The organism is Actinosynnema sp. NPDC037264, from assembly GCF_055603705.1.
In genome coordinates this window covers 18,773-117,255 of the sequence record NZ_JBVJVK010000023.1, presented here as the reverse complement: position 1 = coordinate 117,255, position 98,483 = coordinate 18,773, and the positions used below count along the sequence as shown (strand labels likewise).

Here is a 98,483-nt window from a genome sequence, read left to right as displayed (position 1 = left end):
CGCGCCCAACCTTGCCCGCGCCCAACCTTGCCCGCGCCCAACCTTGCCCGCGCCCAACCTTGCCCGCGCCCAACCTTGCCCGCGCCCAACCTTGCCCGCGCCCAACCTTGCCCGTGCCCGGCCTTGCGCGCTCACCCTGGCCGCCCGTCCACGGGCGTGCCCGCCCTGCCGACCCGGCCCGCCCACCGACCGGGCCCTTTGCCGCCCCAGTCCTCCATCGCCCCGGCCCCCGCCCCCCGGACCGCCCTCTCGACCTTGCCTGCCCGGCGACCTTGCCTGCCCGGCGACCTTGCCCGCCCGGCGACCTTGCCCGCCCGGCGAGCTTGCCCGCGCCCGGCTTTGCCCGTTCACCTTGCCTGCCCGTCTCCAGGCGTGCCCGCCCTGTCGACCCGGCCCGCCCACCGACTGGGCCCTCTGCCGCCCCAGTCCTCCGCCCTCCCCCCAGACCGCCCCTCCCAGACCGCCCCTCCCAGACCGCCCCTCCCAGACCGGCCCCCCGGACCGGAGCGCCGCCGACCCCTCGGACCGGAACGCCGCCGACCCCTGGACCGGAGTGCCACCGACCCCCGACCGGAGCGCTCCGCCTCACCGGCGCGACCGACCGAGGCGTCCCGCGAGGCGTCTCCCTGGGCGTCCACCTGTCGGGACCGCGGAGACCTGCCCTGACCTGCGCCCAGGCCCCTGCCCCCACTGTGGAAGGATTCGCGGCGTGCTGCGCTGGATCACCGCTGGGGAGTCCCATGGACCGGCCCTCGTCGCCGTGCTGGAAGGCATGGTCGCCGGGGTCGAGGTCACCACTGCCGACCTGACCGCTCAACTCGAGCGCCGCCGCCTCGGCTTCGGCCGGAGCCCGCGCATGGGCTTCGAGGCGGACGAGGTCGAGATCCTCGGCGGTGTCCGCCACGGCCTCACCCAGGGCGGCCCGGTCGCGGTCCGGATCGGGAACACCGAGTGGCCCAAGTGGCAGAAGGTGATGTCCGCCGACCCGGTCGACCCGTCCGAGCTCAAGCCGACCGGCCGCAACGAGGCGCTGACCAGGCCACGCCCCGGCCACGCCGACCTGCCCGGCATGCAGAAGTTCGGCTTCGACGAGGCCCGCCCCGTGCTCGAACGCGCCAGCGCCCGGGAAACCGCGGCCCGCACCGCGCTCGGCACGGTCGCCCGCCACTTCCTCAAGCAGGTCTTCGACGCGGACGTGATCAGCCACGTCGTCTCCATCGGCAAGGCCAAGACGCCCGCCGACGCGCCCGTGCCCGGCCCGGACGACCTGGCCGCCGTCGACGCGAGCCCCGTGCGGGCCTTCGACGCACGGGGCACCGAGGCGATGGTGGCCGAGGTCGAGGCGGTGAAGGAGGCGGGTGACACGGTCGGCGGCGTGATCGAGGTCATCGCCTACGGCCTGCCGCCGGGCCTCGGTTCGCACGTCCACTGGGACCGGCGCCTCGACGCGCGGCTGGCCGGCGCGCTGATGGGCGTGCAGGCGATGAAGGGCGTCGAGATCGGCGACGGCTTCACCACCGCCGAGCGCTGGGGCAGCGAGGCGCACGACGAGATCGACCGCGGCCCGGGCCCGAAGGGCGTCACGCGCCGCTCCAACCGGGCGGGCGGTCTGGAGGGCGGCATCACCAACGGCGAGCCGCTGCGCGTCCGCGTCGCCATGAAGCCGATCTCCACGGTGCCGCGTGCGCTGTCCACTGTGGACGTCCGAACCGGAGAGCCCGCGGTGGCGATCCACCAGCGCTCGGACGTGTGCGCGGTGCCGCGCGCGGGCGTGGTGCTGGAGTCCGTGGTGGCGCTCGTGCTGGCCGAGGCGGCGCTGGAGAAGTTCGGCGGCGACTCGATCGCCGAGACCAAGCGCAACGTCGCCTCCTACCTGGAAGCGCTGGAAGCCCGCTGGGAGGGTCTGTGAGCCCCCGATTCGTCGTCCTCGGCCCACCCGGAGCCGGAAAGACGACGGTCGGCCTGCTGCTCGCCGAACGCCTCGGCGTCGCCTTCCGCGACACCGACGACGACATCGTCGCCACCGCCGGCAAGCCGATCTCCGACATCTTCACCGACGACGGCGAACCCGCGTTCCGCACGATGGAGGAAGAAGCCGTCGCCGAGGGCCTCAAGACCCACGACGGCGTGCTGGCGCTCGGCGGCGGCGCGGTGCTGTCCGCGACCACCCGCGGCCGGCTCGCCGGGCACACCGTGGTCTTCCTCAACGTCGGCATGGCCGAGGGCGTGCGGCGCACCGGCATGTCCAGCGCCCGACCGCTGCTCGCGGGCGTGAACCCGCGCGCGACCTTCAAGTCCCTGCTGGACGCTCGCCTGCCGCTGTACCGGGAAGTCGCCACGATCGAGGTGACCACCGACGACCTCACCCCGGAGCAGGTGGTGGACGCGGTGCTCCGCCCGACGGAGCCGGCGCAAGGGACCTGAGTGGACCTGACCGGGGCCCAGGTCCTCGCGCACCGCGCCGCGGTGCAGGGCCTGCACGGCGACGACCCCGACGCGGTGCTGCCGCTGGGCGTGGTGGACAGCCCGCCCAAGACGGGCGCGGCGGCGCTGGGCGTGCGAGGTCGCCGCGAACCCACCGACGACCTGGTCCGCGTGCTGAGCCTGCGCGGCGCGCCCCACCTGCACCGCCGCGAGGACCTGCCCGCGCTGCGCCGCCAACTCCGGCCGCGCACGCCGCGGCAGCTGGCGGCCTGGTGCGGTGCGCACCCGACGCCCGACCTGGAGCACGTCGACCTGGTCGTCGACCTCCTGCACCGCGAGTTCCCCGGCGAGACGGCCACCAAGGGCGAGCTGTCCGCGGCGATCAGCCCGCTGCTGCCGGCCGCCGTCACCCCGCACTGCCCGACCTGCCGGGTCGACCACGTCATCGAGAACGTCTTCCGCCTCGCCACCCTCCTCGCGGGCATCGAGCTGGACCACCTCGGCAAGCAGCTCGTCTTCCGCCGCCCGACCGCGAAACCGGACGTCGACGAGCCCGGCGAACCGACCCTGCTGCGCGACTACGCCCGGCTCGTCGGCCCGTTCGCCAAGGCCGACGCCGAGAAGTGGCTCGGCGCGGGCCCGCAGGACAGCTGGCCCGACCTGCGCCCGGTCCGGGTGGACGGCACGCGGCTGCTCGCGCACGAGGACGTCGCCGAAGCACCCGACCCGCCCGCCGGCCTGCTGCTGTTCCCGCGCGACCCCTACCTGCTCGGCCCGCGTCACCTGGTCGCCGACCCGGACGTGGCCAAGCGGGTCTGGCGGCCCGTCGGCAGCCCCGGCGCGCTCGTGCTGCACGGCCGGGTGACGGGCGCGTGGCGGCACGAGTTCCGCGGCCGCACGGTGACGTTCCAGGTCACCGGCTGGTCGCAGGTCAGGGGCACGGCGCGGCGTGCGGTCAAGGACCAGGCCGAGGTGCTGGCCGGGGTGTGGGGCGGGAACGCGCTGGGCGCGGACGTGGTCGAATGGTGACCCGACGAGGGGAGTGGTGATGGGCGAGCCGGTGCGGATCCGCGTGGCCGCGGAACGACCGTACGACGTGGTGGTGGGCCGCGGCCTGCTCGGCGACCTGGTCGAGACCCTGAAGGGCACGGCCAAGGCGGCGATCGTCCACACACCGACGTTGGCCGAGACCGCCGAGGCGGTCCGCGGCGAGCTGGAGGCGGCCGGGATCGACGCGCACCGCGTCGAGGTCCCCGACGCCGAGGACGGCAAGGACCTGCGGGTCGCCGGGTACTGCTGGGACGTGTTCGGCCGCATCGGCCTCGGTCGCACGGACGTCGTGGTCGGCCTCGGCGGCGGCGCGGTGACCGACCTGGCCGGGTTCGTCGCCTCCACCTGGATGCGCGGGGTGAAGCTGGTCCACGTGCCCACCACGTTGCTGGCCATGGTGGACGCGGCGGTCGGCGGCAAGACCGGCATCAACACCGACGCCGGCAAGAACCTCGTCGGCACGTTCTACGAGCCGGACGCCGTGATGGTCGACCTGACCACGCTGGAGACATTGCCCCGCAACGAACTCGTCGCGGGCATGGCCGAGGTGGTCAAGGGCGGTTTCATCGCCGACCCGGTGATCCTCGACCTGATCGAGGCCGACCCGGAGGCCGCGCTCGACCCGGCCGGCGACGTGATCGAGGAGCTGGTCCGGCGCAAGATCCAGGTCAAGGCCGATGTCGTGTCGACCGACCTGCGCGAATCGGACCTGCGCGAGATCCTGAACTACGGCCACACCCTGGCGCACGCCATCGAACGCCGCGAACGCTACCGCTGGCGGCACGGCGCGGCGGTCAGCGTCGGCCTGGTGTTCGCCGCCGAACTGGCCCGCCTGGCCGGCAGGCTGGACGACACCACCGCCAACCGCCACCGCTCGATCCTCACCTCGCTGGGCCTGCCGACCGGCTACGACCCGGATGCGCTCGGCCAGCTCCTGGAGGGCATGAGGTCGGACAAGAAGACCCGCTCGGGCGTGCTGCGGTTCGTGGTGCTCGACGGCCTGGCCAAGCCCGGCCGGCTGGAGGGCCCGGACCCGGCGCTCATCGCGGCTGCCTACTCCGCGGTCGCGTCCGAGCCGAAGTCGGGCGGCAGCATCCTCCTCTGACCCCGCAAAACGTCCCACCCCGCGCCGACGCACGCTCCCGTGCGCCAGCCCGCCGCGCATCCCACGCACAACCGACACGCACACCCGCGCCCAACCGGCCCCGGCGCACACCGACGCGCACATCCCCCGCGCCAGCCTGCCGCAGCCCCAAGGGCCCGGCAGGCCGCCGCACACCCACGCGTGCGCGTCGGTTGTGCTCAGGCGACGCGAACCCCCTCCGCATCAAGCCGCCGCACACCCACGCGTCCCCGCGCGTCACGCGACGCGACATCCCTGGGCGCCGAGCGCCGCAGACCGCCCCCAAGCCGCCGCAGACCCGGAGGCCAAGCCGACCCGGCCAGCCGCCGACCCGGCCAGCCGCCGACCCGGCCAGCCGCCGACCCGGCCAGCCCGAGCCAAGCGACTCCCGAGCCAAGCGACTGCAGTCACCCGAGCGCCAAGCCACCGCAGCCACCCCGAGCCAAGCCACCGCGGCCACTGGCCAACGCAGTCACCCGTGAGCGAAGCCCGCCGCAGTGACCCGTCAGCCAAGCCACCGCAGACACAGGGGGCCGGGCGCCACACCTTCTTTTTTCCGGCAACAAATCCGGCGTTACCGTTCATCCCCGAAGCCGGTGCCACTTTCGGGTGATCATCGGGGGTCGAGGGCGTTAGCGGGCTGAACGAGGGTGAGGAGGCCGGATGACGGCGGGGCACCTGCACCACGTCGAGCTGTGGGTGCCGGACCTGGCCCGTGCCGAGCACAGCATCGGCTGGCTGCTCGGCGAGCTGGGCTGGGTCGAGTACCAGCGCTGGCCGGCCGGGGTGAGCTGGCGGCTCGGCCCGACCTACCTCGTGGTCGAGCGCTCGCCCGCGCTGGAGACGCACCACCGGCTCGGCACGGGGCTGAACCACTTGGCGTTCCACGTCGGCGGCCGGGTGGAGGTCGATCGGTTGGCGGCCGAGGCGACCGGGCACGGGTGGTCGCCGTTGTTCGCGGACAAATACCCCCACGCGGGTGGTCCCGATCACTACGCAGCCTATCTGGAGAACACAGACGGCTTCGAAGTGGAGCTCGTGGCCTCTTCCGGTTGACACTCGACAGACGTAGTCGATCTCTACACTGAACGGAACCGGGTGCGCCGCCGTCATCCCGGTGTCCGAACGCCGGCAGAAGTGGAGATCGGCCCCGCCATGTCCAGGTCCGATGCGGGAGCGGTGAGGCTCCTCGGGTCCGCGATGACCGTCGTGCTGGTGACGGCCTGCGCCCCGAGCGCCGCCGACCCGGCGTCGGCACCCGCCCCGAGCAGCGCCACGCCCACGTCCAGCCCGGCGCCGCCCAGCACCAGCACGACCGAGGCCAAGCCGGTGCCGCTGGCCGCCGACCGGGGCAGGCAGAGCGGTGGCGTGGTCGCGCACGGCGGCGACGCGCCGTACAACTACGGCCCGACGATCCTGCTGGAGGGCGGCCGGCACCGCATGTGGTGGTGCAGCCAGCTCATGGTCGCCGCACCACCCGGCGACGACCTGCTCTACGCGGAGAGCGCCTCGGCGGCAGGCCCCTTCGCCGCGCCCAACGGCACGCCGGCCATGCCGGTGCTGTCCGGCAGCGTCACCGGCTTCGACGGCGTGCACACCTGCGACCCGTCGGTGATCAGGCTCGGCGGCACCTACTACCTCTACTACACGGGCGCGGCGGGCGACCACGCCAACGGCAACGCGATCGGGGTCGCCACCAGCCCGGACGGCATCTCGTGGACGCGCGCGGCCGGCGGCAAGCCGATCGTGAGCCCGTCCTACGACAAGGTCAGGGACAACACCTACGGCGCGGGCCAACCGTCGGTGCTGGTCGTCGACGGCTGGTTCCACCTCATGTTCACCGACACCACCGGCGAGGCCGCCGGGTGGAACGGCGCGGGCCAGTTCGTGCTGCGGTCCAAGGACCCGACGTTCGCCTCCGGCGTGCAGGCGCTCGGGCCGGCCGGCTTCCAGCAGGTGCCCGACACGCGCTCGAAGCGGACCCGCTCGGTGGTCGACGCGTTCAGCGCCGACTGGATGTACGTCGCCGCGCTGCGCGCGTTCGTCATCGCCCACGAGACCGAGCACGGCACGTCGTTGACGTTCTGGAACAAGGAGTTCACCGCGAACCCGCACCCCCAGGTGCACATCCCGGGCCCTTGGCGGGAAGGCCCCGGCCTGGTCCGCACGCCCCTCGGGCACGCGCCGGTGACCGCGGACGACCCGTGCGGCCGGATCGCGGTGGACGTGGTCCGCGCGACCCTGGACGGCGCGGCGGCCGCGCCGACCGACCTCAGCCAGTTCGGGCTCGACCTGGCGAACGTGCCGGGCTGCGCGGACGAGGACTCGGCGGCGTTGCTGCGCGGTTACGCCGTGCCGTCGCCCGCGAACACCACCGACCTCGTGCTGGACGGCGAGGTGGTGCGGCTGGAGCGCCGTTCGGTGACCGACCGGCTCGCCACCAGGGTGCTCGACCGCCGTCCGCCGGTCGTGGACGACCTGCCCGTCGCGGCGGAGATCCCGGCCGGCGCGAAGGCGGTGCGCGCGCCCGACGGCCGGATCGGGCTGCTGGTGAAGGACCGGCTGTGGGCGCTGGGCGCGGGCGAGGCCGCGATCGAGATCGTCACGCTGAACTCGTCGCAGCTCACGTCGGTCACGAAGAAGGAGTGGGAGTCGTACGAGAAGGCGGGCGAACTGCGCCGCTGACGCCGTTCGCCGGACCGGCCCGCCCGCGAGCGGTGAGACCACCGCCGGGACCTAGTGCGACCCGTCGGCCTGCCGCGAGCCGTCCGGCTGGGGGAGGGCGTTGCCGATGCCCATCCCGACCGCCGCCGTCGCCATGACCAGCAACGCGGTGAACGCCGCGCCGCCCGTCAGCGCCGGCCCGAGCGACTCGAGCCCCGTCTGGTCCACCAGCGACCGCCCGGCCACCCCGGCGATCCCGGCCAGCGGCCCGGCCACCAGCGCCGCGGCGAACCACACCATGCCGCGCCCTTCGAGCTGCCGCCACGCGTCCAACGCGCCCCACAGCACGCCGATCACGACCACCAGCCCGATCGCGATGTACCGGATGGACGCGGCGGCCTCGGGGCTGTGCACGCTCACGGCCGAGGTGCCGGTCTGCACCCCGCCGTGGAACAGACCCAGCCAGAACCCTCGGACCAGCCACGCGCGCATGCGCCCCACCCTAAGTCGGACCGACGGCCCGTCATAGCACCCACCAGGCACGCACTGTCCGTCACGCGACTGTCGCACGATTCAGCACGGTTCACCCGATCGAGTGGCACGGTGTGGTGGTCCACCGAGCCTTACGCTGCTGACATGCCGCACTCCACTCGCCGCGCCGCCCTGCGCGCCACGCTCCGGGACCGGGAGCTGGACGCGCTGCTGGTGACCAACCTGCTCAACGTCCGCTACCTCACCGGGTTCACCGGCTCGAACGCGGCGCTGCTCGTGCACGCCGACTCCGACGACGCGACGGTGTTCTGCACCGACGGCCGCTACCTCACCCAGGCCGCCGCGCAGGTGCCGGACCTGGAGCGGGTCATCGACCGGCCGTGCGACGCGGTGCTGGTCGAGCGGGCGGCCCGGCAGAACGGGGCGCGGACGGGCCGGGTCGGCTTCGAGAGCCGCCACGTGACCGTGGACGGCCTGGACGTGCTCACGGACGCGGCCGACGGCACCGAGCTGGTGCCGGCGCCCGACCTGGTCGAACGACTGCGGCTGGTCAAGGACGACGCCGAGGTCGAGGCCCTGCGCATGGCGTGCGCGGCGGCCGACAGGGCGCTGGCCGGCCTCGTCGAGCACGGCGGCCTGCGGCCGGGCCGCAGCGAGAAGGAGGTCGCCCGCGAGCTGGAGAGCCGCATGCTCGACCACGGCGCGGCCGGGCGCGCGTTCGAGTCGATCGTGGCGACGGGCGCGAACTCGGCCGTGCCGCACCACCGGCCGACCGACGCCCTCGTCCGCGACGGCGACTTCGTGAAGCTCGACTTCGGCGCGCTGGTCGACGGCTACCACTCCGACATGACCCGCACCGTGGTCGTCGGCCGGGCCGCGGACTGGCAGCGCGAGCTGTACCAGCTGGTCGCGGCCTCGCAGGCGGCGGGCCGGGCCGCGCTGGCGGTCGGCACGCCCTACGCGGACGTCGACGCGGCGGCGCGCGGCGTGATCGAGGAGGCCGGGCACGGCGACGAGTTCCTGCACGGCCTCGGCCACGGCGTCGGCCTGCAGATCCACGAGGCTCCAGCGCTGTCGAAGGCGGGTGACGGTACACTTCTGCCCGGTATGGCGGTCACCGTCGAGCCCGGTGTGTACCTGGCCGGGAAGGGTGGTGTCCGCATCGAGGACACGCTCGTGGTGCGCGAAGGCGCCCCGGAGCTCCTCACCCTGACCACGAAGGAGCTCGTGGTCATCTGAAGTCGGATCGCCTGGAATCGGATTCGTCGGCCGAGCCGACGTCGTCCTCCACTCACGCAACAGGAGAGCCCACCACCGTGGCCACCACCAACGACCTGAAGAACGGCCTGGTGCTGAACCTCGACGGCCAGCTGTGGACCGTCACCGCGTTCCAGCACGTGAAGCCGGGCAAGGGCGGCGCCTTCGTGCGCACCACGTTGAAGCACGTCCTGTCCGGCAAGGTCGTGGACAAGACCTTCAACGCGGGCACCAAGGTCGAGACGGCCACCGTCGACAAGCGCGGCATGACCTACCTGTACAAGGACGGCGCCGACTTCGTCTTCATGGACGGCGACACCTACGACCAGATCAGCATCCCGGCCGAGACGGTCGGCGACGCGGCGAACTACATGCTGGAGAACCAGGAAGCCGTCGTCGCCATGCACGAGGGCGTCGCGCTCTACGTCGAGCTCCCGACCTCGGTCGAGCTCGTGATCCAGCACACCGACCCCGGCCTGCAGGGCGACCGCTCCACCGGCGGCACCAAGCCCGCCACGCTGGAGACCGGCGCGGAGATCCAGGTGCCGCTGTTCGTCACGACGGGCGAGAAGATCAAGGTCGACACCCGCGACGGCCGTTACCTGGGCCGAGTGAACGGCTGAGATGGGCGCACGGAGCAAGGCCCGCAAACGCGCGCTGGACGTCCTCTACGAGGCCGACCTGCGGGGCGCCGACCCGGTGACGCTGCTGGCGGACCGGGTCGGTTCGACGGACGTGCCGCCGGTGAACGACTACACGATCGTCCTGGTGGAAGGCGTCACGGCGCACCGCGCGCGCATCGACGACCTGATCTCCGAGCACGCGGAGGGCTGGACGCTGCAGCGCATGCCCGCGGTCGACCGCGCGGTGCTGCGGATCGGGCTCTACGAGCTGCTGTGGGCCGCCGACGTGCCGGACGCGGTCGCGATCGACGAGGCGGTCGAGCTGGCCAAGGGCCTGTCCACGGACGACTCGCCGCGGTTCGTCAACGGCGTGCTCGGCCGGATCGCGGTCATCGCCGACCAGCTCCGGGCCGTGCTCTAGCCACCCGCGGCCCGCGCGGCCGCAGGGCCTGCCGCCGAGCAGGCCGGAAGGGCCACCCGTTGGCGAACCGCCGGGTGGCCCTTTTCCGCGTGCTCAGTCCTCCTTGGCCGGACGAGCCTCGGGAGGCAGCACGCCCCAGTCGATGAGCTGCTCGGTCAGCTCGCCGGGCGTCATGTCGTAGATGATCGCCAGCGACCGCAGGTCCTCGGTCCGGATGGACAGGACCTTGCCGTTGTAGTCGCCGCGCTGGCTCTGGATGGTGGCCGCGTACCGCGCGAGCGGCCCGACCTTCTCCGCCGGCAGCTGTTGCAGCCGTTCCAGGTTGATGACGATCTTCGTGGCGGGTTCCGCACCGGACGGCACCCGACCTTCCGGCAGCAGCTCGGCCACCGGGACGCCGTAGAAGTCGGCCAGCTCGGCGAGCTTCTGCACGGTCACGGCGCGGTCGCCGCGCTCGTACGAGCCGACGACCACGGCCTTCCAGCGACCGCCGGACTTCTGCTCGACGCCGTGCAAAGACAAGCCCTGCTGCTGGCGGATCGCGCGGAGCTTGGCCCCCAGCGCCTTGGCGTAGTCGCCCATGTGGCGGTTCTCCGTTCATTCGCCCCGTCAGCCGGTAGGGGACTGCCGCGGGGAGGCTTAGATCAATACGCAGAGTAATGATTGCTCTCCGTGGTCACCAGGTCAAGCTGATCTCGCTGGGACAGGTGGGCGAGACCACGCACACCACCCGGAAGATTGACCGCGCTCGCCTGATACGGTGCTGGTCAGCCCGGTCGCAGCCGGGTGTCCGACGTCCTTTAAGGACCCGTCCAGCGAGGCGGGGAAGGAGGTCCAACCGTGGCGCCACGTCAACGTGGCGCGACGGACCCGGCCGGGGAGCGAGAGCTCCTGTCGGCCGGCGACGTCGCGCGCACCGTCGCCCGAATGGCCCATCAGATCATCGAGAAGACCGCTCTTGATGCACCCAGCGCACCCGCGGTAGTCCTGTTGGGGATTCCGAGCCGGGGAGCGCCGCTGGCCCGCCGGCTGGCCGTGCGGATCGCCGAGTTCTCGGGTGTCGAGCCGCCCACCGGCACGCTGGACGTGACCCTCTACCGGGACGACCTGCGCCGAGGGCCCACCCGCCCGCTGGAGGCGACCAAGCTGCCCGAGGGCGGCGTCGACGACAAGCTCGTGGTCCTGGTGGACGACGTGCTGTTCTCCGGCCGCACGATCCGCGCCGCGCTCGACGCCCTGCGCGACCACGGCCGCCCGCGCGCCGTGCAGCTGGCCGTGCTGGTCGACCGGGGCCACCGCGAGCTGCCGATCCGCGCGGACTACGTGGGCAAGAACGTGCCCACGGCCCGCACCGAGGAGGTCCACGTGCTGCTGGAGGAGTTCGACCAGCGCGACGGGGTGGTGCTGCGGTGAAGCACCTGCTCACCACCGAGGGCATCGACCCGGCCGAGGCGACCGCCATCCTGGACACCGCGGCGAGCCTCAAGCAGGCCCTCGAAGGCCGTGAAGTGCGCAAACTGCCGACGTTGCGCGGTCGCACGGTCATCACGATGTTCTACGAGAACTCCACCCGCACGCGCGTCAGCTTCGAGATCGCGGGCAAGTGGATGAGCGCGGATGTGGTGAACGTCTCATCGTCCGGCTCCAGCGTGAGCAAGGGCGAGTCGCTGCGCGACACCGCGCTGACCCTGGCCGCGGCCGGCGCGGACTGCGTCATCGTGCGGCACCCGGCCTCCGGCGCGGCGCACCGGCTGGCCGGCTGGCTGCGCGAGGCGGGCACGTCCGTGGTCAACGCGGGCGACGGCATGCACGAGCACCCCACCCAGGCCCTGCTCGACGCGGCCACCCTGCGGGAACGGCTCGGCGACCTGCGCGGTCGCCGGATCGCGATCGTCGGCGACGTGCTGCACAGCCGGGTCGCCCGGTCCAACGTGCACCTGCTCACCGCCCTGGGCGCGGACGTGACGCTGGTCGCGCCGCCGACCCTGCTGCCGGTGGGCGTGCAGAGCTGGGGGGTTCCCTCGCCCGCCGGCGACGGAGGCACGCTCACCGTCTCGCACGAGCTGGACGCCGAGCTGCCGAGCCTCGACGCCGTGATGCTGCTGCGGGTGCAGGCCGAGCGGATGCACGGCGGGTTCTTCCCGTCGGCCCGCGAGTACTCCATCGCCTACGGCCTGAGCGAGCGGCGGCTGAAGCTGCTGCCCGAGCACGCCGTCGTGCTGCACCCCGGTCCGATGCTGCGCGGCATGGAGATCGCCTCGGCGGTCGCCGACTCGCCCCGCGCGGCCATCACCGACCAGGTGCGCAACGGCGTGCACGTGCGCATGGCCGTCCTCTACCACCTGCTTGCCCACGAGGAGGAAACCCCGTGAGGGAGCTTGCGACCGAACAGATGAACACGAGCAACCCCGCGATCTCTTTGATCCTCAGGGGAGTAAGGCCTTACGGCGAGGGTGACCCGATCGACGTGCTGGTCCGCGACGGCGTGATCGCCGCGATCGGGTCCGTGGCGGAGGAGGGCGCGGAGGTCGTCGACGGCAACGGCGCGGTCCTGCTGCCCGGCTTCGTCGACCTGCACACCCACCTGCGCGAACCCGGCCGCGAGGACACCGAGACCATCGCCACCGGCTCGGCCGCCGCCGCGCTGGGCGGCTACACGGCCGTGTTCGCCATGGCCAACACGAGCCCGGTCGCGGACAACGAGGTCGTCGTCGCGCACGTCGCCCGGCGCGGCCGCGAGGTCGGCCTGGTCGACGTGCACCCGGTCGGCGCGGTCACCGTCGGCCTGGAGGGCGTGAAGCTCGCCGAGCTGGGCACGATGGCCAAGGCGGGCGTCCGGGTGTTCTCCGACGACGGCCACTGCGTGCACGACCCGCTGATCATGCGACGCGCGCTGGAGTACAGCAAGGCGCTGGACGTGGTCGTCGCGCAGCACGCCGAGGAGCCCCGGCTGACCGTGGGCGCGCAGGCGCACGAGGGCGAGCAGGCGTCCCGGCTGGGGTTGCCGGGCTGGCCCGCCGCCGCCGAGGAGTCGATCGTGGCCCGGGACTGCCTGCTGGCGCTGCACGCGGGCGCCCGGCTGCACGTCTGCCACGTCTCCACCACCGGCACGGCCGACGTGCTCAGGTGGGCCAAGGCCCGGGGCACGGAGGTCTCCGCCGAGGTCACGCCGCACCACCTGCTGCTGACCGACGAGCGGCTGGCGACCTACGACCCGGTGAACAAGGTCAACCCGCCGCTGCGCACGGCGGCCGACGCGAAGGTGCTGCGCGAGGCGCTGGCCGAGGGCGTCATCGACTGCGTGGCCACCGACCACGCGCCGCACGCCGTGCAGGACAAGGACACCGAGTGGTCCGCCGCCCGGCCCGGCATGCTCGGCCTGCAGACCGCGCTGTCGATCGTGGTGGAGACCATGGTCAGGACGGGGCTGCTGGACTGGCGCGGCGTGGCGCGGGTGATGAGCGAGCGGCCCGCCGAGATCGCGCGCCTGCCCGACCAGGGCCGGCCGATCGAGGTCGGCGAGCCCGCCAACCTCACCCTGGTCGACCCGGACGCCACCTGGACCGTGCGCGGCGCCGAGTTCGCCAGCATCGCGGCCAACACGCCGTTCGAGGGCATGGAGCTGCCCGGCGCGGTGGTCGCGACCCTGCTGCGCGGGCGCGTGACGGCCCTCGGCGGAAGGATCACCGCATGACCCGGGTGTTGCTCTCGCTGGCCGTGCTGGCGATCTTCCTGCTCTGCCTGTACGGCATGTGGCGCGGCTGGCAGCGGCGCGCGCGCCGGCAGGCCGAGGTGCTGCCGGAGTTCCCGCAGCCGCCCGCCGAGACCGGCGCGACGATGCTGGAGACGACCGGCGTGTACGTCGGCACCACCATCGGCGACGACTGGCAGGACCGGGTGGCGGTCGGCGACATCGGCCACCGCGCCGAGGCGACCCTCAAGCTCACCGAGAACGGCGTGCTGGTGGAGCGCACCGGCGCGAGCGCGCTGTGGATCCCGGTAGAACGGGTGGATGGGGCCCGAACGGCCCGCGGCCTCGCGGGCAAGGTGATGACGGCGGACGGCCTGCTGGTCGTGCGCTGGCACCTCGGCGACCGGGTGTTCGACACCGGGTTCCGGGGCGATGACAAGGACGTGTACGAGCAGTGGGTGCAAGCGCTGGGAGGCGACTCATGACGAACGCGGCACTGGTGCTGGAAGACGGCCGCGTGTTCCGCGGTGAGGCCTACGGCGCGGTCGGCGCGAGCCTGGGCGAGGTGGTGTTCTCCACCGGCATGACCGGCTACCAGGAGACCCTGACCGACCCGTCCTACCACCGCCAGATCGTGGTGCAGACGGCGCCGCAGATCGGCAACACCGGCTGGAACGACGAGGACGACGAGTCGAGCCGCATCTGGGTCTCCGGCTACGTGGTGCGCGACCCGGCCCGCGTGCCGTCCAACTGGCGGTCCACGCGCAGCCTGGACGACGCGCTGGTCGGCCAGGGCGTCGTCGGCATCTCGGGCATCGACACCCGGATGCTGACCCGCCACCTGCGCGAGCAGGGCGCGATGCGCGCGGGCGTGTTCTCCGGCGACGAGCTCGGCAGCGTCGAGGAGATGCTGGCGCGCGTCCGCAGCGCGCCGCCCATGGTGGGCGCGGACCTCGCGGGCGACGTCACCACGCCCGAGCCGTACGTGGTCGAGGCCGTCGGCGAGCGCCGCTTCACGGTGGCCGCGCTGGACCTGGGCATCAAGTCCAACACGCCCCGGATGATGGCCGCCCGCGGCATCGAGGTGCACGTCCTGCCGCTGACCTCCACCGTGGACGACCTGGTGGCGGTCAAGCCGGACGGCGTGTTCCTGTCCAACGGCCCCGGCGACCCGGCGACCCAGGCCCACGCGGTCGAGCTGACCCGCGGCGTGCTGGGCCGGCGGATCCCGCTGTTCGGCATCTGCTTCGGCAACCAGATCCTGGGCCGCGCGCTGGGCCGCGACACCTACAAGATGCGCTACGGCCACCGGGGCATCAACATCCCGGTGATCGACGTGGCGACCGGCAAGGTGGCGATCACCGCGCAGAACCACGGTTTCGCGCTGGAGGGCGAGCCGGGCGAGGAGTTCACCTCCGACTTCGGTCGCGTGCTGCTGAGCCACTACTGCCCCAACGACGGCACGGTCGAGGGCGTCCGCGCCCTGGAAGTGCCCGCGTTCAGCGTGCAGTACCACCCGGAGGCGGCGGCGGGTCCGCACGACGCCGCCCCGCTGTTCGACGAGTTCGTGACGATGATGAGCGAGGGCCGCTGACCATGCCGAAGAGGACTGATCTCAAGCACGTGCTGGTCATCGGCTCCGGCCCGATCGTCATCGGGCAGGCCTGCGAGTTCGACTACTCCGGCACCCAGGCGTGCCGGGTGCTGCGCGAGGAGGGCCTGCGGGTCTCCCTGGTCAACTCCAACCCGGCGACGATCATGACGGACCCGGAGTTCGCCGACGCCACCTACGTCGAGCCGATCACCCCGGAGTTCGTGGAGAAGGTCATCGCGGCGGAGCGGCCCGACGCCATCCTGGCCACGCTGGGCGGCCAGACCGCGCTGAACACCGCGATCGCGCTGCACGAGCGCGGCGTGCTGGAGAAGTACAACGTCGAGCTGATCGGCGCGGACATCGACGCCATCGAGCGCGGCGAGGACCGGCAGATCTTCAAGGACCTGGTCCGCCGGATCGGCGCGGACGTGCCGCGCAGCGCGGTCTGCAAGACCATGGAGGACGTCCGCGCGACCGTGGCCGACCTGGGCCTGCCGGTCGTCATCCGGCCGTCGTTCACCATGGGCGGCCTCGGCTCGGGCATGGCGCACACCCCGGAGGAGCTGGAGCGGCTGGCCGCGAGCGGCCTGGCCGAGTCCCCGGTCACCGAGGTGCTGATCGAGGAGAGCGTGCTCGGCTGGAAGGAGTACGAGCTCGAGCTGATGCGCGACCGCAACGACAACGTGGTCGTCGTCTGCTCCATCGAGAACATCGACCCGATGGGCGTGCACACCGGCGACTCGGTGACCGTGGCGCCCGCGATGACACTCACCGACCGCGAGTACCAGCACATGCGCGACGTCGGCATCGCGGTCATCCGCGAGGTCGGCGTGGACACCGGCGGCTGCAACATCCAGTTCGCCATCCACCCCGGCAACGGCCGCATGGTCGTCATCGAAATGAACCCGCGGGTGTCCCGCTCGTCGGCCTTGGCGTCGAAAGCGACCGGTTTCCCGATCGCCAAGATCGCCGCGAAACTGGCCATCGGCTACACGCTGGACGAGATCCAGAACGACATCACCGGGGAAACGCCGGCCAGTTTCGAACCGACCCTCGACTACGTCGTGGTGAAGGTGCCGAGGTTCGCCTTCGAGAAGTTCCCGGGCGCCGACAGCACGCTCACCACGACCATGAAGTCGGTCGGCGAGGCCATGTCCATCGGCCGCAGCTTCATCGAGGCGCTCGGCAAGGCGTTGCGCTCCATGGAGACCAAGGCCGCCGGCTTCTGGACGACGCCCGACCCCGCCGACCCGGCCGAGTCGCTGGAGTCCACTCTGGACGCCCTGCGCAAGGGCCACGACGGCCGCCTGTACACGGTGGACCGCGCGCTGCGCCTGGGCGCGACGATCGAGCAGGTGCACGAGGCGTCGCGGATCGACCCGTGGTTCCTCGAGCAGCTGGCCTGGCTGGTCGACCTGCGGGCCGAGATCGAGGCCGCGCCCGTGCTCGACGAGCGCCTGCTGCGCAAGGCCAAGCGGGCGGGCCTGTCGGACCGGCAGGTCGCCGCGCTGCGCCCGGAGCTGGCCGGCGAGGACGGCGTCCGCTCGCTGCGCCACCGGCTGGGGGTGCGGCCGGTGTTCAAGACGGTCGACACGTGCGCCGCCGAGTTCGCCGCCAAGACGCCCTACCACTACTCGGCCTACGAGCTGGACCCCGACGCCGAGACCGAGGTGACCGGGCAGCGCGACAAGCCGAAGGTGCTCATCCTCGGCTCGGGCCCGAACCGGATCGGGCAGGGCATCGAGTTCGACTACTCGTGCGTGCACGCGGCCATGGCGCTGCGCGAGGCCGGGTACGAGACCGTGATGGTCAACTGCAACCCGGAGACGGTCTCCACCGACTACGACACCTCGGACCGGCTGTACTTCGAGCCGCTGACGTTCGAGGACGTGCTGGAGGTGTTCCACTCCGAGCAGCGCTCCGGCACGGTCGTGGGCGTGATCGTGCAGCTCGGCGGCCAGACGCCGCTGGGCCTCGCGCGGCGGCTCGCGGACGCGGGCGTGCCGGTCGTGGGCACCCCGCCGCACGCCATCCACCTCGCCGAGGAGCGCGGCGCGTTCGGCCAGGTCCTCGCCGACGCCGGGCTGCCCGCGCCGAAGTACGGCATGGCCACCTCGTTCGCGCAGGCCAAGGCCATCGCCGACGAGATCGGCTACCCGGTGCTGGTGCGGCCCTCCTACGTGCTCGGCGGTCGCGGCATGGAGATCGTCTACGACGAGGAGACCCTCCAGGGCTACATCCAGCGCGCCACCGAGGTCAGCCCGGAGCACCCGGTGCTGGTCGACCGGTTCCTCGACGACGCCATCGAGATCGACGTGGACGCCCTCTACGACGGCAACGAGGTGTTCATCGGGGGTGTGATGGAACACATCGAGGAGGCCGGCGTGCACTCCGGCGACTCGGCGTGCGCCCTGCCCCCGATCACGCTCGGCGAGTCGGACATCGACGCGGTCCGGCGGTCCACGCTGGCCATCGCCGAGGGCATCGGCGTGCGCGGCCTGCTCAACGTGCAGTACGCGCTGAAGGACGACGTGCTCTACGTCCTGGAGGCCAACCCGCGCGCCTCGCGCACCGTGCCGTTCGTCTCCAAGGCCACGGCGGTGCCGCTGGCCAAGGCCGCGGCCCGGATCATGCTCGGCGCCACGGTGGCCCAGCTGCGCACCGAGGGGATGCTGCCCGCGACCGGCGACGGCGCGAAGCTCCCGCCGCACGCCCCGGTCGCGGTCAAGGAGGCCGTGCTCCCGTTCCACCGGTTCCGTACGCCGGAGGGCAAGGGCGTCGACTCGCTGCTCGGCCCGGAGATGAAGTCGACCGGCGAGGTCATGGGCATCGACGTGTCCTTCGGCATGGCCTACGCCAAGTCCCAGACCGCCTCCTACGGCTCCCTGCCCACGTCGGGCCGGGTGTTCGTGTCGGTGGCCAACCGGGACAAGCGGGCCATGATCTTCCCGGTCAAGAGGCTCGCCGACCTGGGCTTCGAGGTGCTGGCCACCGCCGGGACGGCCGAGGTGCTGCGCCGCAACGGCATCCCCTGCACGATCGTGCGCAAGCACTTCGAGGGCGCCGACAACATCGTCGACGCCATCCTCGCGGGCACCGTCGACATGATCATCAACACCCCGTACGGCAACAACGGGCCCCGCGTGGACGGCTACGAGATCCGCACCGCGGCCGTGGCCAAGGACATCCCGTGCGTGACCACGATCCAGGGTGCAGCGGCGGCCGTGCACGGCATCGAGGCCGCCATCCGCGGCGACATCGGCGTGCGGCCCCTCCAGGCCCTCCAGGCGGCCCTGCGGGGTGACGCGTGAGCGCGGCGGGGCAGCGGTTCGGGGCGCGGATGGCGAAGGCCGTCGCCCAGCACGGCCCCCTGTGCGTGGGCATCGACCCGCACCCCGGCCTGCTGGCGTCCTGGGGCCTCTCCCAGGACGCCGCGGGGCTGGAGCGGTTCGCGCTGACGTGCGTGGAGGCGTTCGGCGGCCACGTGGCCCTGGTGAAGCCGCAGGCGGCCTTCTTCGAGGCGCACGGGTCACGGGGCGTGGCGGTGCTGGAACGCGTCGTGGCGGACCTCAGGGACAGCGGCACGCTGGTGCTGGTGGACGCGAAGCGCGGCGACATCGGCTCCACCATGGCCGCGTACGCCGCGGCCTACCTCACCGAGGGCTCGCCGTTGGCCGGCGACGCGGTCACCGCGTCGCCGTACCTCGGCTTCGGATCGCTCGACCCGGCGCTCGAAGCGGCCGCCGCGAGCGGTCGCGGAATATTCGTGCTCGCGTTGACTTCGAATCCGGAGGGGGCCTCCGTGCAGCGCGCGGTGGGCCCCGACGGGCGTTCCGTGGCGCAGTCGGTCGTGGACTCCGCGGCCCGCGCGAACGCCGGTCTCGAACCGTTCGGCGACGTCGGCCTGGTGGTCGGCGCGACCGTGGGCGAGCACCGGCTGGACCTCTCCGACCTGCACGGATACGTCCTCGCGCCGGGGTTCGGGGCTCAGGGCGCCACGGTCGCGGACCTGCGTGCGCTCTTCGGCGAGGACCTGCGCGGCGTGCTCCCGACGACCTCCCGGGACGTGCTCAGGCACGGCCCTGAGACCGCAAAGTTGCGGTCGGCGGCGGACGCCGTGCGGCGCTCCCTGGAGATGTGATCACGATCAAATCGCGACACGCTTCACGTGGTCCGCTCACCTGCGCAAACGTTCCCTGGTACGGTCCTGGCCACCGACGGGTCCATCACCCATCGAGCGCATACCACACACGGCGTGCGCAAGGCGTTACCGGTGGCGGTGATGGGCTTGTTGGTGGGTGTTGGTACTACTACCACCCGCCGCAACCACTCCAGCGCTGAAAGATTCACCTGACTGGGACCCACGTTGTACCCAGGCAATTGCGCTCGGTACGGTCGCGGCACCGATCCAGAATTGAAATTCCCACACCACGGAGGAAATCGTGGCCCTTCCCCAGCTTACCGAGGAGCAGCGGGCCGCAGCGCTGGAGAAGGCTGCTGCCGCTCGTCGCACTCGGGCTGAGCTCAAGGAGCGCCTCAAGCGTGGCGGCACGAACCTGACCGACGTGCTGAAGGCCGCCGAGAGCGACGAGGTCCTTGGCAAGATGAAGGTGTCCGCGCTGCTCGAGGCGCTTCCGGGCGTCGGCAAGGTGCGTGCGCAGCAGATCATGGAGCGCCTTGAGATCGCTCCGAGTCGGCGGCTGCGCGGCCTGGGTGAGCGGCAGCGCAAGGCGCTGCTCACCGAGTTCAGCGGCGAGTGACTGATGGCACCGGGGTGGGGTCGGGCGCACGCGCCCGGCCCCGCCTCACCGTTCTGTCCGGCCCGTCCGGCGTGGGCAAGTCCAGCGTGCTGGCCGAGCTCCGCCGGATGGGACCGGAGATCCACTTCAGCGTCTCGGTGACCACGCGGAAGCCGAGGCCGGGCGAGGTCGACGGGGTGCACTACCACTTCGTCGGCGGCGCCGAGTTCCGCGAGATGGTGGCCAGGGGCGAGCTCCTGGAGCACGCCGAGTTCGCGGGCAACTGCTACGGCACGCCCAAGGAGCCCGTCGAGCGGGCACTGGCGGCCGGCACGCCGTCCCTGCTGGAGATCGAGCTGCAGGGCGCCCGGCAGGTCCGGGTCGCGATGCCGGAGGCCCAGCTGGTGATGCTGGCCCCGCCGTCGTGGGAGGACCTGGTCGGTCGGCTCACCGGCCGCGGCACCGAGGACCCCGCCGTCGTCGCCCGCCGGCTGGAGATCGCCAGGGAGGAACTGGCGGCCGAACCGGAGTTCGACGAGGTCGTGGTGAACGACGACGTGAAGTCGGCCGCCGCGAGCTTGCTAAACTTGGTGGTCGGCCCGGTGCCCGACGCGTGAGCACGCGCGTCGCGAGGCACGGGACGGCCCGCAGACCCACCCCTGAACCGCAGGAGCGTTGACGAGTGACCACGCACACCGAGCTGGGCCCGCTCTCGGGTACTCCGGAGGGCATCACCAACCCCCCGATCGACGACCTCCTGGAGCAGGTCAGCTCGAAGTACGCGCTGGTGATCTACGCCGCCAAGCGCGCGCGCCAGATCAACGACTACTACGCGCAGCTCGGCGAGGGCCTGCTCGAGTACGTCGGCCCGCTGGTCGAGCCGGGCCCGCGCGAGAAGCCGCTGTCGATCGCGCTCCGGGAGATCCACGCGGGTCTCCTCGAGCACACCGAGGGCGAGTGACCGAGGCCGTCGCCCCCGACCGCCCCAACGTCATCCTGGGGGTGGGCGGGGGCATCGCCGCGTACAAGGCGTGCGAGGTGCTGCGCCGGCTCACCGAGTCCGGCCACGCCGTGCGCGTCGTGCCGACGGACGGCGCGCTGAAGTTCGTCGGCGCGGCCACGTTCGAGGCGCTGTCGGGCCAACCGGTGCAGACCGGGGTGTTCGAGGACGTGCCGTCGGTGCCGCACGTGAAGCTGGGGCAGAACGCCGACCTGGTAGTCGTCGCGCCCGCCACGGCGAACCTGATCGCGAAGGCCGCCCACGGCCTGGCCGACGACCTGCTCACCAACACGCTGCTGACCGCGCGCTGCCCCGTCCTGCTCGTGCCGGCGATGCACACCGAGATGTGGGAGCACCCCGCGACCCGGGCGAACGTGGCGCTGCTGCGCTCGCGCGGCGTGGTCGTCGCCGAACCCGCCAGCGGCAGGCTGACCGGCAAGGACACCGGCAAGGGCCGGCTGCCCGAGCCCGCCGAGATCGTCGACCTGGCCCGGTTGCTGCTGGCGCGCCCCGACGCGCTGCCGCGCGACCTGGAGGGCGTGCACGTCGCCGTGTCGGCGGGCGGCACGCGCGAGCCGCTCGACCCGGTGCGCTTCCTGGGCAACCGCTCGTCCGGCCGGCAGGGCTACGCGCTGGCCAGGGTCGCCGCCCAGCGCGGCGCGCGCGTGACGCTGGTCGCCGCGCACACCGCGGACCTGGTCGCGCCCGCCGGGGTGGACGTCGTGCGGGTCGGCTCGGCGCTGGAGCTGCGTGACGCGATGCACACCGTGGCCGCCACCGCCGACGTCGTGGTGATGGCCGCGGCCGTTGCCGACTTCCGGCCGGTCGAGCTGGTCGAGCACAAGATCAAGAAGACCGATCGCGACCCCGACCCGGTCGCGCTCACCCGCAACCCGGACATCCTGGCCGAGCTGGTCGCCGCGCGGCGACCGGGCCAGGTCGTCGTGGGGTTCGCGGCCGAGACCGGGGACGCCGGCACCGGCGTGCTCGAGTACGGTCGCGCGAAGCTCAAGCGCAAGGGCTGCGACTGGCTCGTCGTCAACGCCGTCGGCGACGGGCGCGCGTTCGAGGTCGAGGACAACGCCGGCTGGCTGCTGTCCGCGGACGGCGCGGAGACCCCGATCCCGCACGGCTCGAAGGCGCGGCTGGCGTCCGCATTGTGGGACGCGGTCGCCCCTGCCGTCGAACGGGACCCTTCGCGCGCGAGCGCTCAGTAAGCTTGAGACCATTCGCAGATCGGACAGTTAGGGAGTGTCGTGAGCCAGCACAGCAGCAGGCTGTTCACCAGTGAGTCGGTGACCGAAGGGCACCCGGACAAGATCTGCGACGCCATCAGCGACTCGATCCTCGACGCGCTGCTGGCGAAGGACCCGCGCTCGCGCGTCGCGGTGGAGACGATGGTCACCACCGGCCAGGTGCACGTGGCGGGCGAGGTCACCACCGAGGCCTACGCCGACATCCCCTCGATCGTGCGGGACAAGATCGTCGAGATCGGCTACGACTCGTCGGCCAAGGGCTTCGACGGCTACTCGTGCGGCGTGAACGTGGCCATCGGCTCGCAGTCGCCGGACATCGCGCAGGGCGTGGACACCGCGTTCGAGAAGCGCGTCGAGGGCACCGAGGACGAGATCGCCAAGCAGGGCGCGGGCGACCAGGGCCTCATGTTCGGCTACGCGTGCACCGACACGCCCGAGCTGATGCCGCTGCCGATCGCGCTGGCGCACCGGCTGTCGCGGCGGCTGACCGCGGTGCGCAAGGACGGCACGGTGCCGTACCTGCGTCCCGACGGCAAGACCCAGGTCACCATCGAGTACGCGGGCGACCAGCCGGTGCGGCTGGACACCGTCGTGGTGTCCACGCAGCACGCGGACGGCATCGACCTGGAGAAGCTGCTCGGCGTCGACATCCGCCGGCACGTCGTGGCCCCCGAGGTCGACGCGCTCGGCCTGGACACCTCGGACGTCCGGCTGCTGGTCAACCCGACCGGCCGGTTCGTCATCGGCGGCCCGATGGGTGACGCCGGCCTGACCGGTCGCAAGATCATCGTCGACACCTACGGCGGCATGGCCCGCCACGGCGGCGGCGCGTTCTCCGGCAAGGACCCGTCGAAGGTGGACCGGTCCGCGGCGTACGCGATGCGCTGGGTGGCGAAGAACGCGGTGGCCGCCGGGCTGGCCACGCGCATCGAGGTGCAGGTGGCGTACGCCATCGGCAAGGCGGCCCCGGTGGGTCTGTTCGTGGAGACCTTCGGCACCGAGACCGTCGACCCGACCAAGATCCAGCAGGCGATCGGCGAGGTCTTCGACCTGCGCCCGGCCGCGATCATCCGCGACCTGGACCTGCTGCGCCCGATCTACGCCCCGACCGCCGCTTACGGCCACTTCGGCCGCACCGACGTCGACCTGCCGTGGGAGAGCACGGACCGCGCCGACGCCCTCCGCGCCGCCGCGGGCGCCTGACGCCCGACCGGCGTTGGGGCGCCTGACGCCCGAGCGACGCTGCGCAGGGGTCCCCGCCCAAGGGGACCCCTGCTTTTATTTTGCCGGCGGGGTCCGACAATCCCCCGCCGCTGTCCGCGGCCGGGCAGCATCGTGGCCGGTCGGCGGCACGTGCCGGATGGCGGTGAGTGGGCGCGGTCCGTGCCGCGGTTGGAGACCGTCGACCTGGCGCGGTGTCCGGCGTCGACACCACGGAGTCGCGGCCTGGACGGCACGAACGGCTTCGCTTGAACACGGTTCCCGACGGCACGGCGCGGTCTGACGGTTCCGCGTCGATGTCCGCCGCGGGTTGCGCGGGTGTGGTCCGGAGGACCTCTTGAGTTCACCGGCGCGCGTTAGACACGGTCATGCCCGACACGCGTCGCACGCCGCACACCGCCGTGACGGGTTCCCTGCTGCCGCCGTCGGTGCACGAGGCGTTGGCACGGGAGCCCCGGTCGGGTGGGTTGTCCGCCATCGAGCACGTCGTGCTGCTCGTGCGCGAGCGCCGGTCGTTCGACCACTGCTACGGCACGTTGCGCGGGGTGCGCGGCTTCGCCGACCCCGACGCGATCGACGACGCCCGCAGCGCCACCGCCCACGACCGACGTGACCTGCCGTTCGACTACGAGCTGGCGGACACGTTCACCGTCTGCGACGCCTACCACGGCACGCCCCACGCCGAGGCCGAGTGGGCGGGGTACGCCGAACGGCTCCAGGACGCCGGCACGTCGTGGCGCGTCTACCGGGAGTCGGCCGAACGCCAGGACCAGTTCGCCACCCGGTTCGCGAGGATCGCGCGCGAGGCACTGTGCGACGGGGAGCTGACGGCGTCGTTCCGGGCCGACGTGGTGGCGGGCCGGCTGCCCCGGGTGTCGTTCCTCCTGGCGTGCGAGCACCCTGACGCGTCACTCACCTACGAGGTGCTCGACGCGTTGGCGTCCACGCCGGACGTGTGGGACTCCACCGCGTTGTTCGTCACCCACGTCGAGGCCGACGGGCACTTCGACCACGTGCCGCCGCCCTGCCCGCCGCACGGCGTGGCGGACGCGCCCGGGCTGGGGCCGCGCGTGCCGATGGTCGTCGTGTCGCCGTGGACGGTCGGCGGGTACGTGGACTCGCAGGTGTTCGACCACTCGTCCACGATCCGGTTCCTGGAACGGTGGCTCGGCGTGGCGGCGCCGGGGATCGACGCGTGGCGGCGGACCGCGTGCGGCGACCTGACCTCGGCGTTCGACTTCACCCGGCGGGCGCGCCGGCCGGTGGTGGTGGAGCACGGCCCGCCCGTCGACCGGCAGGAACCGGGCGTGCGGCCAGCCCGCCCGCTGCCCTACCAGCCGGACGTGTCGGGTGCGGCGGTCGGCGGCGAGGTGCGGCTGGAACTGCGGAACTCGGGCGACGAGAGCGTGCACCTGGCGCTGCACCCGCACGCGGGCGAGTTCGAGGGCCCGGTCCACTTCGACGTGCGGTCCTCGGTGGACGTCGTGGTGCCGTTCGAGGGCCGGTACCGGTTCACCGTGGTCGGGCCGAACGGGTTCCGGCGCGAGTTCGCGGGCGCGCGGGGCGAGTCGGTGGCGCTGGCCACGTCGGCGCACAGCCGCATGGTGTCGATCACGCTGGCGAACTTCGGCCCGTCGGACGTGACGTTCGCCGTGGTGGGCGACGGGCGGGACTTCAAGGTGGCGGTGCGGCCGGGCAGGCGGCGGCTGGTGCCGTGGCTGACCGCGTTCCGGCACGGCTGGTACGACGTGACGATCACCTCCGACGGCGGGTTCCGCCGCAGGCTGGCGGGGCACCTGGAGAACGGGCGGGAGAGCGTGTCGCCCGCGATCACCCGGTCGTGATCTTGCCAAGGTCGAACACGTGTTCGATACTGGGGGCATGGTGTCCCGATCGGGGCCCGGGTCGCGGGCGTCCACCCCGGTCTCTGGTAGACCTCCACCCGTGGCGGGCAAGGCGACGACCAGGAGGGGCGAGCGGGTTCCCGCCGCCTCGCTACCGGTTGCCCGCGTGTGCGTGGACGTGCCGCTGGCGCACCTCGACCGGCCGTTCGACTACCAGGTCTCGACCGAGCAGGACGCGGACGCCGTGCCCGGCTGCCGGGTGCGGGTGCGGTTCGCCGGCCAGCTGGTGGACGGCTACCTGCTGGAGCGGGCGGAGTCGTCGGAGTACGGGCGGAAGCTCACGTTCCTGGACCGGGTGATCTCGCCGGAGCCGGTGCTGTCGCCGGAGGTGGCCGAGCTGGCGCGGGCGATCGCGGACCGGTACGCGGGGTCGTTGATCGACGTGCTGCGGATGGCGATCCCGCCCCGCCACGCGCGGGCCGAGGCCAAGCCCTCCGACGAACCCGCGCCGGTGCCCGAGGCGCCCTCGGACGAGGGGTGGGCGCGCTACCCGTTCGGGCCGAACCTGCTGGACGCGCTGCGGTCCGGCCGGGCCGCGCGGGCGGTGTGGCAGGCGCTGCCCGCCGAGGACTGGCCCGCCCGGCTGGCCGAGGCGGCGGCGTCGGTGGCGAGCACGGGCAAGGGCGCGCTGGTGGTCGTGCCGGACCACCGCGACCTGGCCCGGCTCCAGCGGGCGTGCGCGGCGCTGGTGGGCGAGGCGGGCGTGGTGACGCTGTCGGCCGACCTCGGGCCGTCCGAGCGGTACAAGCGGTGGCTGGCCGTGCGGCGGGGTGCGGTGCGGGTCGTGCTGGGCACGCGTGGCGCGGCCTTCGCACCGGTGCGGGACCTCGGGCTGGTCGCGGTCTGGGACGACGGCGACGACCTGCACTCCGAGCCGCGGATGCCGTACCCGAACGTGCGGGACGTGCTGGTGCAGCGCTCGCACCTGACCGGCGCGTCGCTGCTGGTCGGCGGCTTCGCCCGGACCGCTGAGGCCCAGTTGCTGGTGGACAGCGGCTGGGCGCACGAGGTGGTCGCGGCCCGCGACACGCTGCGGGCCGTGGCGCCGAGGGTGGCGGCGGTGGGCGAGAGCGAGTGGCAGGAGGTGAAGGACGCGGCGGCGCGGTCGGCCCGGCTGCCGTCGATCGCCTTCGACGCCGCGCGGGCCGCGCTGGCGGCGGACACGCCGGTGCTCATCCAGGTGCCCCGGCGCGGGTACGTGCCCGCGCTGGCCTGCGGTCAGTGCCGGTCGCCCGCCCGGTGCCGCCGGTGCGCGGGCCCGTTGGCGCTGCCGGGCGGCACCCAGGACGGCGTGCCGAGGCCCGCGTACTGCCGCTGGTGCGGCGCGACGGAGGCGGCGTACCGCTGCCCGAACTGCGGTTCGCGCCGGCTGCGCGGCCAGGTCATCGGCGCCCGCCGCACGGCCGAGGAGCTGGGGCGCGCGTTCAGCGGCGTGCCGGTCCGCACGTCGGGCGGCGACGAGGTGCTGGCCGAGGTGCCGGGCGGCCGGTCCCTGGTGGTGGCCACGCCGGGCGCGGAGCCGTTCACCGAGGGCGGCTACGGCGCGGCCCTGCTGCTGGACGGCTGGGCGCTGCTCGGCCGGGCCGACCTGCGCGCGGCGGAGGAGGCGCTGCGGCGGTGGATGACGGCGGCGGCCCTGGTCCACGCGGCCGGGCGGGTGGTCGTGGTCGCGGACTCGTCGTTGGCGCCGGTCCAGGCCCTGGTCCGGTGGGACCCGGTGTGGCACGCGCGGCAGGAGCTGGCGGCGCGGGCCGAGCTGGGCTTCCCGCCCGCCGTGCGGATGGCCACCGTGGACGGCGCGCCGGACGCGCTGGCCGGCGTCCTGGAGGAGCTGGACCTGCCGCCGACGGGCGAAGTCCTGGGCCCGGTGCCGCTGTCGGAGAACAAGGAACGCGCCCTGGTGCGGGTGTCCCGGACGGAGGGCCGCGCGCTGGCCGCGCTGCTGGCCGACGTGCTGGCCGTGCGCAGCGCCCGGAAGGAACCGGACGTGGTGCGGGTCAAGCTCGACCCGCTCGAAGTCCTCTGACCTCGACGTCCTCCGGCCCCGCGGCGTCGTCCGCTCCCACGAAGCGCTTCGGTGCGGAACCCGACACGGCGACTCCCGGGTGGTTCTGCTTTCGGCCGGGGTGGAGTAGAAGGGAACGATGCTCCGGTCGACTGTCGCCAGCGTCCTCGCATCCCTCCTCGTCGCACCACTCCTGCCCGCCACCGCCTCCGCCGTCGCCGATCCACCACGCGTGCCCGAAGCGGTCGGCTTCGGCGGCGTGGTGTCCAGCGTCGACCCCGACGCCTCGCAGATCGGCGTCGACGTCCTGCGCCGCGGCGGCAACGCGGTGGACGCCGCCGTCGCCGTGGCCGCCGCGCTGGGCGTCACCGACCCGTTCTCCGCCGGCATCGGCGGCGGCGGGTTCCTCGTGCACTACGACGCCCGCACGCACCGCGTGTCCACAGTGGACGGGCGGGAGACCGCGCCCGCCTCCGCCGACGCGCACCTGTTCGTGGAGAACGGCGTCCCGCTCCCGTTCGCCGAGGCCATGACCAGCGGGTTGTCGGTGGGCGTGCCGGGCACGCCGCGCACCTGGCAGCAGGCGCTGCGGCAGTGGGGCACGTGGTCGCTCGACCAGGCCGTGCGGCCGGCGGAGGAGCTGGCCCGGCGCGGCTTCACCGTCGACGCCACGTTCCACCGGCAGGTCAGCGACAACGCCGCCCGCTTCGCGGACTTCAGCTCGACCAGCGCCCTGTACCTGCCGGGCGGCGCGCCGCCGGCGATCGGCAGCACGTTCCGCAACCCCGACCTGGCCGACACCTACCGCGCGCTGCGCCGGGACGGCATGTCGGCGTTCTACCGCGGCGAGGTGGGGCGCGACCTGGTCGCGGCGGTCCGGCAGCCGCCCGTGGTGGCGGGCTCCACCCGCAAGGTCCGCTCCGGCGACCTGACGGCGGCGGACCTCGCCCGGTACGAGGCGCCGCTGCGCGAGCCCACCCGCGTCCGCTACCGCGACTACGACGTGTTCGGCATGGCGCCGCCGTCCTCCGGCGGCACGACCGCCGGCGAGGCGTTGAACATCCTGGAGAGCACGGACCTGGCCGCGGCGGACCCGGTCCAGTACCTGCACCGGTTCCTGGAGGCCAGCCGGCTGTCGTTCGCCGACCGCAACCGGTGGGTCGGCGACCCGGCGTTCAGCGACGTCCCGACCCGGGAGCTGCTGTCGCAGCGCTTCGCCGACAGCCGGGCGTGCCTGATCTCGCCGACGGCGGCCATGACCGGCGCGGTCGCACCCGGTGACCCGCGCAACCCGACGCCGTGCGCGACCGGCGGCGAGCCGGCCGCCACGCCGTACGAGGGCACGGACACCACGCACCTGACGGTCGCCGACCGCTGGGGCAACGTGGTCGCCTACACGCTGACCATCGAGCAGGAGGGCGGCAGCGGCATCGTGGTGCCCGGTCGCGGTTTCCTGCTCAACAACGAGCTGACCGACTTCTCCTTCACGCCGGTGACGCCGGGCGTGCCGGACCCGAACCTGCCCGGCCCCGGCAAGCGCCCGCGCTCGTCCATGACGCCGACGATCGTGCTGGAGCACGGCAAGCCGGTGCTGGCGCTCGGCTCGCCCGGCGGCGCGACCATCATCACCACCGTCCTGCAGGTGCTGACCCGGCGGCTGGACCGCGGCACGCCTCTGGTCGAGGCGATCGCCGCGCCGCGCGCGTCCCAGCGCAACGCCGCCAACACCCAGGCCGAGCCCGCGTTCCTGGCGGGCGCGGAGGCCGCGGCGCTGCGCGCGCTGGGCCACCGGTTCACCTCCACCGCCGAGATCGGCGCGGTCACGGCGGTCGAACGCCTGCCCGACGGCCGGTGGCGCGCGGCGGCGGAGACGTCCCGGCGTGGCGGCGGCGCGGCCCGGGCGGTGTGGCCGACGCGATGACGTGGTGGTGGGGTCCCGCCCGCCCCCTGGTCGGGCGGGACCACACCGGTCTCAGCCCAGCGTCACGGTCTCGACCGGCTGGTTGCCGTGGTCGAGCACGCGCACCCGGAAGCCGTCGAGGAGGGCGTCGGTGGCGGTCAGGTGCCGCTGGTCCAGCCGGGCGATGAACGTGCCGTCCCGCAGGGTGGCCGCCACCGTCCGCCCCCGGGGATCGGTGATCTCCAGCCCGCCCACGCGCGCCGCGTCGACCGTGCCGGCCAGCAGCACGTGCCCGTCGCCGGGTCCGGGGCCGGTCTCGCGACTGGTCACGTGGCGGATCGCGAACGACTCGCCACGCCGCGGTGCCGGGTCCTCCTCGTGCACGAGCAGCGGCCGACCCAGGCTGAACTCGCAGAGGGCGGTCTTCCCGGCCTGGTCGTGCAGCACCAGCCGGGCGTCGGCCGCCTGGCCCGAGACCGCTCCGGGTCGCCACTTCAGCGGGTCGCCCACCCACCGCGCCGCGTCCAGCAGGGCCCGGTCCAGGCACCGGGCCACGTCCGGGTCGCCCAGTGGCAACTCCTCCCGCGGCGCCGCCCAGACCTCCGCGGTCGGCAGCGCCACGACGTCGATCCCCGCGAAGACCACGCTCGACGCCGTGGTGAAGCGCGCCGACAAGCCCACCGTGGTGTACGGGGTCACGAACAGGTCCTCCACCAGCGAGACCGGGACGGGTCCGGCGCCGGTCGGGTCCCCGGAGTCCAGCACGACGTGGCCGGTCCCGGCCGGCACGCGCCCGATCAGCACGCCGCTGCCACTGCGCCACAACACCGCCGCCGCGCCGTCCTCGAGCGGGACGGGGCCGACCGCGGGGCTGTTCTTCGAGATCGTCGTGTGCGTGAGCTCGCAGAACCGGTCGTCCCGCGTCACGAGGATCCGGCGGCCCGCCAGGAGGAGCGTGAACCGCACGTCGGCGTCGCCGAGCCCGCACCGCGCCGCGTCGGTCGTGGCCGCGCCGGGCGAGACGCCGGTGACGGGAGGGGCCTGCGACCCGGCCGCCGAAGAGGTGGTGGACGGCGGCGTGACGGCGGTGCGGTCGTCGCCCCCGGTGGACTGGGCGATGATCGCACCGCCCGCGGCGAGTATCACGACGGCCGCCGCGGCGGCGAGCGGCGCGCGCACGGCCCCACCGCCCACGACCCGGCGGCGCAGCCGTTTCCGCACGTCAGGCGGTAGGGGGCGGCGCGGCGGCAGGTTGATCCCCGGCTGGCTCATCGCTCCTCCACGGCACGCAGTCGCGCACGGGCCCGCGAGATCCGCGAGCGCACGCTCACCTCGGCGACGCCGAGCACCTCGGCGGCCTCGGCCGTGGACAGCTCGCCCAGCAGGACCAGCTCCACGGCCTCACGTTCGGCTCTGGGCAAGGTGGCCACCACGTCCAACACCCGGCGTAACGCGCGGTCGTCGTCCACCGAGGCGATGACGCGCTCGGCGTGATCGGGCACCGCTTCCTGGCCGGGCACCCGCCGCAACGCCCGCCGGAACCGGCCGAGGCGGCGGAACTCGGTGCGCGCCAGGTTGCCCGCCACGGTGTAGAGCCACGGCAGGGCGCTGTCGCGGACCAGGGTGATGTCGGACCGGCGCCGCCACGCGGCCAGGAACGTGGCGGAGGTCAAATCCTCGGCGAGCGACCACGACGCCGTCAGCCGGTAGGCGTGGTTCCACACCGCGTCGGCGTGGCGGTCGAACAGCGCGCCGAACGCCGCCTGGTCGCCGCGCGCCCACAGCTCCGCGTCGGTGTCGGTCACCCGTGCTGCCCCCTGCCGGCCCGATGTCGCAGCAGTCATGCCGGTAAGTAGCCGCAGCCGCCCCCGGCGTTGCAGCCGATCTCATTCCCGAGGATGACGACCCCTCGCGACTCCGAGCGGACGCCAGGCGACGCCGCCGGGGCGCACGCTGGGAGCACAGGAGCCGGGAGCGGAGGAGCCGACATGACCACGATGACCATGACACCCACACCCAGCGCTGTCAGCCGCCCGACCGCCGGCGCGGCGAGCGCGGTGAAGCCGGTGGTCACGACGGCGGCCCGGTTCGTCGGGCACTTCCTGGCCGCGCTGGTCGGCGTCGCCTTCCTCGGCCGTGACCTGGAGCACTGAGCGCGCTTTCGTAGACTGGGACCTCCCCAGGCTTCGAGGAGTGCGCGTGACCGTCCAACCGATCCGGCTGTTCGGCGACCCGGTGCTGCGGACGCCCGCCGTCGAGGTCACCGACTTCGACGCGGAGCTGCGCAAGCTGGTCAAGGACCTGTGGGACACCATGAGCGAGGCGGGCGGCGCCGGGTTGGCCGCGCCGCAGCTCGGCGTCGGCCTGCGGGTGTTCACCTACCACTGCGACGGTTTCGCCGGTCACCTGGTCAACCCGACGTTCGAGGTCGTCGGCGAGGAGGAGCAGGACGGCCCCGAGGGCTGCCTGTCGATCCCCGGCCTGTCCTGGGACTGCCGGCGGCACCGCCACGTGGTGGCCAAGGGCTGGAACATGCACGGCGAGCCGATCGAGGTCGAGGGCACGGACCTGCTGGCCCGCTGCATCCAGCACGAGACCGACCACCTCGACGGCGTGCTGTTCCTCGACCGGCTGGACGAGGCGACCCGCAAGGAGGCCATGCGGGCGATCCGGCAGCAGTCGTGGTTCGACGGCGGCGTGCCGACGATCAAGCAGTCGCCGCACCCGTTGTTTGGTGGTTGATGGCCGCTGCTGTGTTTGATTGCCGCTGCTCCGCAGACGGCGGCGAGGTCGCCCGGAAGTCGATCGTTCGCGCCTGATTTTCCGACGATCGAAGAGCGTGATCGCCGGAAAATGAGTCGCGAACGATCGACGCGACCTCGCGGGTGCGGTGGGGGCGAAGGTCGCGGGCGAGCTGGGTCGAAGGCGCTCTTCTAGACTTGCGGCCTGCGGTGTCGCGGAAGATGCGAGGAGAGTGCGTGTTCGTCCAGGAAACCAGGCCGTCCCGGTGGAGTCCCGACGTGCGTCGCGGGGGGATCTGACATGCGGCTGGTCTTCGCGGGCACGCCCGAGGTCGCGCTGCCGTCGTTGCGGGCGCTGCTGGAGTCCGGCCGGCACGAGGTCGTGGCCGTGGTGACGCGGCCGGACGCGCCCGCCGGTCGTGGCCGCCGGGTGGAGCGCTCCCCGGTCGCGGCGCTGGCCGACGAACGCGGCATCGAGGTGCTGGCGCCGGCCAAGGCGGGCGACCCGGTGTTCCAGGCGCGGTTGAAGGAGCTGGAGCCGGACCTGTGCCCGGTGGTGGCCTACGGCGCGCTGCTGCCCGAGTCCGCCCTGGCGATCCCCCGGCACGGTTGGGTGAACCTGCACTTCTCGGTGCTGCCGGCCTGGCGCGGCGCGGCGCCGGTGCAGGCGTCCGTGCGGCACGGCGACGACATCACCGGCGCGACCACGTTCCGCATCGTCAAGGAGCTGGACGCGGGCCCGGTGTACGGCGTGGTGACCGAGCGGGTGCGCGACCGGGACACGGCCGGTGACCTCCTCGGCAGGCTCGCCGAGTCCGGCGCGCGCCTGCTGCTGTCCACTGTGGACGGCATCGCGGACGGCACCCTGCGGCCCGTGGACCAGCCCGAGGAGGGCGTGAGCTACGCGCCGAAGGTGACCGTCGACGACGCGCGGCTCGACTTCGGCACGCCCGCCGTCGCGATCGACCGGGTGGCCCGCGCGGTGACGCCGGACCCCGGCGCGTGGGCGGAGTTCCGCGGTGAGCGGCTCAAGCTCGGCCCGGTGCTCCCGGTCGAGGCGGAGGAGCCGCTCGCGCCCGGCGAGCTCCGGGTGGAGCGCAAGCGCGTGCTCGTCGGCACGGCCACCGACCCGGTGGCGCTGGGCGAAGTGCAGGCGCAGGGCAAGAAGCGGATGTCGGCGACCGACTGGGCGCGCGGCGCCCGGATCGAAGCGGGGGAACGGATTTCATGACCCAGAGGTCTTCGCGTCCATCCCGCCCTCGGCGGGCGCACCCGCCCCGCGGTCGCACCGGTCCGGAGCGACCGCCGGTGGAGGACCCCGCCCGCCAGGCCGCGCTGGACACGCTGCGCGCCGTCCGGCAGCGCGACGCCTACGCGAACCTGGTGCTGCCGGGCATCCTGCGGGAACGTCGGATCACCGGGCGTGACGCGGCCCTGGCGACCGAGCTGACGTACGGGTCGCTGCGCGCGCAGGGGCTGCTGGACGCGGTGCTGGCGGCCTGCACCGACCGGCCGTTGTCCGAAGTGGACGGTGCGGTGCTCGACGCGCTGCGGCTGGGCGCCTACCAGTTGTTGCGCACCCGCATCCCGGCGCACGCGGCGGTGGCCTCGACGGTCGACCTGGTGCGCGCCGACCGGGGTTCGGGCGCGGCCGGGTTCGCGAACGCCGTGCTGCGGCGGGTGACCGGGCAGGACGAGGCGGCCTGGGTCGAGGAGGTCGCGCCGGACGAGGACACCGACCCCATCGGGTACGTGGCCATGGCCAACGCGCACCCCCGGTGGATCGCGCAGGCGTTCGCGGAGGCGCTCGGCAGTCGTGGCGAGCCGCTGCGGGAGGCGTTGCTCGCCGACGACGCGCGGCCGGCCGTGCACCTCGCGGCGAGGCCCGGTGAGTGCAGCGCGGAGGAGCTGGCCGCGATGACCGGCGGCGAGGTGGCGCCGTACTCGCCGTACGGGGTGCACCTGGACGCGGGCGCGGGCGACCCGGGCGATCTCGACGCGGTGCGCGAGCGGTTGGCGGCCGTGCAGGACGAGGGCAGCCAGCTGTGCGCCGTGGCGTTGACGCGGGTGCCGGTCGAGGGCCGTGACGAGCGGTGGCTGGACCTGTGCGCGGGGCCCGGCGGGAAGGCCGTGCTGCTGGGGTCGCTGGCCCGGTTGTCGGGCGCGTCGATGGACGCGGTCGAGAAGGCGCCGCACCGGGCGGAGCTGATCCGCAAGGCCATGGGCGACCTGCCGATCACGGTGCACGTGGCCGACGGCCGGGAGTCCGGGCTCGAGGAGGGCGGGTTCGACCGGGTGCTGGTGGACGCGCCGTGCACCGGGTTGGGCGCGTTGCGGCGCCGGCCGGAGGCGCGGTGGCGGCGGCAGCCCTCGGACGTCGCGCCGTTGGCCAGGTTGCAGCGCGAGCTGTTGACGGCGGCGTTGTCGCTGGTCAGGCCGGGCGGTGTGGTGGCGTACGTGGTGTGCACGCCGCACTTGTCGGAGACGGTGGGCGTGGTGGGCGACGTGGCGCGCCGGACCGGGGCGGAGTGGGTGGACGCGCGGGAGTTCTTCCCGGGCGTGCCGGAGCTGGGCGACGGGCCGCAGGTGCAGTTGTGGCCGCACAAGCACGGGACGGACGCGATGTTCTGCGCGATTCTGCGGCGGCCGGTGTGAGTGGTGGGTTGATCCGGTGATCCGTTGGTTCGGTGATCCGGTGATCCGGTGATCTTGTGAATCGGTGACCGGGTGAATCGGGGGATCGGTGATTCGATGACGGCGGTTTGGTGAGCGGGATCCGGTGAGCGGGGTCAGGTCGGGCCGGGTCGGGTGAATGGTGGGCTCTGGTGAGTGGTGCTCTCGTGAGCGGTGCGGCGGTGCTCGGTGTTGTCGCGTCGGCCGGGGGAGGGGTCGAGCAGTGGTTCGTGGACCGGCTCGCTCGGCCCCTGGCCGTCAAGGGGTGGCGGTTGGCGATCACGTTCACCCCCACCGCGGCCCGGTGGCTCGAGCCCGAGTCTGATTCGCTCCGGGAGTTGACGGGGTTGCCGGTGCGGTGGACGTCCCGCCTGCCGTGGGAGCCCAAGCCCTACCCGGCGCCGGACGCGTTCGTGTTCGCGCCGGCGACGGCGAACTCGCTGGTCAAGCTCGCGCTGGGGATCGCCGACAACCAGGCGCTCACGATGTTGTGCGAGGCGTTGGGCACCGGCAAGCCGATGGTCGCGCTGCCGCAGGTGTCCGAGGGCCAGGCGGCCCACCCCGCGTTCGAGGGCCACTTGGCCGTGTTGCGCTCCGCCGGAGTGGTGCTCGCGCCCGATCCCGAGTCGGTGATGCGTGAACTGGATCGGGTGGCGCCACTCGTCGCATTAGGTGAAAACGCCGGTAACGGCGCGGCCGGCTGAATTGACAGCCAGTCGAGATGCGTAGCAGTCTTGATTGTGTCGAAATTGTACGGCCGGGATCGTGAATGGGCTTCGGTTCTCCGCTTCCTGTCCACGCCCGGTGGCCTGCTGGCCATCGACGGCCCGCCGTGCTCCGGAAAGACCTCCCTGTTGCGCGAGGCGGTCGCCGCCGCCCGCGACCGGGGTTTCGCCGTGGTACCCGTTCCGGGGGCCGGGTTGGCGGCGTCGGCCGACGTGGCGGCGGCACTCGATCGGGTGGAAAGCGATCGGGTGCCGGTGCTGATCGTGGTGGACCAGGCGCACGAGGACCCGGCGGCGTTGCTCGAGTTGGCGGCGACCGCCGGCGGGGATCGGTCGGTGTCGGTGTTGGCGGCGTTGTGCGGCGAGGCCGTGGAGATCCGGGACGCGCTGAGCCGGCACGGGGAGGTGCTCCCGCTCGGGCCGCTCGACGACGACGCGGTCGAGCGGATGGTCACCGACCTGCTCGGCGCGGTGCCGCACCCCGACCTGGCGTCGTTCACGGCGGGCGCGGGCGGCAACCCGCGCCTGGTCGCCGAGCTCGTGGAGGGCTTGCGGGAAGAAGGACGGCTCGACGTGCGCGACGGCGTGGCCCGGCCGCGCGGCGGGTGGCTGCCGCGCCGGGTCGGGGCCGCGGTGCGCGGTCAGGTCGACGCGATGTCGGCCAAGGCCACCCAGGTGCTGCGGGTCGCGGCCGTGATCGGCAGGTCGTTCCTGCTCCAGGACGTGGCCGCGATGATGGACGAGTCCACTGGAGCGCTGCTGCTCGCGGTGGACGAGGTGCTGGCCTCCGGGCTGGTGGTGTGCGTCGACGAGCGGCTGGAGTTCGCGTCCGACCTGGTGTGGCGGGCGGTGGTCGACTCGATGCCCGGGTCGGTGCGGCACGCCCTGCGGCACGACGTGGAGGCGCTGCGCGCGAGGTCGGCCGAGGTGGCGGAGGCGCCCGAGGAGTGGGGCGAGGAGGACGAGGCGCGGGGCGCGGCCGCGGTGGGCGGGGTGCGGTCGTTGGCGGCCAACGGCAGGCTCGGCTCCGCCATCGCGCTGGCGAGGGAGAGCCTGACGGGCGGTGTGCCCACCCGCGCGGCGGCCGAGCTGCACGTGGTGCTGGCGGGGATCCTGCTGGCGGACGGCCGGCCCGCGGACGCGGTGTCCGAGATGGAGCACGTGCTGACCACGCCCGGTGTGCCCGGTCCGTTGCGGCGGCTGGCGCAGGCCGGGCGGTTGCTGTCGCTGTACTTCGCCACGGGGAGCCGGGCGGGCGCGCACGCGTTGTCGGTGTTGACGACGCGGGACCGGGAGCCCGCGGACGCGGACGTGGTGATGGCGGCGACGGTCCACTCGTGCCTGGAGTGGAACGCCGGGAAGCTCGCCGAGGCCATGTACTGGGGTCGTCAGTCGACGCGCTGGGAGCTCGACCGGCCCACCGCGTGGTGGCAGTCGCAGTCGGCGGTGTCGTTCGCGTTGAAGTTGTCGGCGTTGGGTGACTTCGAGCGGGCGGAGAAGTGGGTCCGTGAGGGGGAGGGGTGCGAGGGGGCCGGGTGCGAGGGGGAGAGGTGTCACGGGGCGGCTTGTGAGGACGAGGCGGTGAAGGCGGGTGCGCCGGCCGCGCGGACGATCGCGCGGGCCAGGGTGCTGGTCCAGGCGGGGGAGTTGGACCGGGCGCTGGCGGCGGCGCGGCGCGGGCTGTCGAGCGCGCGCGACCGGGGGCTGCGGATCCTGGTGCCGCTCGCGTCGACGGTGCTGGCGACGGTGGCGTTGCACCGGGGAGACGTGGCGGCGGCGGGCGAGCACGTGCGTCGGTACCGGGCGGATCTGGCGGCGGGTGAGGCGGTGTTGCACTCGGGGCAGTACGACTGGGTGGAGTTGTTGCTGGCGCACGCTCGGGGTGGGGCCGAGCGGGCTGTGGAGTTGGCGCGTGAGCGGATGGACGATCCCGCCGGGGTGCGGCGGATGTTGGTCGAGGAGCCGGGGGCCGCGCCGTGGTTGGTGCGGCAGGCTTCGGCGGTGGGGGATGGGGGGTTGGCGGGGGAGGTGGTCGGCGCGGCCGAGCGGTTGGCGGCCGAGAACCCGGGGTTCCCGGCGGTGTCGGTGGCGGCGCGGCACGCGCGGGCGTTGGTGGAGCGGGACGCGGAGCGGTTGCGGGAGGCGGCGGAGCGGCATCGGCACCCGTGGGCGCGGGCGAACGCGAACGAGGACCTCGCGGAGGTGTTGGCCGAGGCCGGTGAGGTGGTTCGGGCTTCGGCGCACACGACGGTCGCGTCGAGGATCTTCGAGCGGATGGGGGCGGATGGTGAGTTGGCCCGGTTACGCGGGGGTGGGCGGGTGGCTGGTTCTGGTGCGGGTGGTTCTGGTTCGGGTGCGGGTGGTGCGGGTGGGGTGGAGGAGTGGAGGTTGTTGTCCGAGGCGGAGCGGGATATCGCCCGGTTGGTGGGGGCCGGGTTGACGAACCGGCAGGTGGCGAAGCAGTTGTTCCTGTCGCCCCACACGGTGAACTACCACCTGCGGGGGATCTTCAGGAAGCTCGGGATCAGTTCGAGGGTGGAGTTGGCGCGGTTGGCGCACGAGCAGGCGAGTGCGGAGACGTCGACGGTGTGAGAGGCCGAGGGGTGGGGCTGCTCGGGTCAGGTCCGGCTCGATTTGACATGGGGCCCGTACGGGCACTCCAGGCAGGCCAAAGCCGGCAGGCCCGGCGGGGAAAAGCGTCCCGCCATGCCTGCCGGCTTCGACCAGCCTAAAGCACCCGAACCCATGTCAAATCGGGCCTCGGTGGGGTCCGCTGCGGGTCCGTTGTGCGGCGGTTGAGGGCCTCGGTGGGTGTGGCGGGTCCGTTGTGGTCGGTGTGGGGTTGGATAGGCGGCTGGGTGGGTTTGGGTGGGTTTGGGTGGGGTGGTTCGGTTTGTGGGGTTAGGCGCCGACGGCGTTGGAGATGGGGGAGGGGTCGGCGAGGAGGAATCTGACTTCGTCGGCGACTCGGTGGACGTCGGCGGGTGCTACTACCGCGCAGTGGACGCCGTGTGGTGCTACTTCGACCGCCAGGCACTCTGTGTAGGCGATGGCTGCGGCGCGTGACGCGGCGTAGGCGGCGATGCCCGATCTCGGCACGGCGATCACGTGGGCGGGCACCATGATGATCGTTCCTCGGCCCCGGTCGACCATTCTGGTGGCGACGGCGCGGGAGACGTTGAACACGCCGTCCACGTTGACCGCGAAGCTGTGCGACCAGTCGTCGTCGGTGATCGAGAGGGCTGGGCCGGGGCGCAGGGCGCCGGCCGTGGCGACCAGGGCGTCGATGGCGCCGAACTCGCGTTCCACCTGGTCGACGAGGGCGTCGACGGCGGCGCTGGACGTGACGTCGATCTGCCTGCCGGCGATCCGCAGGCCCTGTGCGTGGAGGTGTTCGACCAGGTCGGCGAGTCTCGCGCCGTCGCTGTCGACGGCGGCGACCAGCGCGCCCTGCCTGGCCAGCGACTCGACCACCTCGGCGCCGAGCGGCGAACAGGCCCCGGTGATCAGTGCGATCTTGTGTCGGAATTCGGCATTCATCCCCAGTGCTCCCCAGTTGCTGCCCCCCGGTGTGCACGTTATGGCAGGCACACCGGCTAGGGAACTACCCGCGTGAGTAGTCGGAAAAGTGCGGGGTGAAATACGGCTCCCGGCCAGGTCCGGGCAATCGCGGAAGCCTAGACTCGGCACCCGTGGTCCACCAGCCGATGATCGCCCCGAGCATCCTGTCCGCCGATTTCGCCCGACTCGCCGACGAGGCCGCCGCCGTGCCCTCGGCCGACTGGCTGCACGTGGACGTCATGGACGCGCACTTCGTGCCCAACCTGACCATCGGGCTGCCGGTGGTGAAGTCGCTGCGCAAGGCGACCGACCTGCCGCTCGACTGCCACCTGATGATCGACGACCCGGACCGCTGGGCGGTCGGGTACGCGGAGGCGGGCGCGTACAACGTGACCGTGCACGTGGAGGCGGCCGGTGATCCGGTGGCGTTGGCGAAGGACCTGCGTGCGGCGGGTGCGAAGGCCGGGTTGTCGTTGAAGCCGGGCACGGCGCTGGAGCCGTACGTGGACGTGCTGAAGCACTACGACACGTTGCTGATCATGTCGGTGGAGCCGGGGTTCGGCGGGCAGTCGTTCATGGCGGAGGTGCTGGACAAGGTGCGCGTGGCGCGCCGGTTGGTCGACACCGGGCACCTCCGGTTGGTGGTCGAGATCGACGGCGGCATCAACGCGGACACGATCGAGCAGGCGGCCGAGGCCGGGGTGGACTGCTTCGTGGCCGGGTCGGCGGTGTACGACGCGGCCGATCCCGGTGTGGCGCTGGAGCGGCTGCGCGAGCAGGCGACGCGCGCGCGGTGAACGTGGACGAGGCGATGGCGCTGGCCGTCGCGGCGAGCGAGCGGGTGCGGGGCACGACCAGTCCGAACCCGCCGGTGGGTTGTGTGATCTTGGACGCGGGCGGGCGGGTGGTCGGGGTCGGCGCGACCCGGCCGCCGGGTGGCGCGCACGCCGAAGTGGTGGCGCTGGCGGAGGCCGGTGAGTCGGCCCGGGGCGGCACGGCCGTGGTGACGTTGGAGCCGTGCGCCCACCACGGGCGGACGCCGCCGTGCACCGGGGCGTTGCTCGCGGCCGGGGTGGCGCGGGTGGTGTTCGCGGTGGCGGACCCCAATCCGAAGGCGGCCGGTGGGGCCGCCGTGCTCCGGGAGGCCGGGGTCCTGGTCGAGGCGGGCGTGGGCGGGGACGCGGTGCGGCTGGGGCCGTTGCGGGCCTGGTTGCACTACGCGCGGACCGGGCGACCCCACGTGACCTGGAAGTACGCCGCCAGCCTGGACGGACGGGTCGCGGCGGGCGACGGCACCAGTCGGTGGATCAGCTCGGCGGAGTCGCGGGCCGAGGTGCACGAGTTCCGCGCGGCCGTGGACGCGATCGTGGTGGGCACCGGGACGGTCCGCACCGATGACCCGAGATTGACCGCGCGGACCGCGCGTCCGGGGCAGGATGGGGTCGGGCAGCCGTTGCGGGTCGTCGTCGGCAAGAGCGACCTGCCGCCGGGGGCCCGAGTGCTGGACGACGAGGCGGAGACGATGCACCTGCGGACGCACGACCCGGACGTTGTGCTCGGCGCGTTGGCCGCGCGGGGCGTGGTCGACGTGCTGCTGGAGGGCGGGCCTACCCTGGCGGGTGCGTTCGTGGCGGCCGACCGCGTCGACCGCGTGCTCGCCTACCTCGCCCCGAAGTTCTTGGGCGACGGTCCGCAGGCGTTGCGGGACGCGGGGGTGTCGACCGTCACCGACGCTGTGGGATTGGTCGTGGAGCAGGTCAGTATGTGCGGGCCGGACGTGCGGGTATCCGCAGTCCCCGCGCGTTGAGGAGGAACGGTGTTCACCGGGATCGTCGAGGAGTTGGGTGAGGTCGTCGCCGTCGCCGACCTGCCGGACGCGGCCCGCGTCACCATCGCGGGTCCGTTGGTGACCAGCGACGCGAAGCACGGCGATTCGATAGCGGTCAACGGTGTGTGCCTCACCGTGGTGGACGTCGCCGACGGCGCGTTCACCGCGGACGTGATGCGCGAGACGCTGACCCGCAGCAGCCTGGCCAAGATCGCCGGGGGCGACCGGGTCAACCTGGAGCGCGCCGCCGCCGTGGGCCAGCGCCTGGGCGGCCACATCGTGCAGGGCCACGTCGACGGCACCGGGGTGGTGCTGGCCAGGGAGAAGGCCGAGCACTGGGAGGTCGTCCACATCGGCCTGCCGCCTGCCCTGGCCCGGTACGTGGTGGAGAAGGGCTCGATCACCGTGGACGGCGTGTCGCTGACGGTGGTGTCGGTGTCGGAGACCGAGTTCACCGTGAGCCTGATCCCGACCACGTTGGAGCTCACCACCCTCGGCCGCCGGGCGCCGGGCGACCACGTCAACCTGGAGGTGGACGTGATCGCGAAGTACGTCGAGCGGCTCGCGCTGCCCCACCTGCCCGCCGAGGAGGCCCGGTGAACGACTTCGCCGACATCGAGCGGGCCATCGCGGACATGGCCGCGGGCAGGCCCGTCGTCGTCGTGGACGACGAGGACCGCGAGAACGAGGGCGACCTCATCTTCGCGGCGGAGAAGGCGACGCCGGAGCTGCTGGCGTTCATGGTCCGCTACACGTCCGGGTACGTGTGCGTGTCGCTGACCGAGAGCGATTGCGACCGGCTGGACCTGCCGCCGATGTACCACACGAACCAGGACCAGCGCGGCACCGCGTACACCGTGACCGTGGACGCCCGGGAGGGCATCTCCACCGGCATCTCGGCGGCGGACCGGGCGCACACGATCCGGTTGCTGGCCGACCCGGACGCCACGGCGAAGGACTTCAACCGTCCGGGTCACGTCGTGCCGCTGCGCGCGCGTGACGGTGGCGTGCTGCGTCGTGCCGGGCACACCGAGGCCGCCGTCGACCTGGCCCGGATGGCCGGGTTGTCGCCGGTGGGCGTGCTCTGCGAGATCGTGTCGCAGAAGGACGAGGGCGACATGGCCCGCCGCGACGAGCTGGCGGTGTTCGCCTCCGACCACGACCTGGCGCTCGTCACGATCGCCGACCTGATCGCCTACCGGCGGCGGATGGAGGTCCAGGTCGAGCGGGTCGCCGAGGCCCGCATCCCGACCGCGCACGGCACGTTCACCGCGGTCGGCTACGACAGCAAGCTCGACGGCATCGAGCACATCGCGATGGTCTACGGCGAGATCGGCGACGGCGAGGACGTGCTGGTCCGGGTGCACTCGGAGTGCCTGACCGGCGACGTGTTCGGCTCGCTGCGCTGCGACTGCGGCCCGCAGCTGGACGCGGCGCTGGAGGCGGTGGCCGCGCAGGGCCGCGGCGTCGTGCTCTACATGCGCGGGCACGAGGGCCGGGGCATCGGCCTGATGCACAAGCTGCAGGCCTACCAGCTGCAGGACCGGGGCGCGGACACGGTGGACGCGAACCTCGGGCTCGGGCTGCCCGCCGACGCGCGCGACTACGGCACCGGCGCGCAGATCCTGGCCTCGCTCGGCATCAAGTCGATGAGGCTGCTGACCAACAACCCGGCCAAGCGGGTGGGCCTGGAGGGCTACGGGCTGACCGTGCTCGACCGGGTGCCGCTGCCGATCTCGCCCAACCCGGAGAACCTGCGGTACCTGCGCACCAAGCGCGACCGGATGGGCCACGAGCTGCACCAGCTCGAGCAGTACGAGGCGCTGGCCCAGGGCGGCGCGGTGGTGTCCACCACGGAGGGAGCGGAATGAGCGGCGAAGGGCGGCCCGAGGACGTCGTCCCCGACGCGGCGGGGCTGACGCTGGGCGTCGTGGCCACGCGCTGGCACACGAAGATCACCGACAACCTGGTCGAGCGGGCGTTGGCGGCGGCGGCGAAGGCCGGTGTCGCCTCGCCGACGGTGGTGCGGGTGGCGGGCGCGGTGGAGCTGCCGGTCGTGGCGCAGGAACTGGCCCGCACGCACGACGCGGTGGTGGCGCTGGGCGTGGTGATCCGGGGCGGCACGCCGCACTTCGAGTACGTGTGCGACGCGGTGACCGCCGGGCTGACCCGGGTCGCGCTGGACTCGTCGACGCCGATCGGCAACGGCGTGCTGACCACCAACGACGAGGACCAGGCGCTGGCCCGCGCCGGGTTCCCGGACTCGGTGGAGGACAAGGGCTTCGAGGCGTGTGTGGCGGCGCTGGACACGGCGGTCGTGCTGCGCGGGCTGCGAGCGGGCTCGTGAGGACCGCCGTGGCCGTCGACGTGGTCGAGTTCCGCCCGAAGAGGATCCGCGTGGTCGCGTGGGCCAGCGCGGTGTTCCTGGTCGCGGTGTTCACCGTGGTCGGGTTGCTGCTGGGCGACACGCCGACCGGCGTGATCTTCCGGACCTCCGACCAGGTGGCGATGATCTTCCTGGGTGTGCTGCTGGCGTGCGGCATGCTGCTGCTGACCAGGCCGCGCGTGCGGGCCGACGCCGAGGGCGTCGAGGTGCGCAACGTGGTCACGGCGCACCGCTTCAGCTGGCCGGAGGTGCTGCACGTGTCGTTCCCGGACGGCGCGTCGTGGGCGCGCCTGGAGCTGCCGGACGACGAGTACGTGTCGATCATGGCCGTCCAGGCGGTGGACCGGGACCACGCCGTCGCCGCCGTCCGCGCCCTTCGCGACCTGCACAAAGCCGCCACCCGCTGATCGACCGCCCGCGCGTGTCCCCCGTTCGGGTCCCCCGGGTCGAACGGTCGCCTACCTCGTCCGGTCTGCTGGCGTAAGCGCTGATCGGCGTGGTTCCGTTGGACCAGGGGTGTCCTCCGACAGCACTCTTGTAGGGGGTCGGACCCCTGCCTAGGTTCGGGTGATCTACGAGCTTGGGGGGTCCGCACATGCGCAGACGTTCACTCCTGACCGGTGCCGCGGCCGTGGCCGGCGCGGTGACGCTCGGCCTGAACCCGGCGGCACGGGCGCAGCGGCCCGGCGCGTCCGAGCAGCCCGACCTGTTCCTCGGCGACTACCCGGTGGTGGGCCGGGTGCGGGCGCGCAAGGCGATGGAGCACCTGCGGGTGCTCAGCGAGCGGATCGGCCAGCGCATCGGCGGCACGGAGTCCGAGCACCGCGCCCGCGACTACCTCGCCTCCGAGCTGCGCGACCTGCGCTACCAGGTGACGTTGCAGCCGTTCGCGGTGCCGGACAAGTACCTGTCGAAGCTGACCGTCGGCTCGGACACGTGGCACGCGGGCGCGTCCCGCTTCGGCGCGCTGGGCGTGACCGCGAGCGGCCCGGTGGTGGACCTGGGCACCGGCGCGTCCCTGCCCGCCGACCTGACCGGGAAGGTCGCGCTGCTGGTGAACGTGCCGACCGGCTCCACGGCGGTGCTGGACGCGGCACGGCTGGGCGCGGCGGCCGTGCTGGTCGGCCGCGTGTCGACGCCGCCGGCGGGCAAGACCGGCGCGTTCTCCCCGACGCTGACCGCGAACGTCGCCGTGCCGGTGCTGGGCGTCGCGCAGGTGCACGTCGAGCGGCTGCGGGCCGCGGGCGCCGTCACGGTGACCGTCTCCACCACCCACCTCGCGGGCCTGACCTCGTACAACGTCATCGCCGAACGCCCGGCGACGTTCCCCGGCCGGGACGACGGCGTGGTCATGGTGACCGCGCACTACGACAGCGTGCCCGGCTCGCCCGGCGCGAACGACGACGGCAGCGGCACGGTGCTGACCCTCGAACTGGCCCGCGTGCTGCGCTACCTGCCGACGCACAAGGCGCTGCGGTTCGCGCTGTGGGGCTCGGAGGAGCAGGGCCTGCTCGGCTCCCGGTACTACGTGAACCAGCTCGCCGACGCGGACGCGGCGCGCATCGCGGGCGTGTTCCAGAACGACATGGTCGCCACGAGCCACGGCCCGGCCACCGCCTACTGGCTGCTCTCGGTGGACGGCGGCGACAACGCCACCACCGCGCAGGTAGCCGCCGCCGCGGCACGCCTGGGCTACGGCGCGCAGGTGCACGGCCCGGTGCCGCGCGGCAGCAGCGACCACGTGCCGTTCCACGAGCGCAAGATCGCCGCGGCGAACTTCAGCTGGCGAGGAGAGGGCGGCCCGCACGAGCTGGAGCCGCTCTACCACACGCCCGAGGACACGATCGCGCAGAACGTGAGCCCGGACCGCCTGCAGATCTCGCTGGAGCTGATCGGCGCCGCCGCCTACCGTCTGGCCTGCACACGCGGCTGAACGACGGGACGACATGACGACGTACGAAGACCTGACGCCCTACGTGTACTGGAGCGGGGAGACGCCATCGACGGTCAACGTCGGGTGGTTGGGCCGGGAGTCGCGGTTCGAGGTCGGCGAACCGGAGCCCGGCCTGGCCGAGGCGCTGGGGGTGCTGGTCCGGTACCACCGCGTCCACGTCACGCGCGGGTGGCACGGCTGTGAGCTGTGCGGACCGGGCGCCGCGTACCCGGTGCGGGAGCCGGTCGAGGGGACCGTGCAGACGCTGGGCAGCGCGGAGATCCGCGTTCCCGGGCCGGACGGCGTCGTCTACGCGGCGCCGAACCTGGTGCACCACTACGTCGTGCGGCACCACTACCGCCCGCCGGCGCAGTTCGTGCCGGCGGTGCGGGCGGAGGCCGAGGCCCGTGGCCGCGCCTGGGAGGAGGCCAAGCGGTCCCTGCCCGTCGGCACGCCCGTGCGCGTGGAGGACGACGGCTACTCGGTGTGGGGCCTGTCGCCCGACCTGGACGACTTCCTCCGCCTGGACGGCCCCTCCCACGCCGAGCTGGACGCGCCGGACGTCGACCACGTCACGGTCGACACCGTCGTCACCGAGCACGTCGAGGACCATCGGGAGATCGTCCTGCGGCTCCCGGGCAGGGCGTAGGCGTCACGGACCGGCGGCGCGGAGCAGGCGTTCGGCGGTGGCCCGGAGGTGGCGCCTCAGCTCCTCCGGGCCCTCCACCTCGAAGTCGACGCCGATCATCGCGATCCACGGCCCGACGTCCTCCAACGCCGACGTGCCCACCGTCAGCCGGGTCCGCTCGTCGTCGATCCGCTCCAGGTGGATCGGGCCGTACGAGGTGCGTGCCGCGACCACGTCGTAGGGCGCGTGCATGATCAGCCGGGCCTCGTGCTGGTGCGGCGCGACGGACAGCTGCCGCGCCACGTACGACGCCAGGTCCTCCGCCGGCGGCTCGCGCGGCGTGAAGCGGGCGCCCGGGGTCGGCTCCCCTTGGATCCGGTCCACCCGGAACGTCCGCCAGTCCGCCTTGTCCACGTCCCACGCCACCAGGTACCACCGCCGCCCGGTGTTCGCCAGGCCCAGCGGCTCCACGTGGCGGCGGGTGTCGCCGTCGCGCCCGGCGTAGGGGAACCGCAGCCGCTGGTGGTCGCGGCACGCGATGGCGATCGCGGTCAACGTGCCCGCATCGACCTGCGCCCCGCGCATCGGCAACGCCACGGTGTGCGCCTGGAGCGCGTTCACCCGCCGCCGCAGCCGCGACGGCAGCACCTGCTCCAGCTTGGCCAACGCGCGCACCGACGTCTCCTCGATGCCCGACACGCTGCCGCTGGCCGCCGTGCGCAACCCCACGGCGACCGCCACGGCCTCGTCGTCGTCCAACAACAACGGCGGCAGCTCGGCGCCCGCGCCCAGCTGGTAGCCGCCCGACACCCCCGGCGCGGCGTTGACCGGGTAGCCGAGGGTGCGCAGCTTGTCGACGTCGCGCCGCACGGTCCGGACGTCGACGCCGAGGCGGTGCGCGAGGTCCGCTCCGGTCCAGTCGCGGCGCACCTGCAACAACGACAGCAGCTTGAGCAGACGGGCCGAGGTCTCCAGCATGAGCCGCAGTCTGCCGGCCAACGCGGACAGCTCCTGTCCGCGTCCTAGCCGCGTCGTGCACCTTCCGGCCACACGACCACCACCGGCACGCCCGACGCGCGCGCCGTCTCCACGACGTCCGCCGTGCCGCCGCGCCCGTCCGGCGGCTGCCCGTCCCACACCGCGATGAGCAGCTCCACCGACGCGAGCATCCGCTCGTTCGCCATCACGTACGCGTGCCGGCCCGACAGCTCGTTCGGCAGCACGCTGACCACGTGCGCCCGCGCCAGCAGCTCGTCGTAGTCGGCCCGCTTCTCCGGCTTCAGCCGGTCCCGGTAGTCCATCGCGGGCAGCACGACCTCGACCCGGCCGCCCAGCTCCAGCACCACCCGCGCGAACAGCTGGTCCGCGCCCGGCGCCAGGCAGGTCACCCCGACCAGGGATGACCCGCCCGCCGCCTCGGCCTCCACCGCCGCGCGGATGGCTTCCCGCACGGAGTCGACGCAATCGGGCGCCAGCTTGCTGTGCCCGGTGATCCCCACCCGCATCACTAGGCCGTCCGGACCCCGCGGATCGCCTCACGGGTGTCGCGCACGACGGCCAGGTCGCGGTGCCGCTCGGCCTCCTTGGCGAAGTCCTGCAGCTTGCGCACCACCCGCCCGGACGCCAGGCCCGCCGCCGTCGGCAGCACCTGCTGGATCAGCCCGCACGCCTCCTCGGGCTCGCCCGACACCATCTTCGTGCGGGCCAACCCGATGACGTCGAACGCCCGGTTGCGCACCCTCGCCGGGTCGCGCAGGTCGAGCGCCCGCCGGATGTGCCGCTCCGCCAACGGCGCCTGCTTCGGGTCGTGCCCGGCCAGGTCCCTCATGCGCGCGCCGATCACGCCTTCCAGCTCCGCCTCGTCGAACGAGTCCAGCCACCACGGGTCCGAACCGGGCCGCCGCTGCGCGAAGCTGTCCTGCGCCTGCCCGACCGCCCGGTGGAACTCCCGCACCCGACCCATCTGCGCGTAGGCCCACGCCTCACGGGTCAGCAGGAGCGCCTGCAACGTCGGGGTGGCGTTGCGCCGCGTGCCGTACTGGCCCAGCTGGACCAGCTCTAAACCGTCCTCGGGCCGGCCGAGGTCGAACATCTGCCTGGCCATCGCCGCCAGGCACAGGGCGGCGAACGGGTCGTTGCGCCCGGCCTTCGCCATGCGGACCCCGAGCACGTAGTACCGCTGCGCGGCGTCGTGCATGCCCGCGTCCCACGACATGCTCGCCGCCACCTTGGACAGCTCGGCCCCGATGAAGAAGGCCCGTTCCGTCGTGGGGCCCGCCGGCGCCCGCGACAACCGCTCGGCCAGTTCCTCCAACTGCCCGAGCACCGCCTTGCGCGCCAACCCGTACCCGCCTCGGCCACCCCACCCGCGCAGCCCGTCGGCGACGCGCTGCAACGCCGCCAGCTCCTCCTCGCTGATCGCCGCGCTGGACGACCACTTGGACAGGGGCTGCAAGGGGTGGAGCCACTTCTGCAACGGTTCGACCAGTGCGGGACCCATCGCCACCGCGGCGGCTCCGGTGAGCGCCGCTCGTCTGCTGATCGCCAAGTCGTTCCTCGCCGTCTCCTCGACCGATCTGGCAATGCTCGACGCGTCCCACGCCGCGGCGAGCACATCGGGCGGGGCGCCGCGATCGGCGTCCGCCTGGCTTGGGATTCCGACGCGGTCGAACCACAGCCGGTCGGCCGGCACGCCGAGCGCCCGCGCGAAGTGGCGCAGCCGGTCGATCCGGTCGATCGGGTTCTCACCGGTCTCGTACCGCGACAGCTGCGCCTGGGAGATCCCCAGCCAGGACGCCATGCGGTCTTGGGTGACGCGACTGACGTGCTGGGGGTGGTGCCGGTAGGCGGCGAGGAGGGCGCCCATGTTCCGGTCGGAGAACGCGGCGGCCATCGCCTCGTGGTCCCAGAAGTCCCCGGGTACCTCGGGTGGTCCGTAGAGCTCGGTCCGCGCGTTGCGGCGACAACGCTGGCAGAGCCGGTCGGTGTTGTCGGCGGCGATCAGCGCCCCGCACGTCGGGCATGCGCGCCTGGTACTGGCTGCTCTTCGAGCTTTCCGTTCCATGGCTCGCTCCCGTCACTGAGCGTGCTCACCAGTGTATAGAGATGTGATCAGGAGTCCATGCATTTCGTGCATAAGGCGGGGTGGGCCCCTGGTCGGAGCCCCCGTGACGCCGGGTGGTGGATGAGGCTGATCCGTGAGGTGCATGGATCCGACCCGATAACGGTGTGGTGAAACGTCCCGCCGGGGCCGACGCTGCGTGGTGTGCCAGTGCCGGGACGACCCCCGCGGCCCGCGCACACGCCGCCCACTCCACCCGACCGGGGAGGGACCTCCGCCGATGAGCATCACCGCCGCCACCACCGCCGACAACGGCCCGCGATACGGACCACGCGACCGCGCGCACCAGCAGGCACTCGGTGAGGCGATCGCGGGTTACCGGCTGCTGGGCTGGAAGGTCTCGGTCACCGAGCAGGGCGTCTTCCTGCCGCTGGGGCCCGCGACCACCGCCCTGGCCATGCCCGCCCGCATCGGCTCGCGCGTCCTGGCCGACCTCAAGGCCAGGATGCTCGCCGGTCCCGTCACCGTCATCCCGGGCCCGCGGGAGCACTGGATCTTCCTCGCCGAGCTGGTCGCCCTGCTGCCCACGCACCTGAAGGCGCCCGCCGAGGTCCAGTTCGTCCGCTCGCCGCAGCGGATCGCGCTGCCGCCGACGATGACCCGGTACGGGTCGCTGAGGTGGGCGAACCCGCCGTCGCACTCGCGGCACTGGTTCCCGCCGTTCACGGCGGTGCTGGCGCTGGCCCGGACGGCGGTGGCGAAGGACCGGTAGGCGAAGATGGGCGGGTGGACCGACGGACGCTGCTGTGCGGACTGCTCGCCCTGACCGCCGGCGTGCCCCTGACCTCCTGCGGCTCGGGCGCGCCGACGCGTCGGCCCGGTGTCGGCTCGGCCCGCGCGGGTGACCGCGTGGCCGGGCTCGCCGACGTCCCGGTCGGCTCCGGCGCGCTGGTCGACGTCGGCGGCGACGGCCAGTTGCTGCTGGTCAGGCCCTCGGAGTCGGAGGTGCGGGCGTTCAACCCGGCCTGCCCGCACCAGGGCACGACGGTGAACCCGCCCGCCGGCGGCACGATCAGCTGTCCCACGCACCGCTCCGCGTTCGACCCGACGACCGGGGCGGTGCTGTCCGGCCCGTCACCGCGGGGGTTGGCGGAGGTCGCGGTGGCGGTGTCCGGGCCGGACGTGTTGCTTTCCTGAAGAAGCCGTCCCAAGGGCTGGGGTGTTGAACCCCGCTTCACGTGGTGTCGTATTGCCTGTGTGGCCGAACGACCACCCACCACGTAGCAAAGGACCTGCTTTGAGTTCAACGGAGAAGACAGGGCTGTCCCGTCGCTCGGTGCTGTGCGGCGTGCTGGTCGCGCTGGCGGTGCCGGGCGGCCTGGCCGCGTGCAGCAGCGGTTCCACCCCCGGCGGCACCACCGCGACCGGCGGCGGCACGACGCCCGGCGGTGGCGGCACCACCCCGTCCGGGCCGCCGATCATCGCGGCGCTGGCCGACGTGCCCGACGGCGGCGGCACGATCGCGGGCAACCCGGCGGACAGCAAGCCGCTCGTGCTCGTCCGCACCGGCGACACGGTCAAGGCCTACGACGCCACCTGCCCGCACCAGGGGACCGCGGTGTCGCCGCCCGAGGGCGGCGTCATCACCTGCCCGAACCACGGCAGCACGTTCAACGCCGCGGACGGCCAGGTGACGAAGGGCCCGGCCACCACGGGCCTGAGGGAGGTCCCGGTGAAGGTCGAGGCGGGCCAGATCGTCCCCGCCTGAACCTCTCGCGAGGGTCGCGTCGAACGTTCACCACCTCCGCGCGAGGTCGCGTCGGTCGTTCGCGTCCTCATTCCCGGCGATCACGCTTTTCGATCGCCGGGAATCAGGGCGCGAACGGCCGACTTCCCCGGCGACCTCGCCCGCGACGCCGGAGGCGGCGCAATCCAGCACAGAGCCGGTCTCCGCCGGGCTGTCGGTGCCCCCACGTACGCTTGTCCGGTGGCCGATCCGTCGACCTATCGCCCTGCGACAGGCACCATCCCCGAAGCCCCCGGCGTGTACAAGTTCCGCGACGCCGGCGGCCGCGTGGTGTACGTCGGCAAGGCCAAGAGCCTGCGCCAACGCCTGAACTCCTACTTCGCCGACGTCGCCGGCCTGCACCCGCGCACCCGCCAGATGGTGACCACCGCCGCGAGCGTCGAGTGGACCGTCGTCGGCACCGAGGTCGAGGCGCTGCAGCTGGAGTACAACTGGATCAAGGAGTTCGACCCGCGCTTCAACGTCCGCTACCGCGACGACAAGTCGTACCCGGTGCTGGCCGTGACGTTGAACGAGGAGTTCCCCCGCCTGCACGTCTACCGCGGCCCGCGCCGCAAGGGCGTGCGCTACTTCGGCCCGTACGCACACGCCTGGGCGATCCGCGAGACGCTCGACCTGCTGCTGCGCGTCTTCCCGGCGCGCACCTGCTCGGCGGGCGTGTTCAAGCGCCACGGCCAGATCGGCCGCCCCTGCCTGCTCGGCTACATCGACAAGTGCTCGGCGCCGTGCGTGGGCCGGGTCGACGCGGACGAGCACCGCGACATCGTCGAGGACTTCTGCGACTTCCTCGCCGGCAAGACCGACTCGATGGTGCGCCGCCTGGAACGCGAGATGACGGCCGCCGCCGAGGAGCTGGAGTTCGAGAAGGCCGCCCGCCTGCGCGACGACCAGGCGGCCCTCAAGCGCGCCTTGGAGAAGCAGGCCGTCGTCCTCGGCGACGGCACGGACGCCGACGTGGTCGCGTTCGCGCAGGACGACCTGGAGGTCTCGGTCCAGGTGTTCCACGTGCGCGGCGGCCGGGTGCGCGGCCAGCGCGGCTGGGTGGTCGACAAGGTCGACGAGACCGGCGTGACGGGCCTGGTGGACCAGTTCGTCACCCAGTTCTACGGCGAGCAGGTCGAGTCGGCCCGGGTCAGCGGCGTCGAGTCGGCGCCGGTGCCGCGCGAGGTGCTCGTGCCGGAGCTGCCCGACGACGCCGAGGCGGTCGAGAAGTGGCTGTCGGGCCTGCGCGGCGGCAAGGTGTCGTTGCGGGTGCCGCAGCGCGGTGACAAGCGTGCGCTCATGGAGACGGTGGAGCGCAACGCCAAGGAGGCGTTCCAGCAGCACAAGCTGCGCCGCGCCGGCGACCTGACGGCCCGGTCGGCGGCCCTGCAGGAGCTGCAGGAGGCGCTGGGCCTGGACACGGCGCCGCTGCGGATCGAGTGCACCGACGTCAGCCACGTGCAGGGCACGGACGTGGTGGCGTCGCTGGTGGTGTTCGAGGACGGCCTGGCGCGCAAGTCCGAGTACCGCCGGTTCGCCGTGCGGGAGGGCGCCGAGCAGGGCGACGTCGGCTCGATCGCCGAGGTGGTGCGGCGGCGCTTCCAGGCGTACCTGCGCGACAACAAGGACAACGGCGGCCCGACGCCCGGCATCGACCCGGAGACCGGCAAGCCGCGCAGGTTCGCCTACGCGCCGAACCTGCTGGTGGTGGACGGCGGCGCGCCGCAGGCGCAGGTAGCCTCCGACGTCTTGGCGGAGCTGGGCATCACCGACGTCGCGGTGGTCGGCCTGGCGAAGCGGCTGGAGGAGGTGTGGGTGCCCGGCGAGCCGGACCCGGTGATCCTGCCCCGCACCAGCGAGGCCCTTTACCTGCTGCAACGGGTGCGCGACGAGGCGCACCGGTTCGCCATCGCCTACCACCGGCAGAAGCGGTCGAAGCGGATGACGACCTCGGCGCTGGACGACGTGCCGGGACTGGGGCAGACGCGCAAGGCCGCGCTGCTGAAGCACTTCGGCTCGCTGAAGAAGTTGCGCGAGGCGAGCATCGAGGAGATCAGCGTGGTGCCCGGAGTGGGCCGGCGCACCGCGGAGGCCGTGCACGCGACGTTGAGCACGGCGGGCACCGAAGGGGAGCGAACGTGAGCGCACCGGCCGGCGAGAAGTCCGGCATCGAAGTCGCGGTGGTGACGGGCCTGTCGGGGGCGGGCCGCAGCACGGCCGCGAAGTGCCTGGAGGACCTGGGCTGGTTCGTGGTGGACAACCTGCCGCCCGAGCTGATCGCGACCATGGTGGAGCTGGGCGCCCAGGCCAGGGGGGCGATCACCCGGGTCGCGGTGGTCATGGACGTGCGCAGCCGCGCGTTCACCGAGGATTTGGCGGCGGTGATCAAGGACCTGGACGCGCGCGGCTACAAGCCGAAGGTGCTGTTCCTGGAGGCCACCGACGACGTGCTGATCCGCCGGTTCGAGTCGGTGCGGCGCGGCCACCCGCTGCAGGCCGACGGCCGCCTCGCCGACGGCATCGAGGCCGAGCGGATCCTGCTCACGCCGCTGCGCGAGGAAGCCGACCTGGTGCTGGACACCTCGGCGCTGTCGGTGCACCAGTTGCGGGCCAAGATCGAGGACACGTTCGGCACGGAGTCGGCGACCCGCACCCGCGTCACGGTGCTGTCGTTCGGCTACAAGTACGGCCTGCCGATGGACGCCGACCTGGTGATGGACGTGCGGTTCCTGCCGAACCCGTTCTGGATCCCGGAGCTGCGCGAGCAGACCGGCCTGGACGGCGACGTGCGCAACTACGTGCTCACGCAGGAAGGCGCGGAGGAGTTCCTGGACCGCTACCACGAGCTGCTGCGCCTCATCGGCGCCGGCTACCGGCGCGAGGGCAAGCGGTACCTGACGCTGGCGGTCGGCTGCACCGGCGGCAAGCACCGCAGCGTGGCCATCTCCGAGGAGCTCGCGGGCCGGCTGGCCAGCGAGGACGGCATGGCCGTCAAGGTCGTGCACCGGGACCTGGGACGCGAGTGAGCTTCGCAGCGGTAGCGCTGGGCGGTGGGCACGGGCTGCACGCCACGCTCACCGCCCTGCGCCGGGTGACCGACGACGTGACGGCCGTGGTGACGGTCGCGGACGACGGTGGCTCCTCGGGGCGGCTGCGCCGCGAGCTGGGCCTGCTGCCGCCCGGCGACCTGCGCAAGGCGATGGTGGCGCTGGCCGGCGCGGACGAGTCGAGCGCGTTGTGGGCGACGTTGTTCCAGCACCGGTTCGGCGGCACCGGCGCGCTCGCCGGGCACGCGGTGGGCAACCTCGTGCTGGCGGGCCTGCTGGAGCAGCTCGGCGACCCGGTGGCGGTGCTGGAGGAGGCCGGGCGGCTGCTCGGCGTGCGCGGTCGCGTGCTGCCGATGTGCACCGAGCCGTTGTCGATCGAGGCCGACGTGACCGGGCTGGACGATGACGACGACGTGGTGCGCCGCATCCGCGGCCAGGTCGCGATCGCCACCACGCCGGGACGCGTGCAGCGGATCCGGCTCAACGGGCCGGGCGGACCGGGCGAGGCGCCGCACGGCTGCCGGCAGGCGGTGGAGGCGGTGCTCGCGGCCGACGTCGTGCTGCTCGGGCCCGGCTCGTGGTTCACCAGCGTGCTGCCGCACCTGCTCGTGCCCGAGCTGCACGACGCCCTCGTGCGCACGTCGGCGCGCAAGGTGGTCGTGCTCAACCTCGTCCCCCAACCGGGGGAAACCGACGGTTTCTCGCCGGAGCTGCACCTGGACGTGCTGTGCGCGCACGCGCCCGCCCTGCGGGTGGACGCGGTGATCGCGGACGTCGACGCGGTGCCCGTTCCGGACCGGCTGCGCAGGGCCGCCGCAGCTCTCGGCGCTGCGGCGCACCTCGCGCCCATCGCCGTGGCCGGCGCGCCCGACCGGCACGACCCGACCGCGCTGGCGTCGAGCATCACCCGGGCGTTGGCCGGCCCTGGTGACGAGACCGGAGGGGCGTCGAGTACAACCCTCCAGGAAGACCGGACGAGCAGGGGAGGCGAGGCGCCGTGGCGATGACGTCGGCGGTGAAGGACGAGCTGAGCAGGCTGGCCGTCTCCAAGACCTGCTGCCGCCGCGCGGAGGTCGCCTCGTTGCTGCGGTTCGCGGGCGGCCTGCACATCGTGGGCGGCCGGGTGGTCGTCGAGGCGGAGCTGGACCTGGGTTCGACGGCGCGCCGGCTGCGCCGCGAGATCCACGAGCTGTACGGGCACCAGTCGGACGTGTTCACCATCACGTCCAGCGGGCTGCGCAAGGGCACCCGGTTCGTGGTGCGCGTGGTGAAGGACGGCGAGGGCCTGGCCAGGCAGACGGGTCTGCTCGACCCGCGCGGACGCCCGGTGCGCGGCCTGCCCGCGCCGGTGGTGTCGGGCGGTGTGTGCGACGCGGAGGCGGCGTGGCGCGGCGCGTTCCTGGCGCACGGCTCGCTGACCGAGCCGGGCCGGTCGTCGTCGATGGAGGTGACCTGCCCGGGGCCGGAGGCGGCGCTGGCGCTGGTCGGCGCGGCGCGGCGGATGGGCATCGGCTCGAAGTCGCGCGAGGTGCGCGGCGCGGAGCGCGTGGTGATAAGGGATGGCGACGCCATCGGCGCGATGCTGACCAGGCTCGGCGCGCACGACAGCGTGCTGGCCTGGGAGGAGCGCCGGATGCGGCGCGAGGTGCGTGCGACGGCGAACCGCCTGGCGAACTTCGACGACGCCAACCTGCGGCGCTCGGCGCGGGCCGCCGTCGCCGCCGCGGCCAGGGTGCAGCGCGCGCTGGAGATCCTGGGCGCCGAGGCGCCCGACCACCTGGCGGCGGCGGGAGCTTTGCGGCTGGCCCACCGGCAGGCCTCGCTGGAGGAACTGGGCCAACTCTCCGACCCGCAGATGACGAAGGACGCCGTCGCGGGCCGCATCCGCAGACTCCTGGCGATGGCGGACAAGCGGGCGAAGGAACTGGGCATGCCGGACACCGAGTCCGCCGTGACGGCGGACATGCTCGAAGCCGAGGTCTGACCGGAGGGCTGCCCCGCTAGCGGAGTCCCAGGGCGGCGACGAGCGGGTCGGCCAGGGACCTCACGTAGGTGTCGGTGAGGTGGTTGTCGCGGTAGACGACCACGTTGCCGACCACGGCGGGGCACGTGTCGGCGCGGCAGATCCAGTCGGTCAGGTCGACCACCCGCACGCCGGGCAGCCCGGTCGCGGCGTCGGCCAGCGGGTCGGTCGCCGAGCCGACGGCCCGCGCCCGGGGCGTGTCGCAGTCGGCCGGGTCGTCGGGGCGGCGTTCCAGGCAGGGCACGACCGGCCGTGCCGGCCGGGGCAGTTCGCGGATCACGGCGACCGGGATGGCGGCGTCCGACAGCGCGGTGAGCATGGTCCGGTAACCCTCGACCGCGCGGTCGGGCGACTCCCAGGTCCAGTCCAGGTCCGCGCGGTAGGACTCGGGCGACATGGCGGCGGTGACGACCAGGTCGGGCTTCAGGTCGCGGATCAGGTCGAGCTTCTTCAGGTTCTCGTCCGAGCAGACGGTCAGCGGCGTGCCCGCCTCCGACGGCGGCACCGCGGTGAACGGGCAGCCGTTGCGCACGATGACCTTCACCCGCCACCGGCCGGCGCCCTCGTGCCGCACGAACTCGGCCAGGGCGCTGCTGAACTGGGCGGCGTGCGAATCGCCGACGATGACCGCGGTCTTGGTCGCCTCGGGTGCCCCGTACGTGCACGCCGCGGGCTCCGCGGTCATGTCGTAGACGTTGCAATCGCCCGGCAGGTCGCCGAGCGGCCCGTCCTCCCCCGCCACGGCGGGGTCGGGTGCGAGCGGGATGCCGGCCTGCGCGGGCACCGGACGGCTCGGGTCCAGCGCCAGCGCGCCGGGGTGGTCGGCGTCGATCACCGACCTGCCGCGCAACGCCGCCAGCGTCGACTCGGCCGACGCCCACCCGCCCGACGCGACCGCCACGGTCACCGCGACCATCGCCGCACCGATCCCGTACGTCACGCGCCTGCGGTTGTGCTTGCGCCGCCGGAACGGGTCCTCGACGAAGTGCTTCGACAACGCGGCCAGCACGAGGCTCAGCGCCGCGGCGAACCCGGCCTGGTACCCGTCCAAGACCTGACGCCCGGTCACCTCGAGCACGAACACGATCACCGGCCAGTGCCACAGGTACAGGCTGTAGGAGATGTCGCCGACGTAGGTCAGCGGGCGCAGGCCGAGGACGCGGGCCAGCGAGTCGTCCCGGGCGACCAGCACCGCCGCCGTGCCGACCGTCGGCAGTGCCGCGATCCAGCCCGGGAACGCCAGGTCCGTGGTGAACCGGAACGCGCTCACCAGCACCGCGGCCACACCGCCCCAGCCCAGCAGCAGACGTGCCGCCGCGCCGAGCCGCAGCCGGTGCAGCACCATCGCGGCCAGGCCGCCGATCCCGAGCTCCCACATCCGGGTCGGCGTCACGAAGTACGCCGCGCCGGGGTCGACCGGCGTGAACGAGACCGAGAACGCGAACGACGCGACCGTGATCACGCCGACCGCGACCACGGCGTACCGCACCGGCCGTCCACCCCGCCGTGCCGCCAGGGTGGCCGCGACCAGCAGCACCAGCGGGATGACCAGGTAGAACTGCTCCTCGACGGCCAGCGACCAGAAGTGCTGCACCGGTGAGGCCCCGACGCCCGCGTGCCCGTAGTCGTTCGACAGCACGGCCAGCAGCCAGTTCTGCGCGTTGATGGCGGAGAAGAGGACCTCGCGCAGCACGGTCGGCCACCGCGACTCGGGCAGCACGGCGAACACCGCCACCGCGACGGCCAGCAGCACGGCGGTGGCGGCGGGCAGGAGCCTGCGGATCCGCCGCGCGTAGAAGTCGAGCAGCCCGACCCGCCCGGTGCGGCGGACCTCGCCGGTGAGCGTGCCGATGATCAGGAAGCCCGAGAGCACGAAGAAGACGTCGACGCCGACGAAACCGCCGGGCAGCCACTCGGGGCGCAGATGGTAGCAGATCACCAGGCCGACGGCCAACGCCCGCAGGCCCTGGATGTCGGCCCTGACCGCGGGACGACCGGCGGCGCGGGCGGCCTCGAGAGGCGGTTCGTCGGTCACCAGCGCCACTACCCACCGCCACGAGTCGAACGGAAAAAGCGGCGCAGCTTAACCCGTTCGTGTAACCGTGGCTGTAGCCCGTTCAGAGCAGCGTTACCGCACCGTCGACATTCGGAACGGCCACCCTCCGTCACGCAGCGCGCGTCCTGCGGGCGAGCACCGAGAGTCATAGGCTGGAAGCCGCCGGGCCCGACGCCGAAGCGCGGCGACGACCGCACTCCGGGGTCACGAAGCCCCCGTGACCGAGTTACCCAAAGGTAACAAGCCGGTCGAGCTGGATTTTCTTGTTCGATAAAGAGATCCTGGTGGTCCACGTGACCAGGGACGCAGGCCGGAGGCTAGGCTGGCTCTCGGCTGCCTGGTCAGCCCATGACTGCACGCCCCTGGCGGACAACGCCAGTCGAGTACCGAGGAGACTCACCGTGACGGTTCGCGTAGGTGTCAATGGTTTCGGCCGCATCGGTCGCAACTTCTGGCGCGCCGTTCAGGCCAGCGGGCACGACATCGAGATCGTCGCCTTCAACGACCTCGGTGACGTCAACACCATGGCCCACCTGCTCAAGTACGACTCCATCCTCGGCCGCCTCGACGGTGAGGTGACCGTGACCGACGAGGGCATCGCGGTCGACGGCAAGGTCATCAAGGCCCTGGCCGAGCGCGACCCCGGCAAGCTGCCCTGGAAGGACCTCGGCGTCGACGTCGTCGTGGAGTCGACCGGCTTCTTCACCGACGCCTCGGCCGCGCGCAAGCACGTGGACGAGGGCGGCGCGAAGAAGGTCATCATCTCCGCACCGGCCAAGGGTGAGGACCTCACCGTGGTGCTGGGCGCGAACGACGACCAGTACGACGGTTCGCAGACCGTCATCTCCAACGCCTCGTGCACCACCAACTGCCTGGCCCCGCTGGCCAAGGTGCTGCACGACAGCTTCACCATCGAGCGTGGCCTCATGACCACGATCCACGCCTACACCCAGGACCAGAACCTGCAGGACGCGCCGCACAAGGACCTGCGCCGCGCCCGTGCCGCCGCGCTGAACATCGTGCCCACCAGCACCGGTGCCGCGAAGGCGATCGGCCTGGTCCTGCCGGAGCTGAAGGGCAAGCTCGACGGCTACGCCCTGCGCGTGCCCGTGCCCACCGGCTCGGCCACCGACCTGACCGTCACCGTCGGCCGCGACGTCACCGTGGACGAGGTCAACGCCGCCTACAAGGCCGCCGCGGACGGTGCGCTCAAGGGCTACCTGCGCTACAACACCGACCCGATCGTGTCGGCCGACATCGTCACCGACCCGGCGTCGTGCATCTACGACGCGCCGCTGACCAAGGTCATCGGCAACCAGGTCAAGGTCGTCGGCTGGTACGACAACGAGTGGGGCTACTCCAACCGCCTCGCCGACCTGGTCAACCTCGTCGCCAGCAAGCTCTGAGCGAAGAGACGGATCACTCGCTGTGAAGACTCTCGACGATCTGCTCAGCGAGGGTGTCTCGGGTCGGCGCGTCCTCGTGCGCGCCGACCTGAACGTCCCCCTCGACGGCGACCGGATCACCGACGACGGCCGCGTCCGCGCGTCGGTGCCCACCCTCAAGGCGCTCGTGGACGCGGGCGCCCGCGTGCTGGTCGCCGCGCACCTGGGCCGCCCCAAGGGCGAGCCCGACCCCAAGTTCTCCCTCGCGCCCGTCGCCGTCCGGCTCGGTGAGCTGCTCGGCCTGCCGGTCGAGATCGGCACCGAGGCCGCCGGTGACGGCACCGTCGTGCTGCTGGAGAACATCCGCTTCGACGCCCGCGAGACCAGCAAGGACGACGCCGAGCGCGCCGCCCTCGCCGACGAGCTGGCCGCCAAGGCCGACGCGTTCGTCTCCGACGGCTTCGGCGTCGTGCACCGCAAGCAGGCGTCGGTCTACGACGTGGCCAAGAAGCTCCCGCACTACGCGGGCGGCCTCGTGCTGGCCGAGGTCGAGGTGCTGCGCAAGCTCACCGACGACCTCCAGCGCCCCTACGTCGTGGTGCTCGGCGGCGCGAAGGTCTCCGACAAGCTCGGCGTCATCGCGAACCTGCTCACCAAGGTCGACCGGCTCCTCGTGGGCGGCGGCATGGCCTACACCTTCCTCAAGGCCCAGGGCCACGAGGTCGGCGGCTCGCTGCTGCAGGAAGACCAGCTCGACCAGGTCCGCGGCTTCCTCGCCGAGGCCGAGAAGCGCGGCGTGGAGCTCGTGCTCCCGGTCGACGTGCTGGCCGCCGTCGACTTCGCGCCCGACGCGCAGTTCGAGGTCGTCGCCACCGACGCCATCCCCGCCGACCGGCAGGGCCTGGACATCGGCCCGGCGACCCGCGAGCTGTTCGCCTCGAAGCTCGCCGACGCGCAGACCGTGTTCTGGAACGGCCCGATGGGCGTGTTCGAGTTCGAGGCCTTCTCCGGCGGCACCCGCGCGGTGGCCGAGGCGCTGGTCAAGAGCGACGCGTTCACCGTGGTCGGCGGCGGCGACTCCGCCGCGGCCGTGCGCGCGCTCGGCCTGCCCGAGGACGGGTTCTCGCACATCTCCACCGGTGGTGGGGCGTCCCTGGAGTACCTGGAGGGCAAGGAACTGCCCGGCGTGTCTGTGTTGGAGGCGTGATGGCTCAGCGTCAGCCCCTCATCGCGGGCAACTGGAAGATGAACCTCAACCACCTCGAGGCCATCGCCCTGGTGCAGAAGATCGCCTTCTCGCTCCCGGAGAAGTACTTCGCCAAGGTCGAGGTCGCGGTGCTGCCCCCGTTCGTCGACATCCGGTCGATCCAGACCCTCGTCGACGGCGACAAGCTGCTGCTCAAGTACGGCGCGCAGGACCTGTCGCCGCACGACTCGGGCGCCTACACCGGTGACGTGTCCGGCCCGATGCTGGCCAAGCTCGGCTGCTCCTACGTCACCGTGGGCCACTCCGAGCGGCGCGAGTACCACAACGAGGACGACGGAGTCGTCAACAAGAAGGTCAAGGCGGCGCTCAAGCACGGCGTCACGCCCATCTTCTGCCTCGGCGAGCAGCTGGACGTCCGCGAGGCCGGCGGGCACGTCGAGCACTGCACCGAGCAGCTCGTCGCGGGCCTGAAGGGCCTCACCGCCGAGCAGGTGCGCGACGTCGTCGTCGCCTACGAGCCGGTGTGGGCGATCGGCACCGGCAAGGTCGCCTCGTCGGCCGACGCGCAGGAGGTGTGCGCCGCCATTCGGGTCAAGCTCGCCGAGCTCTACGGCGAGGACGTCGCTTCGGCCGTTCGAGTGCTTTACGGCGGCTCGGTCAAGTCCGGCAACATCGCGGAGTTGATCGCTCAGAAGGACGTCGACGGCGCCCTTGTCGGTGGTGCGAGCCTGGATGCGGACGAGTTCGCGAAGCTGTGTGCACTCGCCGCGGGCGGCCCTCTACCCTGATGTGATTGACACACTCTCCACCCGCGGTGGTCCACGGTCGGCAGTCGACCGGGTACTCTGTGGCGTCACCTGCCTGACAGCGAGGAAGAAATGATCCTGTTCCTGCAGATCCTGCTGCTCGTCTCCAGCCTGCTGCTGATCCTGCTCGTGCTGCTGCACCGCGGGCGTGGTGGCGGTCTGTCCTCGTTGTTCGGCGGCGGCATGCAGTCGAGCCTGTCCGGTTCCAGCGTGGTGGAGAAGAACCTCGACCGCCTGACGTTGTTCGTCGGCGCGGTCTGGGTCATCGCCATCGTGGGCATCGGGCTGCTGATGAAGGTCAACTGACACAGGTCGGTGGACGCCGACGACGTCGGCCGACGCGGACACAGGGAAACCACGTGGTGGGGGTGTGAGGGTCGATGGCTGGTGGTAACGCGATTCGCGGTACCCGCGTCGGCGCAGGCCCGATGGGCGAATCGGAGCGCGGCGAGTCCGCGCCCCGACGTCGGGTGTCGTACTGGTGCGCGAACGCGCACGAGTCTCGGCCGTCGTTCGCGGTCGAAGCCGAGATCCCGGAGAACTGGGACTGCCCCCGGTGCGGTCTGCCGGCCGGGCGCGACGAGCAGGCACCTCCTGCTCCGCCGCGCAACGAGCCGTACAAGACGCACCTGGCGTACGTGAAGGAGCGGCGCTCCGACGCGGACGGTGAGGCGATCCTCGAAGAGGCGCTCACCAAGCTGCGCAAGCAGCGCGAAGAGCCCTAGCCAGGCTCAGGCGAGAACGGCACGACGGCCCCGGTGGGACTTCCCCGCCGGGGCCTTCGTCGTCTTCGGGCCGTCATCGTCTTCGGGCCCGCTCAGGTTTGCCCCGCTCAGGCCCGGTTCGCCTCAGGTCCCGCTCGACTCAGGACCGCTTGGTGAACAGGCCGGCGAACTGGCGTCGGACCATGATCGCGCCCACGAGCAGGAAGAACACCAGGATCACCAGGGTGGACGTCGTGCCGCCGGTCGAGCTGGTCAACGCCACGTCCACGCTCCCGACCAGCACCACACCGCAGTCGGCGCGGATCACGTGGCGACCCGGCTGGATCGTGGTGAACTCGACCCTGGTGCTGAACGTGCCCGAGCCGTCCGCCTTCGCCGCGCCGACGGCCTCGCCCAGCGCGCTGAGCCGCACCGACGACCCCGGGTCACAGCCCGTGCCGGTGGCCGTCAACGGGTCACCCGGCTGGATGTTGTCCTTGTCCAACGTCAGCGCGCCGTCACCGTCGAACGGCCTCGTGGTGGCGGTCGTGGTCGGCGCGGAGCTGTCCGTCGTGGTTGTCGTCGTCGTGGTTGTCGTGGTCGTCGTCGGCCGGGTGGTGGTGGTCGTCGGGCGCGTGGTGGTCGTCGTGGTCACCGGGGGAGCGGTCGTCGTCGTGACCGGCGGCGGGGTCGTGGTCGTGGTCGGCCTCGCGGTCACCGTGAAGCTGTCCGTCGGGTTCGACGTCGCCGCGCACTGCGGGCGCGCCGTGACCCGGTGCGTCCCGACGCCCGCGTCCGACGGCACGGTCGCCGTGCCCGAACCCGTGCCGCGACCCGCGTGCCTGCCGCTGCCGATCACCCGCCCGCCGTCCCACAGGATCTGCACGGTGGGGTTCGAGCAGTCCGGGTCGAGGTACACGCCGGTCCAGCTCAGCGTGAACGTGCTGCCCGCCGGACCGGAATCCGGGCTCGCGGTCGCGACGCCCTGCTGCTGCGCCGATACCGGTGCCGCTACGAGCGCCGTAACGCCATATGCCAAGGCACCGAGTAGAGCTAGTGTTCCTGCCGATCGCATGCCGACTCCCGGACCAGTCCGCGACCCCCGATGAGGTGCCCTTGTGAGACGCATTATGAGCAGCGTCGGTTTACTGCTCCTGTGCGGGATCTTCCTCGGCGTCGCCCCGGCCCACGCCGCCGGGGACGCGGTCACCATCGACGCCACGGTGGACGGCACACCGGTCGGCGAGGACGAGTTGCTGCTCGACCCGTCCCGCTCCTCCCTGATCTCCGTGACCGTCCACAACGGAACCGACACGGTCCGGCACATCAAGACGATCCGGCTGTCCGGCACGGCGCTGGCGCTGACGTTCTTCTCCTACGACACGACCGTGCCGTTCGACGTGCCCGCCAAGGAGAGCGTCACGCGCGGGTTCGTGCTCGACCTCGGGCAGCTCGGCGGCCAGGCGACCGGCCTGCTGCCGACCGAGCTGGAAGTGCTCGACACCAACCGCGACGTGCTCGCGTCGATCGGCATGACCGGTGACGTGCGCGGGTCGCTGTGGTCGGTCTACGGGGTGTTCGGGCTGGCCTTGTTCGGGCTGACCCTGCTGGCGTGGGCGGGCGCGCTGTTCGCGCTGGCCCGCCGGCGGCTGCCCGCGAACCGGTGGCAGCGGGCGATGCGGTTCCTGCCCGCCGGCGTCGGCACCGGGCTCGTCGCGGTGATCTCGCTGTCCGTGCTGCGGATCATGGCGCCGTCACCGGCCGCGGAGATCCCGTTCGTGCTGGGCGCGGCGGCGGTCGCGTTCGCCCTGGGCTACCTGACACCGCACCCGGACGCGGACGACCTGGCCCCGGTCGGTCCGGGCGGTCCGGTCGACCCGGAGAGCACGCAGCGCATCACGCGGCCGTTGCCGGGCGGTGCGGCGTGACGGTGTCGGCGAACGTCGTCGCGGCGCTGCCGCAGTACGAGCTCGGCGCGGAGGTCGGGCGCGGCGGGATGGGGGTCGTGTACGCGGCCGTGCACCGGCCGTTGGGGCGGGCGGTGGCGGTGAAGCGGCTGCCCGGCGTGCTCGCGTCGGACGAGCGGATGAGCGCCCGGTTCGCGCACGAGGCGCGGCTGCTGGCGCGGCTCGACCACCCGCACATCGTGCCCGTGTACGACTACGTCCAGGACCGCGGCGAGCACCTGCTGGTGATGGAGAAGCTCGACGGTGGCACGGTGTGGTCGAAGTTCACCGGTTCGGGTGTCACGCCCGCTTCGTCGTGCGCCATCGGTCTGGCGATGCTGTCCGGTCTGCACGCGGCGCACGGGGCCGGGGTGCTGCACCTGGACGTGAAGCCGAAGAACCTGCTCTTCACCGCCGGTGGGGTCCTCAAGGTCGCCGATTTCGGGATCTCGCAGGTGGTGAGCGAGGGTGCGACGCTCGTGACGCACGGCGGGCAGGTGCTCGGCACGCCCGCGTACCTGTCGCCGGAACAGGCGCTGGGCAACCCGCTCAGCCCGGCGGCCGACGTCTACGGTGCGGCGACGGTGCTGTACGAGTTGCTCAGCGGCCGGCTGCCGTTCGACAGCGGTGGTGGGGCGTTGGCGATGATCCAGCGTCACGTCTACCAGCAGCCCCGCCCCCTGATCGAGGTACCTGATCCACTCGCCCGAGTGATCATGCGGGGGATCGAACGCGACCCGCAGGCCCGGTACCGCAACGCGGAGACGTTCGCGGTGGACCTGGCGGGCGCGGCGGCGGAGGTCTTCGGCCGGGACTGGCTGCTGCGCCTCGGCGAACCGGTCCACCTGAGCCCGCAGGTCGCCGCCGCGAGCACTCGTCCCGCGACCGGTTCCGCCGTGCCGCGGGAAACCCTCGACATGCCCGTTCGGGCGACGCTCGTGGACGCCCCGTCGACCCCCGCGCGGCTGGGCTCGCAGACCCTCGTCCCGGCCGCGCAGGTCCTGGCCGCCACCGCCGCCCCGAAGCCCGCCCGCTGGTTCGCGCTGGCCGCCGCCCTCGCCGCGGCCGTGATGATCACCATCCCGTTCGCCCTGCCGGGCCGCGCCCTGCCCGCCCTCGACGTCGACCTGAGCAAGCCGGTCACCGTGGGCCAAGGCAACCCGGCGACCGCGCGCCTCGCCGTGACGGCGGTCGGCATCACCCTGGCCGACGTCCCCGCCTCCCCACCCGCCCCTGCCTCCACGTCCTCCTCCGAACCCGCCTCCAATCCCTCCTCGCCTGCCACCTCACTGTCGTTCGAGCTGCCGGGCGCGAGCCGGTGGATCGTGGGCGGCGCCGCCGTGGCCACTGTGACGGCCGACGGCCAGTCCACCGACTACTCCCTCCGCCCGGTCACGCACCCGATGATCAGCATCATGGGCGCGGGGAGCGCGGTGCTGCTGCTGTTCGCGCTCGCGTACCTGGAGTCGATCCTGCGGTCCCTGCGGCGACGACGGGCGGGGACTGCGGCGGTGGTCGCGTCGGCGCCGTTGGGCTTCGCTCTCGGCGTGGCCGTGTGGCTCCTGCCGTCCGTGCTGCTGCGCCACACGCCTGACTTGTGGCCGGCGCTCGTGTGCGGCGGGCTGGGCGTGGCGGCGGCACTGTGCACGGCCGTAGCCACCCGACGGTCAGCTCTCCGCTGACGGCTGCGCGCACGGCCAGCCCACCAAGCTGGTGGCCGCACGCACGGCCAGCCCTCGACTCTGCTGCTGGCCGCGTACGGCCAGCCCTTCGCGCCGACGGCCACATGCACGGCCAGCTCTCCGCGCCGACGGCCGTGTGCGCCGACCGGCTGCACGTGCGCCACTGGCCGCTGCTACCACTCGACCGGTGCCGGCATGCGATCGCTGCCAGCGCCGACATCTGCCAGCGCCGACATCTGCCACCGGCGGCCGCTGGCACCGACAGGCTTCGGGTCAGGCGGCTGTCTGGGCGGCGGGCGCAGGTTCGGGCGGGTGTGTGCGGGCGCTCGATGCCTGCGAGTGTGGCGGCAGGCTGATCGTGCGGCGGGCGGTCGTGGGTTGCCGGTGAGCCGGTGTTCGGGCAGCGCTGCCGGCAGCTGTGCGGCGGCAAGCGTGATGCCCGGCGGGCCATCGGGTGCCGACTGCTGGCGGCGGTGGGTGCGGTGGGGTGGGGGTTGGGTGTTGCTTCGGTGCGGTTCCTTCTTGGGTGGCTCCTTCCTCGTGTTCCTTACCTCGTGCTCCCTCCTCGGGCTCCTTCGTCGTGCTCGTGCTCCGTTGTCCGTCGTCCGTCCGCTGCTCGCGGCGCGCTCCCCTCCTGTGCGCCGCGAGGTCCGGACGGGCCGGGGGTTGGTCGGCGGCCTCGTTGTTTCAACCGACGTTCGAGATCGACGATAACAGTGTTTCGTTTGATGATTCCAGAATGATCACCCATTAGCGTGACGGGCGGAATCAGGGCTTGAGGGTCCTGACCAGGGGAAACGTCACCCTCACCGTGAAGCCGCCGCTGTCCGTCGGCCCCGCCTCCAGCTCACCGTTCAACAACGCCGCACGCTCCCTCAGCCCCACCAACCCATGACCACCGCTGGGCAACGCCGCCCCGTCCACCGACCCGACCGCACCCTCCGGCGCCTCGTTGCGCACCTCCACGCGCAGCTGATCGGCATCGGCCACCACCGACACGGCCGTCGCCGCACCGCACGCGTGCTTCCGCACGTTCGTCAACGCCTCCTGCACCACCCGGTACGCCGCGCCCGACACCGGAGCCGGCAGATCGGCCATCGGGCCCCGCACGGTCAACGTCGCCGGAATCCCCGCCGCACCCACCAGCTGCGCCAAATCCTCGACCCGGGGCTGCGGCGAGTCCTCGCCGCTCGTCGTCCGCAGCACGCTGACCAGCTGCCGCAGCTCGTCCAACGTCCTCGTGCTCAACATCCGGATCGTCCCGGCGACCTGCTTCGCGTTCGGGTCGGCCGCCGCCATCCGCAGCGCACCCGCCTGCATCGCGATCAAGCTCACCTGGTGCGACACGACGTCGTGCATCTCCCGCGCCAACCTGGCCCGCTCGTCCGCCCGCACCGCGTGCGCGTGCAGCATCCGCTCCCGCTCCCGGCTCGCGGCCAGCTCGGCGATCCGCGCCGACAACTCCTCCCGCGCGTGCGCCAGCAACCCGATCGCGATCGGCATCCCCGCCACGATGCACCCGTAGATGGCGTTGTGGACGTGCGTCTTCCAGTCCAACGCCGCGAACTCGGCCGGCGGCCACACGAAGAACCGGCTCAGCCACACCAGCGCCGCGCCGATGTAGGTCTGCTTCGACAGCAGCTGCTGCCGCGCCAACGTCCCCAGCGCGATCATCGCCGCCAACTGCGCCCACCCGGCCAGGAACCCGGGCACGGTGATCAGCACGACCAGGAACGGGAACCGCCGGCGCAGCGCCACCGCCGCCACCGACACGACCGACAGCACGTAGTTGTACGGCTCGGCCTCGGGCACGACCCGCAGCCACACGTCCAGCGCCGCGATGCCGACGGCCGCCGCGTCGAACGCGAGCTGCCGGTGCCGGCCGAGCACGCGGGAGAGGAACCGCCCGAGCGCCCCGAGGCGGGCAGCACGCCGCACCCGCTCGGTCGCGACGCCGTTGACCCGACCGCTCGGCAGTCTTTCGACAGCGTTGCCGGCCAGGGTTCGACCTCCTGTGTCAGCTGTCCGCCGGTCCTCACCGTACTGCGCTGTCATCACGCTTGGCATGACCCGCCTTTCCGCCCCCGACCCGCTCGAACGACCCGCTCACCCTTCGAGATGCTGTGATTACCCGAACGGGACGCCCGACGCCGCACAAAATTGCGAGCGCGAACGTCCGGTGAGCGGACAACGTGCGTGAAGACGGCCCGCGAGTGCGCCAAATCACCCCGAGAACGCCGCTGCCGCCGTCGCCCGGAACGGACGACGGCGGCAGCGGAGGGGGTGGGTTCAGGCCGACGGCGGGGTGGTCGGCGCCTTCGCGGCGGCGGCCGTGTCGAGCAGCCACAGCGTGCGCTGCCGACCACGGGCGCCCGCGGCCGGCAGTTGGGCTTCGTCGGCGCCGGTCAGGCCGAGGGCCACGGCCTCGCCCTTCGCCGCACCCGTCGTCATCAGCCACACCTCGCGCGCCGCGCGGATGGCGGGCAGGGTGAGGCTCACCCGGGTCGGCGGCGGCTTGGGGCAGTCGCGCACCGCGACGACGGCGCGCTCCCTCTCCACCACCGCGGGCGACTCCGGGAAGATCGAGGCCACGTGCCCCTCCTCCCCGACACCGAGCAGGCACACGTCGAACGACGGCACGGCACCGTCCGGGCCCGCCGCGGCGGCGAGCACGGCGGCGTACGCCTCGGCGGCGGCCTCGGGGTCGTCGCCGAACCGCCCGTCGGACGGCTCCATCACGTGCACGCGCGAAGCCGGCACCGGCACGTGGTCCAGCAACGCCTCCCGCGCCTGCGTCTCGTTGCGGTCGGGGTGCCCGGCGGGCAGGAACCGCTCGTCGCCCCAGTACAGGTCGACCCGGGTCCAGTCCACCGCGTCGCGGGCGGGCGTGGTGCGCAGCTGCTCCAGCACCGCGATGCCGGTCCTGCCGCCGGTCAGCACCAACGACGCCGACCCGCGCGCGGTCTGCGCGTCCACCAGGCTGGTGACCAGGCGGGCGGCCGCGGCGGCGGCCAGCAGGTCGCCGTCACGGTGCACCACCACCTCGGGCCGGCTCACGAGCCCGCCTTCGCCTTCGCCGCCTTGGGCGCGGCCTTCGCGGCGGCCTTGGGAGCGGCCTTGCCACCGGAGGACTTCGGCGCCGCGGTCTTGGCGGCGGCGGTCTTCGCCGGCGCCTTCGCGGGCCTGCCGTCCACCTTGCCGTCCACCTTCGAGCCCGCCTTCGAGTCCGCCGAAGCCGCGACCTCCGCCGAAGCGCCGGCGGGCCGGGTGTCGGCCCCCGCGCCCGGACCGCCGTCCGACTTCGCCTTGGCGGCCCCGGACGCGGGACCGGACGCGGCCCCGGACCCGGCCCGCGCAGGCTTGCGCGCCGCGGCGGTGGCCTTCGGCGCGGTCCGACCGCGCACGACCTTGCCCAGCGACCGCAACGCCGCCTCGTACACCTCGTCCGGGTCGAGCCGGCGCAGCTCCTCGGCCAGGCAGTCCCGCACCTGGCGGCGCTGCAGCGCGACCCTCCGCTCCGGCTGGCCGGGCTGGGTCAGCGTGCCCACCTTGCCGTCCGGGCGCGACAGCTCGACCAGCCCGGACCGGCGCTCCAGCCGCACGTCGACGATGCCCTCGCCGCGACTGGCCTTCACGCGCTTCACCGGCACCCGCAGGCACCCGGCGAGCCACGCGGCCAGCAGGTCGGTCGACGGCGAGTCGCTCTCGCCGCTCACCTCGGCCTCGGTGACCTTCTCGTGCGGCGGCAGGTCGAACGCCGACGCGAGCATCGCCCGCCACAGCGTCAGCCGCGTCCACGCCAGGTCCGTGTCGCCGGGCCGGTAGCCCGTCCGGCGCTGCTCCAACGCCCGGATCGGGTTCTTCTCCGCCGCCGCGTCGGTGATCCGGCGCTGCGCGAGCTGCCCGATGGGGTCCTCGGCGGGCACGGCGGGCGCCTCGTTCGGCCACCACGCCACCACCGGGGTGTCCGGCAGCAGCAGCGGCACGACGCACGAAGCGCCCTCGTTGGCCAGCTCGCCGTACAGGCGCAGCACGATGACCTCGGACGCGCCCGCGTCACCGCCGACGCGGATCTGCGCGTCGAGCCGGGGCGCGGCCTTGCGCGCGCCGCGCGCCACCACGATCACCCGGCAGGGGTGCTCGCGGCTGGCGTCGTTGGCCGCGTCGATGGCGTCCTCGGTCTTGGTGCCGTCGTCGGTCACGATGACCAGCGTCAGCACCCGGCCGAGGGTGACCGCGCCGCCTTCCTCGCGCAGCCGCACGAGCTTGCTGTTGACCTGCGACGTGGTGGTCGAGGGCAGGTCGATGATCACGGACGCCTCCAGTGCCTGCCGGTGCGGGCCAGCATCTCGTCCGCAGACGCCGGTCCCCAGGTGCCTGCCTTGTACTTCTCCGGCGCGCCGGTGGCGCTCCAGTGCTTGATCACGGGGTCCAGGATCTCCCAGGACAGCTCGACCTCGTCGTTCTTCGGGAACAGCGACGGCTCGCCGAGCAGCACGTCCAGCAGCAGCCGCTCGTAGGCCTCCGGCGAGGACTCGGTGAACGCGTGGCCGTAGCCGAAGTCCATCGTGACGTCGCGGACCTCCATCGAGTTGCCCGGCACCTTGGAGCCGAACCGGATGGTCACGCCCTCGTCCGGCTGCACGCGCACCACCAGGGCGTTCTGCCCCAGCTCCTCGGTGGCGGTGTCGTCGAACGGCAGGTGCGGCGCGCGCTTGAACACCACGGCCACCTCGGTGACGCGGCGGCCGAGGCGCTTGCCGGTGCGCAGGTAGAACGGCACGCCCGCCCAGCGGCGGGTGTTCACCTCGCAGGTGATGGCCGCGTAGGTCTCGGTGACCGAGTCCTTCGCGAACCCGCCTTCCTCCAGCAGCCCGAGCACCTTCTGCCCGCCCTGCCAGCCACCGGTGTACTGGCCGCGGGCGGTGGTCTCGTCGAACGGCCCGATCGAGCGGGTCGCCGAGAGCACCTTGACCTTCTCCGCGCGCAGGTCGCTCGGCCGGAACGACACCGGCTCCTCCATCGCGGTCAGCGCGAGCAGCTGGAGCAGGTGGTTCTGGATCACGTCCCGGGCCGCGCCGATGCCGTCGTAGTAGCCCGCGCGACCGCCGAGGCCGATGTCCTCGGCCATGGTGATCTGCACGTGGTCGACGTAGTTGGCGTTCCAGATGGGCTCGTAGAGCTGGTTGGCGAAGCGCAGCGCCAGGATGTTCTGCACCGTCTCCTTGCCGAGGTAGTGGTCGATGCGGAACACCGACTCCTCGGGGAAGACGTCGTTGACGGTCTTGTTGAGCTGCTTGGCGCTGGCCAGGTCGTGGCCGAACGGCTTCTCGATGACCACCCGGCGCCACTGGTCGGGGCTGTCGGTCGGCGGCGTGGCCAGGCCCGCGCGCTTGAGCTGGTTGACCACCGTGGTGAACGCGCTGGGCGGCACCGACAGGTAGAACGCGTGGTTGCCGCCCGTGCCGCGCTCCCGGTCCAGGTCGGCGAGCGTCGCGGCGAGCGAGTCGAACGCGGCGTCGTCGTCGAAGGTGCCCTGCACGAACCGGATGCCCTCGGCGAGCTGGTTCCAGACCTCCTGCCGGAACGGCGTGCGCGCGTGCTCCTTGACGGCGTCGTGCACGACCTGCATGAAGTCCTGGTCGGCCCAGTCGCGGCGGGCGAAGCCGACGAGCGCGAAGCCCGGCGGCAGCAGGCCGCGGTTGGCCAGGTCGTAGATGGCGGGCATGAGCTTCTTGCGCGACAGGTCGCCCGTCACGCCGAAGATCACCAGGCCGGACGGCCCGGCGATGCGCGGGAGCCGCTTGTCCCGCGGGTCGCGCAACGGGTTGCGCTTGGTCGGCGCACTCACGAACCGTCCTCCTGGATCGCCTCGACGAGCTGCGCGAGCCCGGCGACGCGGTCGGTCAGGTGCAGCCGCAGCACCGGGCGCCCGCGCTCGGCGAGCACCTGGCCGTCGCCCAGCGCCTGGGCCAGCTGCAACGTGCTGAGGTCGTACGGCCGGTCCGGCACGTCCAGCTTCGTCTCGGACTCGCCGGTCAGCTGCAGGAACACGCCGTTCTGGTGACCGCCCTTGTGGTACTGGCCGGTCGAGTGCAGGAACCGCGGTCCCCACCCGAAGGTGGTCTGCAGGTGTGAACGCTGCGCCAACTCCGGGCGAACGAGGGCGAACGACGCGTCGTCGACCCGGTCGAGGTAGGCCTGCACGGACAGGTAGCCGTGCTCGGGCGCGGCGGCGACCAGCGCCTTCAGCGCCTCGGCGACCGTCTTCACGTCCGCCGGCAGCCAGCCCTCGCTGGGGTAGGCCTCGATCGGACCGTCCACGAAGGCCGGCTCGACCGTCGACGCGGCGGGGGAGTCCAGCAGGGACCGGGCCGCCTTCTTCGCCGCCTCCACGTCGGGCTGGTCGAACGGGTTGATCTCCAGCACCCGGCCCACCAGCGCGGTCGCGTACTCCCACACCAGGAACTGCGCGCCGAGCGAGCCCTCGACCGACAGCGTGGACGAGCCGGTGGCCGGTCCGATCGCGACGGTCGTGGCGTCGGAGCGGGCGTCCACGAAACCGGGCGCGCCCGGGCCCTCGACCACCACGGGCAGCAGGCCGGTGCCGTTCTTGCCGGTCGACTCGGCGATCAGCTGCTCAGCCCAGTCGCCGAACCCGGCGATGCCCGAGCCGGTGTCGGCGAGCACGACCTTCTCCGCGCCGTGCGCGTGCGCCACCGCGAACGTCGCCGCCAGCACCACCGCCGGGTTGTCCGGCGAGTCGGCCGACACCAGCGGCGCGGCGGAGGCGGCCTCGTCGAGCAGCTTGCCGACGTCCGCCCCCGCCAGCCCGGAGGGCACCAGGCCGAACGCGGTCAGCGCCGAGTACCGGCCGCCGACGTGCGGGTCGGCCAGGAACACCTTGCGGTAGCCCGCTTCCCGCGACGCCGCCTCCAGCGGCGAGCCCGGGTCGGTCACCACGACGATCCGCGACGCCGCGTCGATGCCCGCCGCGGCGAACGCGGCCTCGAAGATCCGCCGGTGGCTGTCGGTCTCGACGGTGCCGCCCGACTTGGACGACACCACCACGACCGTGCGCTTCAGGTCGCCCGCGAGCGCCTCGGCCACCTGGCCGGGGTCGGTGGTGTCGAGCACCACCAGCGGCACGCCTGCCGTGCCCGTGATCACCTCGGGCGCGAGCGACGAGCCGCCCATGCCGGCGAGGACCACGCGGTCCACGCCTTCGGCGAGCAGCTCGTCGCGCAGCGCGGTGATCTCCGCGACCAGCGGGCGGGACGTCTCGTGCAGCGTCGTCCACGCCAGGCGGATCGACGCCTCGGGCTCCGCGTCGGCGCCCCACAGGGTGGCGTCCCCCGCGGTGAGCCTGCTCGGAGCCGAATCCCGGACCAGGTCGCCCACGACGGTGTCGACCTGGTTCTGGTTCGGCGTGCGGACGATCTCCACGGAGATCACCTCGGTCATGTCAGTCCTGTCCCGTTCTCGGCTCTCAGGCCTTGGCCTGGTTCAGCTGTCCGGTCACCGTGTCGAGCAGTTCGGCCCACGACTTCTCGAACTTGTCGACGCCCTCGGTCTCCAGCACGACGAACACGTCGTCCAGGTCGATGCCGACCTCGACCAGCCCGTCGAAGACCTCCTGCGCCTGCGCCGCGCGGCCGGTGACCGCGTCGCCCTCGATCTTGCCGTGGTCGGCGACCGCGTGCAGGGTCTTCTCCGGCATCGTGTTGACCGTGTCGGCCACCACGAGCTGGTCCACGTACCGGGTGTCGGAGTACTGCGGGTCCTTCACGCCGGTGGACGCCCACAGCGGACGCTGCGCGCGGGCGCCCGCGGCGGCCAGCGCCTCCCAGCGCTCGCCGCGGAACGTCTCCTCGTACGCCGCGTAGGCCAGCACCGCGTTCGCGATGGCCGCCTTGCCGCGCAGCGCGGCCGCCGCCGGGGTGTCCAGCGCGTCGAGCCGCTTGTCGATCTCGCTGTCCACCCGGGACACGAAGAACGACGCCACGGAGTGGATGCCGCGCAGGTCGTGCCCGTTGGCCTTGGCCTGCTCCAGGCCCGCGACGAACGCCTCCATCACGTGCCGGTAGCGCTCCACGGAGAAGATCAGCGTCACGTTCACGCTGATGCCCTCGGCGAGCACCCGGGTGATCGCGGGCAGGCCCTCGACCGTGGCCGGGATCTTCACCAGCAGGTTCGGCCGGTCGACGGCCTTGGCCAGGTCGAGCGCCTCGGCGACGGTGGCCTCGGTGTCGTTGGCCAGCCGCGGGTCGACCTCGATCGACACGCGGCCGTCGACGCCGTCGGTGGCGGTGTAGATGTCGCGGAACAGGTCGCACGCGTTGCGCACGTCCGTGGTGGTGATCTCGCGGACGGCGGCGTCGGTGTCGGCGCCGCGCGCGGCCAGCTCGCGCACCTGCTCGTCGTAGGCCGAGCCCTTGGACAGGGCGGCGGCGAAGATCGTCGGGTTGGTGGTCACGCCCACCACGTGCCGCTCGGCGACCAGGCCGGCGAGGTTGCCGGAGTCCAGCCGCTCGCGGGACAGGTCGTCCAGCCAGATCGACACGCCCGCGTCGCTGAGCGCGGCCAGCGGATTGGTGCTCATCTCGTCAACTCCCCTGAAGTCTCTTACTTGGTCCGGGCCAGCGAGCGGCGGGCCGCCGCGACGACGTTCTCCGTCGTGAACCCGAACTCGCGGAACAGCGTCTGGTAGTCCGCCGAGGCGCCGAAGTGCTCGATGGACACGATCTCGCCGGTGTCGCCCGCGAACCGGTGCCACGGCTGGGCGATGCCCGCCTCGACCACCACGCGCGCCTTCACCGACGACGGCAGCACCTGCTCCTGGTAGCTCTTGTCCTGCGCGTCGAACCACTCGACGCTCGGCATGGACACCACCCGGGTGGCGACGCCCTCGGCCTCGAAGACCTTGCGGGCCTCGACCGCGATCTGCAGCTCCGAGCCGGTCGCGATGAGGATCAGCTCCGGCTCGCCGTCGCCCTCCAGCACGTAGCCGCCGCGCGCGACGCCCTCGGCGGCCCTCTCCTTGGTGCCCTCGAGCACGGGGATGTTCTGGCGGGTCAGCGCCAGCCCCACGGGGCCGGTCTGCTCCAGCGTCGCCTTCCAGGCGGCGGCGGTCTCGTTCGCGTCACCGGGCCGCAGCACGGCGAGGCCCGGGATGGCGCGCAGCGCCGCGAGGTGCTCGATCGGCTGGTGCGTCGGACCGTCCTCGCCCAGGCCGATGGAGTCGTGCGTCCAGACGTACGTGACCGCGGCCTGCATGATCGCGGCCAGCCGGACGGCCGGGCGCATGTAGTCGCTGAACACCAGGAACGTGCCGCCGTACGGGCGGGTCGGGCCGTGCAGCGCGATGCCGTTGAGGATCGAGCCCATGGCGTGCTCGCGGACACCGAAGTGCAGCGTGCGGCCGTACGGGTTGGCCGACCACATCTTGGTGGAGATCGTCTCGGGGCCGAAGGAGTCCGCGCCCTTGATCGTGGTCAGGTTGGACTCGGCCAGGTCGGCCGAGCCGCCCCACAGCTCCGGCAGCACCGGGCCGAGCGCGGACAGCACCTGGCCGGACGCCTTGCGGGTCGGCACGCCCTTCGCGTCGGGCTCCCACGACGGCAGCGCGTCCGCCCAGCCCTCCGGCAGCCGGCGGGCGACCAGGCGGTCCAGCAGCGCCTTGCGCTCCGGGTTCGCCTGCGCCCACGCGTCGAACGACTTCTGCCACTCGGACTTGGCGGCCTCGCCGCGCTTGACCACCGAACGCGTGTGCTCCAGCACCTCGTCGGAGACCTCGAACGTCTGCTCCGGGTCGAAGCCGAGGATGCGCTTGACCTCGGCGACCTCGTCCGCGCCCAGGGCAGCGCCGTGCGCCGCGCCGGTGTTCTGCTTGTTCGGCGCCGGGAAGCCGATGATCGTGCGCAGCAGGATGAACGACGGGCGCTCGGTCTCGGCCTTGGCGTTCTCCAGGGCCTCGAGGATGCCCGTGACGTTCTCGCCGCCCTCGACGACCTGCACGTGCCAGCCGTAGGCCTCGTAGCGCTTCGCGGTGTCCTCGGACAGCGCGATCGTCGTGTCGTCCTCGATCGAGATCTTGTTGTCGTCGTAGATCACGGTCAGGTTGCCCAGCTTCTGGGTGCCCGCCAGCGACGACGCCTCGCTCGTGACGCCCTCCTCGATGTCGCCGTCGGAGGCGATCACGAAGATGTGGTGGTCGAACGGGCTCTCGCCGACCGGCGCGTCCGGGTCGTACAGGCCGCGCTCGCGGCGGGCGGCCATCGCCATGCCGACCGCGTTCGCCAGGCCCTGGCCCAGCGGGCCGGTCGTGGTCTCGACGCCGCGCGTGTGGCCGACCTCGGGGTGACCCGGGGTCTGCGAGCCCCACGTGCGCAGCGCCTTGAGGTCGTCCAGCTCCAGGCCGTAGCCGTTGAGGAACAGCTGGACGTACAGCGTCAGGCTGGAGTGGCCCGCGCTGAGGACGAACCGGTCGCGGCCGATCCAGTCGGCGTCGGCCGGGTCGTGCCGCATGACCCGCTGGAACAGCGTGTACGCGAGCGGCGCGAGGCTCATGGCGGTGCCGGGGTGGCCGTTGCCGACCTTCTGCACGGCGTCCGCGGCCAGGACGCGGGCGGTGTCCACCGCGCGCCTGTCCAGGTCGGTCCAATCTTCGGGCAGGTGGGCTTCGGTCAACCGGGCGATGTCATCGGTGACGGACACTGACTTCCAGCTCCAAACTCACTAGGCGGCGGTTGTGACGGCCGGCGTGAACTTAATCGATCCCGTCAGGCCCGATCCGCGGCTACCAAGGTCCGCCGGCCAGCCTAGTCCGACGAACGGACGCACGTGCCACTCACGCTCTGTGGGTGTACGCACAGGCATGGCTGGTGCGTTCAGGGAGTACCCGAAGGGGCTGCTCGGGCAACGCGCGGTTACCATCTGTCCATCCCCTGACCTGACGAGGAGCGCGACGCCATGAGTGCCGTCACCGAGGCTCCGGCGCGGTCGCCCCGGCAGGTCGTCGGCGCGTACGTCGCGCTGACCAAGCCACGGGTGATCGAGCTGCTGCTGATCACCACCATCCCGGCGATGCTCCTGGCCGCCCGCGGCCTGCCGCCGCTGTGGCTGATCGCGTGCACCCTGGCGGGCGGCACCCTCGCCGCGGGCTCGGCGAACGCGCTGAACTGCTACGTCGACGCCGACATCGACTCGGTGATGAAGCGGACCAGCGCCCGGCCGCTGGCGAAGGACGCCATCCCGCCGCGCAACGCGCTGATCTTCGGCATCGTGCTGGGCGTCGTGTCGTTCGGGTTCCTGTGGCTGACCACGAACCTCATGTCGGCCGTGTTCGCGGTGGCCACGATCCTGTTCTACATCTTCGTCTACACCCTGGTGCTCAAGCGCCGGACCTCGCAGAACATCATCTGGGGCGGCATGGCCGGCTGCATGCCGGTGATCATCGGCTGGTCCGCGGTGACCGGCACGGTGGCGTGGCCCGCGCTGGTGATGTTCGGCGTGATCTTCTTCTGGACGCCGCCGCACACGTGGGCGCTCGCGATGAAGTTCAAGGAGGACTACGCGCGGGCCGGCGTGCCGATGCTGCCGGTGGTGGCGACGGCGCAGCAGGTCACGCGCCAGATCGTCATCTACTCGTGGATCACGGTCGCGTGCACGCTGCTGCTGGCGCCGGTGACGTCGTGGATCTACGTCGCGATCGCGGCGGCGTCGGGCGTGTGGTTCGCGGTGTTCGCCCACCGGCTGCACGGCGTCGTGCGGCGCGGCGGGTCGACGAACACGATGAAGTTCTTCCACCTGTCGAACCTGTACCTGATGCTCGTGTTCTGCGGCCTGGCCGTGGACGCGGTGATCGGCCTGCCGGTCCTCGGCTGGCCGTTCTGAGCTTGATGCACTTTCCGCATATTTGCGGATAGCTAGCCTGATCGACATGGCTGTGCAGGGGGATGGGTCGCCACCCGATCGGGGCACGTTCGACAAGGCGACAGTCGATCGCTGGCAGGTGTTCGGCGGCATGGCCGGCGTCGCCGCGCTGCTGCTCTCGGTGGTCGGCGGCATCCAGGACCAGGTCCCGTTGTCGCTGGTGGCGGCCGGTGTCGTCACCCTCGTCGGTGTCTGGCTGCTCTACCGGTGGGGCCGTCGTCCTCGGCAGCAGCTGACCAAGCACTTCGTGGTGCCGGTGTTGCTGACGGTGGTGGGCGCCGCCACGGGCGGTGTGCTCGGCGGCCTGGAACTGCGCCCCACCGCCGGTGAAGCCCGCGCCGGATCGGCCACCACCACGACGACCGCGGTCGCCGCCGATGTGGGCGGCTCCACGTCCACGCCGGCGGCGGGGCCGACGACCGGCGGGAGCACGACCACCGGGAGCACGACCACCGTCGTCCCGGCGCCGCCCGCCGCCGGGCAGGTCCGCGCCGGTCAGGTGACGATGAACTACGACTACTCCATCGACTTGGACTCGACCACCGACGAGAACGGTGGTGTCACCGCCAAGTCGACGCAGCGGACCGACCTGAAGTACGAGGGCGGGTTCCGCGCCGCGCACATCGTCCTGGTCGCGGAGAAGCTCGCCGAGGCGCCGCCCACTCATCAGGAGTGCTCGGCCGCCACGGCCGTGGACGATTACATCAACAGCGAGATGGTGGGCCAGGGCGCGTCCTTCTGCGTGAAGACGACAGAGGGCCGCTGGGCCGGCTTCGTCGTGGTGGACGTCGATTCCTACCGATGGGTCAAGTTCGACCTGGTCGTGTGGGACAAGCAGGCCTAGGACACCGCCGACAGCAGGTCGTTCACCGTCGGGTCGTCCAGCGACTCCACGATGCACGACCACAGCTCCAGGTTCGCCGTGGCCCACCTGGAGTAGGTGGCCGCCGCCTCCGGGTCGTAGAAGTAGTAGCCCTCGTCGTGCTTGCCCCGCTGCTCGCCGACGATCTTGTGCGCCAGCTCCCTGAGCGAGATGCCGTTCTCCTCGAGGTACTTGGGCGCGAGCACCACCGGCGTCACCGGCAGCGCCTTGAACAGCGTGTCCGCGTCGGACAGCGCCTGCGCCTCGAGCGGGATGTCGCGGTGGCGGGTGCGCATCTCGGCCTCCTCGACCACCGCGTCGACCCGCGCCGCGACCTCGTCCGGCACGCCCGCGCGCGCCAGGATGTCCAGCCGCAGCTTCCTGCCGTCCACCGGCAGCGAGTTGCGCCGGACCATGTAGTTGACGTCGTGGACGAGGGCGGCCACCTCGACCAGCGACACGTCCGAGCCGTTGCGCCGGGCGAAGTGGACGGCCTTGTCCCGCACGAAGCTGACGTGGTGCCAGCCGTGGAACTGCAGTTTCGCGGCGAGGTCGCGGCACAGCCGCCACACCTCGCCCTCCACCTCGGAGATCGCCCGCGCCGTGACCGCGTTCGTGACCGTACTCATTGGACCCTCCCGTGCCGGGTGGGCCGATGGTAGGGGCGCGCGAAGATCGTTGGCGCGGGTTAGAGGTTGTTCGTCAGGACCTCCAACCTAGCCTCGACCGGCACGTGCCGGTGGCTGGTCCGGGTGTCGGGGTCGTAGCTGAGGCTCCACGGGCTGACCGCGCGCGACTTGACCAGGAACGTCATGGTGTCGTCGGCGGCCTTCGGGATGCGGTGGAACTCGTGCGCGAGCATCGTGCCCGAGGAGCCCTCGTGGGCCTCGGCGCTGCGCAGCAGGGTGGTGGACACGATCTGCCGGCCTTCGTCGGCCACGTCCGCGGTGAAGCGCTCGTGCAGGTAGGAGCCCGACACGATGGTGGTGCAGAAGTGGTAGCGGTGGTTGTGGATCGAGTCGGCGTAGCCTGGTCGCCAGTCCCGCTGCGGCTTGTACTCGTGCAGCCAGAACGTGAACGGCTCGGCCGGCTCGTCCCGCAGGCACCACGCGAAGTGGGTCGTCGTCTCGCGGGATCTGGCCACCACGCGCATCTCGTCCTGCGGTGAGAGGGCGCGCAGGTGCCCGCGCAGCCTCTCCCGCAGGCCGGGTCGGCCCGCCCACTCCTGGAAACGCCTCTCGACGTGTCCCCAGTGGTCGACGACAGGGGGGTCGGCCACGGCGATGAGCGTGGCGAGCTCCGCGAGGGCGGAGAACCCGGTGAACTCGGTGAGCACGACTTATCAGCTCCCCAGCTGAGCGGAGGCGGAGAATTCTTTGCGGAATCGGTGGAACTTCTCCTCGAGCGATCGGAACCCGTCGTCGGTGAGCGGGTCGCCGGTGATCTTCTCGAACAGGGCGAGGAAGTCCGCCCGACTGGTGCCCGGCGTGATGACGATGTGGAGCCCTGCCTTGGAATTGCTGATGCGCAGGAACTCGGCGCGTTCCATCCCGTAGATGAACGAGCCCTCCGAGAACCGCACCGTGCGCGGGTAGAGCCGGATCACGCCCGCGCTGGTGTTGCTGTAGAGGGTGAGCCAGACGCTGTCGTCGAAGAGCTCCAGTCGGTCCAACGGCGGGTCGGACACGATCGTCAGGTCGATCCGCGAGCACCGGCCGCGGGCCAGGAACAGCCCCACCAGGCCGATGGAGATCTGCTCGCGCAACCGCGCCGCGATCGCGTCGTAGTCGCCGTCCACGCCCTCGTTGCGCAGCAGGTAACGCGCCCGCCCGCGGATCGCGTCGTCGTCCCGCGGATCGGCCAGGACGGCTCTGAGCTCGCACTCCGTCTGCGACAGCAGCAGCCGGCCGGCCGCGTAGCGCCCCGCGAAGCCGCGGAACACGTACAGCCGCGTGCGCTCCAGGTCCTGCATCATGACCTGGTTGAAGGCCGGATCGGGCCGTGCGGTCGGCTCGAACACGTGAGTGGGGAAGAACTCGCGGTCCAGGGCCCGGTACTCGGCGGCGAGGTCGCGCAGCGCCCGGCGGCTCTCCTCCACGACCGGCGTGACCAACGCCCGTTGCGCGGCCGAACTGGTGATCAACGTCTGCCCGAACCCGACCACGGCGGAGATCAACGTGCCGGTGCCGACCGACGTGAGGAACGTGCGCAGGGCTCCTTGATCCATCGTGCTGGAAATGGCCAGAGCGCTGCCGGAAGTGACGACTAGGCTGAGCAGGAGCAGCCCTGTTCTGGTCCAGAACAATTCCTGTAACAGGTTGCTGCGGATGCCCTTCGGCTCCGCGGACACGGTGTCACCTCCTTGGTGGGCACTCGAACGGCCGAATGCTCTCGGTATGCGATCAAGTGCGCGGAGTTACTGTACGCGCGAGTACGCAACGGCGGAAGCGGTAATTAGTGGCACATTTGCGGATTGTTTCGAAGATCGACGACCGCGCACCGTGATCGGCGTTGGGCCTGCCGGTGGGGCCGCGGCGCGCCGCGCGGGCGTGAACCCTAAGCTCGGCAACCATGCGTACTGTCGGCCGTACGGCCCTGGCTCTCGTCTCCCTGTTGTCCGCCGGTCTGGCGCTGACCGCGTGCACCGCTAGCGACCGGCCGTCCACCCTCACCAACACCCCGCCCGCGACCGCCGCCCAGCCCGAGGCGCAGCAGCCCACCGAGGCCGACCTGCCCGAGCCGAGCGGCCCGCCGTGCGCGGTGGCGCAGTACCAGGTGACCGGCGCGCCGGGGGAGAAGCCGACGATCACCGTCCCGACCGGCTGCACGCCGCAGGACGGCCTGCTGGTCGAGGACCTGACCGAGGGCACCGGCGCGGAGATCAAGCCCGGCTCCACGGCGCAGCTGCACTACGTGCTGGCGACGTTCCGCGACCAGCGCACGCGCGAGTCGTCGTGGGACAACGGCGAGCCGTTCGAGCTGGCGAACATCGGCCAGGCCAACGTGATCCAGGGCTGGAACGAGGGCCTGATCGGGCTCAAGGAGGGTGGTCGCCGGCTGCTCGTCGTGCCGTCGGACAAGGGTTACCCGAACGGCAAGGACGACATCCAGCCCGGCGAGACGCTGATCTTCGTGGTCGACGCGGTGAAGGTCGCCGGCTGAGCGGCGCCCGCCGGGAGCGGCGGAAGGGCGGTCCCGCGTCGGGGCCGCCCTTCCGCGCGTCCGGGCCAGGCGCCGACCGGCACGCGGCGCCCGTCGCCGTCAGGGCAGGAGCAGCAGCTTGCCGGTGGTGCGGCGGGCTTCCAGGTCCTCGTGCGCCCGCCGTGCCTCGGCCAGCGGGTAGCGCCCGCCGATCCGCACGGTCAGCGCACCCTCCACGATGGCGGCGAACAGCTCACCGGCCCGCCACTCCAGCTCCTCGCGGGTGGCCACGTGCGCGCCCAGCGACGGCCGGGTCAGGAACAGCGAACCCGCCTGGTTGAGCCGCTGGGGGTCGAACGGCGGCACCGCGCCGCTCGACGCGCCGAACAGCGCCAGCATGCCGCGCGGCCGCAGGCTGGCCAGGCTCCCGTCGAACGTCGTCCGGCCGACGCCGTCGTAGACCGCCTCGACGCCCACGCCGTCGGTCAGCCTCCGCACCTCGGGCGCGAAGTCCACCAGGTCGTACCTGATCACCTCGTCGGCGCCGGCCTCGCGCGCCAACGCCTCCTTGGCCTCGGTGGACACGGTGCCGATCACGCGCGCGCCCCGCGCCTTGGCCAACTGCACCAGCAGCAGCCCCACACCGCCCGCGGCGGCGTGCACGAGCACCGTGTCGCCCTTCTGCACGGGGTACGTGGACGCGACGAGGTAGTGCGCGGTCAGGCCTTGGAGCAGCAGCGCGCCCGCCGTGTCGTCGTCCACCCCTTCGGGCACCGGCACCGCGTCCTTGACCGACACCACGGCCTGCTCCGCGTAGCTGCCGAGGGACTGCGCCCAGGCCACGCGGTCTCCCACCGCGAACCCGGCGACGTCCGGACCGACCGCGCTCACCCGGCCGGCGCCCTCCAGCCCCGGCCCGAACGGCAGGGACAGCGGGTAGCGGCCCTCGCGGTGGTAGCAGTCGATGAAGTTCACCCCGGCGGCGGCCACGTCCACGAGCAGCTCGCCCGCGCCGGGCGAGGGCGCCTCCACGTCGGCGAGCTCCAGCGCTTCCGGCCCGCCGGTCGCGCGCACCACCACTGCCTTGGGCATCGTGCGTCCTCCTGATTGCTCTGTTCGTACGTCAGTACGCCAACCGCCGCGGCGGTCGGTCTGTTCCGCGTCCCGCCGCCGACCCGGCGGAGCGTCTCACCTGCCGAGAGCGACCTTGCGGGCCAGGCCGAGCGGCAACGCGCCCGCGCCCGCGATGGTGTCGTGGAACTCGCGCAACGAGCCGGTGAACTCGGACCGGATGCGCTCGATCTCCAACGCGCCGGTCAGGTACGACGGGGCCTGCGTCGGCCACGCGCAGTACCGGCTGACCTCGCCGGCGGCCGTGCCGGGCGTCAGCGACGCCTTCGTGGTCATGAACTCCTCGGCCTGCTCGACGGTCATGTCGCCGCAGTGCAGCGCGGTGTCCACGATCATCCGCGCGGCGCGGAACAACCGCGCCTCGACGTGCGCCAGCTCCTGCGCCCGAGCCCTGGCCGCGTCGCCGACCACCTCGGCGGTGAAGTAGCCCTGCTCGCGCAGCAGCTTCTCCGCGTACAGCGCCCAGCCCTCGGAGAAGTACGGCGTGCGGAACACCTTGCGCACCGGCCGGTCCTGCGCGGCCAGCCACGACAGGTGCCAGTGGTGGCCGGGGTACGCCTCGTGCACCGCGATCGTGGCCAGCTGGGCCCGGGAGTTGGTGCGCAGCCGCTGGGTGGTCTGCTCGGCGGTGAACCCGTCCGGTGGGAACGGCACGAAGAAGTGGCCCGTCCGCCGGTCGGTCAGCGGCGGCGGCGACATGTAGGACGCCACCGACAGGACCGGGCGCTGGAACGTGGGCGACGGCACGACCCGGCACTCCTCGCCCTCGGCGAACGTCACCAGGCCGTGCTCGACCAGGAACGCCCGCGCCCGCCGCGTCTCCGCCTCGTACTCGGCGCGCATCGCCTCCGGCGTCGGCGGGTGGTCGTCCTGGAACGACGCCATCACCGCGTGCCAGTCGTCCGACCCGGCCAGCTCGCGCATCTCGGCGTCCAGCTCGGCGTAGGCGGCCTCGCCACGCTGGTGCAGCTCCGCCGCGCCGTAACCCAGCACCTCCTGCTCGCGCAGCAGCGTCGAGTAGAGCCGCTCGCCCATCCGCCAGTCGCCCTCGGCGCGCTCGGCGAAGTCGTCCAGGAACACCGCCAGCTCGTCGAACGCCCGCGCGGCGGGTCCGGCGGCCTCGGCCAGCTCCGCGCGCAGCGCCGGGTCGGACACCTCGGCCGGCAGCGTGGCGGTCAGGAACGCCCGGCCGGTGCGCGCCTGGTCGGCGGCCCGCTTGACGATCTTCGGCGCGGCCAGCCCCGGGTCCAGGTTCGCCCGGCACGCGGCCAGCACGGCGGGCACCTCGCCCAGCCGCTTCACCACGCTCGCCACCAGCTCCGGCTCCGGCCGCAGCCGGTTGAGGAACGCGCTGAACAACGGGTACAGCACCGCGCCGGTGTAGACGGACGGGTCGCGCCGCCACGCGGGCCACGTCGCCTTCGCCCGCACGCCGCGCAGCACGGAGACGATGAGGTCGCGGTCCACCGAGCCCTGGAGGTCGTCGGTAGTGACGGCGGCGAACCGGTCGAGCCACGCGTCCGCGCCGCGTTCGTATTCGGTGAACGCGCCCGCGCTGAAATCGCCGAGGGTGTGGTCGTGGGCAGGTGAGCCGAGCATGGCGGCGGTGCCCGGGTTGCGGTCGAAGTGCCACGCGAGGAACTGTTCGACCAGGTGGGTGAGGTTCTGGGTATCGGTCACGACCCGCAAGCTACCCCGCGACCGCGAGGTCCGGGAGGCGCTGGAAATTCCCTTGGGCTTTGCCTGTTGACGCCATAAGTTCCTCGCGTCCGGACAGGGGGAATGGTCGTGAAGCACAACAACCCGGAATTCGCCGAGATCGCCCGGCGCGCCACGATCCTGCGCACGCAGGTGGGTTCGGGCGTGCACGGGACCGCCATCGAGGGCACCGACGACCGCGACGAGATGGGCGTGTGCGTCGAGCCGCCGGAGTTCGTGATCGGGCTGCGCCGCTTCGAGCAGTACATCCACCGCAGCGCCGAGGAGCGCACGGGTGTGCTCAACACCCCGTCCGGCCCCGGCGACTTGGACCTCGTCGTGTACTCGTTGCGGAAGTGGCTGCGCCTGGCGCTGCAGGGCAACCCGACCGTGCTGCTGCCGTTGTTCGCGCCCGAGCACGAGATCGTCTCGGTCACCGACCTGGGACGTGACCTGCGCGCCAACTCGGACATGATCGTGTCCCGGTTGGCGGGCCGGCGGTTCATCGGCTACCTGCACAGCCAGCGCAGGCGCATGGTGGACGGCACGGTGGCCAAGCGCGTCAACCGGCCCGAGCTGGTCGCGCGGCACGGCTACGACACGAAGTACGCCTCGCACATGGTGCGGTTGGGCGTGCAGGGCGTCGAGCTGCTGGAGACCGGCCGGATCACGCTGCCGATGCCGGAGCCGTGGCTGACCTGGATCCGCGACCTGCGCCAGGGCCGGCACACGCAGCAGGAGGCGATGGACGCGGCCGAGTCGCTGGAAGCCCGGTTGGAGGAGCTGACCGCGGAGTCCTCGCTGCCCGAGCGGCCCGACCACGCGCGGGCCGACAAGTGGCTGGTCGAGGCCTACGAGTCGGTGTGGTCGACGGTGTGGTCGTCGTCCTGAGCCGGGCGGTGAGTGCCGTCACGTGCGCGGAAGTTACCGGCAGGTTCTAGTCTGGCCGACGTGGCTGAGGACAAGAAGATCGGGCGCGCGGTGAAGACGGCGACGGCGTTCGTGGCCGCGCACGGGAAGCCGGCCCGCGCGGTCGTGCAGAACGTCGGGCGGGCCGGCGCGCGGGTCGTGCTGGTCGGCGACGACGGCGCCATGGGCGACGTGGTGCTGCCGGACGTGGCGTCGGCGGAGGCGCTGGTCGAGGCCGTCGCCGACCTGGACCGGCACGAATGGGACCGCGAGACGACGGCCGCGGTGAAGATCGGGCCGGCGCACCGCCGCAAGATGGCCGGCCGGTGAAGGTCCTCTTCGCGACCTGCGACACGCTGCCCGCCGGCGACGGCGACGACGACGCCCTGGTGGACGCCCTCGCCGACGTCGGCGTGCACGCGTCGTGGGCGGCGTGGGGCGCGCCGACGTCGGCCGACCTGGTCGTGCTGCGGTCCACCTGGGACTACCCCGAGCGGCTGCCGGAGTTCCTGGCCTGGTGCGACGCCGAGCCCGCGCTGGTGAACCCGGCGTCGGTGGTGCGGTGGAACACCGACAAGACCTACCTGGTCGAGCTCGCGCGCCACGGCGTGCCGGTCGTGCCGACGGCGGTGGCCGGGCCGGGCTTCACCGACTGGCCGGACGGCGAGTTCGTGGTGAAGCCGACCGTCGGCGCCGGTTCGCGCGGCGCGCTGCGGGTCGCGGCCGGCGACCACGGGACCGCGGCCGCGCACCTGGACGCGCTGGGCGTGCCCGCGCTGGTGCAGCCGTACCAGTCGCGGGTGGACTCCGTCGGCGAGACCGCGATGGTGTTCCTGGGCGGGCAGTACTCGCACGCGTTCACCAAGGGCGCCATGCTCACGCCGGACGCGGAGTTCGACGAGTCCGGCCTCTACATCGTGGAACGGCTGTCCGGCGCGGCGCCCTCACCCGCGCAGCGCCGGGTCGCCGAGGACGTCATGGACGCCGCCGCCGCGCTGATCGGCCTGCGCCGCGACGAGCTCCTGTACTCGCGGGTGGACCTGGTCCCGGGCGTCGACGGCGCGCCGCTGCTGCTGGAGCTGGAGCTGGTCGAGCCCTCGCTCGGGTTCCGCCAGACCGACGCCACCGCCCCGCTCCGGTTCGCCTCCGCGGTCCGGGCGGCCCTCGCCCGGCGGTAGTTCTCGACCTATGACGACGACGAACGCCGGGGCACTGGGCCCCGGCGTTCGTCGTCACCGCGAAGGTCTCACTTCAGGCCGGAGCCGATGCCGGTCAGCGACCGGACCTCCATCTCGGCCTGCTTGGCCGGGTCGGCCTTCTCCTTGCTCAGGACCGTGCCGAGGTAGCCGCACAGGAACGAGAACGGGATCGACACCAGACCCGGGTTGCTCAGCGGGAACCAGGCGAAGTCGACGTCCGGGAAGATCGACGACTTCGCGCCGGACACGGCGGGGGAGAAGGCGAGCAGGAAGATGCACGACCCGAGCCCGCCGTAGACCGCCCACAGCGTCCCCGGCGTGTTGAACCGCTTCCAGAACATCGAGTAGATGATCGTCGACAGGTTCGCCGACGCCGCCAGCGCGAACGCCAGCGCCACCAGGAACGCCACGTTCTGCCCGTTCGCCGCGATGCCGCCGACGATCGCCAGCAGCCCGACCACGACCGCCGTCAACCGGGCGACCCGCACCTCCGACCTCGGGTCGGCCTGGCCCCGCTTGATCACGTTCGCGTACACGTCGTGCGCGAACGACGCCGACGCCGTCAACGTCAGACCGGCCACCACCGCCAGGATCGTCGCGAACGCCACCGCGCTCACCACGCCGAGCAGCACCGCGCCGCCGACCTCGTAGGCCAGCAGGGGCGCGGCCGAGTTCTCGCCGCCGGGCGCCGCCGCGATCTCCTTCGAGCCGACCAGCGCCAGCGCGCCGAAGCCGATCACCAGCGTGCACAGGTAGAACGTGGCCATCATCCACGTCGCCCACACCACCGAGCGGCGCGCCTCGCGGGCGTTCGGCACGGTGTAGAACCGCATCAGCACGTGCGGCAGCGACGCGGTGCCGAGCACCAGGGCCAGCGCCAGCGAGATGAAGTCGAGCCGGCTGGTCGGCGTGGCGCCGTAGCGCACGCCCGGTTCCAGCACCTCCGGCCCGAGCGGCGTGTTCCGCGACGCCGCCTCCAGGATCGCCGACAGGCTGAAGCCGAACTTGCCCAGCAGGAACACCGTCAGCAGGGTCACGCACATGATCAGGAAGACGGCCTTGATGATCTGCACCCACGTGGTGCCCTTCATGCCGCCCAGCAGCACGTACAGCACCATGACGATGCCGACCACCGCGATGATGACCGACTGCCCGACCTTGCTGTGCACGTCCAGCAGCAGCGCCATGAGCGCGCCCGCGCCTGCCATCTGCGCGATCATGTAGAACAGCGAGATCACCAGGGTCACGTTGGCCGCCGCGGCGCGCACCGGGCGTTGCCGCATCCGGAACGCCAGCACGTCGCCCAGGGTGAACCGGCCGGTGTTGCGCAACCGCTCGGCGATGATCATCAGGCCGAGCAGCCAGGACACGACCCAGCCGATCGAGTAGAGGAACCCGTCGTAGCCGTTGACCGCGATGCTGCCGGAGATGCCGAGGAACGACGCGGCGGACAGGAAGTCGCCCGACAGCGCGATGCCGTTCTGCGGCCCGGTGAAGCTGCTGCCCGCGGCGTAGTAGTCCGACGCGGTGGCGTTGCGGCTGCCCGCCCGGTACACGACGTAGAGGGTGATCAACACGAAGACGCCGAAGACGCCGAGGTTGATCGCGGTGTTGCCGCCCATCAGCCCTGGTCCTCCGCCGTGAGCGCGCGCACCGAGTCGACCTGCGGGTCGAGCTTGCGCCGCGCGTAGCGGGCGTAGCCCAGCGTCAGCGCGATCGTGGTGACGAACTGGAGCAGGCCGAACAGCAGACCCACGTTGATCACGCCCCACACCGGCGTGCCCATGAAGTCCGGCGCGTACGCCGACAGCGCGACGTAACCCAGGTACCACAGCAGGAACCCGCACGTCGCCGGCAGCACGAAGATCGCCGTCCGCCGACGGAGCTCGCGGAAATCAGCGCTCGCCTGTAGCGCGACGAAGTCCGGGTCGCCCGCTTCGTCGACCAACAGGGATGACCCCGGGTCGTCGAAAGTGGCGAAGCCGCGCCCGCCGCGAGCGGGTCTGGAATCCGTCGGAGGCAGGATCGCCTTCGTCATCAATCCTCCACGGGGATTTGCCTCGTCGTGCGCGCGGATGCGCGGGCCGCCGGCGAGCGCTCAGCGTAACCGCGTTGCGCCGCCAGTCAACGACGTGCCGCCAACGGTCGTGTCACCGCTGCTCAGTCGATGCCGGACCGTTGTCTCGGTTGGCGTCCGTGTCGCCCGGCGTGGTCACGCTGCGCCGATCGGATGAGGACCTACCGCAAGGTCGTTGTCCCACGCCTGTTCACCACCTACTATCCGCCCAGCAACATCACGGTCGTCGATCATCAATACGTCGACGTCGTTCAACTTCGAAACAACTACGGACTTTCCGGGGCTTGTCTGGTGACTGGCGACAACATCGCGCGCGGGCAGTGGTGGAGCGCCGTCGCGGACTGGCGGAATTGGCGTCTGCCGGTCAAGCTCGCGGCCGTGCTGGCGGTGCCCGTGCTCGTCGCCGTCGGCGCGGGCGTGGTGCAGATCCGCGGGTACGTCAAGAGCGCCGACACCTACGCCTCGATGCAGCGCGTCGTCACGCTCCGTGCCGGCATGGACCCGCTGATCGCGGGCGTGCAGGCGGAACGGGCGCGGTCGGCGCGGCGGGCCGAGGGCGAAGGCGTGCCCGAGGCCGACTTCCGGGAGCTGACGCGCGCCACCGACAACGCCGCCGCGGGCGTGCGGAACCTGATGGAGCGCACCACGACCCTCGGCGAGGTCGCCAACGCCCGGTTCCGCGACGTGACCGTCCAGCTCGACGGCCTGCCGCAGCTGCGCGAACGCGTGGTGGCGGGCAGCGTCGACCTGGAAGGCGCCGTCGGCGGCTACACCGTGGTGCTGCGCGCCCTGCTCGACTTCGACCAGGCCATGGTCGGCGACTTCGGCGACCCGGCGCTGTCCGGCACCGCGACCGCGCTGCACAACCTCGCCATGGCGGGCGAGCAGGTGTCCTGGCAGCACGCGACGGTGCTGGCCGGCATCAGCCGAGGGCGGCTGCTCGACTCCGAGGACGTCGCGCTGGAGCAGTCCTACACCCGCCAGCAGGACAAGCTGGCCGACTTCTCCGCCGTCGCCACCCCGCAGCAGCAGGCCGACTACCGCAGCACCGTGTCCGGCCAGGAGGTCGACCTCCGCAACAGCCTGTTCCAGCAGGTCCGCACCAACTCCACCGCGGTGGAGCTGTTCGTCAAGGCCGACGACTGGAACCGCGGCTCGGAGGCCACCCTCCGGCAGCTCGGCGTGGTGCTGCACGCGCTGGAGGGCCAGCTGGCCGCCGCCGCGAGCCGGTTGCAGGACTCCACCAGCGACCGGGCCGGCGCGGCGTCGGTGATCCTGCTCGCCTCGATGTTCGCCGCCGCCGCGGTCGGCTACGTCGTCGGCAGCTACCTGCTGCGCTCCCTGCGCGCGCTGCGCACCGCCGCGCTGGACGTCGCCGAGCACCGCCTGCCCACCCTGGTGGCGCAGCTGCGGGAGAACGCCGCGCACGACGTGAGCGTGACGCCGGTGCCCGTGCACACCAGGGAGGAGTTCGGCCAGCTGGCGCGCGCGTTCGACGCGGTGCACCGGCAGGCCGTCAGCTCCGCGGCCGAGCAGGCCGACCTGCGCACCGGCATGCGCAACGCGTTCATCAACCTGTCCCGCCGCAGCCAGGGCCTGGTGGAGCGGCAGCTCAAGCTCATGGAGGAGCTGGAGCGGCAGGAGGAGAACCCCGAGCAGCTCGCGAACCTGTTCAAGCTGGACAACCTCGCCACCCGGATGCGCCGCAACAACGAGAACCTGATGGTGCTGTCGGGCAGCGACGTGGCCCGCCGCTTCACCCGCCCGGTGCCGCTGGGCGACGTGCTGCGCGCCGCCGCGTCCGAGATCGAGCAGTACCAACGGGTCGTCGTGCAGACCACGCCGTCGGTGGAGGTCGTCGGCTACGCCGCGGGCGACCTGGTGCGGCTGGTCGCCGAGCTGCTGGACAACGCGACCACGTTCTCGCCGCCGCGCACCCAGGTGGTCGTCGGCGGACGGCCGCGGCCCGGCGGCGGCGTGCTCGTCGACGTGATCGACCTCGGCGTCGGCATGTCGGAGGAGGACCTGGCGCAGGCCAACCGCCGGATCGCGCTGGCCGCGTCGGAGGACTCCGGCGAACTGCCCGTGTCGCGCCAGCTCGGCCTGTACGTGGTCGGCAGGCTCGCCGGGCGGCACGGCATCGAGGTGTCGCTGCGCGAGCAGGGCGACGGGCTGCGCGCGGTCGTGGCGCTGCCCGCCGAGCTGGTGCGCCCGACCGGGTCGACGCCGTCCCGCGCGCCGGCCCCGCAGCCGTCCATCCCGGCGCCGTCACCGTCCACCGGGCCGCAGCCGGCGCTGCCTCGCTCCTCGGGCCCGCAGCCCGCCCTGCCGCAGCCCGTCCTGCCTCGCGCCACGGGTCCGCAGCCGGCGCTGCCGCCGTCGACCGGCCCGCAGCCGGTCCTGCCGCGGGCCGCGGTGCCCGGTCTGCCGCAGCCGGCGCTGCCACCGGTCGTGCCGCTGAAGGACGACGGGTGGACCCCGTTCCGCGGGCGCACCGTCGACACCCCGGCCGCCACCCCGCCCGCCACGCCGGCGTCCGCGCCGCGGCGGACGGCCTCGACCTGGTTCGGCGGCGCGGCGGCGCCCTCCGGACCGGCGGAACAAGCGCGGCACCGGGCCGCGGACACCCACGCGCGCGGGGAGGCGCCCGTGAACGACAAGCCCGTGAACGACAATCCGGCGGAACTGCCCAAGAGGCAGCCGCGGAGCAATCTGGTGGCCGAACGGCCGAGTGCGCCCGACGCGGTGGCACCCGTACGGAGGGATCCGCAGGCGACACGCGGCTTCCTCGCCAGCTACCAGACCGGGATCCGGCAAGGTGTGCGGGGTTCCGGTGAGAATCGAGCTGGGCAGGAGAGCGGATGAGCACGCAGAAGTCGCGACAGGTCGACCAGTTCGGCTGGCTGGTGAGCAACTTCGCCGATCGCGTGCCCGGGGTGGCCCACGCCGTGGTGATCTCGGTGGACGGTCTGCTGCTGACCGCGTCCACCGGGCTGCCCGACGACCGGGCCGACCAGTTGGCCGCGATCGCGGCGGGCGTGGCGAGCCTGACCGAGTCGGCGGCGAGGTGCTTCGACGGCGGCGGCGTGTTGCGGTCGGTGATCGAGATGCAGTACGGGATCATGCTGCTGATGTCCATCAGGGACGGCTCGTGCCTCGCGGTGCTGGCCGCACCGGACGCCGATGTCGGCCAGGTCGCCTACGAGATGACCGTGGTCGTGGACCAGGTCGGCCAGCTCCTGACCCCGGAGCTGCGCGCCCAGCTCCACGGCGCGAAGCGGATGATGGCCCGCCCGTCTGCGTGAGGTGGTCATGGACCGGAACGAGGACACCGGGTCGTCGGACGAGACGTTCGCCGCCCTGCTCAACGGGTTCAGCCTCGACTCCTCCCGCCGCCGCAAGCAGGAGCAGCCGAAGCCCGAGCCGCGTCAGGCCGGGACCGGGGACACCAAGCCCCACCGGCCGGTCTTCGACGACGACGAGGACGAGTTCGAGTACCCGCGCGAGGAGGCGGCCTCGATCGTCCGCGCCTACTCGTGGACCGGCGGCCGGACCACGTCGTCGATCCAGCTGGAGATCGAGACGCTGGTGTCGGCGGTGGACTGGGACTACCCGGGAGCCATGAAGGCCGAGTACCACGAGGTGATCGCCCTGGTCGCCAGGCCGCGGTCGGTGGCTGAGGTCGCCGCCCTGCTGCGCCTGCCGCTCGGCGTGGCCAAGGTGCTGCTCGGGGACATGGCCGAACGGGGCCTGATCGACGTCCACCGCACCGCGTCCACCGACGGCGACTCGCCCGACCTGGGCCTGATGGAACGCGTCCTCGCCGGCCTCCGCCGCCTCTGACCCCGCGCGTCGAACGCTCGGAACCCCCGGGTCGAACGCCCCGGACGGCGCGCCGCCTTTGCGTGATGATCAGCACACGACCTATCGTGGCTTCAGTGTCGACCGAAGTACCGGTCGTCGAGCCGAGGGGGTCGGATGAGCGTCGGACGGGAAACGCGGCTGTCGGCGTGGATCGAGCGGTTCGCGGCGCACTTCGCCGAGGAGGGCATCCCGCTGATCGGCGGTCGCATCCTCGGCTACCTGCTGGTGTGCCAGCCGACGGAGCGGACCGCCGCCGAGCTGTCCCAGGAGCTGGAGGCGAGCAGCGGCTCGATCAGCACCAACCTGAAGTTCCTGGTCAACGCCGGCCTGGTGACGAAGCGCACGCGGCGCGGCAGGCAGGCGGCGCAGTACCGGATCAACGAGAAGCGGTGGGTCGACCTGATCCAGCGCAAGCTGGACGCCCTGGTGAGCGTGCGCGAGCTGACCGAGGCCGGGATGCGGCTGATGAGCGGCGACCCGGAACGCGCCGTGCGGCTGCGGACCGTGGACGACCTCTACACGTGGCTGGCCACGGAGCTGCCCGCGGTCTGGGAGCGCAGGCCCTCGTCCTCGCGCTGAGGCCGTTCGCGGGTCGACACCCACAGGGCGGCGGTGGCGACGACGACCGCGCCGGCGCCCAGCACGTGCAGCGAGACGAGCACCTCGGGCACGCCGGTCCAGTACTGGACCATGCCCAGCGCGCCCTGCGCGAGCACCACGGCCACGAGCGCGTAGTACGGCCGCCGCGGCACGGGGTGGCCGCGCAGCGCGAAGCCCAACGCGATCAGCATGCCGAGGAACAGGAACAGCAGGTCGGCGTGCACCTGCGACAACGTGTCCACCGACACGTCCAGGCGCGGGGTGGCCGCGTCGCCCGCGTGCGGTCCGGCGGCGGTGACGAAGGTGCCCGCCAGCAGCAGCAGGCCGAGCGTGCCCGCCTGCACGACCTGCAACGCCAGCAACGCCCGCGGCACGCGGGGCCGGGCGGGCTCGTCGCCCTCGCCCAGCGCCGCGACCAGCAGCACGGCGAACCAGACCAGCGCCATCGACACCAGGAAGTGCACGCTCACCGTCCACCACAGCAGGCCCGTGAGCACGGTGAACCCGCCGATCACGGCCTGCAGCACGACGCCGCCGAACTGCACCAGCGCCAGCACCACGACCCGCTTGCGCCGCGGCCGGTTGAACCACGCCGCCAGCACGCACAGCCCGGCGATGACGCCGACCACGCCGGTCAACGTGCGGTTCCCGAACTCGACCCACTGGTGCAGCGACGCCACCTCGGGGTGCTCGACCGGCACGAGGCTGCCTTCGAAGCACTGCGGCCAGGTGGGGCAGCCCAGGCCCGATCCGGTCACCCGCACGATCGACCCGGTGACCGCGATGCCGCCTTGGGCGATCACGACCGCGATGGCGAACGCGCGCTGGAACGTGCTCAGGAAGGTGGTGAACCAGGATGGGGCGGACACGAACCGATGGTAGGTACCACTGGCTGAGAACCGCCGCCCGGGGGTGTCACCCGAGCTTCGTGGTCCTCGTCGCCAGCGCGCCCGCGGCCACGCCCCAGACCAGCAGCACGGCCACGTGACCGGGGCTCGGCGCCGTCCCCTCGACCACGGCGTCGTGCAGCGCGAGGGCGAGCGCGGCGGACGGCAGCGCGTCGACGACGGTCGCCAGCCACGTCGGCAGGCTGTCCACGCCGAGCGCGACGCCGCCGATGAGCAGCAGCACGAACCACACGATGTTGGCCAGCGCGAGCACGATCTCCGCCCGCAGCGCGCCGCCGAGCAGCACGCCGAGCGCGCCGAACGACAGCGTGCCGAGCACGATCAGCACGGCCGCCCACAGCAGGCCGGTCGCGGACGGCAGCCGCCAGCCCAGCAGCAGCGCGATCACGGCGATGATCACGACCTGCACGGCGACCACGGCCAACGCCGCGACGACCCGTCCGGCGACCAGCAGCCAGCGGGGGAGCGCGGTCGCGGCGAGCCGCTTGAGCACGCCGTAGCGCCGGTCGAAGCCCAGCGCGATCGCCTGCCCGGTGAACGCGGAGGAGATCACGGCCAGCGCGAGGATGCGCGCGGTGGCCGAGCCGACCCGGGGGTCGGGCACCGGGATGACGTCCATGAGGCTCATCGCGACCAGCAGCGCCGCCGGGATGAGCACGGTCAGCAGGATCTGCTCGCCGTTGCGCAGGGTGAGCACGGTCTCGGTGCGGGCCTGGGCGAGCAGCATCCGGCCGAGCTTCCCGCGACCGGGCGCGGGCGTGAACGTGCCGGGCGCGAACGAAGGCGAGTCGGTCACGAGCGCAGCTCCCTGCCGGTCAGCTCCAGGAACACGTCCTCCAGGCTGCGCCTGGCCACGGTGAGCTCCTCGGCCAGCACGCCCTGCTGCGCGCACCACGAGGTGACCGTGGAGAGGACCTGCGGGTCGATGTGGCCCTGCACCAGGTAGGTGCCCCGGCTGGCCTCACGCACCTGGAGGCCCTCCGGCAGGGCGTCGCGCAACAGCGTCAGCTCCAGCCCCGGTCGGGCGCGGAAGCGGAGCTGCCGGTCGTCGGCGTGGTGCTCGGTGAGCTCGGCCGGGCTGCCCTGGGCCACGACGCGGCCGGCGTCGACGATGACGACGTGGTCGGCGAGGGCTTCGGCCTCGTCCATGAGGTGCGTGGTCAGCAGCACGCTGACGCCGTCCGCGCGCAGCGCCGACACGAGCTCCCACACCAGGCGGCGGGCTTGGGGGTCCATGCCGGCGGTCGGCTCGTCCAGGAACACCAGCTCGGGCCGTCCGACCAGGGCGCACGCCAGCGACAGGCGTTGCTGCTGCCCGCCGGAGAGCCGCTTGTACGGGGTGCGCACCGAGGACGACAGGCCGAGCACGTCGAGCAGCCACGCGGGGTCGAGGGGGTTGGCGGCGCACGCGGCCACGAGGCGCAGCATCTCGTCGGCCCGCACGCCCGGGTAGCCGCCGCCGCCCTGCGGCATCACGCCGATGCGGGGGCGCAGCCGGTCGCCGTCGCGCTTCGGGTCGAGCCCGAGGACGCGGACCTCGCCGCCGTCGGCCGCCCGGAACCCCTCGCACACCTCGACGGTCGTCGTCTTCCCGGCGCCGTTGGGGCCGAGCAGCGCGAGGACCGTGCCGGTGTCCAGGGTGAGGTCGAGTCCGTTCACCGCGACGGTGGAGCCGTAGCGCTTGACCAGCCCCGACACTTCCACGGCAGGGTGCGGGGGGTGCGGGCTCACGACGCGGAAGCCTAGGGCGTCGCCCGGCCCGGCCCGGTGGTGGGGTCAGCCCTACCAGGGTTCTCCGGGTGGCTTCAGGGTCGTCTCGGGGGTGTTCCCGATATCTTCGGTCACCATTCCGGGCGAAGATTTTCCCGTGGTGGAGATCCGGGGGAAAAGACGGGCGGCGGTGTTGCCGCTGGCCGTTGTGGGACTCGTCCTGTCGCTGTTCCCGATTGTTTACCTGCACGTGGCGTCGGTCGGCGAGCTCAGCCCGATCGCCCACACGATCAGCGACTACATCTTCGTGGACAACGGCAGCGGGCTCCTCGCGGTCACCTCGCTGACGCTGGCGGCGGCGTCGGTCGGCCTGCTCGTCGCCCTGGTCCGGTCCGGTTTGCCCAGGCGGGGGCCGGTGGCGGTGCTGATGGGGCTGTGGTCGGCCGGGTTGGCGGTGGTGACGGTGTTCCCCACCGACCCGACCGGCACGCCCACGTCGTTCTCCGGCGCGGTGCACCGGTACGCGGGCGCGGTGATGTTCGCGAGCCTGCCGCTGGCCGGGTGGCTGATTTCCCGGACGTTCATCTCCAGTACCACCCTGCGCCGTTTTTCCATCGCCGCGGGTATCACCTCGGTGGCATTCATGCTCAGCCACGTCTCGGTGGTCTACCCGGGTGGTGGCGCGGTCGTGCTCGGGCTTTTCGAGCGCGTTTTGTTCGCGTTGCTGTACGGGCTGCTGTTCGCGTTGGCCTCCGCCGTCCTGCGCCGCGAGGAGACGTCATGACGTGGCTCGCCGTCCTGCTCGCGGTCCTGGGCGCGGTGTTCTTCGCCTTCGCCGCGCGCCTGCAGCACGACGCCGTGCGGGCGAGCGGGGGCGCCGCGTTGCGGGTGCTGGACCTGCTGCGCAGGCCGCGGTGGCTGCTGGGCCTGGTGCTGCTCGTGCTGGGCGCCGGCGTGCACGCGGCGGCGCTGGGCATGGCGCCGTTGAGCGTGGTGCAGCCGGTCGGCGTGGTCGCGATCGGCATCACCGCGGTGCTCGACGGTCGTCGGCGTGAGCTGCCCGCCGTCGCGTGGACCACGTTCGGCGTAGGGGCCTTCGTGCTCCTGGCCGCGGGCACCGCCACGTCCACCGCGGTCGTGCCGGAGGCCGAGGTGAAGGCCGCGCTGCTGGCGCTCGGCCTGATCGCGGTCCCGGGCCTGGTCGGCGTGCTGTCGACCCGGCCGGCGGTGCGCGCCCTCGGTTTCGGCGCGGCGGGCGGTGTCGCCTACGGCTTCGTCTCCGTGCTCATGCGGTCGGTGTCCCAGGACGTCCAGCAGGGCGGTCTGGCGTGGTCGACCGCGCTCTCGGCGGCGGGCATCGCCGCCGCCCTCGTCGTCGGCGGCTGGTTCATCCAGCACGCCTACGCCAGCGGACCGCCGCACGTGGCGGTCGCCTGCCTCACCGTGGTGGACCCGCTCGTGGCCGTCGGCATCGGCGCGGGGCTGCTCGGAGAGGCGACCCGGACCAGCCCGCTCGTCGGCGCCGCGCAGGTCGCGTGCGCCGCGATCGCCGTCGGCGGCGTCGTCGCGCTGGCCCGCACCCGAACCACTTCCGCAGTTCCCACCAGATCGGAGACGACAGTGACCAACGGACGCGCCATGCGGATCGTGATCGCCGCGGAGACGTTCCCCCCGGACGTCAACGGCGCGGCCCGGTTCGCCCACCGCCTCGCCACCGGCCTCGCCGGCCGCGGCCACGACGTGCACGTGATCTGCGTGTCGGCGGACGGCGCGGCCCGCACCGAGCGCGCCGACGGGATCACCGTGCACCGGGTCCGCTCGCACCGCACGCCGTTCCACCGCACGTTCCGCATCGGGCTGCCGTGGCAGGTGCGCGAGGACGTCAGCGTGCTGCTGGAGGAGCTGCGGCCGGACCTGGTGCACGTGCAGGCGCACTTCGTGGTGGGGCGGTACGTGCTGCGGCGGGCGGCGGCGCTGGGGATCCCGACGGTGGCGACGAACCACTTCATGCCGGAGAACCTGTTCGGGCACGCCCACGTGCCGGCGTGGTTGCAGGGCGTGGCGTCGCGGTGGGCGTGGCGCGACCTGGGGCGGGTCTTCGGCCTCGCCGACGTGGTGACCGCGCCGACGCCGCGCGCCGTGCAGCTGCTGCACGACAACGGTTTCCCCGAGCGCGCGGTGCCGGTGTCGTGCGGCATCGACATCGACCGGTACCGGGGGCGGCTGCCCGTGCGGCACACCGACGCGCCGACCGTGCTGTTCGTGGGTCGGCTGGACGAGGAGAAGCGGGTCGACGAGCTGCTGCGGGCGTTGGCGCTCGTGCCCCGGTTGCACGCCGAGATCGTCGGTGACGGCTCGTGCCGTGCCGAGTGGGAGCTGCTGGCGCGTGACCTGGGCATCTCCGACCGCGTCCGCTTCCGCGGCTTCGTGAGCGAGGACGAGCTGCTCGACGCCTACGCCGCGGCCGACGTGTTCTGCATGCCGGGCATCGCCGAGCTGCAGAGCCTGGCGACGATGGAGGCGATGGCCGCGGGCAAGCCGGTCGTGGTGGCGGACGCGATGGCGTTGCCGCACCTGTGCAAGCCGGGGCGCAACGGCTGGCTGTTCACGCCGGGCGACGTGCGCGGCCTGGCGGACCGCCTGCACGCCGTCACCGTCGACCCCGCCGTGACCGCCCGCATGGGCGCCGCGTCCGGCGACCTGATCGCCGCCCACGCCATCGACACCACCCTGGAGACCTTCGAGTCCCTCTACGCCCGCGCCCTCGGCCTCCCCACCCCGACCCGCACCCCCGCCCTGGCCGCGTGAGCCGAACCTCCCGGACCCAAGGGGGGGGGGGGGGGGGGGGGGGGGGGGAGGGGGGGAGGGGGGGGGGGGGGGGGGTGGGGGGGGGGGGGGGGGGGGT

At 72.7% G+C, this 98,483-nt stretch carries 91 protein-coding genes; 64 read left to right on the top strand and 27 right to left on the bottom strand.

What is annotated here, in order from left to right:
* The first annotated feature begins 709 nt into the window (after positions 1–709).
* The 6 genes from aroC to ACZ7GX_RS24665 all read left to right on the top strand — a co-directional run bounded on the left by aroC (position 710) and on the right by ACZ7GX_RS24665 (position 7,282).
* Complete coding sequence (aroC, locus tag ACZ7GX_RS24690; protein ID WP_498779873.1) at positions 710–1,909, top strand: chorismate synthase; 1,200 nt, start codon at positions 710–712, stop codon at positions 1,907–1,909.
* Entirely contained in the window at positions 1,906–2,424 is a 519-nt protein-coding gene (locus ACZ7GX_RS24685; protein ID WP_498779872.1) for a shikimate kinase, read from the top strand. Before aroC ends, ACZ7GX_RS24685 begins: the two co-directional genes overlap by 4 nt.
* Positions 2,425–3,453: a DNA glycosylase AlkZ-like family protein gene (locus ACZ7GX_RS24680; protein WP_498779871.1), complete on the top strand. Its 1,029-nt coding sequence runs from the start codon at positions 2,425–2,427 to the stop codon at positions 3,451–3,453.
* 19 nt (positions 3,454–3,472) lie between these two features.
* Positions 3,473–4,579 (top strand): 3-dehydroquinate synthase, encoded by a 1,107-nt coding sequence (gene aroB, locus ACZ7GX_RS24675; RefSeq protein ID WP_498779869.1) that lies wholly within the window; start codon positions 3,473–3,475, stop codon positions 4,577–4,579.
* Positions 4,580–5,260: 681 nt separating this feature from the next.
* Positions 5,261–5,653 (top strand): VOC family protein, encoded by a 393-nt coding sequence (locus tag ACZ7GX_RS24670; RefSeq protein WP_498779867.1) that lies wholly within the window; start codon positions 5,261–5,263, stop codon positions 5,651–5,653.
* Between the two features lie 99 nt (positions 5,654–5,752).
* Positions 5,753–7,282: a glycoside hydrolase family protein gene (locus ACZ7GX_RS24665; RefSeq protein WP_498779865.1), complete on the top strand. Its 1,530-nt coding sequence runs from the start codon at positions 5,753–5,755 to the stop codon at positions 7,280–7,282.
* A gap of 51 nt (positions 7,283–7,333) precedes the next feature.
* Here the strand turns inward: ACZ7GX_RS24665 and ACZ7GX_RS24660 are convergent, their stop codons facing one another.
* Positions 7,334–7,753, bottom strand: a complete 420-nt coding sequence (locus tag ACZ7GX_RS24660; protein ID WP_498779863.1) for a B-4DMT family transporter — start codon at positions 7,751–7,753, stop codon at positions 7,334–7,336.
* 144 nt (positions 7,754–7,897) lie between these two features.
* Between ACZ7GX_RS24660 and ACZ7GX_RS24655 the strand changes: the two genes are divergently transcribed.
* From ACZ7GX_RS24655 to nusB, 3 genes are all read left to right on the top strand, one after another.
* The gene (locus ACZ7GX_RS24655) at positions 7,898–8,992 is read left to right on the top strand and encodes a M24 family metallopeptidase (RefSeq protein WP_498779861.1); all 1,095 of its coding nucleotides are present in this window, start codon (positions 7,898–7,900) and stop codon (positions 8,990–8,992) included.
* Between the two features lie 77 nt (positions 8,993–9,069).
* Positions 9,070–9,633 carry an elongation factor P gene (efp, locus tag ACZ7GX_RS24650; protein ID WP_498779860.1) on the top strand — a complete coding sequence of 188 codons (564 nt, stop codon included), beginning with the start codon at positions 9,070–9,072 and terminating at the stop codon, positions 9,631–9,633.
* Between the two features lies 1 nt (position 9,634).
* Positions 9,635–10,054 carry a transcription antitermination factor NusB gene (nusB, locus tag ACZ7GX_RS24645; protein ID WP_053721638.1) on the top strand — a complete coding sequence of 140 codons (420 nt, stop codon included), beginning with the start codon at positions 9,635–9,637 and terminating at the stop codon, positions 10,052–10,054.
* 93 nt (positions 10,055–10,147) lie between these two features.
* On the opposite strand, the gene bldD is transcribed toward nusB, so the two are convergent.
* Positions 10,148–10,636, bottom strand: coding sequence for a transcriptional regulator BldD (bldD, locus tag ACZ7GX_RS24640; protein WP_015103676.1), 489 nt, complete (start codon positions 10,634–10,636; stop codon positions 10,148–10,150).
* Positions 10,637–10,894: 258 nt separating this feature from the next.
* Here bldD and pyrR point away from each other — a divergent pair, with 258 nt between their 5' ends.
* From pyrR to ggt, 15 genes are all read left to right on the top strand, one after another.
* A complete protein-coding gene (gene pyrR, locus ACZ7GX_RS24635; RefSeq protein WP_498779858.1) occupies positions 10,895–11,467 on the top strand; it encodes a bifunctional pyr operon transcriptional regulator/uracil phosphoribosyltransferase PyrR in 573 nt (190 codons plus the stop codon).
* Complete coding sequence (locus ACZ7GX_RS24630; RefSeq protein WP_498779856.1) at positions 11,464–12,426, top strand: aspartate carbamoyltransferase catalytic subunit; 963 nt, start codon at positions 11,464–11,466, stop codon at positions 12,424–12,426. Before pyrR ends, ACZ7GX_RS24630 begins: the two co-directional genes overlap by 4 nt.
* A 20-nt stretch (positions 12,427–12,446) precedes the next feature.
* Positions 12,447–13,748, top strand: coding sequence for a dihydroorotase (locus ACZ7GX_RS24625; protein ID WP_498779894.1), 1,302 nt, complete (start codon positions 12,447–12,449; stop codon positions 13,746–13,748).
* A complete protein-coding gene (locus ACZ7GX_RS24620) occupies positions 13,745–14,230 on the top strand; it encodes a PH-like domain-containing protein (protein ID WP_498779854.1) in 486 nt (161 codons plus the stop codon). The genes ACZ7GX_RS24625 and ACZ7GX_RS24620 overlap by 4 nt, the downstream gene beginning before the upstream one ends.
* Positions 14,227–15,339: a glutamine-hydrolyzing carbamoyl-phosphate synthase small subunit gene (gene carA, locus ACZ7GX_RS24615; RefSeq protein WP_498779853.1), complete on the top strand. Its 1,113-nt coding sequence runs from the start codon at positions 14,227–14,229 to the stop codon at positions 15,337–15,339. The genes ACZ7GX_RS24620 and carA overlap by 4 nt, the downstream gene beginning before the upstream one ends.
* Before the next feature lie 2 nt (positions 15,340–15,341).
* Positions 15,342–18,650 (top strand): carbamoyl-phosphate synthase large subunit, encoded by a 3,309-nt coding sequence (gene carB / locus ACZ7GX_RS24610; RefSeq protein ID WP_498779852.1) that lies wholly within the window; start codon positions 15,342–15,344, stop codon positions 18,648–18,650.
* Positions 18,651–18,679: 29 nt separating this feature from the next.
* On the top strand, positions 18,680–19,480 hold the full coding sequence (pyrF, locus tag ACZ7GX_RS24605; protein ID WP_498779893.1) for an orotidine-5'-phosphate decarboxylase: 801 nt from the start codon (positions 18,680–18,682) through the stop codon (positions 19,478–19,480).
* A 301-nt stretch (positions 19,481–19,781) separates the two neighbouring features.
* Entirely contained in the window at positions 19,782–20,099 is a 318-nt protein-coding gene (gene mihF, locus ACZ7GX_RS24600) for an integration host factor, actinobacterial type (protein ID WP_077005726.1), read from the top strand.
* The gene (gene gmk / locus ACZ7GX_RS24595; RefSeq protein ID WP_498779850.1) at positions 20,096–20,695 is read left to right on the top strand and encodes a guanylate kinase; all 600 of its coding nucleotides are present in this window, start codon (positions 20,096–20,098) and stop codon (positions 20,693–20,695) included. Before mihF ends, gmk begins: the two co-directional genes overlap by 4 nt.
* A 65-nt stretch (positions 20,696–20,760) precedes the next feature.
* Entirely contained in the window at positions 20,761–21,039 is a 279-nt protein-coding gene (gene rpoZ, locus ACZ7GX_RS24590; RefSeq protein WP_053721631.1) for a DNA-directed RNA polymerase subunit omega, read from the top strand.
* Entirely contained in the window at positions 21,036–22,295 is a 1,260-nt protein-coding gene (coaBC, locus tag ACZ7GX_RS24585) for a bifunctional phosphopantothenoylcysteine decarboxylase/phosphopantothenate--cysteine ligase CoaBC (protein WP_498779849.1), read from the top strand. The genes rpoZ and coaBC overlap by 4 nt, the downstream gene beginning before the upstream one ends.
* A 39-nt stretch (positions 22,296–22,334) precedes the next feature.
* A complete protein-coding gene (gene metK, locus ACZ7GX_RS24580; protein WP_498779847.1) occupies positions 22,335–23,537 on the top strand; it encodes a methionine adenosyltransferase in 1,203 nt (400 codons plus the stop codon).
* A gap of 386 nt (positions 23,538–23,923) precedes the next feature.
* Complete coding sequence (locus tag ACZ7GX_RS24575; protein WP_498779845.1) at positions 23,924–25,399, top strand: alkaline phosphatase family protein; 1,476 nt, start codon at positions 23,924–23,926, stop codon at positions 25,397–25,399.
* A gap of 100 nt (positions 25,400–25,499) precedes the next feature.
* Positions 25,500–27,485: a primosomal protein N' gene (locus ACZ7GX_RS24570; protein WP_498779843.1), complete on the top strand. Its 1,986-nt coding sequence runs from the start codon at positions 25,500–25,502 to the stop codon at positions 27,483–27,485.
* Between the two features lie 118 nt (positions 27,486–27,603).
* Complete coding sequence (gene ggt, locus ACZ7GX_RS24565; RefSeq protein ID WP_498779841.1) at positions 27,604–29,385, top strand: gamma-glutamyltransferase; 1,782 nt, start codon at positions 27,604–27,606, stop codon at positions 29,383–29,385.
* 51 nt (positions 29,386–29,436) lie between these two features.
* Here the strand turns inward: ggt and ACZ7GX_RS24560 are convergent, their stop codons facing one another.
* Together ACZ7GX_RS24560 and ACZ7GX_RS24555 are read right to left on the bottom strand one after the other, a co-directional pair.
* Positions 29,437–30,636 (bottom strand): hypothetical protein, encoded by a 1,200-nt coding sequence (locus ACZ7GX_RS24560; protein WP_498779839.1) that lies wholly within the window; start codon positions 30,634–30,636, stop codon positions 29,437–29,439.
* Complete coding sequence (locus ACZ7GX_RS24555; protein ID WP_498779838.1) at positions 30,633–31,208, bottom strand: RNA polymerase sigma factor; 576 nt, start codon at positions 31,206–31,208, stop codon at positions 30,633–30,635. Before ACZ7GX_RS24555 ends, ACZ7GX_RS24560 begins: the two co-directional genes overlap by 4 nt.
* A gap of 144 nt (positions 31,209–31,352) precedes the next feature.
* On the opposite strand from ACZ7GX_RS24555, the gene ACZ7GX_RS24550 reads away from it, so the two are divergent.
* The 6 genes from ACZ7GX_RS24550 to ACZ7GX_RS24525 all read left to right on the top strand — a co-directional run bounded on the left by ACZ7GX_RS24550 (position 31,353) and on the right by ACZ7GX_RS24525 (position 38,095).
* Positions 31,353–31,517: a hypothetical protein gene (locus ACZ7GX_RS24550; RefSeq protein WP_498779836.1), complete on the top strand. Its 165-nt coding sequence runs from the start codon at positions 31,353–31,355 to the stop codon at positions 31,515–31,517.
* 46 nt (positions 31,518–31,563) lie between these two features.
* The gene (gene def, locus ACZ7GX_RS24545) at positions 31,564–32,106 is read left to right on the top strand and encodes a peptide deformylase (RefSeq protein ID WP_498779834.1); all 543 of its coding nucleotides are present in this window, start codon (positions 31,564–31,566) and stop codon (positions 32,104–32,106) included.
* A 300-nt stretch (positions 32,107–32,406) separates the two neighbouring features.
* Positions 32,407–33,336: a methionyl-tRNA formyltransferase gene (gene fmt / locus ACZ7GX_RS24540; RefSeq protein WP_498779833.1), complete on the top strand. Its 930-nt coding sequence runs from the start codon at positions 32,407–32,409 to the stop codon at positions 33,334–33,336.
* A complete protein-coding gene (locus ACZ7GX_RS24535) occupies positions 33,333–34,760 on the top strand; it encodes an RsmB/NOP family class I SAM-dependent RNA methyltransferase (RefSeq protein ID WP_498779832.1) in 1,428 nt (475 codons plus the stop codon). Before fmt ends, ACZ7GX_RS24535 begins: the two co-directional genes overlap by 4 nt.
* Before the next feature lie 170 nt (positions 34,761–34,930).
* A complete protein-coding gene (locus tag ACZ7GX_RS24530; protein ID WP_498779829.1) occupies positions 34,931–35,482 on the top strand; it encodes a flavoprotein in 552 nt (183 codons plus the stop codon).
* Between the two features lie 36 nt (positions 35,483–35,518).
* Entirely contained in the window at positions 35,519–38,095 is a 2,577-nt protein-coding gene (locus tag ACZ7GX_RS24525) for a helix-turn-helix transcriptional regulator (protein ID WP_498779827.1), read from the top strand.
* Between the two features lie 309 nt (positions 38,096–38,404).
* Here ACZ7GX_RS24525 and ACZ7GX_RS24520 read toward each other — a convergent pair whose 3' ends face one another.
* Positions 38,405–39,043, bottom strand: coding sequence for an SDR family NAD(P)-dependent oxidoreductase (locus tag ACZ7GX_RS24520; RefSeq protein WP_498779825.1), 639 nt, complete (start codon positions 39,041–39,043; stop codon positions 38,405–38,407).
* Between the two features lie 167 nt (positions 39,044–39,210).
* On the opposite strand from ACZ7GX_RS24520, the gene rpe reads away from it, so the two are divergent.
* The 8 genes from rpe to ACZ7GX_RS24480 all read left to right on the top strand — a co-directional run bounded on the left by rpe (position 39,211) and on the right by ACZ7GX_RS24480 (position 45,860).
* The gene (rpe, locus tag ACZ7GX_RS24515; RefSeq protein WP_498779891.1) at positions 39,211–39,861 is read left to right on the top strand and encodes a ribulose-phosphate 3-epimerase; all 651 of its coding nucleotides are present in this window, start codon (positions 39,211–39,213) and stop codon (positions 39,859–39,861) included.
* 14 nt (positions 39,862–39,875) lie between these two features.
* Positions 39,876–40,871 carry a bifunctional diaminohydroxyphosphoribosylaminopyrimidine deaminase/5-amino-6-(5-phosphoribosylamino)uracil reductase RibD gene (ribD, locus tag ACZ7GX_RS24510; protein ID WP_498779888.1) on the top strand — a complete coding sequence of 332 codons (996 nt, stop codon included), beginning with the start codon at positions 39,876–39,878 and terminating at the stop codon, positions 40,869–40,871.
* Positions 40,872–40,880: 9 nt separating this feature from the next.
* A complete protein-coding gene (locus ACZ7GX_RS24505) occupies positions 40,881–41,492 on the top strand; it encodes a riboflavin synthase (protein WP_498779823.1) in 612 nt (203 codons plus the stop codon).
* Positions 41,489–42,763 carry a bifunctional 3,4-dihydroxy-2-butanone-4-phosphate synthase/GTP cyclohydrolase II gene (locus ACZ7GX_RS24500; protein WP_498779821.1) on the top strand — a complete coding sequence of 425 codons (1,275 nt, stop codon included), beginning with the start codon at positions 41,489–41,491 and terminating at the stop codon, positions 42,761–42,763. The genes ACZ7GX_RS24505 and ACZ7GX_RS24500 overlap by 4 nt, the downstream gene beginning before the upstream one ends.
* Positions 42,760–43,239 (top strand): 6,7-dimethyl-8-ribityllumazine synthase, encoded by a 480-nt coding sequence (gene ribH, locus ACZ7GX_RS24495; protein ID WP_230569175.1) that lies wholly within the window; start codon positions 42,760–42,762, stop codon positions 43,237–43,239. The genes ACZ7GX_RS24500 and ribH overlap by 4 nt, the downstream gene beginning before the upstream one ends.
* The gene (locus ACZ7GX_RS24490; RefSeq protein ID WP_498779818.1) at positions 43,236–43,685 is read left to right on the top strand and encodes a PH domain-containing protein; all 450 of its coding nucleotides are present in this window, start codon (positions 43,236–43,238) and stop codon (positions 43,683–43,685) included. Before ribH ends, ACZ7GX_RS24490 begins: the two co-directional genes overlap by 4 nt.
* A gap of 188 nt (positions 43,686–43,873) precedes the next feature.
* Positions 43,874–45,211, top strand: a complete 1,338-nt coding sequence (locus ACZ7GX_RS24485) for a M28 family peptidase (RefSeq protein ID WP_498779817.1) — start codon at positions 43,874–43,876, stop codon at positions 45,209–45,211.
* A gap of 13 nt (positions 45,212–45,224) precedes the next feature.
* Complete coding sequence (locus ACZ7GX_RS24480) at positions 45,225–45,860, top strand: DUF7919 family protein (protein ID WP_498779815.1); 636 nt, start codon at positions 45,225–45,227, stop codon at positions 45,858–45,860.
* Between the two features lie 3 nt (positions 45,861–45,863).
* On the opposite strand, the gene ACZ7GX_RS24475 is transcribed toward ACZ7GX_RS24480, so the two are convergent.
* The 3 genes from ACZ7GX_RS24475 to ACZ7GX_RS24465 are packed head-to-tail and all read right to left on the bottom strand — an operon-like array spanning position 45,864 to position 48,903.
* Positions 45,864–46,817 carry a helix-turn-helix transcriptional regulator gene (locus tag ACZ7GX_RS24475; RefSeq protein ID WP_498779887.1) on the bottom strand — a complete coding sequence of 318 codons (954 nt, stop codon included), beginning with the start codon at positions 46,815–46,817 and terminating at the stop codon, positions 45,864–45,866.
* A 44-nt stretch (positions 46,818–46,861) separates the two neighbouring features.
* Positions 46,862–47,344, bottom strand: a complete 483-nt coding sequence (locus tag ACZ7GX_RS24470) for a hypothetical protein (protein ID WP_498779813.1) — start codon at positions 47,342–47,344, stop codon at positions 46,862–46,864.
* Positions 47,345–47,346: 2 nt separating this feature from the next.
* Positions 47,347–48,903, bottom strand: coding sequence for a helix-turn-helix domain-containing protein (locus tag ACZ7GX_RS24465; RefSeq protein ID WP_498779812.1), 1,557 nt, complete (start codon positions 48,901–48,903; stop codon positions 47,347–47,349).
* Positions 48,904–49,180: 277 nt separating this feature from the next.
* On the opposite strand from ACZ7GX_RS24465, the gene ACZ7GX_RS24460 reads away from it, so the two are divergent.
* The 7 genes from ACZ7GX_RS24460 (at position 49,181) to whiA (ending at position 55,720) form a co-directional block, all read left to right on the top strand.
* Positions 49,181–49,672, top strand: a complete 492-nt coding sequence (locus ACZ7GX_RS24460) for a hypothetical protein (protein WP_123746588.1) — start codon at positions 49,181–49,183, stop codon at positions 49,670–49,672.
* A 14-nt stretch (positions 49,673–49,686) separates the two neighbouring features.
* Positions 49,687–50,097: a Rieske (2Fe-2S) protein gene (locus ACZ7GX_RS24455; protein WP_498779811.1), complete on the top strand. Its 411-nt coding sequence runs from the start codon at positions 49,687–49,689 to the stop codon at positions 50,095–50,097.
* A gap of 100 nt (positions 50,098–50,197) precedes the next feature.
* Entirely contained in the window at positions 50,198–50,668 is a 471-nt protein-coding gene (locus ACZ7GX_RS24450) for a Rieske (2Fe-2S) protein (protein ID WP_498779809.1), read from the top strand.
* 219 nt (positions 50,669–50,887) lie between these two features.
* Complete coding sequence (gene uvrC / locus ACZ7GX_RS24445; protein WP_498779808.1) at positions 50,888–52,831, top strand: excinuclease ABC subunit UvrC; 1,944 nt, start codon at positions 50,888–50,890, stop codon at positions 52,829–52,831.
* A gap of 26 nt (positions 52,832–52,857) precedes the next feature.
* On the top strand, positions 52,858–53,715 hold the full coding sequence (rapZ, locus tag ACZ7GX_RS24440; RefSeq protein WP_170232487.1) for an RNase adapter RapZ: 858 nt from the start codon (positions 52,858–52,860) through the stop codon (positions 53,713–53,715).
* Positions 53,712–54,743, top strand: a complete 1,032-nt coding sequence (locus tag ACZ7GX_RS24435) for a gluconeogenesis factor YvcK family protein (protein ID WP_498779807.1) — start codon at positions 53,712–53,714, stop codon at positions 54,741–54,743. Before rapZ ends, ACZ7GX_RS24435 begins: the two co-directional genes overlap by 4 nt.
* Positions 54,734–55,720, top strand: a complete 987-nt coding sequence (gene whiA / locus ACZ7GX_RS24430; protein WP_230569164.1) for a DNA-binding protein WhiA — start codon at positions 54,734–54,736, stop codon at positions 55,718–55,720. The genes ACZ7GX_RS24435 and whiA overlap by 10 nt, the downstream gene beginning before the upstream one ends.
* 16 nt (positions 55,721–55,736) lie before the next feature.
* On the opposite strand, the gene ACZ7GX_RS24425 is transcribed toward whiA, so the two are convergent.
* Entirely contained in the window at positions 55,737–57,794 is a 2,058-nt protein-coding gene (locus tag ACZ7GX_RS24425) for an acyltransferase family protein (protein WP_498779804.1), read from the bottom strand.
* 422 nt (positions 57,795–58,216) lie between these two features.
* On the opposite strand from ACZ7GX_RS24425, the gene gap reads away from it, so the two are divergent.
* The 5 genes from gap (at position 58,217) to ACZ7GX_RS24400 (ending at position 61,938) form a co-directional block, all read left to right on the top strand.
* Entirely contained in the window at positions 58,217–59,221 is a 1,005-nt protein-coding gene (gene gap / locus ACZ7GX_RS24420) for a type I glyceraldehyde-3-phosphate dehydrogenase (protein ID WP_230569162.1), read from the top strand.
* Between the two features lie 22 nt (positions 59,222–59,243).
* Complete coding sequence (locus tag ACZ7GX_RS24415) at positions 59,244–60,407, top strand: phosphoglycerate kinase (protein WP_498779802.1); 1,164 nt, start codon at positions 59,244–59,246, stop codon at positions 60,405–60,407.
* On the top strand, positions 60,407–61,195 hold the full coding sequence (gene tpiA / locus ACZ7GX_RS24410) for a triose-phosphate isomerase (protein ID WP_498779800.1): 789 nt from the start codon (positions 60,407–60,409) through the stop codon (positions 61,193–61,195). The genes ACZ7GX_RS24415 and tpiA overlap by 1 nt, the downstream gene beginning before the upstream one ends.
* A gap of 90 nt (positions 61,196–61,285) precedes the next feature.
* Positions 61,286–61,519 (top strand): preprotein translocase subunit SecG, encoded by a 234-nt coding sequence (gene secG / locus ACZ7GX_RS24405; RefSeq protein WP_498779798.1) that lies wholly within the window; start codon positions 61,286–61,288, stop codon positions 61,517–61,519.
* A gap of 74 nt (positions 61,520–61,593) precedes the next feature.
* On the top strand, positions 61,594–61,938 hold the full coding sequence (locus ACZ7GX_RS24400; RefSeq protein ID WP_015103628.1) for an RNA polymerase-binding protein RbpA: 345 nt from the start codon (positions 61,594–61,596) through the stop codon (positions 61,936–61,938).
* Between the two features lie 139 nt (positions 61,939–62,077).
* Here ACZ7GX_RS24400 and ACZ7GX_RS24395 read toward each other — a convergent pair whose 3' ends face one another.
* Positions 62,078–62,956 (bottom strand): hypothetical protein, encoded by an 879-nt coding sequence (locus ACZ7GX_RS24395; protein WP_498779796.1) that lies wholly within the window; start codon positions 62,954–62,956, stop codon positions 62,078–62,080.
* Positions 62,957–63,035: 79 nt separating this feature from the next.
* Between ACZ7GX_RS24395 and ACZ7GX_RS24390 the strand changes: the two genes are divergently transcribed.
* Positions 63,036–63,845 carry a hypothetical protein gene (locus ACZ7GX_RS24390; protein WP_498779794.1) on the top strand — a complete coding sequence of 270 codons (810 nt, stop codon included), beginning with the start codon at positions 63,036–63,038 and terminating at the stop codon, positions 63,843–63,845.
* Entirely contained in the window at positions 63,842–65,545 is a 1,704-nt protein-coding gene (locus ACZ7GX_RS24385) for a serine/threonine-protein kinase (RefSeq protein WP_498779793.1), read from the top strand. The genes ACZ7GX_RS24390 and ACZ7GX_RS24385 overlap by 4 nt, the downstream gene beginning before the upstream one ends.
* A gap of 768 nt (positions 65,546–66,313) precedes the next feature.
* On the opposite strand, the gene ACZ7GX_RS24380 is transcribed toward ACZ7GX_RS24385, so the two are convergent.
* The 7 genes from ACZ7GX_RS24380 to tkt form a co-directional block, all read right to left on the bottom strand.
* Positions 66,314–67,612 (bottom strand): sensor histidine kinase, encoded by a 1,299-nt coding sequence (locus ACZ7GX_RS24380; protein WP_498779792.1) that lies wholly within the window; start codon positions 67,610–67,612, stop codon positions 66,314–66,316.
* 222 nt (positions 67,613–67,834) lie between these two features.
* A complete protein-coding gene (pgl, locus tag ACZ7GX_RS24375) occupies positions 67,835–68,602 on the bottom strand; it encodes a 6-phosphogluconolactonase (RefSeq protein ID WP_498779791.1) in 768 nt (255 codons plus the stop codon).
* A complete protein-coding gene (gene opcA, locus ACZ7GX_RS24370) occupies positions 68,599–69,858 on the bottom strand; it encodes a glucose-6-phosphate dehydrogenase assembly protein OpcA (protein WP_498779790.1) in 1,260 nt (419 codons plus the stop codon). Before opcA ends, pgl begins: the two co-directional genes overlap by 4 nt.
* Entirely contained in the window at positions 69,855–71,396 is a 1,542-nt protein-coding gene (gene zwf / locus ACZ7GX_RS24365; RefSeq protein WP_498779788.1) for a glucose-6-phosphate dehydrogenase, read from the bottom strand. The genes opcA and zwf overlap by 4 nt, the downstream gene beginning before the upstream one ends.
* Positions 71,393–73,009 carry a phosphoglucose isomerase-related protein gene (locus tag ACZ7GX_RS24360; RefSeq protein WP_498779786.1) on the bottom strand — a complete coding sequence of 539 codons (1,617 nt, stop codon included), beginning with the start codon at positions 73,007–73,009 and terminating at the stop codon, positions 71,393–71,395. The genes zwf and ACZ7GX_RS24360 overlap by 4 nt, the downstream gene beginning before the upstream one ends.
* A gap of 25 nt (positions 73,010–73,034) precedes the next feature.
* Positions 73,035–74,147, bottom strand: a complete 1,113-nt coding sequence (gene tal / locus ACZ7GX_RS24355) for a transaldolase (protein ID WP_498779784.1) — start codon at positions 74,145–74,147, stop codon at positions 73,035–73,037.
* A 23-nt stretch (positions 74,148–74,170) separates the two neighbouring features.
* Positions 74,171–76,261, bottom strand: a complete 2,091-nt coding sequence (gene tkt / locus ACZ7GX_RS24350) for a transketolase (RefSeq protein ID WP_498779783.1) — start codon at positions 76,259–76,261, stop codon at positions 74,171–74,173.
* 255 nt (positions 76,262–76,516) lie between these two features.
* On the opposite strand from tkt, the gene ACZ7GX_RS24345 reads away from it, so the two are divergent.
* Both ACZ7GX_RS24345 and ACZ7GX_RS24340 read left to right on the top strand, forming a co-directional pair.
* The gene (locus ACZ7GX_RS24345) at positions 76,517–77,440 is read left to right on the top strand and encodes a heme o synthase (RefSeq protein ID WP_498779782.1); all 924 of its coding nucleotides are present in this window, start codon (positions 76,517–76,519) and stop codon (positions 77,438–77,440) included.
* A 46-nt stretch (positions 77,441–77,486) separates the two neighbouring features.
* A complete protein-coding gene (locus tag ACZ7GX_RS24340; protein WP_498779780.1) occupies positions 77,487–78,323 on the top strand; it encodes a hypothetical protein in 837 nt (278 codons plus the stop codon).
* Here the strand turns inward: ACZ7GX_RS24340 and ACZ7GX_RS24335 are convergent.
* From ACZ7GX_RS24335 to ACZ7GX_RS24325, 3 genes are read right to left on the bottom strand one after another with little or no spacing between them, the layout of a single operon-like run.
* Positions 78,320–78,970 (bottom strand): HD domain-containing protein, encoded by a 651-nt coding sequence (locus tag ACZ7GX_RS24335; protein WP_498779778.1) that lies wholly within the window; start codon positions 78,968–78,970, stop codon positions 78,320–78,322. The two genes, ACZ7GX_RS24340 and ACZ7GX_RS24335, sit on opposite strands and share 4 nt — an antisense overlap.
* A gap of 59 nt (positions 78,971–79,029) precedes the next feature.
* The gene (locus ACZ7GX_RS24330) at positions 79,030–79,677 is read right to left on the bottom strand and encodes a hypothetical protein (protein WP_498779776.1); all 648 of its coding nucleotides are present in this window, start codon (positions 79,675–79,677) and stop codon (positions 79,030–79,032) included.
* Between the two features lie 6 nt (positions 79,678–79,683).
* Positions 79,684–80,691: a hypothetical protein gene (locus ACZ7GX_RS24325; RefSeq protein ID WP_498779775.1), complete on the bottom strand. Its 1,008-nt coding sequence runs from the start codon at positions 80,689–80,691 to the stop codon at positions 79,684–79,686.
* 221 nt (positions 80,692–80,912) lie between these two features.
* Here ACZ7GX_RS24325 and ACZ7GX_RS24320 point away from each other — a divergent pair, with 221 nt between their 5' ends.
* Positions 80,913–81,503 (top strand): FKBP-type peptidyl-prolyl cis-trans isomerase, encoded by a 591-nt coding sequence (locus tag ACZ7GX_RS24320; RefSeq protein WP_498779773.1) that lies wholly within the window; start codon positions 80,913–80,915, stop codon positions 81,501–81,503.
* A gap of 99 nt (positions 81,504–81,602) precedes the next feature.
* Here ACZ7GX_RS24320 and ACZ7GX_RS24315 read toward each other — a convergent pair whose 3' ends face one another.
* Positions 81,603–82,574 carry a quinone oxidoreductase family protein gene (locus ACZ7GX_RS24315; RefSeq protein WP_498779771.1) on the bottom strand — a complete coding sequence of 324 codons (972 nt, stop codon included), beginning with the start codon at positions 82,572–82,574 and terminating at the stop codon, positions 81,603–81,605.
* A gap of 96 nt (positions 82,575–82,670) precedes the next feature.
* Positions 82,671–84,293 (bottom strand): DUF885 domain-containing protein, encoded by a 1,623-nt coding sequence (locus ACZ7GX_RS24310; protein ID WP_498779770.1) that lies wholly within the window; start codon positions 84,291–84,293, stop codon positions 82,671–82,673.
* A gap of 108 nt (positions 84,294–84,401) precedes the next feature.
* On the opposite strand from ACZ7GX_RS24310, the gene ACZ7GX_RS24305 reads away from it, so the two are divergent.
* The 3 genes from ACZ7GX_RS24305 to ACZ7GX_RS24295 are packed head-to-tail and all read left to right on the top strand — an operon-like array spanning position 84,402 to position 86,398.
* Positions 84,402–85,202, top strand: a complete 801-nt coding sequence (locus tag ACZ7GX_RS24305) for a nucleotidyltransferase domain-containing protein (RefSeq protein WP_498779769.1) — start codon at positions 84,402–84,404, stop codon at positions 85,200–85,202.
* A gap of 60 nt (positions 85,203–85,262) precedes the next feature.
* Positions 85,263–85,550, top strand: coding sequence for a hypothetical protein (locus ACZ7GX_RS24300; protein WP_498779768.1), 288 nt, complete (start codon positions 85,263–85,265; stop codon positions 85,548–85,550).
* Complete coding sequence (locus ACZ7GX_RS24295) at positions 85,547–86,398, top strand: ATP-grasp domain-containing protein (RefSeq protein ID WP_498779766.1); 852 nt, start codon at positions 85,547–85,549, stop codon at positions 86,396–86,398. Before ACZ7GX_RS24300 ends, ACZ7GX_RS24295 begins: the two co-directional genes overlap by 4 nt.
* A gap of 68 nt (positions 86,399–86,466) precedes the next feature.
* On the opposite strand, the gene ACZ7GX_RS24290 is transcribed toward ACZ7GX_RS24295, so the two are convergent.
* Both ACZ7GX_RS24290 and ACZ7GX_RS24285 read right to left on the bottom strand, forming a co-directional pair.
* On the bottom strand, positions 86,467–88,041 hold the full coding sequence (locus tag ACZ7GX_RS24290) for a monocarboxylic acid transporter (RefSeq protein ID WP_498779764.1): 1,575 nt from the start codon (positions 88,039–88,041) through the stop codon (positions 86,467–86,469).
* Positions 88,041–88,367: a DUF485 domain-containing protein gene (locus ACZ7GX_RS24285; RefSeq protein WP_498779762.1), complete on the bottom strand. Its 327-nt coding sequence runs from the start codon at positions 88,365–88,367 to the stop codon at positions 88,041–88,043. Before ACZ7GX_RS24285 ends, ACZ7GX_RS24290 begins: the two co-directional genes overlap by 1 nt.
* A gap of 420 nt (positions 88,368–88,787) precedes the next feature.
* Here ACZ7GX_RS24285 and ACZ7GX_RS24280 point away from each other — a divergent pair, with 420 nt between their 5' ends.
* The 4 genes from ACZ7GX_RS24280 to ACZ7GX_RS24265 all read left to right on the top strand — a co-directional run bounded on the left by ACZ7GX_RS24280 (position 88,788) and on the right by ACZ7GX_RS24265 (position 92,939).
* Entirely contained in the window at positions 88,788–91,361 is a 2,574-nt protein-coding gene (locus ACZ7GX_RS24280) for a nitrate- and nitrite sensing domain-containing protein (protein WP_498779760.1), read from the top strand.
* Complete coding sequence (locus ACZ7GX_RS24275; protein ID WP_498779759.1) at positions 91,358–91,801, top strand: roadblock/LC7 domain-containing protein; 444 nt, start codon at positions 91,358–91,360, stop codon at positions 91,799–91,801. The genes ACZ7GX_RS24280 and ACZ7GX_RS24275 overlap by 4 nt, the downstream gene beginning before the upstream one ends.
* A gap of 7 nt (positions 91,802–91,808) precedes the next feature.
* Entirely contained in the window at positions 91,809–92,339 is a 531-nt protein-coding gene (locus ACZ7GX_RS24270; protein ID WP_498779757.1) for a DUF742 domain-containing protein, read from the top strand.
* A gap of 135 nt (positions 92,340–92,474) precedes the next feature.
* Positions 92,475–92,939, top strand: a complete 465-nt coding sequence (locus tag ACZ7GX_RS24265) for a GbsR/MarR family transcriptional regulator (RefSeq protein WP_230569132.1) — start codon at positions 92,475–92,477, stop codon at positions 92,937–92,939.
* On the opposite strand, the gene ACZ7GX_RS24260 is transcribed toward ACZ7GX_RS24265, so the two are convergent.
* From ACZ7GX_RS24260 to ACZ7GX_RS24250, 3 genes are all read right to left on the bottom strand, one after another.
* Positions 92,876–93,829, bottom strand: a complete 954-nt coding sequence (locus ACZ7GX_RS24260; RefSeq protein ID WP_498779754.1) for a COX15/CtaA family protein — start codon at positions 93,827–93,829, stop codon at positions 92,876–92,878. The genes ACZ7GX_RS24265 and ACZ7GX_RS24260 overlap by 64 nt on opposite strands.
* Positions 93,830–93,875: 46 nt before the next feature.
* Positions 93,876–94,595, bottom strand: coding sequence for an ABC transporter permease (locus ACZ7GX_RS24255; RefSeq protein ID WP_498779884.1), 720 nt, complete (start codon positions 94,593–94,595; stop codon positions 93,876–93,878).
* 65 nt (positions 94,596–94,660) lie between these two features.
* The gene (locus ACZ7GX_RS24250; RefSeq protein WP_498779752.1) at positions 94,661–95,599 is read right to left on the bottom strand and encodes an ABC transporter ATP-binding protein; all 939 of its coding nucleotides are present in this window, start codon (positions 95,597–95,599) and stop codon (positions 94,661–94,663) included.
* Positions 95,600–95,735: 136 nt separating this feature from the next.
* Here ACZ7GX_RS24250 and ACZ7GX_RS24245 point away from each other — a divergent pair, with 136 nt between their 5' ends.
* Positions 95,736–96,362, top strand: coding sequence for a DUF998 domain-containing protein (locus ACZ7GX_RS24245; RefSeq protein ID WP_498779750.1), 627 nt, complete (start codon positions 95,736–95,738; stop codon positions 96,360–96,362).
* Positions 96,359–98,386, top strand: a complete 2,028-nt coding sequence (locus tag ACZ7GX_RS24240) for a glycosyltransferase (protein WP_498779748.1) — start codon at positions 96,359–96,361, stop codon at positions 98,384–98,386. Before ACZ7GX_RS24245 ends, ACZ7GX_RS24240 begins: the two co-directional genes overlap by 4 nt.
* Positions 98,387–98,483: the final 97 nt, after the last annotated feature.

Excerpts from the sequence above, each read along its gene's own strand:
- aroB (WP_498779869.1), top strand. The coding sequence starts at position 3,473 with ATGGGCGAGCCGGTGCGGATCCGCGTGGCCGCGGAACGACCGTACGAC.
- ACZ7GX_RS24670 (WP_498779867.1), top strand. The coding sequence starts at position 5,261 with ATGACGGCGGGGCACCTGCACCACGTCGAGCTGTGGGTGCCGGACCTG.
- ACZ7GX_RS24665 (WP_498779865.1), top strand. The coding sequence starts at position 5,753 with ATGTCCAGGTCCGATGCGGGAGCGGTGAGGCTCCTCGGGTCCGCGATG.
- ACZ7GX_RS24660 (WP_498779863.1), bottom strand. The coding sequence starts at position 7,753 with ATGCGCGCGTGGCTGGTCCGAGGGTTCTGGCTGGGTCTGTTCCACGGC.
- ACZ7GX_RS24655 (WP_498779861.1), top strand. The coding sequence starts at position 7,898 with ATGCCGCACTCCACTCGCCGCGCCGCCCTGCGCGCCACGCTCCGGGAC.
- nusB (WP_053721638.1), top strand. The coding sequence starts at position 9,635 with ATGGGCGCACGGAGCAAGGCCCGCAAACGCGCGCTGGACGTCCTCTAC.
- bldD (WP_015103676.1), bottom strand. The coding sequence starts at position 10,636 with ATGGGCGACTACGCCAAGGCGCTGGGGGCCAAGCTCCGCGCGATCCGC.
- ACZ7GX_RS24625 (WP_498779894.1), top strand. The coding sequence starts at position 12,447 with ATGAACACGAGCAACCCCGCGATCTCTTTGATCCTCAGGGGAGTAAGG.
- ACZ7GX_RS24620 (WP_498779854.1), top strand. The coding sequence starts at position 13,745 with ATGACCCGGGTGTTGCTCTCGCTGGCCGTGCTGGCGATCTTCCTGCTC.
- carA (WP_498779853.1), top strand. The coding sequence starts at position 14,227 with ATGACGAACGCGGCACTGGTGCTGGAAGACGGCCGCGTGTTCCGCGGT.
- carB (WP_498779852.1), top strand. The coding sequence starts at position 15,342 with ATGCCGAAGAGGACTGATCTCAAGCACGTGCTGGTCATCGGCTCCGGC.
- pyrF (WP_498779893.1), top strand. The coding sequence starts at position 18,680 with ATGGCGAAGGCCGTCGCCCAGCACGGCCCCCTGTGCGTGGGCATCGAC.
- ACZ7GX_RS24575 (WP_498779845.1), top strand. The coding sequence starts at position 23,924 with ATGCCCGACACGCGTCGCACGCCGCACACCGCCGTGACGGGTTCCCTG.
- ggt (WP_498779841.1), top strand. The coding sequence starts at position 27,604 with ATGCTCCGGTCGACTGTCGCCAGCGTCCTCGCATCCCTCCTCGTCGCA.
- ACZ7GX_RS24560 (WP_498779839.1), bottom strand. The coding sequence starts at position 30,636 with ATGAGCCAGCCGGGGATCAACCTGCCGCCGCGCCGCCCCCTACCGCCT.
- ACZ7GX_RS24555 (WP_498779838.1), bottom strand. The coding sequence starts at position 31,208 with ATGACTGCTGCGACATCGGGCCGGCAGGGGGCAGCACGGGTGACCGAC.
- ACZ7GX_RS24550 (WP_498779836.1), top strand. The coding sequence starts at position 31,353 with ATGACCACGATGACCATGACACCCACACCCAGCGCTGTCAGCCGCCCG.
- fmt (WP_498779833.1), top strand. The coding sequence starts at position 32,407 with ATGCGGCTGGTCTTCGCGGGCACGCCCGAGGTCGCGCTGCCGTCGTTG.
- ACZ7GX_RS24535 (WP_498779832.1), top strand. The coding sequence starts at position 33,333 with ATGACCCAGAGGTCTTCGCGTCCATCCCGCCCTCGGCGGGCGCACCCG.
- ACZ7GX_RS24520 (WP_498779825.1), bottom strand. The coding sequence starts at position 39,043 with ATGAATGCCGAATTCCGACACAAGATCGCACTGATCACCGGGGCCTGT.
- rpe (WP_498779891.1), top strand. The coding sequence starts at position 39,211 with ATGATCGCCCCGAGCATCCTGTCCGCCGATTTCGCCCGACTCGCCGAC.
- ribD (WP_498779888.1), top strand. The coding sequence starts at position 39,876 with ATGGCGCTGGCCGTCGCGGCGAGCGAGCGGGTGCGGGGCACGACCAGT.
- ribH (WP_230569175.1), top strand. The coding sequence starts at position 42,760 with ATGAGCGGCGAAGGGCGGCCCGAGGACGTCGTCCCCGACGCGGCGGGG.
- ACZ7GX_RS24485 (WP_498779817.1), top strand. The coding sequence starts at position 43,874 with ATGCGCAGACGTTCACTCCTGACCGGTGCCGCGGCCGTGGCCGGCGCG.
- ACZ7GX_RS24480 (WP_498779815.1), top strand. The coding sequence starts at position 45,225 with ATGACGACGTACGAAGACCTGACGCCCTACGTGTACTGGAGCGGGGAG.
- ACZ7GX_RS24475 (WP_498779887.1), bottom strand. The coding sequence starts at position 46,817 with ATGCTGGAGACCTCGGCCCGTCTGCTCAAGCTGCTGTCGTTGTTGCAG.
- ACZ7GX_RS24470 (WP_498779813.1), bottom strand. The coding sequence starts at position 47,344 with ATGCGGGTGGGGATCACCGGGCACAGCAAGCTGGCGCCCGATTGCGTC.
- ACZ7GX_RS24465 (WP_498779812.1), bottom strand. The coding sequence starts at position 48,903 with ATGGAACGGAAAGCTCGAAGAGCAGCCAGTACCAGGCGCGCATGCCCG.
- ACZ7GX_RS24460 (WP_123746588.1), top strand. The coding sequence starts at position 49,181 with ATGAGCATCACCGCCGCCACCACCGCCGACAACGGCCCGCGATACGGA.
- tpiA (WP_498779800.1), top strand. The coding sequence starts at position 60,407 with ATGGCTCAGCGTCAGCCCCTCATCGCGGGCAACTGGAAGATGAACCTC.
- secG (WP_498779798.1), top strand. The coding sequence starts at position 61,286 with ATGATCCTGTTCCTGCAGATCCTGCTGCTCGTCTCCAGCCTGCTGCTG.
- ACZ7GX_RS24400 (WP_015103628.1), top strand. The coding sequence starts at position 61,594 with ATGGCTGGTGGTAACGCGATTCGCGGTACCCGCGTCGGCGCAGGCCCG.
- ACZ7GX_RS24380 (WP_498779792.1), bottom strand. The coding sequence starts at position 67,612 with ATGCCAAGCGTGATGACAGCGCAGTACGGTGAGGACCGGCGGACAGCT.
- ACZ7GX_RS24360 (WP_498779786.1), bottom strand. The coding sequence starts at position 73,009 with ATGACCGAGGTGATCTCCGTGGAGATCGTCCGCACGCCGAACCAGAAC.
- tal (WP_498779784.1), bottom strand. The coding sequence starts at position 74,147 with ATGAGCACCAATCCGCTGGCCGCGCTCAGCGACGCGGGCGTGTCGATC.
- ACZ7GX_RS24345 (WP_498779782.1), top strand. The coding sequence starts at position 76,517 with ATGAGTGCCGTCACCGAGGCTCCGGCGCGGTCGCCCCGGCAGGTCGTC.
- ACZ7GX_RS24340 (WP_498779780.1), top strand. The coding sequence starts at position 77,487 with ATGGCTGTGCAGGGGGATGGGTCGCCACCCGATCGGGGCACGTTCGAC.
- ACZ7GX_RS24335 (WP_498779778.1), bottom strand. The coding sequence starts at position 78,970 with ATGAGTACGGTCACGAACGCGGTCACGGCGCGGGCGATCTCCGAGGTG.
- ACZ7GX_RS24320 (WP_498779773.1), top strand. The coding sequence starts at position 80,913 with ATGCGTACTGTCGGCCGTACGGCCCTGGCTCTCGTCTCCCTGTTGTCC.
- ACZ7GX_RS24315 (WP_498779771.1), bottom strand. The coding sequence starts at position 82,574 with ATGCCCAAGGCAGTGGTGGTGCGCGCGACCGGCGGGCCGGAAGCGCTG.
- ACZ7GX_RS24290 (WP_498779764.1), bottom strand. The coding sequence starts at position 88,041 with ATGGGCGGCAACACCGCGATCAACCTCGGCGTCTTCGGCGTCTTCGTG.
- ACZ7GX_RS24275 (WP_498779759.1), top strand. The coding sequence starts at position 91,358 with ATGAGCACGCAGAAGTCGCGACAGGTCGACCAGTTCGGCTGGCTGGTG.
- ACZ7GX_RS24270 (WP_498779757.1), top strand. The coding sequence starts at position 91,809 with ATGGACCGGAACGAGGACACCGGGTCGTCGGACGAGACGTTCGCCGCC.
- ACZ7GX_RS24265 (WP_230569132.1), top strand. The coding sequence starts at position 92,475 with ATGAGCGTCGGACGGGAAACGCGGCTGTCGGCGTGGATCGAGCGGTTC.
- ACZ7GX_RS24255 (WP_498779884.1), bottom strand. The coding sequence starts at position 94,595 with ATGCTGCTCGCCCAGGCCCGCACCGAGACCGTGCTCACCCTGCGCAAC.
- ACZ7GX_RS24240 (WP_498779748.1), top strand. The coding sequence starts at position 96,359 with ATGACGTGGCTCGCCGTCCTGCTCGCGGTCCTGGGCGCGGTGTTCTTC.